Origin of the sequence: Neobacillus niacini (assembly GCF_031456445.1) — a bacterium.
Classification (GTDB): domain Bacteria; phylum Bacillota; class Bacilli; order Bacillales; family Cytobacillaceae; genus Neobacillus; species Neobacillus niacini_I.
Genome location: NZ_JAVDUQ010000001.1, coordinates 229,380 through 344,722, shown reverse-complemented (window position 1 = coordinate 344,722; position 115,343 = coordinate 229,380). Strand labels below are relative to the sequence as shown.

General features: G+C 39.1%; 104 protein-coding genes and 2 pseudogenes (2 of these 106 cut by a window edge). 102 read left to right on the top strand and 4 right to left on the bottom strand.

Annotated elements, in window-relative coordinates; translation table 11 throughout:
* The 39 genes from rpsP to J2Y67_RS01535 form a co-directional block, all read left to right on the top strand.
* Nucleotides 1-57: the end of a 30S ribosomal protein S16 gene (gene rpsP / locus J2Y67_RS01725; RefSeq protein ID WP_071356109.1), read on the top strand. 216 nt of this gene lie to the left of the window's left edge; only the last 57 of its 273 coding nucleotides appear in the window; the start codon falls outside the window, past its left edge; the stop codon is at nucleotides 55-57.
* A 10-nt stretch (nucleotides 58-67) separates the two neighbouring features.
* Entirely contained in the window at nucleotides 68-298 is a 231-nt protein-coding gene (locus tag J2Y67_RS01720) for a KH domain-containing protein (RefSeq protein ID WP_310169862.1), read from the top strand.
* A 93-nt stretch (nucleotides 299-391) separates the two neighbouring features.
* Nucleotides 392-778 carry a YlqD family protein gene (locus J2Y67_RS01715; protein ID WP_310169860.1) on the top strand — a complete coding sequence of 129 codons (387 nt, stop codon included), beginning with the start codon at nucleotides 392-394 and terminating at the stop codon, nucleotides 776-778.
* Between the two features lie 14 nt (nucleotides 779-792).
* Nucleotides 793-1,311 carry a ribosome maturation factor RimM gene (rimM, locus tag J2Y67_RS01710; protein ID WP_310169858.1) on the top strand — a complete coding sequence of 173 codons (519 nt, stop codon included), beginning with the start codon at nucleotides 793-795 and terminating at the stop codon, nucleotides 1,309-1,311.
* The gene (trmD, locus tag J2Y67_RS01705; RefSeq protein WP_310169856.1) at nucleotides 1,308-2,051 is read left to right on the top strand and encodes a tRNA (guanosine(37)-N1)-methyltransferase TrmD; all 744 of its coding nucleotides are present in this window, start codon (nucleotides 1,308-1,310) and stop codon (nucleotides 2,049-2,051) included. Before rimM ends, trmD begins: the two co-directional genes overlap by 4 nt.
* A 143-nt stretch (nucleotides 2,052-2,194) precedes the next feature.
* The gene (gene rplS, locus J2Y67_RS01700) at nucleotides 2,195-2,539 is read left to right on the top strand and encodes a 50S ribosomal protein L19 (protein WP_026574863.1); all 345 of its coding nucleotides are present in this window, start codon (nucleotides 2,195-2,197) and stop codon (nucleotides 2,537-2,539) included.
* A gap of 166 nt (nucleotides 2,540-2,705) precedes the next feature.
* Nucleotides 2,706-3,266, top strand: coding sequence for a signal peptidase I (gene lepB / locus J2Y67_RS01695; protein ID WP_310169853.1), 561 nt, complete (start codon nucleotides 2,706-2,708; stop codon nucleotides 3,264-3,266).
* A gap of 23 nt (nucleotides 3,267-3,289) precedes the next feature.
* Nucleotides 3,290-4,162: a ribosome biogenesis GTPase YlqF gene (gene ylqF / locus J2Y67_RS01690; RefSeq protein WP_310169851.1), complete on the top strand. Its 873-nt coding sequence runs from the start codon at nucleotides 3,290-3,292 to the stop codon at nucleotides 4,160-4,162.
* A 54-nt stretch (nucleotides 4,163-4,216) separates the two neighbouring features.
* Nucleotides 4,217-4,993, top strand: coding sequence for a ribonuclease HII (locus tag J2Y67_RS01685; protein ID WP_310169849.1), 777 nt, complete (start codon nucleotides 4,217-4,219; stop codon nucleotides 4,991-4,993).
* Nucleotides 4,994-5,246: 253 nt separating this feature from the next.
* Complete coding sequence (sucC, locus tag J2Y67_RS01680) at nucleotides 5,247-6,407, top strand: ADP-forming succinate--CoA ligase subunit beta (RefSeq protein WP_310169848.1); 1,161 nt, start codon at nucleotides 5,247-5,249, stop codon at nucleotides 6,405-6,407.
* 23 nt (nucleotides 6,408-6,430) lie between these two features.
* Nucleotides 6,431-7,333 carry a succinate--CoA ligase subunit alpha gene (gene sucD / locus J2Y67_RS01675; RefSeq protein WP_310169847.1) on the top strand — a complete coding sequence of 301 codons (903 nt, stop codon included), beginning with the start codon at nucleotides 6,431-6,433 and terminating at the stop codon, nucleotides 7,331-7,333.
* 84 nt (nucleotides 7,334-7,417) lie between these two features.
* Nucleotides 7,418-8,308 (top strand): DNA-processing protein DprA, encoded by an 891-nt coding sequence (gene dprA, locus J2Y67_RS01670; RefSeq protein ID WP_310169845.1) that lies wholly within the window; start codon nucleotides 7,418-7,420, stop codon nucleotides 8,306-8,308.
* A gap of 462 nt (nucleotides 8,309-8,770) precedes the next feature.
* Nucleotides 8,771-10,849 (top strand): type I DNA topoisomerase, encoded by a 2,079-nt coding sequence (gene topA, locus J2Y67_RS01665; protein ID WP_310169843.1) that lies wholly within the window; start codon nucleotides 8,771-8,773, stop codon nucleotides 10,847-10,849.
* Nucleotides 10,850-11,023: 174 nt separating this feature from the next.
* Nucleotides 11,024-12,331 (top strand): FADH(2)-oxidizing methylenetetrahydrofolate--tRNA-(uracil(54)-C(5))-methyltransferase TrmFO, encoded by a 1,308-nt coding sequence (trmFO, locus tag J2Y67_RS01660; RefSeq protein ID WP_310169840.1) that lies wholly within the window; start codon nucleotides 11,024-11,026, stop codon nucleotides 12,329-12,331.
* Between the two features lie 258 nt (nucleotides 12,332-12,589).
* Complete coding sequence (gene hslV, locus J2Y67_RS01655) at nucleotides 12,590-13,132, top strand: ATP-dependent protease subunit HslV (RefSeq protein ID WP_310169839.1); 543 nt, start codon at nucleotides 12,590-12,592, stop codon at nucleotides 13,130-13,132.
* A gap of 20 nt (nucleotides 13,133-13,152) precedes the next feature.
* Nucleotides 13,153-14,559, top strand: a complete 1,407-nt coding sequence (gene hslU, locus J2Y67_RS01650; protein WP_310169837.1) for an HslU--HslV peptidase ATPase subunit — start codon at nucleotides 13,153-13,155, stop codon at nucleotides 14,557-14,559.
* Between the two features lie 120 nt (nucleotides 14,560-14,679).
* Nucleotides 14,680-15,459 carry a GTP-sensing pleiotropic transcriptional regulator CodY gene (gene codY / locus J2Y67_RS01645; RefSeq protein ID WP_310169835.1) on the top strand — a complete coding sequence of 260 codons (780 nt, stop codon included), beginning with the start codon at nucleotides 14,680-14,682 and terminating at the stop codon, nucleotides 15,457-15,459.
* 219 nt (nucleotides 15,460-15,678) lie between these two features.
* Nucleotides 15,679-16,383, top strand: a complete 705-nt coding sequence (gene rpsB / locus J2Y67_RS01640; protein WP_310169833.1) for a 30S ribosomal protein S2 — start codon at nucleotides 15,679-15,681, stop codon at nucleotides 16,381-16,383.
* Between the two features lie 184 nt (nucleotides 16,384-16,567).
* A complete protein-coding gene (gene tsf / locus J2Y67_RS01635) occupies nucleotides 16,568-17,452 on the top strand; it encodes a translation elongation factor Ts (protein WP_310169832.1) in 885 nt (294 codons plus the stop codon).
* An 86-nt stretch (nucleotides 17,453-17,538) separates the two neighbouring features.
* Nucleotides 17,539-18,264: a UMP kinase gene (gene pyrH / locus J2Y67_RS01630; RefSeq protein ID WP_310169830.1), complete on the top strand. Its 726-nt coding sequence runs from the start codon at nucleotides 17,539-17,541 to the stop codon at nucleotides 18,262-18,264.
* Entirely contained in the window at nucleotides 18,264-18,821 is a 558-nt protein-coding gene (frr, locus tag J2Y67_RS01625) for a ribosome recycling factor (protein WP_310169829.1), read from the top strand. The genes pyrH and frr overlap by 1 nt, the downstream gene beginning before the upstream one ends.
* A gap of 278 nt (nucleotides 18,822-19,099) precedes the next feature.
* The gene (locus tag J2Y67_RS01620) at nucleotides 19,100-19,876 is read left to right on the top strand and encodes an isoprenyl transferase (protein WP_310169827.1); all 777 of its coding nucleotides are present in this window, start codon (nucleotides 19,100-19,102) and stop codon (nucleotides 19,874-19,876) included.
* A 24-nt stretch (nucleotides 19,877-19,900) separates the two neighbouring features.
* Nucleotides 19,901-20,689 (top strand): phosphatidate cytidylyltransferase, encoded by a 789-nt coding sequence (locus J2Y67_RS01615; protein ID WP_310169826.1) that lies wholly within the window; start codon nucleotides 19,901-19,903, stop codon nucleotides 20,687-20,689.
* 65 nt (nucleotides 20,690-20,754) lie between these two features.
* Nucleotides 20,755-21,897, top strand: a complete 1,143-nt coding sequence (dxr, locus tag J2Y67_RS01610; protein ID WP_310169824.1) for a 1-deoxy-D-xylulose-5-phosphate reductoisomerase — start codon at nucleotides 20,755-20,757, stop codon at nucleotides 21,895-21,897.
* Between the two features lie 85 nt (nucleotides 21,898-21,982).
* Nucleotides 21,983-23,242: an RIP metalloprotease RseP gene (rseP, locus tag J2Y67_RS01605; RefSeq protein ID WP_310169823.1), complete on the top strand. Its 1,260-nt coding sequence runs from the start codon at nucleotides 21,983-21,985 to the stop codon at nucleotides 23,240-23,242.
* Between the two features lie 156 nt (nucleotides 23,243-23,398).
* Entirely contained in the window at nucleotides 23,399-27,724 is a 4,326-nt protein-coding gene (locus tag J2Y67_RS01600; protein WP_310169822.1) for a PolC-type DNA polymerase III, read from the top strand.
* Between the two features lie 207 nt (nucleotides 27,725-27,931).
* The gene (gene rimP / locus J2Y67_RS01595; RefSeq protein WP_310169821.1) at nucleotides 27,932-28,402 is read left to right on the top strand and encodes a ribosome maturation factor RimP; all 471 of its coding nucleotides are present in this window, start codon (nucleotides 27,932-27,934) and stop codon (nucleotides 28,400-28,402) included.
* A gap of 38 nt (nucleotides 28,403-28,440) precedes the next feature.
* Nucleotides 28,441-29,565 (top strand): transcription termination factor NusA, encoded by a 1,125-nt coding sequence (gene nusA, locus J2Y67_RS01590; RefSeq protein ID WP_310169820.1) that lies wholly within the window; start codon nucleotides 28,441-28,443, stop codon nucleotides 29,563-29,565.
* Nucleotides 29,566-29,584: 19 nt separating this feature from the next.
* The gene (gene rnpM, locus J2Y67_RS01585; RefSeq protein WP_310169818.1) at nucleotides 29,585-29,869 is read left to right on the top strand and encodes an RNase P modulator RnpM; all 285 of its coding nucleotides are present in this window, start codon (nucleotides 29,585-29,587) and stop codon (nucleotides 29,867-29,869) included.
* Nucleotides 29,866-30,168: a YlxQ family RNA-binding protein gene (locus J2Y67_RS01580; protein WP_310169817.1), complete on the top strand. Its 303-nt coding sequence runs from the start codon at nucleotides 29,866-29,868 to the stop codon at nucleotides 30,166-30,168. The genes rnpM and J2Y67_RS01580 overlap by 4 nt, the downstream gene beginning before the upstream one ends.
* 19 nt (nucleotides 30,169-30,187) lie before the next feature.
* Nucleotides 30,188-32,455 (top strand): translation initiation factor IF-2, encoded by a 2,268-nt coding sequence (gene infB, locus J2Y67_RS01575; protein ID WP_310169816.1) that lies wholly within the window; start codon nucleotides 30,188-30,190, stop codon nucleotides 32,453-32,455.
* Nucleotides 32,452-32,733, top strand: coding sequence for a DUF503 domain-containing protein (locus tag J2Y67_RS01570; protein WP_310169815.1), 282 nt, complete (start codon nucleotides 32,452-32,454; stop codon nucleotides 32,731-32,733). The genes infB and J2Y67_RS01570 overlap by 4 nt, the downstream gene beginning before the upstream one ends.
* Before the next feature lie 17 nt (nucleotides 32,734-32,750).
* Entirely contained in the window at nucleotides 32,751-33,122 is a 372-nt protein-coding gene (gene rbfA, locus J2Y67_RS01565) for a 30S ribosome-binding factor RbfA (protein WP_310169814.1), read from the top strand.
* 212 nt (nucleotides 33,123-33,334) lie between these two features.
* Entirely contained in the window at nucleotides 33,335-34,258 is a 924-nt protein-coding gene (gene truB, locus J2Y67_RS01560; RefSeq protein WP_310169813.1) for a tRNA pseudouridine(55) synthase TruB, read from the top strand.
* Between the two features lie 29 nt (nucleotides 34,259-34,287).
* Nucleotides 34,288-35,274, top strand: coding sequence for a bifunctional riboflavin kinase/FAD synthetase (gene ribF, locus J2Y67_RS01555; RefSeq protein ID WP_310169811.1), 987 nt, complete (start codon nucleotides 34,288-34,290; stop codon nucleotides 35,272-35,274).
* Between the two features lie 134 nt (nucleotides 35,275-35,408).
* The gene (rpsO, locus tag J2Y67_RS01550) at nucleotides 35,409-35,678 is read left to right on the top strand and encodes a 30S ribosomal protein S15 (protein ID WP_026574892.1); all 270 of its coding nucleotides are present in this window, start codon (nucleotides 35,409-35,411) and stop codon (nucleotides 35,676-35,678) included.
* Nucleotides 35,679-35,908: 230 nt separating this feature from the next.
* Nucleotides 35,909-38,026: a polyribonucleotide nucleotidyltransferase gene (pnp, locus tag J2Y67_RS01545; RefSeq protein ID WP_310169810.1), complete on the top strand. Its 2,118-nt coding sequence runs from the start codon at nucleotides 35,909-35,911 to the stop codon at nucleotides 38,024-38,026.
* Nucleotides 38,027-38,183: 157 nt separating this feature from the next.
* Nucleotides 38,184-39,134, top strand: a complete 951-nt coding sequence (locus J2Y67_RS01540; RefSeq protein ID WP_310169809.1) for a polysaccharide deacetylase family protein — start codon at nucleotides 38,184-38,186, stop codon at nucleotides 39,132-39,134.
* A gap of 66 nt (nucleotides 39,135-39,200) precedes the next feature.
* On the top strand, nucleotides 39,201-40,439 hold the full coding sequence (locus J2Y67_RS01535; RefSeq protein ID WP_310169808.1) for a M16 family metallopeptidase: 1,239 nt from the start codon (nucleotides 39,201-39,203) through the stop codon (nucleotides 40,437-40,439).
* Nucleotides 40,440-40,947: 508 nt separating this feature from the next.
* Here J2Y67_RS01535 and J2Y67_RS27875 read toward each other — a convergent pair.
* Nucleotides 40,948-41,495, bottom strand: a pseudogene (locus J2Y67_RS27875) (transposase); the annotation flags it as partial.
* A 377-nt stretch (nucleotides 41,496-41,872) separates the two neighbouring features.
* Here J2Y67_RS27875 and J2Y67_RS01520 point away from each other — a divergent pair.
* From J2Y67_RS01520 to J2Y67_RS01360, 33 genes are all read left to right on the top strand, one after another.
* On the top strand, nucleotides 41,873-42,121 hold the full coding sequence (locus J2Y67_RS01520; RefSeq protein WP_310169806.1) for a YlmC/YmxH family sporulation protein: 249 nt from the start codon (nucleotides 41,873-41,875) through the stop codon (nucleotides 42,119-42,121).
* Nucleotides 42,122-42,292: 171 nt separating this feature from the next.
* Nucleotides 42,293-43,195 (top strand): dipicolinic acid synthetase subunit A, encoded by a 903-nt coding sequence (dpaA, locus tag J2Y67_RS01515; RefSeq protein WP_310169805.1) that lies wholly within the window; start codon nucleotides 42,293-42,295, stop codon nucleotides 43,193-43,195.
* Nucleotides 43,192-43,791 carry a dipicolinate synthase subunit B gene (gene dpaB, locus J2Y67_RS01510; protein WP_310169804.1) on the top strand — a complete coding sequence of 200 codons (600 nt, stop codon included), beginning with the start codon at nucleotides 43,192-43,194 and terminating at the stop codon, nucleotides 43,789-43,791. The genes dpaA and dpaB overlap by 4 nt, the downstream gene beginning before the upstream one ends.
* Before the next feature lie 169 nt (nucleotides 43,792-43,960).
* Nucleotides 43,961-45,016, top strand: a complete 1,056-nt coding sequence (gene asd, locus J2Y67_RS01505) for an aspartate-semialdehyde dehydrogenase (RefSeq protein WP_310169803.1) — start codon at nucleotides 43,961-43,963, stop codon at nucleotides 45,014-45,016.
* Between the two features lie 34 nt (nucleotides 45,017-45,050).
* The gene (dapG, locus tag J2Y67_RS01500) at nucleotides 45,051-46,295 is read left to right on the top strand and encodes an aspartate kinase (RefSeq protein WP_310169799.1); all 1,245 of its coding nucleotides are present in this window, start codon (nucleotides 45,051-45,053) and stop codon (nucleotides 46,293-46,295) included.
* 74 nt (nucleotides 46,296-46,369) lie between these two features.
* Nucleotides 46,370-47,242, top strand: a complete 873-nt coding sequence (gene dapA, locus J2Y67_RS01495; protein ID WP_310169797.1) for a 4-hydroxy-tetrahydrodipicolinate synthase — start codon at nucleotides 46,370-46,372, stop codon at nucleotides 47,240-47,242.
* 165 nt (nucleotides 47,243-47,407) lie between these two features.
* Nucleotides 47,408-49,075 (top strand): ribonuclease J, encoded by a 1,668-nt coding sequence (locus J2Y67_RS01490; RefSeq protein WP_310170245.1) that lies wholly within the window; start codon nucleotides 47,408-47,410, stop codon nucleotides 49,073-49,075.
* A gap of 113 nt (nucleotides 49,076-49,188) precedes the next feature.
* A complete protein-coding gene (locus tag J2Y67_RS01485; protein WP_310169795.1) occupies nucleotides 49,189-49,950 on the top strand; it encodes a ClpP family protease in 762 nt (253 codons plus the stop codon).
* The gene (locus J2Y67_RS01480; protein ID WP_310169794.1) at nucleotides 49,947-50,183 is read left to right on the top strand and encodes a YlzJ-like family protein; all 237 of its coding nucleotides are present in this window, start codon (nucleotides 49,947-49,949) and stop codon (nucleotides 50,181-50,183) included. Before J2Y67_RS01485 ends, J2Y67_RS01480 begins: the two co-directional genes overlap by 4 nt.
* A gap of 126 nt (nucleotides 50,184-50,309) precedes the next feature.
* Complete coding sequence (locus J2Y67_RS01475) at nucleotides 50,310-52,661, top strand: FtsK/SpoIIIE family DNA translocase (protein ID WP_310169792.1); 2,352 nt, start codon at nucleotides 50,310-50,312, stop codon at nucleotides 52,659-52,661.
* A 305-nt stretch (nucleotides 52,662-52,966) separates the two neighbouring features.
* Entirely contained in the window at nucleotides 52,967-53,692 is a 726-nt protein-coding gene (locus J2Y67_RS01470; RefSeq protein WP_310169789.1) for a GntR family transcriptional regulator, read from the top strand.
* An 89-nt stretch (nucleotides 53,693-53,781) separates the two neighbouring features.
* Nucleotides 53,782-54,855: a BMP family lipoprotein gene (locus J2Y67_RS01465; protein ID WP_310169787.1), complete on the top strand. Its 1,074-nt coding sequence runs from the start codon at nucleotides 53,782-53,784 to the stop codon at nucleotides 54,853-54,855.
* Between the two features lie 203 nt (nucleotides 54,856-55,058).
* Nucleotides 55,059-56,594, top strand: a complete 1,536-nt coding sequence (locus J2Y67_RS01460) for an ABC transporter ATP-binding protein (protein ID WP_310170243.1) — start codon at nucleotides 55,059-55,061, stop codon at nucleotides 56,592-56,594.
* On the top strand, nucleotides 56,587-57,633 hold the full coding sequence (locus J2Y67_RS01455) for an ABC transporter permease (protein WP_310169785.1): 1,047 nt from the start codon (nucleotides 56,587-56,589) through the stop codon (nucleotides 57,631-57,633). The genes J2Y67_RS01460 and J2Y67_RS01455 overlap by 8 nt, the downstream gene beginning before the upstream one ends.
* A 9-nt stretch (nucleotides 57,634-57,642) precedes the next feature.
* The gene (locus tag J2Y67_RS01450; RefSeq protein ID WP_396954028.1) at nucleotides 57,643-58,593 is read left to right on the top strand and encodes an ABC transporter permease; all 951 of its coding nucleotides are present in this window, start codon (nucleotides 57,643-57,645) and stop codon (nucleotides 58,591-58,593) included.
* A 177-nt stretch (nucleotides 58,594-58,770) separates the two neighbouring features.
* Nucleotides 58,771-60,051: an EF-P 5-aminopentanol modification-associated protein YfmF gene (gene yfmF, locus J2Y67_RS01445; RefSeq protein WP_310169781.1), complete on the top strand. Its 1,281-nt coding sequence runs from the start codon at nucleotides 58,771-58,773 to the stop codon at nucleotides 60,049-60,051.
* Nucleotides 60,051-61,343: an EF-P 5-aminopentanol modification-associated protein YfmH gene (gene yfmH, locus J2Y67_RS01440; protein WP_310169779.1), complete on the top strand. Its 1,293-nt coding sequence runs from the start codon at nucleotides 60,051-60,053 to the stop codon at nucleotides 61,341-61,343. The genes yfmF and yfmH overlap by 1 nt, the downstream gene beginning before the upstream one ends.
* A 119-nt stretch (nucleotides 61,344-61,462) precedes the next feature.
* Entirely contained in the window at nucleotides 61,463-62,185 is a 723-nt protein-coding gene (ymfI, locus tag J2Y67_RS01435) for an elongation factor P 5-aminopentanone reductase (RefSeq protein ID WP_310169777.1), read from the top strand.
* Nucleotides 62,186-62,263: 78 nt separating this feature from the next.
* Nucleotides 62,264-62,521: a DUF3243 domain-containing protein gene (locus tag J2Y67_RS01430; RefSeq protein ID WP_310169775.1), complete on the top strand. Its 258-nt coding sequence runs from the start codon at nucleotides 62,264-62,266 to the stop codon at nucleotides 62,519-62,521.
* A 169-nt stretch (nucleotides 62,522-62,690) separates the two neighbouring features.
* Nucleotides 62,691-63,482, top strand: a complete 792-nt coding sequence (locus tag J2Y67_RS01425; protein ID WP_310169773.1) for a DUF3388 domain-containing protein — start codon at nucleotides 62,691-62,693, stop codon at nucleotides 63,480-63,482.
* 20 nt (nucleotides 63,483-63,502) lie between these two features.
* A complete protein-coding gene (locus tag J2Y67_RS01420) occupies nucleotides 63,503-64,408 on the top strand; it encodes a helix-turn-helix domain-containing protein (protein ID WP_310169771.1) in 906 nt (301 codons plus the stop codon).
* A gap of 108 nt (nucleotides 64,409-64,516) precedes the next feature.
* Nucleotides 64,517-65,095 (top strand): CDP-diacylglycerol--glycerol-3-phosphate 3-phosphatidyltransferase, encoded by a 579-nt coding sequence (gene pgsA / locus J2Y67_RS01415; RefSeq protein WP_310169770.1) that lies wholly within the window; start codon nucleotides 64,517-64,519, stop codon nucleotides 65,093-65,095.
* 16 nt (nucleotides 65,096-65,111) lie between these two features.
* Complete coding sequence (locus J2Y67_RS01410; RefSeq protein ID WP_310169768.1) at nucleotides 65,112-66,362, top strand: competence/damage-inducible protein A; 1,251 nt, start codon at nucleotides 65,112-65,114, stop codon at nucleotides 66,360-66,362.
* Between the two features lie 495 nt (nucleotides 66,363-66,857).
* Nucleotides 66,858-67,898: a recombinase RecA gene (gene recA, locus J2Y67_RS01405; RefSeq protein ID WP_310169766.1), complete on the top strand. Its 1,041-nt coding sequence runs from the start codon at nucleotides 66,858-66,860 to the stop codon at nucleotides 67,896-67,898.
* Nucleotides 67,899-68,215: 317 nt separating this feature from the next.
* Nucleotides 68,216-69,775, top strand: a complete 1,560-nt coding sequence (gene rny / locus J2Y67_RS01400) for a ribonuclease Y (RefSeq protein WP_026574920.1) — start codon at nucleotides 68,216-68,218, stop codon at nucleotides 69,773-69,775.
* Nucleotides 69,776-69,879: 104 nt separating this feature from the next.
* Nucleotides 69,880-70,677 carry a TIGR00282 family metallophosphoesterase gene (locus J2Y67_RS01395; protein WP_310169763.1) on the top strand — a complete coding sequence of 266 codons (798 nt, stop codon included), beginning with the start codon at nucleotides 69,880-69,882 and terminating at the stop codon, nucleotides 70,675-70,677.
* 165 nt (nucleotides 70,678-70,842) lie between these two features.
* Nucleotides 70,843-71,103, top strand: coding sequence for a stage V sporulation protein SpoVS (gene spoVS / locus J2Y67_RS01390; RefSeq protein WP_003211281.1), 261 nt, complete (start codon nucleotides 70,843-70,845; stop codon nucleotides 71,101-71,103).
* Nucleotides 71,104-71,555: 452 nt separating this feature from the next.
* Nucleotides 71,556-73,292, top strand: coding sequence for a 2-oxoacid:acceptor oxidoreductase subunit alpha (locus J2Y67_RS01385; RefSeq protein WP_310169762.1), 1,737 nt, complete (start codon nucleotides 71,556-71,558; stop codon nucleotides 73,290-73,292).
* On the top strand, nucleotides 73,293-74,159 hold the full coding sequence (locus tag J2Y67_RS01380; RefSeq protein ID WP_310169761.1) for a 2-oxoacid:ferredoxin oxidoreductase subunit beta: 867 nt from the start codon (nucleotides 73,293-73,295) through the stop codon (nucleotides 74,157-74,159). It abuts the gene before it with no gap.
* Nucleotides 74,160-74,555: 396 nt separating this feature from the next.
* The gene (gene miaB / locus J2Y67_RS01375; protein WP_310169760.1) at nucleotides 74,556-76,100 is read left to right on the top strand and encodes a tRNA (N6-isopentenyl adenosine(37)-C2)-methylthiotransferase MiaB; all 1,545 of its coding nucleotides are present in this window, start codon (nucleotides 74,556-74,558) and stop codon (nucleotides 76,098-76,100) included.
* A 1-nt stretch (nucleotide 76,101) separates the two neighbouring features.
* Entirely contained in the window at nucleotides 76,102-76,557 is a 456-nt protein-coding gene (locus J2Y67_RS01370; RefSeq protein ID WP_310169758.1) for a YlbF/YmcA family competence regulator, read from the top strand.
* A 244-nt stretch (nucleotides 76,558-76,801) separates the two neighbouring features.
* Nucleotides 76,802-77,347, top strand: coding sequence for an outer spore coat protein CotE (locus J2Y67_RS01365; RefSeq protein ID WP_310169756.1), 546 nt, complete (start codon nucleotides 76,802-76,804; stop codon nucleotides 77,345-77,347).
* A gap of 183 nt (nucleotides 77,348-77,530) precedes the next feature.
* Nucleotides 77,531-77,674 (top strand): hypothetical protein, encoded by a 144-nt coding sequence (locus J2Y67_RS01360; RefSeq protein ID WP_396954020.1) that lies wholly within the window; start codon nucleotides 77,531-77,533, stop codon nucleotides 77,672-77,674.
* A gap of 59 nt (nucleotides 77,675-77,733) precedes the next feature.
* Here the strand turns inward: J2Y67_RS01360 and J2Y67_RS01355 are convergent, their stop codons facing one another.
* On the bottom strand, nucleotides 77,734-78,297 hold the full coding sequence (locus J2Y67_RS01355) for a GNAT family N-acetyltransferase (protein WP_310169754.1): 564 nt from the start codon (nucleotides 78,295-78,297) through the stop codon (nucleotides 77,734-77,736).
* Between the two features lie 116 nt (nucleotides 78,298-78,413).
* On the opposite strand from J2Y67_RS01355, the gene J2Y67_RS01350 reads away from it, so the two are divergent.
* The 6 genes from J2Y67_RS01350 to J2Y67_RS01325 all read left to right on the top strand — a co-directional run bounded on the left by J2Y67_RS01350 (nucleotide 78,414) and on the right by J2Y67_RS01325 (nucleotide 83,844).
* Nucleotides 78,414-79,064: a protein kinase family protein gene (locus J2Y67_RS01350; protein ID WP_310169752.1), complete on the top strand. Its 651-nt coding sequence runs from the start codon at nucleotides 78,414-78,416 to the stop codon at nucleotides 79,062-79,064.
* Between the two features lie 109 nt (nucleotides 79,065-79,173).
* Complete coding sequence (locus tag J2Y67_RS01345; RefSeq protein WP_310169751.1) at nucleotides 79,174-79,917, top strand: prolipoprotein diacylglyceryl transferase; 744 nt, start codon at nucleotides 79,174-79,176, stop codon at nucleotides 79,915-79,917.
* Nucleotides 79,910-81,325 (top strand): radical SAM protein, encoded by a 1,416-nt coding sequence (locus J2Y67_RS01340; RefSeq protein ID WP_310169750.1) that lies wholly within the window; start codon nucleotides 79,910-79,912, stop codon nucleotides 81,323-81,325. The genes J2Y67_RS01345 and J2Y67_RS01340 overlap by 8 nt, the downstream gene beginning before the upstream one ends.
* A gap of 21 nt (nucleotides 81,326-81,346) precedes the next feature.
* Nucleotides 81,347-81,637 carry a hypothetical protein gene (locus tag J2Y67_RS01335; protein ID WP_310169748.1) on the top strand — a complete coding sequence of 97 codons (291 nt, stop codon included), beginning with the start codon at nucleotides 81,347-81,349 and terminating at the stop codon, nucleotides 81,635-81,637.
* 73 nt (nucleotides 81,638-81,710) lie between these two features.
* Nucleotides 81,711-82,295, top strand: coding sequence for a HutD/Ves family protein (locus tag J2Y67_RS01330; protein ID WP_310169745.1), 585 nt, complete (start codon nucleotides 81,711-81,713; stop codon nucleotides 82,293-82,295).
* 229 nt (nucleotides 82,296-82,524) lie between these two features.
* A complete protein-coding gene (locus tag J2Y67_RS01325; protein WP_310169743.1) occupies nucleotides 82,525-83,844 on the top strand; it encodes a GntT/GntP/DsdX family permease in 1,320 nt (439 codons plus the stop codon).
* 54 nt (nucleotides 83,845-83,898) lie between these two features.
* On the opposite strand, the gene J2Y67_RS01320 is transcribed toward J2Y67_RS01325, so the two are convergent.
* Nucleotides 83,899-84,705 carry a MurR/RpiR family transcriptional regulator gene (locus J2Y67_RS01320; protein WP_310169741.1) on the bottom strand — a complete coding sequence of 269 codons (807 nt, stop codon included), beginning with the start codon at nucleotides 84,703-84,705 and terminating at the stop codon, nucleotides 83,899-83,901.
* A 213-nt stretch (nucleotides 84,706-84,918) separates the two neighbouring features.
* Between J2Y67_RS01320 and gntK the strand changes: the two genes are divergently transcribed.
* From gntK to J2Y67_RS01275, 9 genes and pseudogenes are all read left to right on the top strand, one after another.
* A complete protein-coding gene (gene gntK / locus J2Y67_RS01315; RefSeq protein WP_310169739.1) occupies nucleotides 84,919-86,457 on the top strand; it encodes a gluconokinase in 1,539 nt (512 codons plus the stop codon).
* Between the two features lie 549 nt (nucleotides 86,458-87,006).
* Nucleotides 87,007-87,575 (top strand): annotated as a pseudogene (locus J2Y67_RS01310) (FadR/GntR family transcriptional regulator); the annotation flags it as partial.
* Between the two features lie 140 nt (nucleotides 87,576-87,715).
* The gene (locus tag J2Y67_RS01305; RefSeq protein ID WP_310169737.1) at nucleotides 87,716-88,432 is read left to right on the top strand and encodes a (Fe-S)-binding protein; all 717 of its coding nucleotides are present in this window, start codon (nucleotides 87,716-87,718) and stop codon (nucleotides 88,430-88,432) included.
* Nucleotides 88,433-88,451: 19 nt separating this feature from the next.
* Nucleotides 88,452-89,879 (top strand): LutB/LldF family L-lactate oxidation iron-sulfur protein, encoded by a 1,428-nt coding sequence (locus J2Y67_RS01300; RefSeq protein ID WP_310169735.1) that lies wholly within the window; start codon nucleotides 88,452-88,454, stop codon nucleotides 89,877-89,879.
* On the top strand, nucleotides 89,879-90,598 hold the full coding sequence (locus tag J2Y67_RS01295) for a LutC/YkgG family protein (RefSeq protein ID WP_310169732.1): 720 nt from the start codon (nucleotides 89,879-89,881) through the stop codon (nucleotides 90,596-90,598). Before J2Y67_RS01300 ends, J2Y67_RS01295 begins: the two co-directional genes overlap by 1 nt.
* A 347-nt stretch (nucleotides 90,599-90,945) precedes the next feature.
* Nucleotides 90,946-92,616, top strand: a complete 1,671-nt coding sequence (locus J2Y67_RS01290; RefSeq protein ID WP_310169731.1) for a formate--tetrahydrofolate ligase — start codon at nucleotides 90,946-90,948, stop codon at nucleotides 92,614-92,616.
* A gap of 14 nt (nucleotides 92,617-92,630) precedes the next feature.
* Entirely contained in the window at nucleotides 92,631-93,506 is an 876-nt protein-coding gene (locus J2Y67_RS01285; protein WP_310169730.1) for a bifunctional 5,10-methylenetetrahydrofolate dehydrogenase/5,10-methenyltetrahydrofolate cyclohydrolase, read from the top strand.
* Between the two features lie 67 nt (nucleotides 93,507-93,573).
* On the top strand, nucleotides 93,574-94,197 hold the full coding sequence (locus tag J2Y67_RS01280) for a cyclodeaminase/cyclohydrolase family protein (protein WP_310169728.1): 624 nt from the start codon (nucleotides 93,574-93,576) through the stop codon (nucleotides 94,195-94,197).
* A 307-nt stretch (nucleotides 94,198-94,504) separates the two neighbouring features.
* Nucleotides 94,505-95,389, top strand: coding sequence for a FixH family protein (locus J2Y67_RS01275; protein WP_310169726.1), 885 nt, complete (start codon nucleotides 94,505-94,507; stop codon nucleotides 95,387-95,389).
* 74 nt (nucleotides 95,390-95,463) lie between these two features.
* Here the strand turns inward: J2Y67_RS01275 and J2Y67_RS01270 are convergent, their stop codons facing one another.
* Nucleotides 95,464-97,179 carry a sigma-54 interaction domain-containing protein gene (locus J2Y67_RS01270; protein ID WP_310169724.1) on the bottom strand — a complete coding sequence of 572 codons (1,716 nt, stop codon included), beginning with the start codon at nucleotides 97,177-97,179 and terminating at the stop codon, nucleotides 95,464-95,466.
* 351 nt (nucleotides 97,180-97,530) lie between these two features.
* On the opposite strand from J2Y67_RS01270, the gene J2Y67_RS01265 reads away from it, so the two are divergent.
* The 15 genes from J2Y67_RS01265 to J2Y67_RS01195 form a co-directional block, all read left to right on the top strand.
* A complete protein-coding gene (locus J2Y67_RS01265; RefSeq protein WP_310169722.1) occupies nucleotides 97,531-98,682 on the top strand; it encodes an ABC transporter substrate-binding protein in 1,152 nt (383 codons plus the stop codon).
* Between the two features lie 700 nt (nucleotides 98,683-99,382).
* Nucleotides 99,383-100,264, top strand: a complete 882-nt coding sequence (locus tag J2Y67_RS01260) for a branched-chain amino acid ABC transporter permease (protein ID WP_310169720.1) — start codon at nucleotides 99,383-99,385, stop codon at nucleotides 100,262-100,264.
* 9 nt (nucleotides 100,265-100,273) lie between these two features.
* Complete coding sequence (locus J2Y67_RS01255) at nucleotides 100,274-101,221, top strand: branched-chain amino acid ABC transporter permease (RefSeq protein WP_310169718.1); 948 nt, start codon at nucleotides 100,274-100,276, stop codon at nucleotides 101,219-101,221.
* Nucleotides 101,211-101,999, top strand: coding sequence for an ABC transporter ATP-binding protein (locus J2Y67_RS01250; RefSeq protein ID WP_310169716.1), 789 nt, complete (start codon nucleotides 101,211-101,213; stop codon nucleotides 101,997-101,999). The genes J2Y67_RS01255 and J2Y67_RS01250 overlap by 11 nt, the downstream gene beginning before the upstream one ends.
* Nucleotides 101,986-102,687, top strand: coding sequence for an ABC transporter ATP-binding protein (locus J2Y67_RS01245; protein ID WP_310169714.1), 702 nt, complete (start codon nucleotides 101,986-101,988; stop codon nucleotides 102,685-102,687). The genes J2Y67_RS01250 and J2Y67_RS01245 overlap by 14 nt, the downstream gene beginning before the upstream one ends.
* A gap of 351 nt (nucleotides 102,688-103,038) precedes the next feature.
* The gene (gene hutU, locus J2Y67_RS01240; protein WP_310169712.1) at nucleotides 103,039-104,760 is read left to right on the top strand and encodes a urocanate hydratase; all 1,722 of its coding nucleotides are present in this window, start codon (nucleotides 103,039-103,041) and stop codon (nucleotides 104,758-104,760) included.
* 129 nt (nucleotides 104,761-104,889) lie between these two features.
* The gene (gene hutI / locus J2Y67_RS01235) at nucleotides 104,890-106,140 is read left to right on the top strand and encodes an imidazolonepropionase (protein WP_310169710.1); all 1,251 of its coding nucleotides are present in this window, start codon (nucleotides 104,890-104,892) and stop codon (nucleotides 106,138-106,140) included.
* Nucleotides 106,141-106,152: 12 nt separating this feature from the next.
* Nucleotides 106,153-107,322: a M20/M25/M40 family metallo-hydrolase gene (locus J2Y67_RS01230; RefSeq protein WP_310169709.1), complete on the top strand. Its 1,170-nt coding sequence runs from the start codon at nucleotides 106,153-106,155 to the stop codon at nucleotides 107,320-107,322.
* A 103-nt stretch (nucleotides 107,323-107,425) separates the two neighbouring features.
* Nucleotides 107,426-108,973 carry a histidine ammonia-lyase gene (hutH, locus tag J2Y67_RS01225; protein ID WP_310169708.1) on the top strand — a complete coding sequence of 516 codons (1,548 nt, stop codon included), beginning with the start codon at nucleotides 107,426-107,428 and terminating at the stop codon, nucleotides 108,971-108,973.
* 234 nt (nucleotides 108,974-109,207) lie between these two features.
* Nucleotides 109,208-110,464 carry a PucR family transcriptional regulator gene (locus J2Y67_RS01220; RefSeq protein WP_310169706.1) on the top strand — a complete coding sequence of 419 codons (1,257 nt, stop codon included), beginning with the start codon at nucleotides 109,208-109,210 and terminating at the stop codon, nucleotides 110,462-110,464.
* A 110-nt stretch (nucleotides 110,465-110,574) separates the two neighbouring features.
* On the top strand, nucleotides 110,575-111,642 hold the full coding sequence (locus J2Y67_RS01215; RefSeq protein ID WP_310169705.1) for an ABC transporter ATP-binding protein: 1,068 nt from the start codon (nucleotides 110,575-110,577) through the stop codon (nucleotides 111,640-111,642).
* A gap of 37 nt (nucleotides 111,643-111,679) precedes the next feature.
* Entirely contained in the window at nucleotides 111,680-112,723 is a 1,044-nt protein-coding gene (locus tag J2Y67_RS01210) for an ABC transporter substrate-binding protein (RefSeq protein ID WP_310169704.1), read from the top strand.
* A gap of 56 nt (nucleotides 112,724-112,779) precedes the next feature.
* Nucleotides 112,780-113,667, top strand: coding sequence for an ABC transporter permease (locus J2Y67_RS01205; protein ID WP_310169703.1), 888 nt, complete (start codon nucleotides 112,780-112,782; stop codon nucleotides 113,665-113,667).
* A 12-nt stretch (nucleotides 113,668-113,679) separates the two neighbouring features.
* Nucleotides 113,680-114,471 (top strand): ABC transporter permease, encoded by a 792-nt coding sequence (locus tag J2Y67_RS01200; RefSeq protein WP_310169700.1) that lies wholly within the window; start codon nucleotides 113,680-113,682, stop codon nucleotides 114,469-114,471.
* Nucleotides 114,472-114,487: 16 nt separating this feature from the next.
* Nucleotides 114,488-115,343, top strand: the 5' portion of a protein-coding gene (locus J2Y67_RS01195) for a proline racemase family protein (RefSeq protein ID WP_310169698.1). Its footprint extends 146 nt past the window's final position; the window shows 856 of its 1,002 coding nt (coding positions 1-856); the start codon lies at nucleotides 114,488-114,490; its stop codon lies beyond the right edge, outside the window.

Sequence of the window (115,343 nt, the reverse complement as noted above, 5' to 3'; positions counted from 1 at the left end):
CTTTTCTCTAACCAAGGCATCATGGAAAAATTCCATAATGCAAAATTAAGCAAGTAAGGATTCGCAAATGAAACAATTGATTGAAACAATTGTTAAGCCTTTGGTTGATTTTCCGGAAGACGTTCATGTCGATGTAAAGGAAGAGGATCAGCGAATCACTTACCTTCTTTCCGTCAACAAAACGGATATTGGGAAAGTGATTGGAAAACAAGGGCGCGTTGCAAAGGCCATTAGAACTGTTGTCTATGCAGCAGGATCATCACAACAGAAGAAAATATTTCTAGAAATTGGTGAATAGCTTTTTGCATCTAGATTAAAGGGAGGGATAAAAAACCCTCCCTTTTTGCTAACTTTTTTTAAGCTTAAATAAGCTGAGTATAGGAGGCACATCATGCAAATTATTCAATCTGTTGTGGTTAAACAAGTTTTAACGGAAAAGAGCAAGGAAAAACTGTTTGAGAAATTTCAAGCACAAAAATTGCAGCTTCAAAAGGAACGGGACCAGCTGCTCTTTGAATTAAAACGTTTAGAGAAATCAAAGAATTTTTCACCGAGTGCATTAAAAAAACACTTTGAAAAAGAAATCCAGATGCGTCAGGAAAAAGAGAAGCTTCTTGATTTTCAAATAGAACAATTACATATTCTGCCTATAGGCAGTGAACTTAAGGAAAAAGAAGTACAAGCCCTTCTCGAGATAAAGGTAGGGGACATATGGGATGACAAAAACGGACAACCTACGATTATTATCCGAGATGGGATTATTGATGAAATACGATAGAGGTGAAAAGCGACATGGAAAAATGGTTTAATGTCGGGAAGATTGTCAATACACATGGCATCAGAGGGGAAGTAAGGGTCATATCGAAAACCGATTTCCCTGAAGAACGATACAAAATTGGAAATGTCCTTTACTTATTTTTACCGAAAGCAAAGGACCCAATAGAATTAACGGTTAAAAGCCACCGCAGCCACAAAAATTTTAATTTACTGACGTTTGAAGGCTTGGAAAATATTAATGATGTTGAAAAGTTTCGGGATGGAATTCTCAAAGTTCCCGAATCCCAGTTAGGGGAATTGGAGGAAGATGAATTTTATTATCATGAAATTATCGGCTGTTTGGTTGCAACCACGAAAGGCGTAGAAATTGGCAAAGTGACAGAAATTCTTTCCCCTGGTGCGAACGATGTTTGGGTCATAAAGGGGAAAGGGGGTAAGGAGATCTTAATCCCTTATATCCATGATGTTGTTAAAAAGGTAGACACGAAGGAAAAAGTTATTTTGATTGACCCGATGGAAGGGTTACTTTCATGATGAAAATCGACGTCCTCACGCTTTTTCCGGAAATGTTTGCAGGAGTATTGGGGCAATCCATTTTAAACAAGGCAGCTGAAAAATCTGCGGTTGAGTATAATGTTGTGAACTTTCGAGACTATGCCGATAACAAACATAACACAGTTGATGACTATCCATATGGAGGCGGTGCAGGGATGGTGCTCAAGCCTCAGCCGATCTTTGACGCTGTGGCAGACCTAAAAGAGAAGGCTGCTAGTCCAAATACTCGTGTCATTTTACTCTGCCCACAGGGGTCACGGTATGATCAAAGAAAAGCGGAAGAATTGGCTCACGCGGAACATTTAATTTTTATTTGCGGTCATTATGAGGGCTACGATGAAAGAATACGTGAACATATTGTTACAGATGAAATTTCAGTCGGTGACTATGTCTTGACTGGGGGAGAGCTAGGAGCAATGGTTGTGATTGATAGTGTTGTCCGGCTTTTACCGGAAGTGCTCGGAAACGAAGAATCCCATATGAAAGATTCTTTTAGCACCGGTCTGCTCGAACACCCGCATTACACACGTCCAGCTGATTTTCGCGGTTTAAAGGTTCCAGAAGTTTTATTGTCCGGAAATCATAAATTAATAGAAGAATGGCGAAATAAAGAAGCTTTAAGACGAACACTATTACGGCGTCCGGATTTATTAGAAAAAATAGATTTAACTAATGAACAGAAAAAATGGCTGCAAGAAGTGAAAAAAGAATCCTTGTAGTTATTGCACAGCCCTGTTGTTTATGTTATGATACTTCTTGTGACTTAAGCTGATGTTTTTCAGATTGGTCTTATAACGATGTTCCGCTGCAGGTAATAGGTAAATAGATATGCAAGAGCGTCTGTTGGAAGGAGTTGAATACGATGCATAAATTAATCGAAGAAATCACAAAAGAACAACTTCGCTCTGATCTTCCTGCGTTCCGTCCTGGGGATACTGTACGTGTACACGTAAAAGTTATCGAGGGAACTCGTGAACGTATTCAGTTATTTGAAGGTGTAGTGATTAAGCGTCGTGGTGGTGGAATTAGCGAAACTTTTACAGTTCGTAAAGTTTCTTACGGAGTAGGCGTTGAGCGTACTTTCCCAGTACACACACCAAAAATTGCGAAGCTAGAAGTAATCCGCCGCGGTAAAGTCCGCCGTGCTAAGCTTTACTACTTGCGTAAACTTCGCGGTAAAAAAGCAAGAATTAAAGAAATTCGTTAATATGAAAAGAAAAGAGCTTGCTCTGCAAGCTCTTTTTTTCTATCAATAAGCGATTTTTTATTAAAGTTTAATTAAAAAACTTTGTCCCATCGTGTTAATTCCGCTGAAGTTATGTAAAATATGCTTTATAAACTTATTTTTTTGCAAAAGATTGGTGGGAAATTGAATGACAAAAAAGAAAAATGAACTATGGGAATGGACAAAAGCACTTCTGATTGCTGTTATCTTAGCAGCAGTTATTCGCTATTTTTTATTTGCTCCGATTGTAGTGGATGGATTGTCAATGATGCCGACGTTAAAAGACCAGGACAGAATGATTGTAAATAAATTCAGCTACAATATAGGGGAGCCGCATCGATTTGATATCATCGTATTCCATGCGCCTGAACACAAAGATTACATAAAACGCGTAATTGGACTTCCGGGAGACAGGATTGAATATAAAAATGATACTCTTTATGTGAATGGGAAAGCTTATAAAGAACCCTATTTAGATAAATATAAAAAACAGGTTACAGATGGTCCATTAACAGAATCATTTAAACTTGAGGAAACGGCTGTGGGTCAAAAGACCGTTCCAAAGGGAGAATTATTTGTTATGGGAGATAATCGGCGTTTCAGTAAGGACAGCCGTCATATTGGTGCAGTCCCTCTGAGCAAGGTAATCGGTAAAACGAGCATTGTTTATTGGCCGTTAAAAGATGCACATATTGTTAAAGTGAAATAGAAATTTGAGAGGTGGTGGCTAATTTGACGATCCAATGGTTTCCTGGCCATATGGCTAAGGCTCGCAGAGAGGTCACGGAGAAATTAAAGCTGGTTGATATCATTTTTGAATTAGTGGATGCAAGAATCCCTTATTCGTCTAGAAATCCTATGATTGACGAAATTATCCAGCATAAACCAAGACTGGTTTTATTGAATAAAGCAGATATGGCCGACAAAGAGGCAACAAAAGAATGGATTGCCTTTTTTGCTGAAAAGGGGATCCATGCACTTGCCATTAACTCGCAAGCAGGAGTCGGAATGAGGGAAATTGCCCAGGCGGCCCAAGAAATCCTAAAAGAGAAATTTGCACGCTTAAAAGCCAAGGGTGTGAAACCAAGGGCGATTCGGGCGATGATTGTCGGGATTCCAAATGCAGGAAAATCCACATTAATTAATAGGCTTGCCAAAAAAAACATAGCAAAAACCGGCAATACACCGGGTGTAACGAAATCCCAGCAATGGATTAAAGTCGGTAAAGAAATGGAATTACTGGATACACCGGGTATATTATGGCCTAAATTTGAAGACCAAGAGGTTGGAAAGAAGCTAGCCATTACGGGTGCAATTAAGGATACGCTCTTAAACTTGCAGGAGCTGACAATCTATACGATTAAGTTTTTAGAAAAAACCTACCCTGACCGCTTAAAAGAGCGATATCAGCTTGATGCGGTTCCTGAAGATGTTGTGGAGTTGTTTGACCATATCGGGAAATTAAGAGGCTGTTTAATGGGCGGAGGCTTGGTTGATTACGATAAAGTGGCGGAGCTTGTGATTCGAGAGGTCCGATCAGAAAAATTCGGTCCACTGACGTTTGAACGACCAAAGGATTTCTTCGATGAGGAAAATACTAACTAAATCAGGCTCTCCCTTGGGGGGAGCTTTATTTTTTTGGAAAATTAGGAGAACGATATGAAAAAACGATCCATTGCAGAAATTGAAAAGCAATTAATGTGCATCGAGAATGATTCTGATCCCTTTTTGTTAGAGATTGAAAGTGATGAACGTAAGGGTGTTCAAATCTCTTTAGCAAGATGGAAAAAAAGACGGGAACAAGAGCAGCAGCTTCAAGCGAAATTTTTTGAAATGAATCACTATGAACGAAGGTACCGTGAAGAAGGTTTTCAACTTATTGCCGGCGTGGATGAAGTGGGAAGGGGACCTCTTGCGGGTCCGGTTACGTGCGCCGCTGTTATTTTACCGAATGACTTTTTTTTGCCGGGCATTGATGATTCCAAGAAACTAACCGAAAAAAAGCGGGAGGAATATGACGCAATTATTCGCAGAGAAGCCATTGCTCTAAGTATCGCAATGATTCATGCTGAAGAAATTGACGAAATAAATATTTATGAGGCAACAAAAAAAGCGATGAAATCTGCAATTGTTTCTTTGGAGCCTAAACCGGATTTTTTGTTAATTGATGCCATGAAACTCGACACCCCTTTTCCTTCCGAGTCCATTATTAAAGGGGATGCCAATAGTGTTACCATTGCCGCTGCATCGATCATTGCAAAGGTTGCGAGGGACAGGCTGATGAAGGAATTATCCAAAGAATATCCTCAATACGGTTTTCAGCATAATATGGGTTACGGAACGAAAGAGCATATTTTAGCTATAGAGAATAATGGCATAACCCCTTACCATCGAAAAAGTTTTGCGCCAATTAAAGATTCTATTGCAAAATATTGATGGCGGCACATAAAAAAGTATAAAGGGTACATGATAGTAAACAGGCTTATGCCTGTTTTTTACTATGTCAGTAAAATATTTATCTGCCATAATTGGAAGGATTTATATGAAAAAATTCATTAAATCAGTACTTGTATTAATTGTATTTATATGATGAATATAATTTTTAAGTATTATGGTGGACAAGGTATGTGACATTATATACAATGTAAACGGAGTCAATTTTTTGAAGAGTTTGATAGGAGGATGGGAAATGAATATCCATGAGTATCAGGGGAAAGAAATCCTCAGAAAATATGGGGTAGCAGTTCCAAATGGTAAAGTGGCATTCACAGTTGAAGAAGCGGTGGAAGCTGCAAAAGAACTAGGCACACAGGTATGTGTGGTAAAAGCGCAAATCCATGCTGGTGGACGGGGTAAAGCCGGCGGTGTTAAAGTGGCAAAAAACCTTGATGAAGTTCGTACATATGCAAACGAAATTCTTGGTAAAACATTAGTAACACACCAAACAGGTCCTGAAGGTAAGGAAGTAAAGCGTTTGCTTATCGAAGAAGGCTGCGACATTAAAAAAGAATACTATGTTGGTCTAGTATTAGACCGTGCCACTTCCCGCGTAGTCTTAATGGCTTCTGAAGAAGGCGGAACAGAAATTGAAGAAGTTGCGGAAAAAACTCCTGAGAAAATTTTTAAAGAGGTTATCGACCCGATTCTTGGGTTAATGCCTTATCAAGCACGCCGTATCGCGTTCAATATCAATATTCCAAAAGAATTAGTCAATCAAGCTGTTAAGTTTATGACAGGCCTTTACAATGCTTTTGTTGAAAAGGATTGCTCGATTGCTGAAATCAATCCGTTAGTTGTAACAGGTGACGGTAAAGTTATGGCGCTAGATGCTAAATTAAACTTCGACTCTAATGCACTATATCGCCAAAAAGATGTTTTGGAATATCGTGACCTTGAAGAGGAAGATCTAAAAGAAATCGAAGCTTCTAAATACGATTTAAGCTATATTGCTCTTGATGGAAACATCGGCTGTATGGTAAACGGTGCCGGTCTTGCAATGGCAACAATGGATATCGTTAAGCATTATGGCGGAGATCCTGCTAACTTCCTTGATGTTGGCGGCGGTGCAACAGCTGAAAAGGTAACAGAAGCATTCAAAATTATCCTTTCTGATCCAAACGTAAAAGGTATTTTTGTTAATATCTTTGGTGGAATCATGAAGTGTGATGTTATTGCCGAGGGTGTTGTCGAGGCAGCTAAACAAGTTGGACTTTCTATTCCGCTAGTTGTTCGTTTAGAAGGAACGAATGTTGATTTAGGAAAGAAAATTCTTGCTGAATCAGGCCTTAACATTACTGCTGCTGAATCCATGGCAGACGGAGCACAAAAAATCGTTTCATTAGTGAAATAGGATCTTAAGAAAGGGGAATTAACGTGAGCGTTTTTATTAATAAAGATACCAAAGTAATTGTTCAAGGGATTACAGGTGGAACTGCTCGTTTCCATACAAAACAAATGCTTGAATATGGTACAAAAATCGTTGGGGGTACCTCTCCTGGTAAAGGTGGACAAGAGGTAGAAGGAGTACCTGTTTTTAATACAGTTAAAGAAGCTGTTGAATCTACTGGTGCTACTGCTTCTGTTATTTATGTTCCAGCACCATTTGCAGCAGATTCCATTATTGAGGCAGTAGATGCTGAATTGGATCTTGCTATTTGTATTACTGAACATATTCCAGTATTGGATATGGTAAAAGTTAAACGTTACATGGAAGGCAAGAAAACTCGTTTGGTTGGTCCTAACTGTCCGGGTGTTATTACAGCTGATGAGTGTAAAATTGGAATTATGCCTGGATACATTCATACAAAAGGCCATGTCGGTGTTGTTTCTCGTTCCGGAACATTAACATACGAAGCGGTTCATCAATTAACACAAGCTGGTATTGGTCAAACAACAGCTGTTGGTATTGGTGGAGACCCTGTAAATGGAACAAACTTTATCGACGTTTTAAAAGCCTTTAATGAAGACCCTGAAACCTATGCCGTGATCATGATTGGTGAAATCGGCGGTACAGCAGAAGAAGAAGCTGCACAATGGGTAAAAGCAAATATGACGAAACCAGTTGTTGGCTTTATCGGCGGCCGCACAGCACCTCCAGGAAAGCGTATGGGCCATGCTGGCGCCATCATTTCAGGCGGTAAAGGTACTGCTGATGAAAAAATCCGTGTCATGAACGAATGCGGTATTAAAGTTGCCGACACTCCATCTGTAATGGGTGAAACTTTAATCGAAGCATTAAAAGAACAAGGCTTATTTGAAAAGTGCAAAACACACTAGAATGCAACCAAGACTAGCAGATAGTCCCTCATACTTTGAGGGGCTATTTCTTCTGGATTAAAATAAAAAAGGGAGGGTCCTATTTTGGACGATTTTAAAGAAAAATTAATTCACTTGCTTCATTACCCCAATATTTCTTGGAATGCCGTATATCAAATGTTAAAAAAAGATCCCACACTTCATTCAGTTTATCACCTGCATCCACAATTACTTCAACAAAACTCTTCATTTCCGCCTTTAAATACCTTTCAACAACCCGGTAAGCCTTCTATTATTACTATCCAATCTGAAATCATTCATGAACAAATTCGCCAATATAAACCAAATGAAATTAATGTTATTTCGATTTTTGACAAGGAATACCCTACTGTATTAAAAGAAATTTATCAGCCGCCTTGGGCATTATTTGCAAAAGGTGATGTATCTTTATTGGAAAAAGAACCTAAGCTGGCGGTAGTTGGCTCGAGGCAGGCAACACTTTATGGGAAAAATGCAATCCGACTAATATTTCCTGAATTAATCGATGAAGGGGTTCTCATTGTCAGTGGTCTTGCAAAAGGAATTGATGCACTGGCACATGACACTGCCATTAAAAATGGCGGAAAAACGATTGGGGTGATTGCTGGGGGTATTTATCATATCTATCCTAAGGAAAATATGAGCCTGGCATTAGAGATGATGAAAAATCATTTGATTATTTCAGAATATCCACCTGACACAAAACCGCTTAAATGGCATTTTCCGGCACGGAACCGAATCATCAGTGGACTTTCCAAAGGCACCTTTATAATAGAAGCTAAACGTAAAAGCGGGTCCCTCATTACGGCAAATTATGCAGTAAATGAAGGGCGGGAGGTGTTTTCGCTTCCGGGAAGCATTTTTAATCCCTTTTCAATTGGGACGAACGATTTAATCCAGCAAGGGGCAAAGCTTGTGTCGAGTGCAGAGGATATTTTAGAAGAACTGAAATCATGAAACATATTTAACAAAAATTAAGCAAATAATGAATAAAAAATTAAATTATAGAAGGTTTTTTCACATTTTTTGGAGAAATAAGCTAAAATAACTTGAAATTATTCCTAATCTGTTATACATTTTCCAACAGATGTTTCTATGGAAAAAAGAGGTCGTTTTAGGTGAAAACGGTTTCTTTAAATGAGTAGTTCATTGACAAGAACAAGTAATATGTTCAATAATAATGGATATTTTGATATTTAATTTTCATTTTAAGCATAATTTGAATATCAAGGAATAATATTGTCGATAAATCGAAAACTTTGGGATAAGTCATTTTTGTAAAGTATTTTTCCAGTCCATATTTTTTAATATTGGAATAAAAGGAAAGCTTCTCAAATTGTAAGCATCTTAGAAACAGGCTAAAGCCCGCTTCAAGGCGCTTCCACAGTTCTTCTATCCCTCTTAAGGAGGATTACCTAAATGTCTGATTATCTTGTAATCGTAGAATCGCCAGCAAAAGCGAAAACGATTGAACGTTATTTAGGAAATAAATATAAAGTAAAAGCATCAATGGGGCATGTCCGCGACCTTCCAAGGAGCCAAATGGGTGTAGATGTTGAAAAAAGTTTTGAACCGAAATATATAACGATTCGGGGAAAAGGTCCTGTTCTCAAGGAATTAAAATCAGCTGCTAAAAAAGCAAAAAAAATCTTTCTAGCAGCTGACCCTGATCGCGAAGGGGAAGCCATTGCTTGGCATCTTGCCCATAGCTTGGATGTTGATATTCATTCTGACTGCCGCGTTGTCTTCAATGAAATTACAAAGGATGCAATAAAGGAATCCTTTAAGCATCCGCGCCCAATCAATATGGACCTTGTCGATGCCCAGCAGGCACGTAGAATTCTTGACCGTTTAGTTGGTTATAATATCAGCCCGCTTCTCTGGAAAAAGGTCAAAAAAGGGTTAAGTGCAGGACGGGTTCAATCGGTAGCTGTTCGGTTGATTATTGACCGTGAAAAAGAAATTCAAGCCTTTGTTCCCGAAGAATATTGGACCATTGAAGGAGAGGTAGTAAAAGGAAAAAATCATTTTCGTGCCGGGTTCCATACGATTTTGGGCGAGGATAAAACCGAATTACGCTCAGATGAAGATGTTCAAAATGTCTTAAAGCAAATGGAAGGCAATCAATTTACGGTAACCGCCGTTACAAAGAAAGAGCGGAAAAGAAATCCTGCACCGCCGTTTATTACTTCATCCTTGCAACAGGAAGCAGCGAGGAAACTTAATTTCCGGGCAAAGAAAACCATGATGCTTGCGCAGCAGTTGTATGAGGGAATTGAGCTTGGGAAAGAAGGAACAGTTGGTCTCATTACCTATATGAGAACAGATTCAACCCGTATTTCAGAAGTTGCCCAGAAAGAAGCTGCGGAGTACATTCAAGGTCAATACGGTGTGGAATATTTAAAAGAGGAACAAAGAAAAGACAAAAAACAAACGGGTGCCCAAGATGCCCACGAAGCAATTCGACCGACTAGTACTTTTCGAGATCCAAGCAGTTTAAAGGAATTTTTATCGAGGGACCAATTACGTTTGTATAAATTAATTTGGGAACGTTTTTTAGCCAGTCAAATGGCACAGGCTGTAATGGACACAATGAGTGTGGATTTGCAGAATGGAAAGGTAATATTCCGTGCAACGGGTTCAAAGGTTAAATTCCCGGGATTTATGAAGGTGTATGTTGAGGGCAGTGATGATCAAGTAGAAGAAAAAGACAATATGCTTCCTGATTTAAAAGAGGGCGATGAGGTGTTCAAAAAGGATATTGAGCCGAAGCAGCACTTTACACAGCCGCCGCCAAGATATACGGAAGCAAGGCTAGTCAAAACACTTGAGGAACTAAGGATTGGTCGTCCATCTACCTACGCGCCAACATTAGATACGATTCAAAAAAGAGGATATGTCGCCCTTGATAATAAACGGTTCATTCCGACTGAGCTGGGGGAAATTATTCATGAATTAATTCTTGAATTCTTTCCTGATATCTTAGATGTTGAATTTACGGTAAAAATGGAGCAGGGATTAGATAATATTGAAGATGGCAAAGTTCGCTGGGTAAATATTATCGATGATTTTTACAGGGACTTTGAGATACATTTAGAGAAAGCTGAAAAGGAAATGCAATCTGTTGAAATAAAAGATGAACCTGCAGGTGAGGATTGTGAAAATTGTGGCAGCCCAATGGTATTTAAGATGGGTCGATACGGAAAATTTATGGCCTGCAGCAATTTTCCGGATTGCCGAAATACAAAACCCATTGTGAAGGAAATCGGGGTTACTTGTCCGAATTGTAAAGAAGGCAATATCATTGAGAGGAAGAGTAAGAAAAAACGCCTTTTCTATGGATGTGACCGCTTCCCTGAATGTGATTTTATTTCATGGGATAAACCACTTCCAAGAAATTGCCCAAAATGCGAATCGTATCTGGTTGAGAAGAAATTAAAAAAAGGTGTTCAAGTACAGTGTCCGAATTGCGATTACAAAGAAGAGCAGCAAAGCTAAGTGTGGGCGGCTTGCCTGCTCTTTTCTTTTTTTAGGCACTTTAAAAATTTTTTAAACCAAAAAACTTTTTTGTTTTCAATTCGTATAGTAAAATGCAAGATGGACTAAATTGAGGGAAAAGTATAGTATAGATGTTTGGTTACATAATTAAGAAAGTGGTCTAGGAGGACATTCATGAAAGAAATGACAGTTAATGTTATTGGAGCAGGACTTGCCGGCAGTGAAGCAGCCTGGCAAATTGCGAAACGTGGAATTAAGGTTCGCCTTTATGAAATGAGACCTGTTAAGCAAACTCCTGCTCATCATACAGATAAATTTGCAGAATTAGTCTGCAGTAATTCCTTAAGAGCAAACACCTTAACGAATGCTGTGGGTGTGTTGAAGGAAGAAATGAGGAAGCTTGATTCGGTGATTATCGCGGCTGCTGATGCCTGTTCAGTGCCTGCAGGGGGGGCTTTGGCGGTTGATCGGCATGAATTCGCGGCAAAAGTAACGGATTTGGTTAAAAATCATGAAAATGTCACGGTCATTAATGAGGAAGTAATTGATATTCCTGAAGGACCGACAGTAATAGCAACAGGCCCACTGACAAGTCCTGAACTTTCAGCTCAACTAAAGAATTTAACCGGTGAAGAATATCTTTATTTTTATGATGCTGCAGCACCCATTATTGAAAAAGAAAGCATTGATATGGATAAGGTATATTTAAAATCCCGTTACGATAAGGGTGAAGCAGCCTATTTAAATTGTCCGATGACAGAGGAAGAATTTAACCGATTCTATGAAGCATTAATTTCTGCTGAAACCGTTCCCTTAAAAGAATTTGAAAAGGAAATTTTCTTTGAAGGCTGTATGCCAATCGAAGTAATGGCTGCCAGAGGAAAGAAAACCATGCTTTTTGGTCCCTTAAAGCCGGTTGGTTTAGAAGATCCGAAAACGGGGAAAAGACCTTTTGCTGTTATTCAGTTAAGGCAGGACGATGCCGCCGGAACATTATTTAATATTGTTGGATTTCAAACGCATTTAAAATGGGGTGCACAAAAAGAGGTCCTCAGCCTTATACCGGGACTTAAGAATGCTGAAATTATCCGTTATGGAGTGATGCACCGTAATACATTTATCAATTCGCCAAAGGTTTTAAAAGCAACTTATCAATTCCGTGAGCGGGATGATTTATTCTTTGCTGGTCAAATGACTGGGGTTGAAGGGTATGTTGAATCAGCTGCAAGCGGATTAATTGCGGGAATCAATGCAGCACGTTTAATTGAAGGGAAGGAAACTTTAGAGTTTCCGGTTGAGACTGCTATTGGCAGCATGGCACATTATATTACCACCACTAATGCGAAAAATTTCCAACCGATGAATGCAAATTTTGGATTATTTCCTGAATTACCTGTCAAAATTAAGGGGAAACAAGAGAGAAATTTACAGCATGCAAACAGAGCGTTAGAAACAATTCAGAACTTTGTGAAAGTTTTGTAAAATTTCTTGCAAGGGCTATGGAAGTATGTTACGATTTAATAGGCCTTGTGTGGTGAAAGCTTGACAAATGTGAATGTTTTATTAACATTCTATCTCGAATATTTACAAATTGAGAAGAATTGATCAAAATATAGAATTGAACATTTCCAACATGATATTAGTAAATTTATTGTTCACGTTTGAACAAGGAATTCACGATGCTTTTTCATTCTTGGGTTAAACGGAAAATAGAAAACTCCAAAGAGGAGGTTTTAATTTATGGAGCAATTTCATGCTACTACGATTTTTGCGATTCACCATAATGGTGAATGTTCGATGTCAGGTGATGGGCAAGTCACGTTTGGAAATGCGGTTGTGATGAAGCACACAGCAAGAAAAGTGAGAAAGATATTTAATGGAAGAGTATTAGCAGGTTTTGCCGGATCTGTTGCGGATGCTTTTACATTGTTTGAGTTATTTGAAGGTAAACTTGAAGAATATAACGGAAACCTTCAAAGAGCCGCAGTTGAGCTCGCTAAGGAATGGCGCAGCGATAAAATGTTACGGAAGCTTGAAGCAATGCTGATTGTTATGAACCAGGAAAGCTTGCTGCTTGTTTCCGGGACAGGTGAAGTCATTGAGCCTGATGATGGTATTCTTGCGATCGGTTCTGGCGGTAATTATGCCTTAGCTGCGGGGCGTTCCCTAAAGAAATATTCAGGGGATCATTTGTCTGCAAAAGAAATTGCTAAAGCTTCTTTAGAAATAGCTGCTGAAATATGTGTGTATACGAATCACAATATTATCGTTGAAGAGCTATAACGGGAAGGGAGTCCTAATCAATGGGAAAAACAACAAATTTAACCCCGCGCCAAATCGTAGAGAGACTTGACCAATTTATTATTGGGCAGAAAGATGCGAAGAAAGCTGTAGCTGTTGCCCTTAGGAATCGATACAGAAGAGGCTTGTTAAGCGAAAAATTACGGGATGAAATTATTCCGAAAAATATTTTAATGATTGGACCGACTGGTGTTGGTAAAACAGAAATAGCCCGCCGAATTGCTAAGCTAGTCGGGGCTCCCTTTGTTAAGGTTGAAGCAACCAAATTTACTGAAGTGGGATATGTTGGCCGGGATGTAGAATCCATGGTCCGTGACTTAGTAGAAACTTCCGTTCGATTGGTGAAAGAAGAAAGAATGCTTAACGTTAAAGAACGGGCAGAGGAAAATGCAAATGGCAGACTTGTAGACCTGCTTGTTCCGTCAGCAAAGAAAACAACCGGTTATAAAAATCCGCTTGAAATGTTATTTGGCGGGGGAAACTCCCAAAATGAACATGAATCACAGCAGACAGATGATTATTCGATTAACGAAAAGCGAAAAATTGTTAAGGAAAAGCTTGCATTAGGACAATTAGAGGATGAAATCGTTACCGTTGAAGTTGAAGAGCAGGCACCATCCATGTTTGATATGCTTCAAGGTTCGGGAATTGAACAAATGGGCATGAATATGCAGGATGCTTTGAGTAGTTTTATGCCGAAGAAACGTAAAAAAAGAAAATTAACAGTCCGGGAAGCAAGAAATGTTCTAACGAATGAAGAAGCACAAAAGTTGATTGATATGGATGAAGTAACCTCGGAAGCCGTTTACAGGGCAGAACAAAATGGCATCATTTTTATTGATGAAATCGATAAAATTGCAAGTAAAAATTCCGGTGGTTCCTCAGCGGATGTTTCCCGTGAAGGGGTTCAAAGAGATATTTTACCTGTTGTAGAAGGGTCAACAGTTGTAACCAAATATGGTTCTGTTAAAACAGATCATGTCTTATTTATTGCAGCAGGGGCATTCCATATGGCGAAGCCTTCCGATTTAATTCCAGAATTACAAGGCCGATTCCCGATTCGGGTTGAATTAACAAAATTAAATGTAGAAGATTTCTTCAGGATTCTAATTGAGCCTGATAATGCACTAATTAAACAATATCAAGCATTATTGGAAACAGAAGGTATACAAATTGAATTTTCTGACGATGCTATTCGTAGAATAGCTGAAATAGCTTTTGAAGTGAATCAAAATACCGATAATATTGGAGCGAGACGACTTCACACCATATTGGAGAAGCTTTTAGAGGATTTATCCTTTGAAGCTCCTGATATTACAATGGAAAAAATTACAATTACACCGCAATATGTCGACGACAAACTCGGAGCAATCTCAAGAAATAAGGACTTAAGTCAATTTATTCTTTAAAATGAGGGTGTTTCAGGCCTTTCTTATGGGGAAATATTAGAAAAACACCTAATATGTCAAAAGATGATTGTAATATATAAAATTTAATATTGGTTGCAGATCATTAGGAGGAAGAATTACATGGATTTACTTACAAAAACTAGAAAAATTAACGCATTATTACAAAAGGCTGCAGGAAAGCCGGTAAACTTTAAAGAAATGGCTGAAACATTAAGCGAAGTGATTGAGTCAAATACTTATGTTGTGAGCCGCCGTGGTAAATTATTAGGTTTTGCTGTTAATCAGCATTTTGAAAATGAACGCATGTCAAAAATGTTAGAAGAGCGTCAATTCCCTGAGGAGTATACGAAAGGTTTATTTAATATTCAAGAAACATCTCCAAACCTTGACGTGAACAGTGAATATACTGCCTTTCCGGTTGAAAATAAAGAACTTTTCCCAGAAGGCTTAACAACGGTTGTTCCGATTATTGGCGGCGGTGAGCGGTTAGGGACATTAATCTTGGCAAGAGTGCAGGAAAAATTCCTTGACGATGATTTAATTCTTGCTGAATATGGTGCAACTGTAGTAGGTATGGAAATTTTACGTGAAAAAGCAGAGGAAATTGAAGAAGAAGCTAGAAGCAAAGCAGTCGTACAAATGGCGATTAGTTCATTGTCTTATAGTGAACTTGAAGCAATTGAACATATTTTTGAAGAATTAAACGGTCATGAAGGTTTATTAGTTGCATCCAAAATTGCCGACCGTGTAGGGATTACCCGCTCTGTTATTGTTAACGCATTAAGAAAGCTTGAAAGTGCGGGCGTAATTGAGTCTCGTTCCCTTGGTATGAAAGGTACGTATATTAAAGTCTTAAATGATAAGTTCTTAGTAGAGCTTGATAAATTAAGATCTAATTAATAGAAGTGACCTTTAAAGGTTGAGTCCCCTATTTGCATAAATAGGGGATTCTTATTTTTAATAAACTAATTCTTGATTTGTTATCTATACTTATGCTATATTATTTGATGGTGTTAATACACACGCTTGTTGATTTAAACAGACGGTGCTGTTTAAATGAACAGTTTCTGTTTAAAAATGAGACGAGCGGAGGAAAACAAACCATTAGGAGGAAAAAACATGTCAGTCATTTCTATGAAGCAATTGCTTGAAGCTGGTGTACATTTTGGACACCAAACTCGTCGTTGGAACCCTAAAATGAAGAAATATATCTTCACTGAGCGTAACGGCATCTATATCATCGACCTTCAAAAAACAGTTAAGAAGGTTGAAGAAGCTTATAACTGGGTAAAAGAACTTGCTGGTAACGGCGGAACAGTTCTTTTCGTTGGTACAAAAAAACAAGCTCAAGATTCTGTTAAAGAAGAAGCAGCTCGTTCTGGTCAGTACTATGTAAACCAACGCTGGTTAGGTGGTACATTAACAAACTTCGAAACAATCCAAAAGCGTATTGGCCGCTTAAAAAATATTGAAAGAATGTCAGAAGACGGAACTTTCGATGTTTTACCTAAAAAAGAAGTTGTTCAATTAAAGAAAGAACAAGAACGTCTTGAAAAATTCCTAGGCGGAATCAAAGACATGAAACAGCTTCCTGATGCATTATTCATCATTGACCCTCGTAAAGAGCGTATCGCAGTTGCAGAAGCTAAGAAATTAAACATTCCTATCGTAGGAATTGTTGATACAAACTGTGATCCGGATGAAATCGATGTAGTCATTCCTGCTAACGACGATGCAATCCGCGCAGTTAAACTATTAACTGGAAAAATGGCAGATGCAATCCTTGAAGCAAAACAAGGTGAAGAAGTAGCGGTAGAAGCTTAATTCTATAGTGCTAACGAACAAAAAGGTGATAAGAGGGAGACCCTTTATCACCTTTTTTTAAAGAAAGCTTAGCTATAAGTCAAGCTCTAAGAGCGCAGACAAAAGCTTAGTTGCAAGTTAGAAGGTTTATCTTAAGATTGATTGGCTAAGATATGAATACATAGTTTATAAGGAGGAACACATTATGGCAGTAACGGCTCAAATGGTTAAAGAACTTCGTGAAAAAACAGGCGCAGGTATGATGGATTGTAAAAAAGCATTAACTGAAACAAATGGTGACATGGACAAAGCCATTGATTACCTACGCGAAAAAGGAATTGCAAAAGCTGCAAAGAAAGCAGATCGTATTGCTGCTGAAGGAACAACTTACATTTTAACAGAAGGTAATGAAGCAGTTATCCTTGAAGTGAACTCAGAAACAGATTTCGTTGCGAAAAACGAAGGTTTCCAAACACTTGTTAAGGAACTTGCTGCACACCTATTGAAAAATAAACCAGCTACTGTTGAAGAAGCTGCTGAGCAAAAAATGGAAAATGGTACAATTGTTTCTGAACACATCAATGCTGCAATTGCAAAAATTGGTGAAAAGCTTTCCCTTCGCCGCTTTGTAATTGTATCTAAATCTGATAATGACGCATTCGGTGCATACCTTCACATGGGTGGTCGCATCGGTGTTCTAACCGTACTTGAAGGAACAACTGATGCAAGTGCTGCAAAAGATGTTTCCATGCATATCGCAGCGTTAAATCCAAAATATGTTTCTCGTGATCAAGTATCTCAAGAAGAAGTTGAGAGTGAGCGCGAAATCTTAACTCAACAAGCACTTAACGAAGGTAAGCCGGAAAATATCGTTGCAAAAATGGTTGAAGGCCGTCTTGGAAAATACTTTGAGGATGTTTGTGTTCTTGACCAAGCATTTGTTAAAAACCCTGATCAAAAAGTACGCCAATTCGTTGAATCAAAAGGTGCTACCGTTCGCGAATTCATTCGTTTTGAAGTAGGCGAAGGAATTGAAAAACGTGAAGATAACTTCGCAGAAGAAGTTATGAACCAAGTAAATAAAAAATAATTTGAATAGGGAGCACATTGTGTTCCCTATTTTTGAAGCATGAAAGAATTAAATGGTAATACATAAACAAAAATACGGAGGTTTATATGGGTAGTCCTAAGTACAAACGCGTCGTTTTAAAATTAAGCGGGGAAGCACTTGCGGGAGAGTCGAGCTTTGGAATTAAACCATCCGTGATTAAATCCATTGCTATTCAAGTAAAAGAGATTGCGGAACTTGGAGTTGAGGTAGCTGTTGTTGTTGGCGGAGGCAATATCTGGCGCGGGAAAATTGGCAGTGAGATGGGCATGGACCGGGCAACCGCTGATTACATGGGGATGTTGGCGACAGTGATGAATTCCTTAGCACTTCAGGATAGTTTAGAGAATTTAGGAATCGAATCACGTGTGCAAACATCAATTGAAATGCGCCAGGTAGCAGAACCCTATATTCGACGTCGTGCAATGAGACATCTAGAAAAGAAACGCGTCGTAATTTTTGCAGCAGGTACTGGAAATCCCTATTTCTCGACAGATACAACAGCAGCACTGAGAGCAGCAGAAATTGATGCAGAAGTTATTTTAATGGCAAAAAATAATGTGGATGGCGTATATTCTGCAGACCCTCGTATAGATAAAAATGCAACTAAATATGAAGAGCTTTCTTATCTTGATGTAATCAAAGAAGGATTGGCTGTAATGGATTCGACTGCTTCTTCGTTATGTATGGATAATGATATTCCGCTTATTGTTTTTTCAATTATGGAACAAGGAAATATTAAACGCGCCGTAATGGGTGAGAAAATTGGAACCATTGTTAGGGGGAAAAATTAATGCCAAAACAAGTCATATCCACTGCAAAGGATAAAATGTCAAAGGGGATTCAAGCATTTTCACGTGAGCTTGCAAGCATTCGTGCCGGAAGAGCAAGTGCATCCCTATTAGACCGGATTACTGTTGATTATTACGGAGCACCTACTCCAGTGAATCAGGTAGCCGGAATTACAACACCTGAAGCAAGACTTCTTGTCATCCAGCCTTACGATAAATCCATTCTTGGTGATATCGAGAAAGCAATCCTTAAGTCTGATTTAGGCCTAAATCCTTCAAATGATGGTACGATCATCCGGATTGCAATTCCTCAATTAACAGAAGAACGCCGTAAGGAACTTGTTAAATTAGTGAAAAAAGAATCAGAAGAAGCAAAAGTAGCAATTCGAAATGTTCGTCGTGATGCAAATGAAGACTTGAAAAAGTTGGAGAAAAAAGGCGAAATTACCGAAGATGATCTTCGTGGCTATTCTGATGATATTCAAAAATTGACAGATGAAAATATCAATAAAATTGATAAGATTACAAAAGACAAAGAGAAAGAAATTATGGAAGTATAAACAATTTACTTGGCAGGGCGACCCTCTATTTTAGGGGGTTTTTTCACTATTTACGCTAAGAATCTTTTTGAAGATTTATTAAAAGAAGTTTTCTGAATATTATTCTTAATTCCTTTTATTTTACATAAGTTAGTTATTAGAAGATATCTTTACGGTTTTTTGGTATGATAAAAACATGTTAAAATGATTATTCATATGATTTATAACTGTTTCTGGTTCGAATAGAGAAAAATCTATTATCGGAGTATATGATTAACTTAATTTGGAGGAGCATTGTCATGTTTAATAAAATAAGGCTTTGGAAGAATCAAAATAACTCTTCCACACTCCGAGAAAAAATAGAGGAAATTAAAAAATTACCAATTCCTGAGCATGTTGCCATTATAATGGATGGAAATGGGAGATGGGCAAAAAAAAGGGCATTACCGCGTGTAGCGGGTCACCATGAAGGAATGAAGGTTGTCCGAAAAATAACACGGCTTTCAAATAAACTGGGTATTAAAACATTAACCCTATATGCCTTTTCAACTGAGAATTGGAAGCGACCTAAAAACGAAGTCGAATATATTATGAAATTACCTGAGGAATTTTTGGGTACGTTCCTCCCGGAATTAATTGAAGAAAATGTCCAAGTGAAAATGATGGGATACAAAGATAAACTCCCTGTACATACATTACACGCGATTGAAAAAGCTATAGAAGAAACAAAAAATAATAATGGACTAGTCTTAAACTTTGCGCTGAATTACGGAAGCAGGGCTGAAATCATTGATGCAGTCAAACAAGTCGTAAGTGATTGCAGAAGTGGTATAATGAATGAAAATGATTTAAATGAAGAGGTTTTTTCCTCTTATTTAATGACAGCAAACATGATGGACCCTGATCTATTAATTCGAACAAGCGGTGAAATTCGCTTGAGTAATTTTATGCTTTGGCAATTGGCTTATACTGAATTCTGGTTTACTGAGGTTTTATGGCCGGATTTTAGTGAAGAGCACCTGCTTGAGGCGATTAAAACCTTTCAAAATCGTCAGCGCCGGTTTGGAGGAGTCTAGACCATAAAGGTGTGAAACTAATAGATGAAGCAAAGAATCATAACAGCAGTCGTGGCAGCTGTACTTTTTGTTCCGATTGTGTTTTATGGAGGACTCCCATTTGTCCTATTAACGTATTTTTTAGCAACGATTGGCTTGTATGAGCTTTTAAAAATGAGAAATCTCTCTTTTTTTACAGTCCATGGCTTTTTGGCAACATTGTTTCTTTGGGTGATTTTATTCCCGAAGCAATATGACCACGTCATCAATACTTTTTATTATTCAAAAACAGAATTGGCCATTATTTTTGTATTGTTACTGTTGGCCTATACGGTGATTACAAAAAACCGATTTACCTTTGAAGATGCTTCTTTTTCCCTTCTATCTGCCGTTTATGTTGGAATGGGTTTTTATTTCTTCATGGAAGCACGTGATGCCGGTCTTGTTTATATTTTCTATTCTTTATTTATCATGTGGGCAACTGATTCTGGTGCTTATTTTATCGGGAAAGCTACCGGCAAGAAAAAATTATGGCCAGAAATAAGCCCAAATAAGACGGTCGAAGGTTTTATTGGCGGAGTTGTTTGTGCTCTTATTGTGGCAGTATTGTTTGCTTTATTTTCTGATATTAATGCAACTTTGATTGAATTGTTAGGAATTACGGTAGTATTATCCGTTTTTGGACAAATTGGTGATTTAGTCGAATCGGCATTTAAACGTCACTTTAATGTAAAGGATTCAGGAAAAATTCTACCTGGGCATGGTGGAATACTTGATCGATTTGACAGCTTATTGTTTGTCTGGCCGTTATTACATTTTTTTCATCTTTGGTAACAACAAGTACTATGAGATAGTCTTGGTATAACAACAAGACCTGCTTTTTTTGGGAGTTGAATTTTTTGAAAACAATTAGTTTATTAGGTGCTACAGGATCCATCGGTACCCAAACACTGGATATAATTCGTGAGCACCCGGCAGAATTTCAGTTGGCTGCCATGTCTGTTGGGAAAAATATTAACCTGGCAAGAAAATTCATCCAAGAGTTCAAGCCGCAGCTTGTTTCGGTACAGGATTATCAAGACTGTGCAACACTAAATTCAGAGTTTCCAAATACAATATTCACATTTGGACACGAAGGGTTAATTGAGGTTGCCATATATGAAAAAGCAGATATCCTGGTTAATGCGGTTCTTGGGAGTGTAGGGCTGAACCCGACATTACAGGCAATTGAAAGCGGGAAAGTGATCGCAATTGCCAATAAGGAAACGTTGGTTACTGCAGGCCATCTTGTCATGGATGCTGTAAAGAGGAATAATGTTATCTTGCTGCCGGTCGATAGTGAGCACTCTGCAATTTTTCAGGCCTTACAAGGAGAAAAGCATAAAAATATAGAAAGATTAATCTTAACAGCATCAGGTGGAAGCTTCCGGGACCGCTCACGTATGGAATTGGAAGATGTTACGGTTGAAGATGCATTAAACCATCCAAACTGGTCAATGGGTGCAAAAATTACTGTCGACTCTGCTACGATGATGAACAAAGGCTTAGAAGTAATTGAGGCTCACTGGCTGTTTGATATGCCTTATGAAAAAATTGATGTCCTGCTCCACAAGGAAAGTATTATTCATTCCATGGTTGAATTTCATGATAGTAGTATAATCGCCCAGCTGGGAACACCGGATATGAGGGTGCCAATCCAATTAGCCCTTACCTACCCGGATCGAGCCCCGCTTCCGTCAGCAAACCGGCTAAATTTAGCGCAAATTGGTAAATTGCATTTTCAGGAAATGGATCTAGAACGCTTCCGCTGTCTAAGATTCGCCTACCATGCCGGAAAAGAGGGCGGAACAATGCCAACTGCCTTGAATGCCGCAAATGAAGTGGCAGTTGCGGCATTTTTGGAAGGGAAAATTCGATTCTTGCAAATTGAAGATTTGATTGAAAAAGCAATACACGCTCATCAAACGATTGAACACCCAAGCTTAGCTGCAATTCAAGAGGTCGACAAAGAAACGAGACAATTTGTACGTTCACTTCTATAAGAAGCTCCAAACGCCTAGGCGCTGAGCTAGACAGTTATCGAAGTTAAAAGTCACTTCCTTATCCTGATAAAAGGTGGTTTTACTATTGACAACAGTTATAGCCTTTATTGTAATCTTTGGCGCACTTGTCTTTTTTCATGAATTGGGTCACTTAATTTTTGCAAAAAGGGCAGGAATCTTGTGTCGTGAATTTGCAATCGGCTTCGGTCCAAAGGTTTTTTCACATAAAAAAGGAGAAACAACCTATACCATTCGCTTACTGCCTATTGGAGGATTTGTCCGTATGGCGGGTGAGGATCCTGAAATGGTTGAAATTAAGCCTGGATATCGTATTGGCTTATTGTTTGATAAAGATGAAAAAGTAAGTAAGATTATTCTTAATAATAAAGAAAAGTATCCAGATTGCCGGATAGTAGAGGTTGAATATGCTGATATCGAGAAAGATTTAATCATCAAAGGATATCCGGATGATGAGGATGATCAACTCAGGACCTTTGCAATTCAACCGAATGCAATGGTTGTTGAAAATGGAATTGAGTCCCAAATTGCTCCACTAGACCGCCAATTTGGATCTAAAACATTATGGCAAAGAACGATGGCTATTTTTGCAGGACCGATGATGAATTTTGTTCTTGCTTTTATTATTTTTATTGTAATTGCCCTTTTGCAAGGGGTACCTACAAATGATCCTAAATTAGGGGAAATTACGGCTGATGGTGCTGCAAATGCTGCAGGACTTCACAAAGGAGATGTAGTCCAAAGTATTAATGGTGCTGAGGTTAGCAGTTGGTCTGATGTGGTAGAAATTATCCGAAATAGTCCAAATAAAAAATTAGATTTTACGATTACGCGTAACGGAAAAGATATGGATGTCCAAGTGACGCCGATTGAAAAAACCATTGATGGGAAGAAAATGGGGTTAATCGGTGTTTATAGCCCGGTCGAGAAATCCCCAATTCAAGCTATTTCTTCTGGGTTTAAAGATACGTATTCTTGGACGATGCAAATCATCATCATGCTTGGGAAATTAGTTACTGGTCAATTTTCAATCAATATGCTTTCCGGTCCAGTCGGCATTTATCAAGCTACCGATACTGTAGCGAAATCAGGTATCTATTATTTAATGAAATGGGCTGGAATCTTAAGTATAAATTTGGGCATCATGAATTTACTGCCTATACCGGCACTTGATGGTGGAAGGTTAATGTTTTTTGCGGTTGAGGCACTTAGAGGGAAACCAATCGACCGTCAAAAAGAAGGGATGGTCCACTTTATCGGATTCGCCCTGTTGATGCTGTTAATGCTCGTTGTAACTTGGAATGATATCCAAAGATTTTTCTTATAAAATTTTCTAGGTACCTTATATGGGGTGCCTTTCTTTTTTGACTGAAATTAGATGAAGTTTCCTGTCGAATAAACACGAATCATCTTGGTTGATATGTTATAATTATTATTTGAACAATAGAGACTAGAAGATTAAAGATAGATGGGAGAGAGAATGATGAGCGAAAATGCCTTAGGCAATAAAGAGCGATTCTTACTCTTGCTCCAGCAGCTGCAAATGCAAGAAGATGCTGTGGTAGCACATTTTCCAAATGCACAAATTGAAAAACTAATCGTTGAAAAGAAAGCACGCAAGTGGCATTTCCAATTTTTATTAGAAAAAATCCTTCCCTTCAGTGTATATATTCGCTTTACTACCCAATTGGAAAGAACATTTTCAAATATTGCCCGTATTTCGTATGAAATAAATGTTGACGGGCAAGCCTTCACACCGGATTTATTATTAGAGTATTGGAACCATTGTATCCAGCAGATTGATGGTATAGCACCGCCTTTATTAAAGCTATTAAATGAACAAATTCCTACCGTTAACGGGAATAAAGTATCGGTTTCTGTACGAAATGAAACCGAGGGTCTTGCACTGTCACGAAAATATGGAGGAGTGATTAGTAAGATCTATCAATCCTTTGGCTTTCCAGTTCTTACAATTGAAACGACAATCCAAAGTGTAGAAAAGAACAATGAATATGAACAGTTTTTACTGGCAAAACAAAAGGAAGACCAGGAACGCGGGCTTCAAGCACTTGTAGAGTTACAGAAGAAAGAAGCAGAAAAAGAGCAATCCAGCGGTGATATTCCGCAAGGACCGCTTACAATTGGTCTTACGATTAAGGATGATAATGATTACCGAACAATGATTGATATCGTGGACGAAGAGAGAAGAGTAACAGTCCAAGGGTATATTTTTAATGCTGAAACGAGAGAACTTAGAAGCGGCCGTACCTTGCTAACCTTTAAAATTACCGACTATACAAGTTCCATTATGGTCAAAATGTTCTCAAGAGATAAAGAGGATGCTAACCTTTTTCAGCATGTTAAAAAAGGAATGTGGGTAAAGGTTAGAGGAAGTATCCAGAATGACACGTTCGTTCGGGATCTTGTGATGATTGGGAATGATATAAATGAAATAAAACCAGCAGGCCGTAATGATACTACTCCGGAAGATGAGAAGCGAGTTGAACTCCATCTTCATACTCCGATGAGCCAGATGGATGCGGTTACCCCTGTGAGCACCCTTATTGCTCAGGCAAAAAAATGGGGTCACAAAGCAATTGCGGTTACCGACCATGCGGTTGCTCAATCTTTTCCCGAGGCATTTGGTGCCGGTAAAAAGAATGATATTAAAATTCTATATGGAATTGAAGCTAATCTAATTGATGACGGCGTACCGATTGCATATAATGATGCCCATCGGTTACTGGCTGAGGACATCTTTGTTGTTTTTGACGTAGAGACAACGGGGCTTTCTGCTGTCTATGATACGATCATAGAACTTGCCGCAGTAAAAATTCGAGACGGAGAAATTATTGACCGCTTTGAGTCATTTGCAAACCCTCATCATCGATTATCGGCAACAACGATTAATTTGACGGGTATTACCGACGATATGGTCGAAAATGCACCAGAGGTTGCGGAAGTAATCCAAAAATTCCACGACTGGGTTGATGATGCCGTTCTAGTCGCCCATAATGCTTCCTTTGATATGGGATTCCTTAATGTTGGATACAAAAATATCGGCTTAGAAAAAGCGAAAAACCCGGTAATTGATACGCTAGAACTTGGGCGTTTTCTTTATCCTGAACTAAAAAACCACCGGTTAAATACGCTGACTAAAAAGTTTGATATCGAATTAACCCAGCACCACCGGGCGATTTTTGACGCCGAAGCAACAGGATATTTACTTTTAAAAATGCTTAAGGATGCGCTTGATAAAGGCATTGAATACCATGATCAATTCAATGACAACATGGGGAAAGGGAATGCGTATCAAAGGGCAAGACCCTATCACTGTACCTTAATGGCACAAAACGAAATTGGATTAAAGAATTTATTTAAATTGGTTTCTATTTCGCACCTTGAGTATTATTACAGGGTTCCGCGATTACCTCGGTCCGTACTTCAAAAATATCGTGAAGGCATTTTAGTTGGTTCCGCATGCGATAAAGGAGAGGTTTTTGAGGGAATGATGCAAAAATCCCCTGAAGAAGTAGAAGCCTTTGCTCAGTTTTATGACTATCTCGAGGTTATGCCAAAACCCGTGTATGCTCCGATGTTAGAAATGGAATTAATCAAAAATGAAAAAGCCTTGGAAGAAATTATCGGAAACATTGTGAAGCTTGGAGATAAACTGGGAATTCCAGTTGTTGCAACCGGAAATGTACATTATTTAAACGAAAACGATAAAATCTACCGGAAAATATTGATTAACTCTCAAGGCGGCGCGAATCCACTTAACCGCCATCAGCTTCCTGATGTTCACTTCCGGACAACGAATGATATGCTCGAGGAGTTTTCGTTTTTAGGTGCGGAAAAGGCGAAGGAAATTGTCGTAACGAATACAAATAAAATTGCCGATATGATTGAAGTCATTAAACCAATTAAAGACGATCTTTATACACCAAGAATCGAAGGCGCCGATGAGGAAATGAGAGAAATGAGTTATGCCATGGCCCGAAAAATTTATGGTGAACCGCTTCCTGAAATTGTGGAAGCCCGTCTGGAAAAAGAGTTGAAAAGCATCATCGGCCACGGCTTTGCCGTAATTTATTTAATTTCTCATAAGCTTGTAAAAAAATCGCTGGACGATGGGTACCTTGTTGGTTCACGTGGATCAGTCGGTTCGTCATTTGTTGCAACCATGACAGAGATTACCGAAGTAAATCCTTTGCCGCCGCATTATATTTGTCCAACTTGTAAACGTTCTGAATTTTTTAATGACGGTTCAGTTGGTTCTGGATTTGATTTGCCTGATAAAGATTGTCCGCAATGTGGGGGGAAATATCGGAAGGATGGTCATGATATTCCGTTCGAAACCTTCCTTGGCTTTAAAGGAGATAAGGTTCCTGATATTGACTTGAACTTCTCCGGGGAATATCAGCCGCGTGCCCATAACTACACAAAGGTACTTTTCGGAGAAGAGTATGTATATCGTGCCGGAACAATCGGAACCGTTGCCGATAAAACGGCATTTGGCTATGTTAAGGCCTATCAACAGGATAATAATCTCCAAATCCGGGGAGCAGAAGTGGAAAGACTGGCATCCGGATGTACCGGGGTTAAACGAACCACCGGTCAGCACCCGGGAGGGATTATTGTTATCCCCGATTACATGGATGTTTATGATTTTACACCGATTCAGTTTCCGGCAGATGATAAAACATCAGAATGGAAGACCACTCATTTTGACTTTCATTCGATTCATGATAATGTGTTAAAGCTTGATATACTAGGACACGATGATCCGACTGTAATCAGAATGCTGCAGGACTTAAGTGGAATTGACCCAAAAACAATTCCTACCGATGATCCGGAAGTTATGAAGATTTTTAGTGGAACCGAATCGTTAGGAGTAACAGCGCAGCAGATCATGTGTAAAACCGGAACATTGGGTATCCCTGAATTTGGAACGAGATTCGTTCGGCAAATGCTTGAAGATACCAAACCGACTACCTTTTCTGAACTTGTTCAAATTTCCGGTCTTTCCCATGGAACGGATGTATGGCTCGGGAATGCCCAAGAGCTAATCCATAATCAAACGTGTACGCTTAGTGAAGTAATTGGCTGCCGGGATGATATCATGGTCTATTTAATTTACCAAGGACTTGAGCCATCTTTTGCTTTTAAAATTATGGAATCCGTTCGTAAGGGGAAGGGCTTAAGTGAAGAAATGGAAGCAGAAATGCGCAAAAATGAAGTACCGGAATGGTATATTGATTCCTGTAAAAAAATAAAATATATGTTCCCGAAGGCCCATGCTGCGGCATATGTGTTAATGGCTGTAAGGATTGCTTATTTTAAAGTCCATTTGCCACTTCTTTATTACGCTGCCTACTTCACTGTCCGTGCTGAGGATTTCGATGTAGAAGCAATGGCGCGCGGCTCGGAAGCAATTCGGGCAAGAATTGAGGAAATCAATGCCAAAGGGCTTGAGGCATCGAATAAAGAGAAAAACCTTTTGACTGTTCTTGAATTAGCATTGGAAATGACAGAAAGAGGCTATTCTTTTAAGAAAATTGATTTATACAAATCTTCCGCATCTGAGTTTATTATTGAAGGTGACTCATTGATCCCGCCGTTTAATTCCATCCCCGGGCTTGGAACAAACGTTGCTTTAAGTATTGTAAAAGCAAGGAAAGAAGGCGAATTTTTATCAAAAGAGGACCTGCAACAGCGCGGGAAGGTTTCAAAGACTATTCTTGAATATTTAGACTTAATGGGCTGTCTGGAATCTCTGCCGGAACAAAACCAGTTGTCACTTTTCTAGTAAAGGCTTGAAACAAGGCTTTTGCTTTTCTAGTTTGCATAAAGAAGTTGACTATGGTATAGTTTTATTGGAAATACTAAGAAATACTCTCGTATTCAAGGAGTGGGGCAACCCACTCTTTCTTGTTTGTAAATAGGGTAAATTGATAAAACTTTCCGTGAACTACATATAATATGGGTGAAAAAAATCGGAAAAAGGAGGTTAAGCATGAGCAAAGTAACTGAAATAGTAGAAAAGCTGGCAGAACCAATCCTTGAAGAACTTGGTTTGGAGTTAGTCGAAATTGAGTATGTAAAAGAAGGAAAAAGCTGGTTTCTCCGCATTTATATCGATAAAGAACTCGGTGTTGACATTGAAGACTGCGGAGTAGTGAGTGAACGTCTTAGTGAAAAACTCGATGAATTGGATCCGATTCCCCATAATTATTTCCTTGAAGTATCTTCACCTGGTGCTGAACGTCCTTTGAAAAAAAATAAGGATTTTGAAAAAGCAATTGGAAAAAATGTATTCATTAAAACATATGAACCTATTGATGGTGAAAAAAGCTTTGAGGGTCTATTGCAAGGGTTTGATGGGCAGACCGTCACACTAGAGGTTAAAATAAAAACCCGCATAAAAAACATTGAAATTCCTTATGAAAAAATTGCAAATGCACGGCTGGCTGTTTCTTTTTCATAATGAAGAAATTTAAATAAGAGTTAGGGGGATACAAGCAAATGAGCAGCGAATTATTAGATGCTCTTACCATACTGGAGAGAGAAAAAGGAATTTCCAGAGATGTTTTAATCGAAGCGATTGAAGCGGCACTTATCTCCGCTTACCGCCGTAATTTTAATCAGGCACAAAACGTTAGAATAGATTTGAATTTACAAACAGGATCGATGAGGGTTTTTGCTAGAAAAGAGGTAGTGGATCAAGTATTTGACCCGCGGCTTGAAATTTCCGTTGAAGATGCACGAAGAATTAATCCAAACTACCAAGTTGAAGATATAGTCGAGATGGAAGTAACTCCTAAAGATTTTGGGAGAATTGCTGCTCAAACAGCGAAGCAAGTGGTGACACAGCGCGTTAGAGAAGCAGAGAGAGGAATTATTTATTCTGAATTTATCGACCGTGAAGAAGATATCATGACAGGTATCGTTCAAAGACTGGATTCTAAATTTATCTATGTAAGTCTTGGGAAAATTGAAGCATTGCTTCCGGTTAACGAACAAATGCCAAATGAACGCTATAAACCACATGATCGAATCAAGGTATTTATAACAAAGGTTGAAAAAACAACCAAAGGGCCGCAAATCTTTGTATCTCGTACACATCCTGGATTGCTCAAGCGCTTATTTGAAATCGAAGTACCTGAAATCTACGATGGAACGGTTGAAATTAAATCCGTTGCCCGCGAGGCAGGCGATCGTTCCAAAATTTCCGTTCATTCGGATAATTCTGAGGTCGATCCGGTGGGTTCTTGTGTGGGACCTAAAGGAACACGTGTTCAGGCGGTTGTGAATGAGTTAAAAGGTGAAAAAATCGATATTGTAAAATGGTCAGATGATCCTGTCGTATTTGTTGCGAATTCCTTAAGTCCTTCTAAAGTTTTGGATGTAATGGTAAATGAAGCGGATAAAGCAACAACAGTGGTTGTACCAGATTATCAACTTTCTCTGGCTATCGGAAAACGCGGTCAAAATGCTAGACTTGCCGCTAAGTTAACAGGGTGGAAAATTGATATAAAATCTGAAACGGAAGCACGTGAATTAGGTATTTATCCACGTGAAGAAACAATCAGACTTTTTGATGATCAAGTCGAAGACGATCATTTCGAATTCGAAGATGAATTAGATTAAGTGGTGGAGGTGGATGATCGTGAACACTCGTAAAAAAGTTCCAATGCGTAAATGCGTGGCAACAGGTGAAATGAAGCCAAAAAAAGAACTCGTTCGCATCGTTCGCTCAAAGGAAGGAGATGTCTCCATCGACCTGACTGGGAAAAAATCAGGCAGGGGTGCATACCTTTCAAAGGACAAGGAAGCTGTCCTTCAAGCCAAGAAGAAGAATATCTTATCTAACCACCTACAGGTTTCTATAGATGAATCATTGTATGAAGAACTACTTGAGTTGATAGAGAAGGAGAACAGACTATCCAAATGAACCATCAAAAATGGATGTCATTGCTTGGCTTAGCCAATCGAGCACGTAAAATCACGTCGGGTGAGGAGCTGACCGTCAAACAGATTCAGAGCGGAGGCGCAAAGCTCATTTTATTATCAGCAGATGCATCCGGAAATACAACCAAAAAAATTTCAGACAAGTGTAAATCGTATGAAGTTCCATTAAAAATAGTGGAAAATCGCCATCTTCTTGGCCATGCAATTGGCAAGGAAGCCCGCGTAGTTGTAGCTGTATTGGATGATGGATTTGCTAAAAAACTGGTAACGTTGCTCGATTAATTTTAGCGGGGGTGAAAAAATGAGTAAAATACGTGTTTATGAATATGCAAAGAAACATAATGTTTCAAGTAAAGATGTAATTACAAAATTAAAAGAAATGAATATAGAGGTTTCTAACCATATGGCAACAATTGAAGATGCAGATATAGTAAAACTAGACGCTACTTTTAATAAAAACACTAGCAATACACAACAGAATCAAACAAAAACGCAGCAACAAAATCGTTCAAATCAAAGACCACAGCAGGGAGCAAAGCCACAGGTGCAGAGTAAAACAAGTCCAAAGGCTTTTGAGGATGATGACTCAAAAAACGCTGCTCCAAGTAAGGTGAAAGTTGTCTCTCCTCCAAAAACGGCTGAAGGCAAAAAGCAAAACCAGCAATTCCAATCAAAGGAAAATAAAGTGTTCAATTCTGGAAAAGGTAATAAAAAACCTTTTAATAATAATCAAAATCGTAATAATAATAACAATCGTAAAAAGAACCACACACCAGTTCAACAAGTACAGCCACAAAAGAAGAAAGAGAAAGAGCTTCCGGCTAAAATTACGTTTAGTGAATCTTTGACTGTTGGAGAACTAGCTAAAAAAATATACCGTGAGCCTTCTGAAATTATCAAGAAACTCTTTTTATTAGGAGTAATGGCTACGATCAACCAAGTATTAGATAAAGATGCGATTGAATTGATTGCCGGTGAATATGGGGTTGAGGTTGAAGAAGAAATCAAAATCGATACAACTGATTTAGAGGTTTATTTTACAGAGGATTCAACAGAAGAGCTTGTAGAAAGACCAGCAGTTGTTACGATCATGGGACACGTTGACCATGGGAAAACAACCTTACTTGACTCTATACGGAATACGAAAGTAACCGAAGGAGAAGCCGGTGGAATCACTCAGCATATCGGTGCCTATCAGGTAGTTGAAAACGGCAAGAAAATTACCTTCTTGGATACCCCGGGACATGCTGCCTTCACGACGATGCGTGCACGTGGAGCAAAAATTACCGATATTACCATCCTTGTTGTTGCCGCAGATGATGGTGTGATGCCGCAAACAGTTGAGGCGATCAACCATGCAAAGGCTGCTGAGGTTCCAATTATTGTTGCTGTTAATAAAATGGATAAGGAAGCAGCAAATGCTGACCGTGTTATGCAGGAATTAACAGAGCATGGATTGGTTTCAGAAGCATGGGGTGGGGATACTATCTTTGTACCACTTTCTGCAAAAACAGGGGATGGGATCGATAACCTATTAGAAATGATTCTTCTTGTAAGTGAAGTTGAAGAATACAAAGCAATTCCAAATCGGAAGGCTTTAGGTACCGTTATTGAAGCACAATTGGATAAAGGACGCGGCTCGGTTGCAACTTTATTGGTTCAAAACGGAACATTAAAAATCGGTGATCCGATCGTTGTTGGAAACACTTTTGGCCGTGTTCGTGCAATGGTGAACGATAAAGGACGACGTGTAAAAGAGGCAGGTCCATCGACACCTGTTGAGATTACTGGGTTAAACGAGGTACCGCAAGCCGGAGATCGTTTTGTTGTTTTTGATGATGAAAAAACAGCTCGTCAAGTTGGGGAAGCACGTGCACAGCAGGCACTTGCTGCACAACGTGGTGAAAAGTCCCGTGTCAGCTTAGAAAACTTATTTGAGCAATTAAAACAAGGCGAAATGAAAGACTTGAATGTCATTATTAAAGCGGACGTTCAAGGGTCAGCGGAAGCTGTTGCCGCCTCATTGATGAAGATTGATGTAGAAGGCGTTAATATTAAAATTATTCACAGCGGAGCCGGTGCGATAAATGAGTCAGATATTACACTTGCTGCTGCTTCAAATGCGATTGTGATTGGTTTTAATGTGCGTCCAGATGCAAATGCTAAGCGTGCAGCTGAAGCAGAGGATGTTGATGTACGCCTTCACCGTATTATTTATAAAGTAATTGAAGAAATTGAAGCGGCCATGAAGGGAATGCTTGATCCTGAATTCGAAGAAAAGATTATTGGTCAAGCTGAGATCCGCCAAACATTCAAGGTTTCCAAAGTGGGAACGATTGCTGGTTCATATGTAACGGATGGTAAAATCACCCGAGACAGCGGCATTCGCTTAATTCGTAACGGGGTTGTCATTTTTGAAGGAACAATTGATGCCTTAAAACGTTTTAAAGATGATGCAAAAGAAGTTGCACAAGGGTATGAATGCGGGATTACCATTAAAAACTTTAATGATGTTAAAGAGGGAGATATCATTGAAGCCTATGTAATGGAAGAAGTAGAACGGAAATGATCATCGGCTCGGCCGTATGTGAATGCATCATCTATGATGCCCATTCATTAAAGGATAAGCGTTCCGTTTTGCAGCGAATTCTAACTCGGTTAAGGCAAAAATTTAATGTTTCTGTGTCAGAGGTTGATTATCAGGATGTATGGCAAAGGACCAAAATTGCCATTGTTGTGGTAACTCAGGCAAAAGTTTCGACCGAACAGGAACTGCAAAATGCCTTACGATTGATAGATTCGTTCCCAGAGATAGAGAGAACGATTACCGAGATTGAATGGCTTTAGATTAAGAGGTGAATGTTATGAGCCACAGAGCAAATCGTGTGGGAGAACAAATGAAAAAAGAGCTGAGTGACATCATTGGTCGTAAAATTAAAGATCCTCGGATTGGTTTTGTGACGGTTACGGATGTCCAGGTTACAGGAGATCTCCAACAAGCTAAAGTATATATATCTGTACTAGGTGATGATGAACAAAAGGAGAATACATTAAAAGGTCTTGCAAAAGCCAAAGGCTTTATTCGCACAGAAATCGGCCATCGTATTCGACTTCGGAAAACACCTGAAATCATCTTTGAATTCGATGAATCCATTGATTACGGAAATCGAATTGAAAACCTTCTTCATCAATTACACCATGAAGAAAAACCACTTCAAAAAAATGATGAAGAGTAAATATCGATGGATAGACTTTTGTCTATCCATTTTTTGTAGGATAATAAGTATAAAATTTTTGACTTTGAGATTAGTCTAGCTCCAGCGCCTAGCCCCTCGAGGTTGCTTCGGTCCTGCCGATGAAGTCAAAGAACGACTTCACCGTCAGGACCTCCAGCACTTGTCGGGGCTAACCAAGGCGCTTGCGCTTTTCATATTAAGGAGTGAACTAGTTGGAAGGGATTTTACCTTTATTTAAACCAGCCGGATTGACATCACATGATTGTGTTTTTAAATTACGGAAAATATTAAAAACAAAAAAGGTTGGACACACAGGTACACTTGACCCCGATGTAACCGGAGTTCTTCCAATTTGCATTGGAAAGGCAACAAAGGTGGCAGAATACATAACAGATGCTGGCAAAGCCTACGAGGGGGAAGTGACAATTGGGTATTCAACGACAACGGAGGATGCATCTGGTGAAGTAGTGGAAGAGAAAAAAGTTGACCGCACCATTTCAAGAGAAGAAGTTCTTCAAGTCCTACATTCTTTGACAGGTGAAATTGAGCAGACACCGCCAATGTTCTCAGCGGTAAAGGTTGATGGGGTCCGCCTTTATGAATATGCAAGAAAAGGGATTGAAGTAGAACGGCCAACCCGAAAGGTTTTCATCAAATCCATCGAACTGCTCGATGATAGGGAAAAATTTTCAGGTGAGACGATATCCTTTAGATTTCGTGTCAGTTGCAGCAAAGGAACCTATATTAGGACATTAGCCGTAATGATTGGCGAGAAATTAGGTTTTCCGGCACATATGTCAAAACTTATTCGAATACAATCTGCTTCATTTAAACTTGAGAATTGCCTCACATTTGAAGAAATAGAAAATTTAATGCAGTCGGGTAAAATTATTAGTGAATTAAGACCATTAGAATCAGCACTATCCCATTTGCCGAAATACGTAATTAATGATACAGTAGCAGAGAAAGTAAAGAATGGTGCAATTTTACCGATTCCAGAACATCTAAAAAATAGTAACGGACCTATAGTCACTGAAACGAAGGAAGGACAGGCAATGGCTATCTATGCAAAGCATCCCAGCAAGCCTGATTTGTTAAAACCAGTTAAGGTGCTAAGAAACAATCAAGATCAATAAGGGTACGGTATAGAAAGAGTGAGTTTCAATTGGAAGTAAAGAAGCTTAATTTTCCTAATCATATAGAGAAAAGTGAATTCCCTCCAATATCTATGGCACTCGGATATTTTGACGGGGTTCATCTTGGTCATCAACAAGTTATTTTAGAAGCAAAGAGACAGGCGAAGAAACATGGTTTGAAGAGTGCCGTCATGACTTTTGATCCACACCCATCCGTGGTTTTGGGGAAATCTGAGCGGCATGTCCGCTATATTACACCAATATCAGAAAAAATTCACATCCTCGAAAAAATGGGGATTGATTATGTATTTATTGTTCATTTTACAGTAGAATTCGCAAACCTTCTTCCGCAAGAATTTATTGATCAATATGTAATAAACTTAAATGTTAAGCATGTTGTGGCGGGTTTTGATTTCACATATGGAAGAATGGGAAAAGGGACAATGGAAACAATACCGTTCCATTCAAGAGGACAATTCACTTTTTCAGTCATTCCTAAACTGACAAAAAAAGAAGAAAAGGTGAGCTCGACCCGGATAAGAAATTTATTAAAAGAAGGCAAGACTGCAGAGCTTCCTGATTTATTAGGGAGATACTATACAACAGCTGGAACCGTTATTCATGGGGATAAACGTGGAAGGACAATAGGGTTTCCAACTGCGAATGTAGATGTTGAGGATGAATATCTTTTACCACCGCTTGGTGTTTACTCTGTAAGGATGGAGGTAGATGGAAAGTGGTATAATGGGGTTTGTAATCTCGGATATAAACCTACCTTTAATAATGAAGCAATAAAACCCTCAGTTGAAGTCCATATATTTGAGTTTAATCAAATGATTTATGGTAAAGAGGTTAAAATTGAATGGCATCAATATTTACGGAAAGAACATAAGTTTTCGGGTATTGACGAATTAGTTTCTCAAATTGAAAAGGATAAACTAAATGCAGTAAATTACTTTAAAAAATTCGACAAAGTCCCCGAAAATTTTAGTGAATCAACCTCTTTCCTACATTAAAATCAAGGTTTCACTTGCATTTTAGACTGAAACATTGTATTCTTAATAACGTATTAAAAAACCTTTGCTTGGCAAGTCGAGTCACCGACGCTTGCTCAGTAACAGGGGATTCATATTTTAGGAGGTGAATTAGGATGGCAATCACTCAAGAGCGTAAAAATGAAATTATCGCTGAGTATAAAACTCATGAAAACGATACTGGATCTGCAGAGGTTCAAATCGCTGTCCTTACTGAATCAATCAACAATTTGAATGAGCACTTACGTACTCACAAAAAAGATCACCACTCACGTCGTGGTTTGTTGAAAATGGTTGGTAAGCGTCGTAATCTTTTATCATACCTACGTAACAAAGATGTTCAACGTTACCGTGTGCTAATCAATAAGCTAGGTCTTCGTCGATAATCAACAGAAGCGGGATTTTTCCCGCTTTTTTGTTAGCTTTTTAACGAAGTTTTCTATTAAAGAATCCTCTATACATATTTAAAATCACGAAATTATGTGCATACTATTCTTATATTTGAAATTTCTAACTAAGCTTTTTACGGCTTTTTATATATGGAAAAAGATGATTATTGCGAAAATTTTTTTCGAATCATCCTCTGAAATGATTTTGACCTGAGAGGGGTAACAATATGGAACAAACGAAACATGAGTATTCCATGGAGTGGGCAGGCCGCAAGCTGACTGTCGAAATTGGACAATTAGCCAAACAAGCAAATGGTGCCGTCCTCGTCCGTTATGGTGATACAGCAGTTTTAAGTACAGCAACTGCTTCAAAAGAACCAAAAAACCTTGACTTTTTCCCGTTAACTGTAAACTACGAAGAACGTTTATATGCAGTCGGGAAGATTCCTGGAGGCTTTATTAAACGGGAAGGCCGTCCAAGTGAGAAAGCCATTTTGGCCAGCCGTTTGATTGACCGTCCAATCCGTCCATTATTTGCAGACGGATTCCGTAATGATGTACAAGTTATCAGTATCGTTATGAGTGTGGACCAAGACTGTTCTACTGAAATGGCAGCAATGTTTGGTTCTTCTCTAGCATTAAGCACATCTGATATACCGTTTGAAGGTCCGATTGCTGGAGTAGTAGTAGGTCGGGTAAATGGAGAATTTGTGATTAATCCTACAGTGGAGCAATCTGAACTGAGCGACATCCACTTAACTGTCGCCGGTACAAAAGATGCCATTAACATGGTTGAAGCAGGTGCAAATGAAGTACCTGAGGAAACTATGCTGGAAGCCATTATGTTTGGACACGAAGAAATCAAACGCTTAATTGAATTCCAGGAGAAAATTGCTGCTGAAATTGGCAAAGAAAAATTGCAGATTACGCTTTACGAAATTGATCAAGAACTTGAAGCAGAAGTAAGAGCAATCTGTGAAGCAGATATGATTAACGCTATTCAAGTTCAAGAGAAACATGCCCGTGAAGCTGCTATTACAGAAGTGAAAAAACAAGTTTTGGCTAAATATGAAGAACAGGAAGCTACCGATCAGGATTTAAAACAGGTTAAGCAAATCCTTGACAAGATTGTTAAAGGTGAGGTTCGCCGCTTAATTACTGTGGAAAAGATCCGTCCTGATGGTCGTAAAATTGATGAAATTCGTCCATTATCTTCTCAGGTGGGACTACTTGCACGTACACATGGATCCGGCTTATTTACACGCGGTCAGACTCAGGCGTTAAGTATTTGTACACTTGGCGCAATGGGAGATGTTCAAATACTCGATGGTTTAGGCATTGAGGAAGAAAAACGCTTTATGCATCATTATAATTTCCCTTCCTTTAGTGTTGGGGAAACCGGTCCGATTCGCGGTCCGGGTCGTCGAGAAATCGGTCATGGTGCATTGGGAGAACGGGCACTTGAACCAATTGTTCCGTCTGAAAAAGATTTCCCATATACGATTCGACTTGTTTCAGAGGTTTTGGAATCCAACGGTTCCACCTCACAGGCAAGTATCTGTGCAAGTACTCTTGCTATGATGGACGCAGGTGTACCGATTAAAGCACCTGTCGCCGGAATTGCAATGGGTCTGGTGAAATCTGGTGAACATTACACTGTTTTAACCGATATTCAAGGAATGGAAGACCATCTTGGCGACATGGACTTTAAAGTAGCTGGAACTTCCAAAGGGGTAACAGCACTTCAAATGGACATCAAGATTGAAGGTCTATCCCGTGAAATCTTAGAAGAGGCACTTCAGCAAGCGAAAAAAGGAAGAATGCAAATCTTAGATTCCATGCTTGCAACAATAAATGAACCAAGAGTAGAGCTATCAAAATTTGCGCCTAAAATTTTAACGATGACTATTAACCCGGATAAAATCCGCGATGTTATTGGACCTAGTGGAAAACAAATTAATAAAATTATTGAAGAAACTGGCGTTAAAATTGATATCGAGCAGGATGGAACGATTTTTATCGCATCTACAGACCAAGAAATGAATCAAAAGGCTAAAAAGATTATAGAAGACATTGTCCGTGAAGTAGAAGTTGGACAAATGTACCTAGGTAAAGTAAAACGGATTGAAAAATTTGGTGCGTTTGTTGAAATTTTTGCTGGAAAAGACGGATTAGTCCATATCTCCGAACTTGCGGAAGAGCGGGTTGGAAAAGTAGAAGATGTTGTGAAAATTGGTGATGAAATCCTTGTCAAGGTCACCGAAGTTGATAAACAAGGCCGCGTAAACCTTTCTCGGAAAGCTGTTTTAAAAGAACAGAAAGAAAAGGCTGAAGAGCAGCAATAATGGTATGCCCCGGTCTCGTCAAAGCGTCCGGGGATTAGAAAGTCAGGGTTCACCCTGACTTTTTCTATGTAATATTTGACGAATCAAGGTGCTTGCGCTTTTGAAGTTCTACCTTGTCCTCTTCTTTCATAATGTTTATGGAAGGGGGAAAGGGAAGATGAAAAAGGCTGTTATGTTTATGCTTATTTGTTTGGCTGGCTGGATCGCAGTAAATAATCCAATTGTAAATCCGTATGTAGATACCTTGAAGGAATCCACAATAACTGTTTTAAAGCAACATTCCGATCCTCTTTATGAAAGCATTGTTAAAAATGCTGTGAAATATGAGATTCCACCAGCTGATGCCAGAATAGACCCGGTCTGGAAGGCAATTCCAGGATATAATGGATTAAAGGTTGATATTTCAGCTACCTATAAAAAGATGAAAAGTAAGAAACAATTTGATAAAAAGAAATTGGTTTTTACACAAACTTCACCGAAAGTGCATTTAAAGGATTTACCGCCTTCACCTATTTATAAAGGCCACCCTGATAAGCCAATGGTTTCCTTTATTATTAATGTAGCATGGGGAAATGAATATTTATCAGATATGCTAGCAACCTTAAAAAAGCATCATGTTACCACAAGTTTTTTTCTAGAGGGCAATTGGGTGAAGAAGAATCCGGATCTTGCCAAAATGATTGTTGACGCCGGTCACGAAGTGGGGAATCACTCCTATTCACACCCGGATATGAAAAGACTTACTGCTTCCCAAACAAGAGCGGAAATGATAAAAACGAATGAAGTCATTGAAGCGGCAACTGGGGAAGTATGCAAATGGTTTGCTCCGCCTAGCGGAAGCTACCGGAATGAGACTGTGACGGTGGCAAATCAGTTGAAAATGAAAACGGTTATGTGGACCGTCGACACTGTCGACTGGCAAAAGCCAACTCCAGATGCCCTCATTAACCGTGTTATGAGTAAAGTAGATAACGGTTCGATGATTTTGATGCATCCTACTGAATCAACTGCTAAATCTCTTGATCGTCTCATTACTTTAATCGAGAAAAAAAATCTTACAATCGGTACTGTCTCAGAGTTAATGAGCGAGGAAAGAATAATGAAATAACATAAGAAGAATAGCATAAAATATAAGTATTGAGGTTTTGGAGCTGTTATAATCAGGAGGAATTCGATGATAAATAAATTCACATGTCAAAATGGAGTAAGAATTGTATTAGAACAAATTCCTACCGTGAGGTCTGTAGCCATTGGCGTATGGATTGGTACTGGTTCTAGGAATGAGAACCCCGAAAACAATGGGATTTCCCACTTTTTAGAGCATATGTTTTTTAAAGGTACAACGACACGGTCTGCAAAAGATATTGCTGAATCATTCGATAGCATAGGCGGTCAAGTGAATGCTTTTACCTCAAAAGAATATACTTGTTATTACGCTAAAGTTCTCGATACCCACTCGAAATTTGCTCTAGATGTTTTAGCGGATATGTTTTTCAATTCAACCTTCGTTGCAGAAGAATTAAATAAGGAAAGAAATGTTGTACTAGAAGAAATAAAAATGTATGAAGATACTCCTGATGATATCGTTCATGACTTATTAAGCCGTGCCGTATATGAGAATCACCCCTTAGGTTACCCAATCCTTGGAACGGAAGAAACACTTAATACGTTTACTGGTGATAAGCTAAATGAATATATCCATGACCGCTATACACCAGAAAATGTTGTCATTTCGATTGCCGGAAATGTTTCGGATGCATTTATTGATGAAGTGGAAAAATACTTTGGTTCCTACTCTGGTGGTAATCACGAGTCACGTGAAAATACTCCTGTTTTTCATTCCAATCAGATTTCAAGGAAGAAGGAGACAGAGCAGGCCCATTTATGTTTAGGCTTTGAAGGATTGAAGATAGGTCACGAGGATATTTATAGTTTAATTATAGTAAATAACGTCCTAGGCGGCAGTATGAGCAGTAGATTGTTTCAGGAAGTCCGGGAGCAGCGGGGTTTAGCCTATTCTGTCTTCTCTTATCATTCTGCTTATCAAGATAGTGGAATTGTCACAGTATATGGGGGAACAGGGGCGAAACAGCTCGATTTATTATTTGAAACCATTCAGGAAACATTGGATAAGTTAAAACAGGATGGAATTACCGAAAAAGAGATTACTAATACAAAAGAACAATTAAAAGGAAGCTTAATGCTTAGTTTAGAGAGCACCAACAGCAGAATGAGCCGTAATGGGAAAAACGAATTATTGTTAAAACGTCATCGTTCATTGGATGAAATTATTGAACAAATTGATCAAGTAACAAAGCAAAGTGCCGATGAAATGGCAAGGTCAATTTTCTCTAATCAATATTCAGTATCCTTAATCAGTCCTGATGGAGAACTACCAAAGGGCTTAAAGTAAAAAAACAGTTCCAGAACTCGAACTGTCAGATTGTAGAGAAAGGTTATTTTTCTCGGCAATTTTTCATTTTGTTAATTCTAAAATACCAATTTTTATTAAAAGATTGTCTATGCTAATGGGCCTGTTGATTTCCACTCCAGGTGCGTGCGGTTCGCGGGCGTGCCGGGGAGCCTCCTCGGCGCTTTGGCGCCTTCGGGGTCTCCCCTGCCCCGTACTCCCGCAGGAGTCTTCGCACCTTCCGCTCCAATCAACAGGGAGCAAATCAACCAAAGGAATTGCCACACACCTTTTCCAATCTGTCTAAGTGTGTTGCAATTTTTTATATTTTGGCAGGCAGCATTAATGAGAGCCTGTTCACTTTCATTCTTCAATCCCTGAAACCGGCAGTAGAGAAGCCCGTGCAGCTCTTTCGAGTCTGCGAAGCATCGCTAAATTTTTTCCTTTCTAAATTTATTAGCATTTTTCCTGATTCAGAAAAGCGATTTAACCTTACATTTTCAATGTAGGGCTTTTTTCCAGATTGCATTCTATCCTCTTTGATAACATTATTTAATTCCTCAAAATATTCGCGAGCTAATTTCCACCTCTTCTTTTGTAAACTTATACTTATTGGCATTTGCCTTTAAATGAGTTGAATCCGTAAATAAAACACGCCCCCCAACCATTTTGTAATTCATTGCTTGTAGAACAATGTCATCGAAAATATCTTGAAATATATCAGTATCTATAAAACGATGTTGACGATTTTAACTAATCGTAGAATAAGGTGGAACCGAATCATGGAATATTAAGACTAAAAACCAACGGAAGGCAATGTTCATTTTAATTTCTCTTACTAGTTTTCTTACAGAACGAATACTAAAACGATACCATATAAAAATCATTTTAAATTAGAATAAGAAGATCAGATGGGCGACCATTATCCTCTCTATAAAAGGGACGAACTTTTTCTAGGAGAAAGGATTCAATCAGGCGATGAAGGAGGTCTTCCAGAACTAATTCATCAATAGAAACAAATTCATATTTATTTTGGCTAGACTCTTTTGGCTTAAACATTTTTATTATTTATTGGTTGAGTTGTAGGTCTTTATTGAATACACCTGTTGATTGGAGTGGAAGGCACGTAGACTCCTGCGGGAGTACGGGCCAGGGGAGACCCCGGAAGCGCCAAAGCGCTGAGGAGGCTCCCCGGCACGCCCGCGGAAAGCGAAGTGCCTGGAGCGTAAATCAACAGACCTGTTGAACAGCCAATACATTAACCTTATCGTATTAAATTAATGCGGTGAATGATTAAAGAAGTTGAATGAAATAAAAGGCTATCGAAAGTTTTTCGACAGCCTGATAGTTCGAGAACTCGAACTGTTTTTTTTGTAGTCTATTATTGGACTTCCTTTTATACACTAGTAGAAAGAAAGTGAAGGGAGTCTGTATCGATGAGACTGAGTGAGTTAAGCGGAAAGGAAATTGTTGACGTGAAAAAGGCAGAACGTCTTGGAGTTCTTGGTCAAACGGATCTTGAAATCAATGAGGGAACGGGCCAAATCCAAGCTCTTCTCATCCCATCCCTAAAATGGTTTGGTTTTCGGAAACAAGGAGAAGAAATTAGAGTCCCTTGGAACCATATTAAAAAGATTGGAACGGACATGATCATCATCGATATTCCTGAAGATGAAGTTGAATAAAATTTATAATCAGGCTCGGGAGCCCAAGCAAATGACCATTTGCTTGGGCTTTTTTTATGAACTAATCATGAATAACTCACCGATTGATGTTCACCGACATAAGATGTTGAAGTGAATAGAAGAAAACTGATTTCCGATTAGGATTTTTTTAAAAAGAAGGTGAATGTTTTCATGCTGACAGGGATGCAGATAGCCGTGATCGGTGGTGATGCAAGACAGCTGGAAATTATCCGGAAGTTAACCGAGTTAGATGCCAGATTATCGCTCATTGGCTTCGAACAGCTTGACCATGCCTTTACTGGTGCTGTTAAGGAAAAATTAGATGAGGTAGATTTTTCAACTGTAGATGCCCTCATCTTACCTGTTCCCGGTACAAATTTAGAAGGACAGGTTGAAACGATCTTTTCAAATGAAAAGGTTGTTTTAACAGAGGATATGTTTTTAAAGACACCTGAACACTGTGTTATTTATTCAGGGATAAGTAATGCATATTTAAATGAAATCACAACAAAATCGAAGAGAAAACTGGTCCAACTGTTTTCAAGAGATGATGTTGCCATTTATAATTCGATTCCTACTGTTGAAGGAACGATTATGATGGCCATCCAGCATACAGATTATACCATTCATGGTTCAAATATTACCGTTTTGGGCCTTGGAAGATGTGGAATGAGTACAGCCCGGGCTTTCCATGCACTTGGAGCAAAAGTAAAGGTCGGTGCCCGAAAAAGTGAACATCTTGCAAGAATTACGGAAATGGGGGTAACTCCTTTTCATTTAAGTAATCTTGTAAAAGAAGTGCTGGATACAGATATTTTAATTAACACCATTCCGCACCCGGTGGTAAGTGCAGCGGTAATCTCAAAACTGCCTGCTCATACACTTATCATTGATATTGCCTCTAAACCTGGAGGCACTGATTTTAGGTATGCGGAAAAACGGGGAATAAAAGCATTGCTCGCACCAAGTTTACCGGGAATTGTCGCTCCGAAAACTGCCGGATTAATTCTCGCAGATGTCCTGACACAATTACTCCAAGATGACCTATTAAACAGAAAGGGGAAAGAAAAATGAGTTTAAAAGGAAAAAGAATTGGTTTTGGATTAACGGGGTCACATTGTACGTATGATGCCGTATTCCCCGAAATTGAGAAACTTGTGCAAGCAGGTGCTGAAGTTGTTCCGGTAGTTTCTTATACTGTAAAAAATACTGACACCCGTTTTGGAAACGGAGAAGATTGGGTTAAAAGAATTGAAGACCTTACCGGTAATAAGGCCATCGACTCTATCGTTAAAGCAGAGCCCCTGGGACCCAAAATCCCTCTTGACTGCATGGTCATTGCACCGTTAACAGGGGTTTCCATGAGTAAATTCGCGAACGCTATGAATGATAGTCCTGTTTTAATGGCAGCTAAAGCTACACTAAGGAACCTTAAGCCGATTGTACTCGGAATTTCCACCAATGATGCATTAGGGCTAAACGGGGTAAATTTAATGAGACTTATGGCGACCAAAAACATTTATTTTATTCCATACGGTCAGGATGATCCGGTTAAAAAACCTAATTCAATGGTTGCCAGAATGGCGATGTTAATGGAAACCGTTGAAGCGGCAATTGAAGGAATACAGATTCAACCCGTACTAGTTGAAAGGTTTCGAGATGATGCTTAAATATTCCCTCTTTCGTATAAAATGGTTATTTCTTTTAACGGGATATGTTAGAATATATAAATAACTCAAGTGTAAGAGATTTTTATCTCTTCAAGTGAATTGTTTATACTAAATATGATTATTTCCGAAAGAAATAGCCGGATAAGAGATTGAAAGGGGTCTTAAAGTAATGAGTCAGCAAAGCGGATATAACGTCGCAGTAGTCGGAGCAACAGGAGCAGTAGGTCAGCAAATGATCCAAACCTTGGTAAAGGAAAATTTCCCATACAAGAACCTACTATTATTATCTTCAAGCCGTTCAGCAGGCCAAAAATTAGTGGTGAACGGAGAAGAATATACAGTTCAGGAAGCGAAGCCTGAAAGCTTTGAAGGTATTGACATTGCTTTATTCTCAGCAGGCGGCAGTGTTTCAAAAGAACTTGCACCAGAAGCTGTAAAACGCGGTGCAATTGTCGTTGACAATACAAGTGCATTTAGAATGGATGAGGATAAACCATTGGTGGTGCCGGAAGTAAATGAGTCAGATTTACATCAGAATACCGGGATTATTGCGAATCCAAATTGTTCAACCATCCAAATGGTTGTTGCCTTGGAGCCAATTAGACAAAAGTTAGGTTTAAAGAAAATTATTGTTTCCACTTATCAAGCTGTTTCTGGTGCAGGTGCAAAAGCAGTTCAAGAATTAATGGATCAAACGAAGTCTATTTTGGCAAATGAACCAGTTGAACCAAAAATTTTACCAGTAAGTAGCGATAACAACCATTATCAAATCGCCTTTAATGCGATTCCGCAAATCGATAAATTCCAAGAAAATGGTTTTACTTTTGAAGAAATGAAAATGATCAATGAAACGAAGAAAATCATGCATTTACCGGAGTTAGCTGTATCAGCTACATGTGTCCGCCTTCCAGTTGCCGTAGGTCACTCTGAGTCTGTTTATTTTGAAATTGACCAAGAGGGTGTAAGTGCTGAAGAAATTAAAGCATTATTGAAAGATGCACCAGGCGTTGTTCTACAGGATGATCCGGAGAACCAAGTTTACCCAATGCCGGCAAATTGTGTTGGAAGTAATGATGTATTTGTTGGAAGAATCAGAAAGGACCTTGATGAAGACCAAGGTTTCCATATGTGGGTCGTCTCTGATAACTTACTAAAAGGCGCTGCCTGGAACTCTGTACAAATTGCACAAAGTTTGGTGAAACTTGGTTTAGTAAAAGAAAAATAAAGTTTTCATAAAAAGGCAGGTTTTGAATGTCAACATGAAAATTATTGTGCAAAAATTTGGAGGTACATCTGTCAGGGATGAAAAAGGCAGGAAACATGCCTGTATTCATATTGAAAAGGCGTTAAAAGATGGTTATAAGGTAGTCGTAGTGGTTTCAGCAATGGGAAGAAAAGGGGATCCATATGCAACGGATACCCTTCTTTCCTTAATTGGCGGAAATAACAGTAAAATCAGCAAACGGGAACAAGATTTGCTCATGTCCTGTGGCGAGGTGATCTCCAGTGTTATTTTTACAAACATGCTGCTGGAGTCTGGAATTAAAGCCGTTGGATTAACTGGTGCCCAGGCAGGTTTCCGGACAAATAGTGACCATACCAATGCTAAAATCGTAGAAATGAAATGTGACCGCCTTTTAAGAGAATTAGAACATTCAGATGTAGTGGTCGTGGCTGGGTTTCAGGGTGCAGCCAAAAATGGGGATATCACAACCATTGGCCGCGGCGGAAGTGATACCACTGCAGCTGCATTAGGTGCTGCCCTGAATGCGGAATGGATTGATATTTTTACCGATGTAGAAGGAGTTATGACCGCGGATCCCCGGATAGCTGAAAATGCAAGGCCGCTTTCGGTTGTTACTTATACCGAAGTATGTAATATGGCCTATCAGGGGGCAAAAGTGATTCATCCAAGAGCGGTAGAAATTGCAATGCAATCGAAAATTCCCATTCGAATCCGCTCAAATTATTCTGAAAATCTTGGAACACTCGTGACTACCTTAAATAAAGAAAATCGCGGCAGTGATATAAAGGAACGGATTGTGACCGGAATCGCTCATGTTTCTAATGTGACGCAAATAAAAGTCTTTGCCAAAAAAGATCAATACTACTTACAAGCCGAAGTTTTTAAGGCAATGGCAAATGAAAATATTAGTGTTGATTTTATCAACATCTCTCCGAACGGTGTGGTTTATACGGTTACCGATGAGATGACGGATAGGGCAATTAAAATTTTACAAGATTTAGGTCATGAACCGGTTGTTGAACGTCACTGTGCAAAAGTTTCCGTTGTGGGTGCAGGAATTGCCGGTGTCCCTGGGGTGACTTCCAAAATCGTAACGTCGTTATCGGACTATGGAATTCGAATTTTGCAGTCTGCTGATAGCCATACTACCATTTGGGTTCTCGTTAAACAAGAAGACTTAGTCAAATCAGTCAATGCGCTGCATGATGCATTTCAATTAGAAGAGGAAGCAATTGAAGTATATCGCAATGAAATTTAAGTGTTAACTGTATTAGGCAGGGAGTCTTACCCGAGTCATTCTAGCCGGGCATTCAAATGGAAGGAGCTTAGAAAATGGTTCTTTTTGGTCGAGTATCGACGGCGATGGTAACTCCTTTTGATAAAAAGGGGCATGTTGATTTTTCAAAGACCACTCAATTAGTCAATCATTTAATTGATAATGGTTCAGATTCACTTGTGGTGGCAGGCACTACAGGTGAATCGCCAACCTTGTCAAAGGAAGAAAAACTTGCTTTATTTGCACATGTTGTTAAAGTTGCTGCCAAGAGAGTCCCGGTTATTGCCGGGACCGGCAGTAATAATACGTACGCATCCATTGAACTAACCAAAAAAGCAGAAGAACTTGGTGTTGACGCAATAATGGTTGTGGCACCATACTATAATAAACCGAATCAAGAGGGATTATATCAGCATTTTCAAGCAGTAGCTGAAGCTACCTCTTTACCGGTTATGGTTTACAATATTCCAGGTAGATCCTCGGTCAATGTACATCCAGATACGATTATTCGCCTTTCACAAATTCCAAATATTGTAGCGGTAAAAGAAGCCAGCGGTGATTTAAATGCAATGACCCATATCATTGCCAATACCGATGAAAACTTTGTTTTATACAGCGGTGATGATGGGTTAACATTGCCAGTTATGGCGATTGGCGGTACCGGTATTGTTTCGGTTGCCTCACATATCATCGGAAATGAAATGCAAGAAATGGTTAAGGCCTATCTTGATGGGAATCACCGCAAAGCAGCGAAGTTTCACCAGCAATTGCTGCCGATTATGCAAGGCTTATTTGCAGCACCAAGCCCAGGTCCGGTTAAAACAGCCTTGCAGATAAATGGGTTAGATGTAGGTTCAGTAAGGCTTCCATTAGTCCCATTAACAGAACAGGAACGGAACAGACTGATGATGATTTTAAATAAACATTAATTTTTTAGTAAAAATCCAATCGGTTTTCGATTGGGTTTTTTTGGCTTTTTCGGATGGGATAGTATCAATTCGCAGAATTTGGTTGTAAAGATTTTCAGATTTCAAGTATAATAATCATAACTGATTTCGGTCGGCACAAATCAACATAGGAGGATTCAAACATTGATCACAAGCAAAAAGAATAATTCCATTAAGATTATTTCTCTTGGTGGTATCGGAGAAATCGGAAAAAATATGTACCTGGTCGAAGTGGACAAGGATATATTTGTCATTGATGCCGGCTTAATGTTCCCCGAGGAAGAAATGCTGGGCATCGATATCGTAATTCCGGATATGACCTACTTGACCGACAATAAAGAAAGAGTAAAAGCCGTGTTCCTTACCCATGGTCATGAAGATCATATCGGTGCCCTTTCTTATTTATTAAGGCAGGTAAATGTACCAGTTTATGGAATGAAATTAACACTTGCTCTTGCAAGCGCAAAACTTAAGGAGCAAGATTTTAAAGGAACACCAACCTTTATTGAAGTGGATTCCGAAACGATCATAAATATGGAATCTATAGAGGTCAGTTTTTTTAAAACGAATCACAGCATTCCGGATTCTGTTGGTGTTTGTATTCATACTTCAGAAGGAATTATCGTTTATACGGGTGATTTTAAATTCGATCAAGCCGCAACAAAGCTTTATAAGCCTGAAATTGGAAAAATGGCTGCGATAGGGGAAAAAGGAGTACTCTGTCTTTTGTCGGATAGTACCGAAGCTGAAAAGCCGGGCTACACCACCTCCGAAGCCATTGTCGCAAGAGAAATGTCGAATGCCTTCTATAATGCTCCGGGAAGGATCATTGCCGCTTGTTTTGCATCAGATATTAACAGAATTCAGCATATATTTGATTCTGCAAAGGAAAATCGCAGAAAAGTCGCAGTTGTTGGAAAAAGTCTTGAGCGAATCTATCATATCGCACTTGATTTAGGGTATTTAGAGGTTGAAGAAGATTTAATCATCCCAATTTATGAATTAAAAGACTATAAAGACAATGAAGTCGTCGTTCTAATGACAGGAAACCAAGGGGAGCCGATTGAAGCCTTGCAAAAAATGGCGAAACAAACGGCAAAATTGGTCAATATACAACCGGGTGATACCGTTTTAATTGCTGCTTCACCTTTAAGGGGCAGCGAAGTCTTTTTAGGAAAAACCGTTGATATGCTTTTTAGAGCGGGAGCAAATGTTATTTCAGGTAAACGGACCATTCACGTATCCAGCCATGGAAGCCAAGAAGAATTGAAATTTATGATGAATTTGATGAAGCCAAAGTATTTTATTCCGGTCCATGGAGAATACCGCTTACTGCAGGCGCATCGAAAATTGGCACTGGAAATTGGTCTCACAAACGAACAGATTTTAATTCCTGAACGGGGAGAAATCGTTGAAATAAAGGATGGCAAAATTGGCTTTAGCGGTAAAGTTCCATCAGGGAATGTTTTGATTGATGGGATTGGTGTTGGTGATGTAGGAAATATTGTTTTACGGGACCGAAAACTTTTATCACAGGATGGCATCCTGATTGTCGTTGTTACCTTAACAAGGCAGGACAAAAAAATTGCTGCTGGTCCTGAAATTATTTCGCGAGGGTTTGTTTATGTCCGGGAATCAGAAAAATTGATGGATGATTCAACCAAATTGGTTCGTGAAATTGTGGAAAGAAACATTGCAAAGGAAACATTCGAGTGGTCAAGCCTTAAGCAGGACATTCGCGACGAATTAAACCGTTATTTATTTGAAAAAACAAGACGAAGACCAATGATTTTACCAATTATTATGGAAATATAAATATGAATGTTAAAGGCACTGGAAATTCCAGTGTCTTTTATTATTTGAAAAATTAGCATGAATTTCAATCATACGTTAATACTAAAATCATCATGTGTGAAGGGAGTCTAGGGATGGATATATTAAAGAATATATTACGGAATGAATCCGAAAATCCAGACGGAGGGGAGCCTCAAAAAGAGGAGAAATCACCTTCCAATTTAATAGAAAAAATTCAGCAGCTTGGTCAGACCAATGTTCCTCAACTTTCATCAGATTCGAGGATCCATTGTTTAACGATTGTTGGGCAAATAGAAGGACATTTAGCATTGCCGCCGCAGAATAAAACAACTAAATATGAACATCTCATACCACAGTTAGTCGCAATTGAGCAGAATCCTAAAATTGAAGGGGTGCTTATTATTTTGAATACGGTTGGTGGGGATGTCGAAGCCGGTCTTGCCATTTCGGAAATGCTCGCAACCATTTCAAAACCGACTGTCTCTGTTGTATTAGGCGGGGGACATTCCATTGGTGTTCCCATTGCCGTTTCCTGTGATTATTCGTTTATTGTGGAAACGGCAACAATGACAATCCATCCAATCCGTTTAACTGGTCTTGTCATTGGCGTTCCGCAAACCTTTGAATATTTAGATAAAATGCAGGAGCGAGTGGTTAACTTTGTTACGAAGCATTCAAAAATTGCAGAGGATACCTTTAAAGACCTAATGTTTGCAAAGGGCAATCTGACCCGGGATATCGGGACAAATGTAATTGGTGCCGATGCGGTAAAATATGGTCTGATTGATGAAGTTGGCGGAATTGGCCCTGCGATGAAAAAGTTAAATGAGTTGATTGATTTACAGAAAGAAGAAAAAGAAGGGCTAATTCAATGATTCTTTATACGATGATGCCGCAGGAACTTATTTTTCCAAGTGAAACAGAAGCCTTTTCGAACCAGCAAATGATAACGTATCAAGGGGTTCCACTTTTAGTGGATGTTTCAGATCAGCAAAATGTTCAGGTAATCCGCTTACTTAGCAGCGATCCACAGCATTTTCTAGACGATCGATTTTGTCCGGGGGCAAAAATTTCTTTTACGAACACCGAAGGTTTGTCCGCATTCTAACAGGCATTATGGTATAATTAGGAGGAGAAGACAAGAGCAGCCATACTGGCTGCTTTCTTCCTTTTTACCCTTTAAATACTATTTCAAAATATTTTAAAGATACTTATAAATGATTTAGGTGATGAGATGGCGAAAAAAAAGAGAAGGCAAACAAAAAAAAGAGATAGTCAGTTAAAAAAGACTGTTCAATATGAATTAACAGCCTTAGCATTATTAGCTTTAGCCATTATTTCAATGGCGAAACTCGGAGCAGTTGGTAAAGCAACAGTCTTATTCTTCCGTTTTTGGATGGGCGAATGGTATATGCTCTGTTTAATTGGCTTGGTTGTGATGAGTGTATATTTGATGTGGAAGAGAACGGTGCCCTTTTTTTTCAATCTTAAATTAGTAGGCTCTTATTTTATTATTTCATCTATTCTCCTACTAAGCCATGTTACATTGTTTCGTTTACTTTCCAACGGTGGAAGATTTAAAAATCCGAGTGTAATAAATAACACTTGGGAATTGTTTATGATGGAAGTAAGGGGAGAAACCAGTACACATGATCTTGGCGGTGGGATGATTGGAGCCGTGTTATTTGCTTTATTCCATTTTCTATTTGCGGAGACAGGGACCCAAATTGTAGCTTTTATTTTTGTCTTGATTGGTTTTATTTTAATTACGGGAAAATCATTTGGAGACTTTATTGGAAAAATTATCATGGCGGTCTTTGCCTTTGCAAAAAGCCAATGGAATGCTTTTAAAGCAGATATGGCTGAGTGGAAACAAAAGCAAGAAGAGCGAAAAGCGGAAAGAAGAACCCAGCAGAGGGAGGCACGGGGAAATCGACGTTCTAGAGTCCAGACGGAAAACGCCATTCAGCCAGAGCAGGAGCAAGAAGAAATCAGAACGCCCGAACCAATCATTTCAAGTTTTGCTGATAGGGCCTATCAAGATGATGCCCAATCAGAAAATGAACAGCATGCGGGAATTCAGGAAAATGCAAATGGACCAACGGTGGAAGAAGATGATCAAAGCCCGCCGATTACGTTTACCGAAGTGGAAAATACAGCTTATGAGCTGCCACCGCTAAGATTGCTCCGGCTGCCGCGGAAAACAGACCAAAGTGGTGAATATGAATTAATCCATGCGAATGCGGCAAAGCTTGAGCGGACGTTTCAAAGTTTTGGGGTCAAAGCTCGTGTCACCCAAGTCCATCTGGGACCGGCGGTAACAAAGTATGAGGTCCACCCTGATGTAGGGGTTAAGGTAAGTAAAATCGTCAGCTTAAGTGATGATTTAGCCTTAGCGCTTGCTGCAAGAGATATCCGGATTGAGGCACCAATCCCCGGAAAATCAGCTATTGGCATTGAAGTCCCTAATTCAGAAGTAGCAATGGTTTCCCTAAGAGAGGTCCTTGAAGCAACGCAAAATGATAAGCCTGATGCTAAGCTATTAATAGGGTTAGGCAGGGATATAACAGGGGAAGCGGTTCTTGCAGAGCTAAACAAAATGCCGCATTTACTTGTTGCCGGTGCAACAGGAAGCGGAAAGAGTGTTTGTATCAATGGGATTATTACAAGTATTTTAATGCGGGCAAAGCCGCATGAAGTGAAATTAATGATGATCGATCCAAAAATGGTTGAATTAAATGTTTATAACGGAATCCCCCATTTATTAGCGCCGGTCGTAACGGATGCGAAAAAAGCGTCTCAGGCATTAAAAAAGGTTGTTAGTGAAATGGAAAGACGCTATGAATTGTTCTCCTATACTGGAACTAGAAATATAGAAGGGTATAACGAGCATGTGAAACGCCATAATCTCGAAACAGGTGAAAAACAGCCATTACTTCCCTATATTGTGGTGATTGTCGATGAGTTAGCGGATTTAATGATGGTCGCTTCATCAGATGTGGAAGACTCCATCACCAGATTAGCACAAATGGCTCGTGCCGCCGGGATTCACTTAATCATTGCGACACAGCGTCCATCTGTTGATGTCATTACAGGGGTTATTAAGGCAAATATTCCATCCAGAATTGCTTTTGCGGTTTCAAGTTCAACAGACTCGAGAACCATCCTTGATATGGGCGGGGCTGAAAAACTGCTGGGCAGAGGGGATATGCTGTTCCTCCCAGTGGGGGAATCGAAACCAATTAGGGTTCAGGGTGCCTTTCTCTCCGACGATGAGGTTGAGGACACAGTAAACTTTGTTATTGGTCAGCAAAAGGCACAATACCAAGAAGAGATGATTCCCGATGATATTCCAGAAGCCACAGGTGCTGTAGACGATGACTTATATGAAGATGCAGTTAATTTAATCATTGAAATGCAAACAGCCTCTGTTTCGATGCTGCAGCGAAGATTTAGAATAGGATATACGAGGGCAGCCCGGCTTATTGATGAAATGGAAGCACGCGGAGTCGTTGGACCATATGAAGGAAGCAAACCTCGTGCGGTTTTAGTGACAAGTAAACCAAATGAGGAGATTAGTTCCTAAATAAATTCAAAAAAGAGCCAATTTCTGGCTCTTTTTTCATATAATTTCATTTAAAAAACATATAATAATGAAGAAATGCCTCGGGTTCAAAAGTCCTATATAATATATTTGGAATAAGGATTATATCACATCTGCAGGGTCAAAACACTTAGATTTTCGACAAATTTCATCCTTTGTGTCTTTTTTCGACAAAATGAATAATTTCTATTTATTTATTACCGAAAAAATGTTATATTATTTTCGATTAGTAGGAATGATTATACATCAGATGTCTGATGTCTTAGGAAAAGGCTGGAGGAACCTGCATGTCTATTAGGTCAGATAATCGGCACTTGTATTTACAAGTTATCGATCGGTTAAAGCAAGATATTGAAGAAGGTATATATAAAGAAAAAGAAAAATTACCCTCGGAATTTGATCTTGCAAAACATCTAGGTGTAAGCAGGGCTACTCTTCGGGAGGCGCTTCGCATTCTCGAGGAGGAAAATGTGATCATAAGGCGCCACGGGGTGGGAACCTTTGTAAACTCGAAGCCGTTGTTTACTTCTGGGATTGAACAACTTAATAGTGTCACTGACATGATTAAGCAAGCGGAGATGATACCGGGCACGATATTCCTAAGTTCATCTACCCAAAGTCCTACCGAGGAAGATATTCGGCGTTTCTCATGTTCTATAAATGAGGAAATGGTTGTCATGGAACGGGTTAGAACTGCAAATGGAGAACCGGTTGTCTATTGTATTGACAAGGTACCAGAAATTATTTTGCCCGAAACTTTTTCTCACGGAAAAGAGTCAATCTTCAAGATATTAGAAGAAGAGGCGAACCGCAAAATTACATATGCAGTTGCTCAAATAGAACCAATTGGTTATCATGAGAAAATTTCCCCAATTCTAGAATGTGACCCTGAAACAGCATTGCTTGTATTAAAGCAGATGCATTTCGATGAAACGGATGAACCAGTACTTTTTTCGGTAAACTATTTTAAAGCAGATAAGTTTAGTTTTCGTGTGCTGCGGAAAAGATTTTAATTTTTTTTAAGCAATAATGAAAACGGAAACATTTCTGTTTTCTTCCATTTCTACTTAATCAAAACAATAATCTTTAGGGGGTCAATATCTTGAAAAAGCGTAAAATTGGAATGGCGCTATCACTAGTAATAGCTGCCGGTACTCTTTTAGGGGCATGCGGTAAAGCCAATGATACAGCGAATGATGGCGGCAAGAAAGAAAAAGCCTTTACTGTAGCAATGGTTACAGATGTCGGCGGTGTTGACGACAAATCATTTAACCAATCTGCTTGGAAAGGTCTTCAAGATTATGGTAAAGAAAATGGTTTGTCAAAGGGTAAAGATGGATTCGATTACCTTCAATCTACTTCTGATGCTGACTATTCAACCAACTTAAATACACTTGCACGTACCGGTTATGATTTAGTATTTGGTATTGGCTTCCTCATGCATAATGCTGTGGATGAAATTGCAAAACAACAACCTAAAAACAATTTTGCTATCATTGATGATGAAGTGAAAGAACCAAATGTTACGAGCGTGCTATTTAAAGAGCAAGAGGCTGCATTCCTTGCTGGTGTTGCAGCTGCTCTTCAGACAAAAACTAATAAAATCGGTTTTATCGGTGGTATGAAAATCCCTGTTATTGAACGTTTTCAGGCTGGATTCTTAGCAGGTGTTCAAGCTGCTAAACCTGAAGCAAAAGTTGATGTACAGTATTCAGGTGCATTTGATAAAGCAGAGCTTGGTCAAGCCATTGCTTCTAAAATGTATTCTTCTGGTGATGACGTAGTATTCCACGCTGCCGGTGCAACTGGTAACGGACTATTCAAGGAAGCTTCTGACCTTAAGAAGAAAGATCCTAACAAGGAAATCTGGGCCATTGGTGTAGACCAAGACCAAAGCTTTATGGGTCCTAATGTTGTGTTAACTTCTGCAATGAAACGCGTTGACCTTGCAGTGAAAGATATTGCTACAAAAGCGAAAGAAGGCAACTTCCCTGGTGGCCAAACAACTGTATACGGCTTACATGAGGATGGAGTTGGCCTAGCTCCGATTAACAGCAAAGCATCAAACAAAGCTGCAATTGAAAAAGCAGTAAAAGATTGGACAGATAAGATTAAATCTGGTGCTGTAAAGGTTCCTGGAACCCTTAAAGAATTAAAAACATTTAAAGCGAAATAATTTGCCACATAAAACAAAGCGGGTTTCATTTACCGGCCCGCTTATTTTTTTGAACCTTAAATGAAGCGTAGAATTCCTTATTCTACTTTTCAGTTAGGGTTTGACTTAGGGAAGAATTCCCTATTTTTTTATTAAAATAAAGGTCTGACCTCTTACTACTAATGTATAAATTTCAAAAACCTTTCAAAAGGAAGTGAGAAATGATGGAATATGTTATTGAAATGTTAAATATCCGCAAGGAATTTGGCAGCTTTGTCGCAAATGATAACATTACCCTTCAATTGAAAAAGGGAGAAATCCATGCTTTGCTGGGGGAAAACGGTGCAGGGAAAACTACATTAATGAACGTCCTTTTTGGTTTATACCAACCAGAGCAAGGTGAGATTCGGGTTCATGGAAAACCTGTAAAAATAGCAAATCCGAACATTGCCAATGACCTTGGAATTGGAATGGTGCATCAGCATTTTATGCTTGTTGATAAATTTACTGTTACAGAAAATATCATACTAGGAAAAGAAATTACAACCGCCGGTAGAATTGATCTGAAAAAAGCGGAAAAAGAAGTCCGTGATATCTCAGAACGATATGGCCTGGCCGTTGATCCACAGGCTAAGATTTCAGATATCAGCGTAGGCATGCAGCAACGTGTAGAAATTTTAAAAACACTCTATCGCGGTGCGGAAATATTAATTTTTGATGAACCTACAGCCGTTTTAACACCTCAGGAAATTCATGAATTGATTCAAATTATGAAAACGTTGATTAAAGAAGGTAAATCCATCATTATCATCACTCATAAATTAAAAGAAATCATGGAGGTTGCTGACCGCTGTACGGTTATTCGGAAAGGAAAAGGGATTGGCACAGTCAATGTCAGCGAGACCAACCCAAACGAACTGGCAAATTTAATGGTTGGCCGTGAAGTTGTGTTTAAAACGGAAAAGAAACCGCCAAATCCAAAACAAGATGTACTTGAGGTCAAGGACTTACTTGTAAAGGATTCACGCGGCGTAACAGTTGTAAATGGATTAGATTTAACGGTTCGTGCAGGTGAAATTGTTGGGATTGCCGGTGTGGATGGGAATGGTCAATCGGAATTTATTGAGGCCATTACCGGTTTAAGGAAGGCTGAAAGCGGCAGTGTGAAAGTAAACGGAAAAGAGCTTATTGGTCTTTCACCAAGAAAAGTAACAGAATCCGGGGTCGGTCATATTCCGCAAGACAGACATAAGCACGGATTAGTTCTGAACTATCCAATTGCAGAAAATATGGTGCTGCAAACTTATTACAAAAAACCATATTCAAAGAATGGAATTTTAAATTTTAAAGAGATCTATAACAAAGCAAGAAAATTAATTACAGAATTTGATGTTCGAACTCCTAGTGAATATGCTTTAGCACGTGCTTTATCCGGTGGTAACCAGCAGAAAGCAATTATCGGTCGTGAAGTTGACCGGAATCCGGATTTGCTAATTGCTGCACAGCCGACACGAGGTTTGGATGTTGGAGCAATCGAGTTTATTCACAAACGTTTGATTGAACAACGTGATAATGGGAAGGCAGTTTTACTTGTATCTTTTGAACTGGATGAAATTATGAATGTCAGTGACCGGATTGCGGTTATATATGAGGGGAAAATTGTTGCAGTGGTAAAGCCTAAAGAAACCACGGAACAAGAACTAGGATTGCTGATGGCCGGTTCGAATCGAAATGAAGCGGGGGAAGGAACACATGTCTAAACGCTTACGCAATATTTTAACACCCGTTATTGCTGTTATTTTAGGGGTTATTGTTGGAACCATCATCATGTTAGCAAGTGGTTATGATCCTGTTGCCGCCTATGCAGCATTGTGGGACGGTGCTTTTGGTGATATTTACTATATTGGAGAGGTAATCAGACAAGTAACTCCATATATTTTAGCGGGTCTGGCTGTTGCCTTTGCCTTTAGAGTCGGGCTATTTAATATCGGTGTTGAAGGTCAATTTATTGTTGGATGGCTTGCCGCTGTATGGGTAGGGGTAACCTTCGATTTACCAAAAATCATTCATTTACCGTTAGCGATCATCGCAGCAATGGTTGCCGGCGGGCTTTGGGCATTTATCCCAGGGCTATTAAAAGCACGTTTCCGTGTGCATGAAGTAATTGTTACCATTATGATGAACTATATTGCTTTGCATACTGTTAACTACATTATAAATAATAAATTAAATCAAGGTTCATCGAAAACTGGAATGATTCATGACTCAGCGTCATTACGTTCTCCATGGCTGGAAGAAATAACGACTCATTCCACCATGCACTGGGGGATTGTTATTGCAATTATCTGTTGTATCATTATGTGGTTCCTATTAGAGAAAACAACCCGTGGTTATGAACTGCGTGCTGTTGGATTCAACCAAGATGCTGCACACTATGCGGGGATGAGTGTAAATAAAAATATTATCCTTTCCATGGTGATTTCCGGATGCTTCGCCGGAATAGCCGGTGCAATGGAAGGTTTGGGTACTTTCGGATATATGGCGGTTCAAGGCGGATTTACCGGTGTTGGCTTTAACGGGATTGCCGTGGCTTTATTAGGCGGCAACACAGCACTTGGAGTATTTTTCTCGGCACTTCTATTCGGTATTTTAAAAATCGGTGCTTTATCTATGCCGCTTGAAGCAGGGGTACCAAAGGAATTAGTGGATATCATTATTGCGTTGATCGTATTCTTTGTTGCTTCAAGTTATATCATAAGAATAGTTCTTGACCGATTCAGTAAGAAGGGGGTGAAGTAAGTGAGCTTAATGGAAATTTTGACAATTGTTATTCCTTCCACATTACTATGGGCGGCTCCACTTGTCTTCACTGCATTAGGCGGTGTATTCTCTGAACGTTCCGGTGTGGTTAATATCGGACTTGAAGGATTAATGGTCATTGGTGCTTTTTCAGCGGTTGTCTTTAACTTAACTTTTGCCGGTACTTTCGGTAATGCAACTCCGTGGATTTCATTATTGGTTGCAATGGCAGCTGGAGCCATTTTCTCTATTCTCCATGCCGTAGCGGCTATCACCTTCCGTGCGGACCATACGGTTTCCGGGGTGGCCATCAACCTGCTGGCAACAGGACTTACATTATTCCTTGTTAAGTTAATTTACAATAAAGGTGAAACGGACATTATTAAAGAAAGCTTTAGTAAAATTGATGTTCCAATTTTAAAGGATATTCCTGTAATTGGTAAAATATTTTTCCAAAATACGTATTGGACATCATTTGTAGCTATAATCGTTGCGATTATCGCATGGTATATTATCTATAAAACACCATTCGGACTGCGTCTTCGTTCAGTGGGTGAACACCCAATGGCTGCCGATACAATGGGAATTAACGTAACAAAAATGCGTTATTTAGGTGTTATTATTTCCGGGGCTCTTGGCGGAATTGGCGGTGGCGTCTATGCGGAATCCATTTCCTCAAACTTCAGCCATTCCACTATTAGCGGCCAAGGTTTTATGGCCCTGGCAGCCATGATTTTTGGTAAATGGCATCCGCTGGGTGCAATGGGAGCGGCATTATTCTTTGGTTTTGCCCAAAGTATCAGTATCATCGGATCAAGTTTACCATTCTTGAAAAATATTCCGGATGTATACTTGTTAATTGCCCCATATGTATTAACAATTTTAGCACTAGCGGGCTTTATCGGCCGTGCCGAAGCACCAAAAGCAGATGGGGTGCATTATATAAAAGGCAGTCGATAAGATTTCTACCCTTGGACCATAAGTCCAAGGGTTTTCTAGGTTTGAAACTTGTGTGAGCCTACGTGGCAAATTATAGTAAAAGTATACGTCTGTTTAACTAAGGAAAAGATAAAATAACTGCATGAATTTTTACATATGGTTAAATAAGGGATTTTTTAATTTGAAGGAGGTATGCAAATGGCTGCTGCTGCGGAAAAAATGACAGAAATGCAAGGATACAAGCTTCATGTCATCGAAACAGATAAATATAAAACAAATACCTTTATATGGAAAATGAAAGCGCCATTATCACAAGAGGACGTAACAAAAAGGGCGTTGCTTCCTCATGTTTTGCAAAGCAGTTCGACAAAATTTTCATCTACTACGGCACTACGTTCTTATTTAGATGAATTATATGGAGCCACCCTGTTTGTGGATTTATCAAAAAAGGGTGAAAATCATGTCGTAAGTTTCACCATAGAAATAGCCAATGAAAAATTTTTAAGTGACCCCAGTCCTTTATTGAAAAAGGGTTTTGAGCTTTTGGCGGAAATTTTAACGAAACCAAATGCATCGGATCATGCGTTTGATTCCGAGACAATGGAAAAAGAAAAGCGAACATTAAAGCAGCGAATTCAATCTGTTTATGATGATAAAATGCGCTACTCCAATGTCCGTTTAATTGAAGAAATGTGCAAAGGGGAACTGTATGCTCTCGATGTAAACGGGAACTTAGAGGATGTTGATAAAATCACACCTGAAACATTATATGAATTTTATCAAAAAGCATTTTCTGAAGATGAAATGGATTTATATGTGATTGGTGATGTAAAAGAGGAAGAAGTAAAAAAAATCGCCGATGAATTGCTCAAATTTGAAACGCGAACACCAAAAAAACTAGAACCAGCAGATCAAAAGAAGATTGAGCAAGTAAATGAAGTGAAAGAAAAGCAGGATGTAAAGCAAGGAAAATTAAATATCGGCTATCGCACCAATATTCGCTATGGAGACCCTGATTATTTTGCACTGCAAGTCTTTAATGGGATTTTCGGTGGTTTTTCCCACTCTAAACTTTTTATTAACGTAAGGGAAAAAGCCAGCCTTGCCTACTATGCCGCAAGTCGTTTGGAAAGCCATAAAGGATTGATGATTGTTGTTTCGGGGATTGATTTAAAAAATTATGATCAAGCAGTGGGAATTATCCATGAACAAATGGAAGCGATGAAAAAGGGCGATTTCTCAGACGAGGAATTAACCCAGACGAAAGCCGTAATTCAAAACCAAATGTTGGAAACGATTGATACTTCAAGGGGCCTAATTGAAGTTTTATATCAAAATGTTGTAGCCGATACCGATATTCTTTTAAATACCTGGCTTGAAGAAATGCAAAAAGTAACAAAGGAAGAAATCGTAGATGTTGCAGAAAAAATTCAACTTGATACGATTTATTTCTTAACTGGAACGGAGGCGGGCCAATAATGGAAAAACTTAAGTTTGACCAGCTCCAAGAAGAACTTTTTCACGAACAAATGGACAATGGGCTTCAAGTCTATATTTTGCCGAAAAAGGGCTTTAATAAAACCTATGCTACCTTTACGACTAAATATGGTTCTGTTGATAATTGCTTTGTTCCGCTTGGGAAAGATGAGTATGTCAAGGTACCTGATGGGATTGCCCACTTTTTAGAGCATAAGTTATTTGAAAAAGAAGATGGTGATGTTTTCCAGCAATTTAGCCGCCAAGGTGCATCTGCCAATGCCTTTACTTCGTTTACTAGAACTGCCTATTTGTTTTCCAGTACATCTGATGTAGAAAAAAATCTGGAAACCTTAATAGATTTTGTACAGGAACCATATTTTTCGGAAAAAACAGTAGAAAAGGAAAAAGGAATCATCGGACAGGAAATTACGATGTACGACGATAACCCTGACTGGCGTCTTTATTTTGGCTTAATCGAAAATTTATATCAAAACCATCCCGTTAAAATTGATATTGCCGGTACGATTGAGTCAATTTCCCATATTACTAAGGATTGGCTTTATGAATGTTACAATACCTTTTACCATCCGAGCAATATGCTTTTGTTTATTGTCGGTCCGGTTGACCCGAAAGCGATTATGGACCAAGTAAGAGCAAACCAGGCGAAAAAACCGTTTAAAGATCAGCCAGAAATTAAACGTAAATTTGACGAAGAGCCATCTCCGGCAGCGGAAAAGAAACAAGTGCTTGAAATGAACGTCCAAACGCCTAAATGCTTAGTCGGCATCAAAGCTCTCCATGTGGATCAAAAAGGTGATGAGCTGTTAAAAAATGAATTAATCACGAATATCCTGCTTGATTTGTTATTCGGCAAGAGCTCAGACAACTTTGATCAGCTCTATAAAGAGGGACTGATTGACGACTCATTTTCTTATGATTATACACAAGAACAAGGATTTGGGTTTGCCATGGTCGGCGGAGATACAAGAGATGCCAATCAGCTTGCAGAAAGACTTGAAAAAATGCTGCTGGATGCTAAAAATGGCAGAATCTTTACGGAAGTGCAACTGGAGCGGACGAAAAAGAAGAAAATCGGTTCGTTTTTACGGGCAGTCAACTCTCCTGAATATATTGCCAATCAATTTACAAGGTATGCGTTTAATGATATGAATTTATTTGATGTTGTTCCTACGCTTGAAAAGATTAGCTTAAACGATGTACAACAATTGGCATCTGAAATCATATCAGAAGAGCGATTTTCTGTATGTCAGGTGATTCCGAAGAAAAATTAGTGAAGGAAAGCGTCGTGATACGGCGCTTTTTAGCTGTGTTAAAGGTCAATGTTGATCGGAGCGGAACTCATCAGGTTAGCTTAGCACAGCCTATTTTATAAATAGAAAGAGTGGGAAAATTGAAAAAATACGCACTCATTACAGGGGCAAGTGGAGGAATCGGACAGGCGATAGCTTTAACTTTAGCAGCCAAAGGCTATCAATTATATTTACATTACAATCGAAACGAACAAGCGATAACCGATTTAATGGAAAAGTTGAAACGATATGGCGGGGAGTATTTACCTATTCATGCTGACCTTTCTGATTCGCATGGATACAAACGGGTTTGTTCGCAAATTTTTTCACTAGATGCCATCATTCATTGCAGCGGGAACAGTCATTATGGTCTGCTGGTAGATTTATCGCAGGAAGATGCGGCAGCGCTGATGAATGTACATGTTCTAAATCCATTAATGATGACAAAAGAATTATTGCCGAAATTATATAGTAAGGGGTCAGGGAGTATCGTGGTCATCACTTCGATTTGGGGACAAACCGGTGCTGCCTGCGAAGTTGCCTATTCTACTGCAAAGGGCGCTCAAATAGCCTTTGTAAAAGCGTTAAGCAAGGAAGTAGCCCTTAATGGCATCCGTGTAAATGCTATTGCTCCAGGAGCAGTTGCAACGTCAATGATGGAAGGTTTTACAAAGGAAGAAATGGAATCCATTCATGAAGAAATCCCAATGGGAAGGCTTGGAATACCTGAAGAAATTGCAAAGGGTACGGCTTTTTTAGTATCGGAAGAATCATCGTATATAACCGGACAAGTTCTTGCCATAAACGGCGGATGGTACACTTAAAAATTAATTTCTAAAATGAATAAATCCCTCCGGAAAGTCACAAAATATCTTTGTACTATTCTAAAGGAGGGTTTTAAGATGTCTGTTTTAGATAACTGGAAACAGTGGGAAGATTTTTTAGCTGATCGTCTTCATCATGCACAAAATGAGGGAATGAGTGAGGGTGCTGTCAACAATCTGGCATTTCAAATTGGTGATTATTTAGCAAACCAGGTAGAGCCAAAAAATGAGCAGCAAAGAGTTCTCTCAGATCTTTGGTCCGTTGCGGATAAGCAAGAACAACAGGCAATTGCCAATATGATGATTAAACTAATTTCAAATAATGGTGTTCGTTAAGAGAGAGGCTGGCCCTCTCTTTTTTTTGTCTATATTTTCTCCTAGAATTAAGGTCATTCTCCTTGTTTTTTCTTTCATCTTCAATCAAAATCATTTATTATAAGGTTTAGATATCGGAATGTGAAAAATTGTCGAATGACTCACGTGTATACTGAGGAGGTTTTTTATTGTGGAGAAAAAAGAATGGTATTTAGAATATGAGATTCAAAAAAACCGTCCCGGTTTGTTAGGCGACATTTCATCGCTATTAGGTATGCTTGCTATTAATATTGTAACGATTAATGGTGTAGATGAAGGAAGACGGGGTCTTTTAATTAAAGCAAAAGATGATGATCAAATTAAACGATTAGAGTCAATTCTCAATACAATGGATACAATAAAATTAATCAAGCTTAGGGAACCAAAGCTGCGTGATCGTCTTGCCGTCAGACATGGACGCTATATTCAACGGGACGCGGATGATAAAAAAACATTCCGCTTTGTAAGGGATGAACTTGGATTATTAGTTGATTTTATGGCAGAATTGTTTAAGCAGGAGGGCCATAAGTTAATAGGGATTCGCGGGATGCCTCGTGTTGGTAAAACAGAATCTCTTGTTGCAGCAAGTGTTTGTGCGAATAAAAGATGGCTGTTTGTTTCTTCTACTCTTTTAAAACAAACCATCCGAAATCAGCTGATTCAAGATGAGTACAATGAAAATAATTTATATATTTTGGATGGAATCGTCTCAACAAAACGCGCAAGTGAACGCCATTGGCAGCTTGTCCGTGAGATTATGCGGATGCCTTCCGTAAAAGTGATTGAACATCCTGACGTTTTCGTTCAAAATTCAGAGTACACGCTAGATGATTTTGATTACATTATCGAATTAAGAAATGACGCAGACGAAGAGATTACATACGAGGTAGTTGAACAAAATAGCTTACTCTCCGGCTCTGATTTTGGAGATTTTGATTTTTGAAAATTGGAAGGTGTTAAAAGTTGACTGAATTAGGTAATCGACTAAAAGAAGCCCGATTAGCCAAAAACTTAAGTTTGGACGATGTACAGTCCTTAACTAAAATCCAAAAGCGTTACTTAATAGGTATTGAAGAAGGAAATTACTCTATTATGCCGGGAAATTTTTATGCCCGTGCATTTATCAAGCAGTACGCAGAGGCACTTCAGCTAAATCCCGATGAAATTTTTGAGACATATAAAAGTGATATACCTATTACCCATAATGAAGAAATAACCGATCAATTATCCAGAGTAAAAAGCCGAAAAACGATTTCAGAAGGAAATTCGAAATTTTTTGATGTCCTCCCGAAAATACTAATTGGTGTTTTTGTCATTGGGGTGGCAGGGTTAGTCTATTATTTACTTTTAAGTCATGCAAGCAGTAATTCGAATAATTCCATTAATAAAGTAAATGACCAAGCGAAACTTGAAAAGTCACAAAATCTTGAAGAAGTAAAAGCAACAGAAACTAAAAGTTCAACAACGTCTAAAGTTAAAATCAACACAAATAAAAGTAAGAACAGCGCGGATTCTTCTGGTGAAACCGCTCCGAAGCAGGATTTAAAAGTTGTTCAAAGCAGCGGTCCAAATACCACATTTAAATTAACCAATACCGATAAGTTTAAAGTGAAATTGGTTTCAAAGGGTCAAACATGGGTGAATATTAAGAATGGCAAGGGCTATTCTTTCTTCCAGGGGATGCTAACGACAGATGGAACGGTTAGCAAAACAGTAGATTTATCGAAAGAAAGCCAAGCGGTTCTTGTTGTAGGAAAAACCTTGGATACGGACATCTATGTAAATGGCCAAAAGCTTGAGTATGCAGTAGCACCGAGTAAAATGGTTACTCAAAGAATTACGATACAATATGTTCCTAAGAACAAATAGTCATCGTATTGATGACTATTTTTCGGTTTTTAATTTACAAAATAAATTGAAATAATAATAATCTGTCTTTTTGATTGTGTTCTTGTTTTTAATTAGGAGGAAATTTTAATGAATATACCAAATAGGATAACGGTATCGAGAATCTTATTAATTCCATTATTCTTGGTCATTATGCTTGTCCCTTTTAAATGGGGAAATTTACATTTGCTTGGAGTGGACTTGCCTGTAACCCACTTTGTAGGAGCTCTCATCTTTATTATTGCTTCTACAACTGACTGGGTGGACGGATATTACGCCCGCAAATATAATCTTGTGACAAATATGGGGAAATTTCTTGATCCCCTTGCCGATAAATTGCTCGTTTCTGCAGCCCTAATTGTTTTAGTAGAACTAGGGTATGCTGCGTCATGGATTGTCATTATCATCATTAGCAGGGAGTTTGCGGTTACAGGACTACGCCTTCTGCTTGCCGGTGAAGGTGAGGTTGTTGCCGCTAATATGCTTGGAAAAATTAAAACCTGGACGCAAATTATCGCGATTTCTGCGCTTCTTTTACATAATATCTTTTTTGAAATGTTCTCTTTCCCATTTGCTGATATTGCCTTATGGGTAGCATTGATTTTTACCATCTGGTCCGGCTGGGATTATTTTGCGAAGAACAGCCATGTGTTAAAAAATTCTAAATAATGGGAAGTGATAGATTGTGAATGCAGAAATCATTGCGGTTGGGTCGGAGCTGTTACTTGGACAAATTGTGAATACAAATGCACGGTTTATCTCCCAGCATTTAGCCGGTGCAGGCATTAATGTCTATTATCATACCGTTGTCGGTGATAATCCGGACCGTTTAAAAGCAGCTATCGAGGTTGCCGAAAACCGATCTGATTTGATTATTTTTACAGGCGGTCTTGGACCGACGAAGGATGATTTGACGAAAGAAACGATTGCAAAGCATATCGGGAAGGATTTAATTTTCGACGAAAAGGCTTTAGAGTCGATTGTAGCCTATTTTAAAAAAACAAATCGGCAGATGACGGAAAATAATCGGAAACAAGCACTTGTATTAGAAGGGTCTCACGTTTTGACCAATGATCATGGGATGGCGCCTGGAATGGTGCTTGAGAGTTTGGGGCATGTTTACATGCTTTTGCCGGGACCTCCGAAGGAAATGGAACCGATGTTCATTGAGTATGGTCTTTCAGCGCTGTCATTACAAGTTAAGAGCAATGAAAAGATAGTTTCACGAGTGCTCCGCTTTTTCGGGATTGGAGAAGCGGCATTGGAAACCGAAATTATTGATCTAATTGATGCGCAAAGCAATCCAACGATTGCCCCGTTAGCGGGCGATGGTGAGGTAACCTTAAGGCTGACTGCAAAGCATCAGGACTTTGACACAGCTATTAAAATGCTAGATGAAGTTGAGCAAAAGATTAGTGCTCGTGCCGGACAATTTTTATATGGCTACAACAATACATCGCTTGTCGAAGAATTAAGTAAAGTTTTAAAAGAAAAGAATTTTACGATTGGGGCTGCGGAAAGTCTCACTGGCGGAATGTTTCAGAAGGAGTTAACCTCCATCCCCGGTGCAAGTTCCATTTTAAAAGGCGGCGTTGTTTGCTATACAAATGAAGTAAAACACCAGGTGTTAAAGGTGAAACAGGAAACGATTGACGGCTATGGAGTTGTTAGCGAGCAATGTGCATTGGAATTAGCTGAAAATATTTCAAGTCTTGTGGGAACGGATATTGGCATCAGTTTTACCGGTGTTGCCGGGCCGGATGAACAGGAAGGAAAGCCGGTTGGTACGGTTTATATTGGAATGGCTATTAAAGGACGACCAACTGTTGTGGAAAAAGTCATCCTCGCTGGTTCAAGGGAAGCGAACCGGACCCGCGCGGTGAAATTTGGGTGTTATTATTTACTAAAACATTTGAAAGAGTTACAGAATGCTTAGGCGTGTTCTGTGATTCTTTTTTTGTTTTGATGGTGGTTTAGATTGGGGGATGTGGAGTGGGGAATAAAGAGTTGGAAGTGGAAAATAAAACAGGGAAAGTGGAAAGTATTTTATAAAAATCGGAAAATAAAATACCCCAATTGGAAAATAAAATAGCTCAAGTGGAAAATAAATAGTGACAACTGGAAAGTATAGCACTCTAACTGGAAAATAAAATGAAGTAAGTGGAAAGTACAATCAAACGCCAAAATATTAAAATGTAATTATCAGATAATAAATGAATTCCTTTATTTGCTCTGGACAAATTTATATAAAAGATCCATTTATCCGAAGGATTTACCTGTTTTTACATATTAGATTCCTCACAAATCAGTCGAATGAATGTTCGTTTTTTTACTCGACAAATAGTCTAAAAGAGGTTATATTATTAATAGGTTTTAAATGATAGATTTTGGATATAATCTTATTTTTTTATATATGAGGAGGAACGATTTAGTGAGTGATCGTAAAGCAGCTTTAGAAATGGCTCTAAAGCAAATAGAGAAGCAATTTGGTAAAGGCTCAATCATGAAAATGGGTGAGCAAACAGAAACAAGGATTTCAACAGTGCCAAGTGGATCATTAGCACTTGATACTGCTCTTGGAGTTGGGGGATATCCAAGAGGACGTATTATCGAAATATATGGACCGGAAAGCTCAGGTAAAACCACAGTAGCATTACATGCAATTGCAGAAGTGCAAGCAAAAGGCGGCCAAGCAGCATTTATCGACGCCGAGCACGCGCTTGATCCAACTTATGCCCAAAAGCTTGGTGTAAACATTGATGAGTTATTATTATCGCAGCCAGACACAGGAGAACAAGCACTTGAAATTGCTGAAGCACTTGTTCGAAGCGGTGCAGTCGATATTATCGTAATCGACTCTGTAGCAGCATTAGTTCCAAAAGCTGAGATTGAGGGTGAGATGGGTGATGCTCACGTAGGTTTGCAAGCACGTTTAATGTCTCAAGCCCTTCGTAAGCTATCTGGTGCAATCAATAAATCAAAAACAATTGCCGTCTTTATTAACCAAATTCGTGAAAAAGTTGGGGTCATGTTCGGAAACCCCGAGACGACACCTGGAGGACGCGCGTTGAAGTTCTATTCGACTATCCGCCTTGAAGTCCGTCGTGCAGAAGCCTTAAAGCAAGGCAATGACATTGTCGGAAATAAAACAAAAATTAAAGTGGTCAAAAATAAAGTGGCACCTCCATTCCGTACAGCAGAAGTGGATATTATGTATGGTGAAGGGATTTCTAAAGAGGGTGAGATCATCGATCTTGGCTCAGAGTTAGATATCGTTCAAAAGAGCGGATCTTGGTATTCTTATAACGACGAAAGACTTGGCCAAGGACGTGAAAACGCGAAACTATTCTTAAAAGAAAACCCTGAAATTCGCTTGGAAATCCAACAAAAAATTCGTGACCATTACGGATTAGATGGAGATAAGACGGTCACTGAGACAGACGAATCAGATCAAATTGAACTAATCGACTAATCAAAAAGAGCAAATCCGGACATCGGCTTTGCTCTTTTTTGAAAAAGTGTATTTTTATACATAAACCCGAATGTTTATTCACTTCTAAATTCAAGCGAAGTTTGTAAATCTTTGAACAAATTCAAAATATTTCAAACGGCTGTCACTATCTACCCTTGACAATAAATTTGCGCACATTTACAATTAACATGTATATTTTACATTTTTGGAAATATTACATTGAAAAGCCATGGTGCTTGCTGTATGTTGAGTCTAAACAATGTACATGCCGACACTTAAAAATGTAACAAAAGTTCATAGCAAGAGGAGGTGTAACGATGGAACCAATTACACTCATCTCCATTTTGCTTGGCCTTATCGTCGGTGCCGTTGTTGGCTATTTTATTCGTAAATCCTCTGCCGAAACAAAAATTGCAGGAGCAAAGAGTGCTGCAGAGCAAATCCTTGATGATGCAAAGCGTGATGCTGATGCATTGAAAAAAGAGGCATTGCTCGAGGCGAAGGATGAAATTCACAAGCTTCGTACTGAAGCTGAACGTGAGGTTCGTGAACGAAGAAATGAACTGCAAAAACAAGAAAACCGTTTACTGCAAAGAGAAGAGAATTTAGATCGAAAAGATGAATCGTTAAATAAGCGTGAAACTCTTTTAGAAAAGAAGGATGATTCTCTAAACCAAAGACAACAGCATATTGAAGAGATGGAAAGCAAAGTGGACGAGTTGGTTAGAACACAACAAAGTGAACTCGAACGAATTTCGAGCTTGACGCGCGAAGAAGCAAAAGCGATTATATTAGATCGTGTTGAGCAGGAACTTTCTCATGATACAGCCATTATGATCAAGGAAAGTGAAAATCGAGCGAAAGAAGACGCCGACAAGAAAGCAAAGGAAATTTTATCGCTGGCAATCCAGCGTTGCGCTGCTGACCATGTTGCGGAAACAACTGTCTCTGTCGTCAACCTGCCGAATGATGAAATGAAGGGGCGTATTATCGGCCGTGAGGGACGTAATATCCGTACTCTTGAAACATTGACAGGGATTGATTTAATTATCGATGATACGCCAGAAGCTGTCATTTTATCAGGATTTGACCCAATTCGTCGTGAAACTGCACGACTTGCACTGGAAAAACTAGTCCAAGATGGTCGGATCCATCCTGCACGTATTGAGGAAATGGTAGAAAAATCTCGTCGGGAAGTAGATGAGTATATTCGTGAGGTTGGAGAACAAACGACATTTGAAGTCGGTGTTCACGGACTACATCCGGATCTTATCAAAATCCTTGGCCGTTTGAAATTCCGCACAAGCTACGGGCAAAATGTTCTTAAACACTCGATGGAGGTTGCACAGCTTTCAGGGCTGCTTGCAGCTGAACTTGGAGAAGATGAAACATTGGCACGCCGTGCAGGATTACTTCACGATATCGGAAAAGCGATTGACCATGAAGTGGAAGGAAGCCATGTTGAAATCGGGGTTGAACTTGCTACGAAGTATAAAGAACACCCTGTTGTCATTAACAGTATTGCTTCTCACCATGGGGATACAGAACCAACATCCATTATCGCTGTACTTGTGGCAGCTGCTGATGCATTATCTGCAGCTAGACCTGGCGCACGTAGTGAGACTCTTGAAAACTATATCCGCCGACTAGAAAAGCTCGAAGAAATTTCCGAGTCCTATGAAGGCGTTGAAAAGTCATTTGCTATTCAAGCTGGTCGTGAAGTTCGAATCATTGTTAGACCAGATGCAATCGATGATTTGGCTGCACATCGCTTAGCACGGGATATTCGTAAGCGGATTGAAGAAGAACTTGATTACCCAGGACATATTAAAGTGACAGTTATCCGTGAAACACGGGCTGTAGAATACGCAAAATAAAGCGGTGCATTCGCACCGCTTTATTTTTTGCCCTAGATTAAAGGAACAAATATTGTGATACAATTTAAGCATAGAAGATATTTTTTTAGAGAAAGGGTAAAAAAATGAATATATTATTTATCGGCGATGTTGTTGGGTCGCCAGGCCGTGACATGATCAAAGAATATTTACCTAAATTAAAAGAGAAATTCCGCCCTAATTTTACGATTATCAATGGGGAGAATGCTGCTTCAGGAAAAGGAATCACTGAAAAGATTTACCGTGAATTTTTAAGCTCCGGCGCACAAGCAATCACGCTTGGGAATCATGCTTGGGATAATAAAGAAATCTTTGAATTTATCGATAAAGCCAAAAATATGGTTCGTCCTGCAAATTTTCCGGAAGGGACTCCTGGTCAAGGAATTGCTTTTTTTAAGGTGAATGAGGTTGAAGTTGCGGTAATTAATTTACAAGGGCGTACCTTTATGGCTCCCTTAGACTGCCCTTTTAGAAAAGCAGATGAATTGGTGGAAATCGCCCGTACTCGAACCCCATTCATTTTTGTTGATTTTCATGCGGAAGTAACAAGTGAAAAACAAGCGATGGGATGGTATCTTGACGGCAGAGTCTCAGCTGTTGTTGGGACTCATACACATGTTCAAACAGCTGATAATCGCATTTTGCCGGGGGGGACAGGTTATCTAACAGATGTTGGGATGACTGGTCCTTACGATGGGATTCTCGGTGTAGAAAGAGAGGCAGTTCTTAAGAGGTTTCTAACGAGCCTCCCGGTCCGCTTCGAGGTGCCAAAAACAGGGCGTACACAGCTAAGTGCAGTAATGATAGAATTGGACCGAAAAACTGGTCAATGCAAAAAAATGGAGCGAATTTTAATAAATGATGAACATCCATGGTATTCCTAAACCTTCCTTTTTGGAGGGTTTTTCTCATTTTAAATTGAACTTTTTTTGTCCAAGCCGGAATATGTCTTTTGCCGCCCGAATATAGTAGCAGTGGAGTATTATATATACCTGATTGGTTCATGAACTGCTCATGCGGGATCGGGATTAAACAAGGAGGAGCTAGGAATGGAAATATTAAAAGTTTCAGCAAAGTCTAATCCTAATTCTGTAGCTGGTGCGCTTGCCGGAGTTCTTCGTGAAAGAGGCGCAGCGGAGATACAGGCAATTGGTGCGGGTGCATTAAATCAAGCCGTTAAGGCAGTAGCGATCGCTCGAGGATTTGTAGCACCTAGCGGAGTTGATCTGATTTGCATCCCTGCGTTTACCGATATTTTAATAGACGGGGAAGAACGCACAGCTATAAAGCTCATTGTTGAGCCGAGATAAACAAAGTAAAAAGTTTTAAGCATAGGGAATATGAATATCTATGCTTTTACCTGCCGGTTTTTAAACCGAGCAGGTATTTTTGTGCAAAATTTCCAATGAAAATATTATTCTGGTATATATGAAAGAATCGTAGGGTAAGAATTACGACGATGGAAAAACTGCAGAGCGACAGCATGTTTCAGCGTTTTTTAGTTATCAATTTAATTCAGTAAAACATTACTAAAATTGGCAAGTTTTTAATAATAAAAAAATATTCATATTTTAGTCAATATTTTTATTCAAAGGGTTGCAATTTTTAGTTCATAGGTCTATTATTGTAAGCGTTTAGTACGTATCTAATTAAAATACTTTTTGACTTTAAAGTGTAAAAGTCTAGTGGTTTACTTGGAAAAGTGCTATACTATTAGATGATTAGTTTACTTATTTTTTACATATCCAAAGGGGTGTAAGTCATGATCAATCAACTTTCATGGAAAGTTGGAGGACAACAAGGGGAAGGTATTGAAAGTACTGGAGAAATCTTTGCAATTGCATTGAATCGTCTGGGGTATTACTTGTATGGTTATCGTCACTTTTCTTCACGTATTAAAGGTGGTCATACAAACAACAAGATCAGAGTAAGCACTACAGATGTTCGTTCGATTTCTGATGATCTTGATATTCTTGTCGCATTTGACCAAGAAACTATTGATGTTAACTACAAAGAGCTTACTAGCAGCGGGGTAATTCTTGCAGATGCAAAGTTTAATCCAAAAAAACCGGAAGATACAGAAAGCTCATTGTATGCGGTTCCATTTACGGAAATTGCTACTGAATTAGGTACTTCTTTAATGAAAAACATGGTGGCAATTGGTGCTACATCAGCAGTCTTAGATTTAGACATCCATGTTTTTGAAGAAGTAGTTCGTGAAATTTTTGGTAAAAAAGGCGAGCAAGTAGTTGCGAAGAACATGGATGCAATCAAAGCCGGCTTTGAGTATATGAAGGAAAAAATGGATGCTAGTGTTCCAACTATGGAACTTGAAAAAGCTGATGGCAAAAAACGGATGTACATGATCGGAAACGATGCAATTGCTTTAGGAGCACTTGCCGGTGGATGTCGTTTTATGGCAGCTTATCCAATTACTCCTGCTTCAGATATTATGGAATATTTAATTAAAAAATTACCTGCTCTTGGCGGATCAGTTATTCAAACTGAAGATGAAATTGCTGCATGTACAATGACAATTGGTGCTAACTACGGCGGCGTTCGTGCCCTTACTGCATCTTCTGGTCCTGGGTTATCATTGAAGATGGAAGCAATTGGGCTTGCAGGTATTACTGAAACTCCAATAGTTATTGTTGATACACAGCGTGGGGGTCCTTCAACAGGATTACCAACTAAGCAAGAACAATCAGATTTAATGGCGATGATTTACGGTACACATGGGGAAATTCCAAAAATTGTTATAGCTCCAAGTACAGTTGAAGAGGCTTTCTATGATACTGCAGAAGCATTTAACCTTGCTGAAGAGTATCAGTGCCCTGTTATCTTATTATCTGACCTTCAATTATCATTAGGTAAGCAAACAGTAGAACCACTGGATGCTTCTAAAGTTGAAATTAGACGTGGTAAATTGGTAACAGATGAACTTCCTGAAATTGAAAATAAAGGTTATTTCAAGCGTTATGAAGTAACAGAAGATGGTGTATCACCGCGTTCAATTCCAGGAATGAAAAATGGTATTCACCACGTAACAGGTGTTGAACACGCTGAAACTGGCAAACCATCTGAATCAGCAACAAATCGTATTGCACAAATGGATAAACGTTTCCGTAAGGTTGAAAATATTCGTTTTGATACACCAGTTTATAAAAATGCACCACATGAAGAGGCAGATGTTTTAGTTGTTGGTTTTAACTCAACTCGAGGAGCAATTGAAGAAGCAATGGGCCGCTTGGCTATTGACGGCATGAAAGTGAACCATGCACAAGTGCGTTTAATCCATCCGTTCCCATCGGACGAAATTCTTCCGCTTATTCGTTCTGCGAAAAAAGTGTTGGTTGTTGAAAATAACGCAACTGGTCAGCTTGCAAATATTATGAAAATGAATATTGGTCATGCTGAAAAAATTACAAAGTTTGTTAAATATGATGGAAATCCGTTTTTACCACATGAAGTTTATTCAAAATGTAAGGAGTTGTTCTAAGTGGCCACTTTTAAAGACTTTAGAAATGATGTAAAACCGAACTGGTGCCCTGGCTGTGGCGACTTCTCTGTACAAGCTGCAATGCAACGTGCAGCTGCAAATGTTGGTTTAGAACCTGAAAATCTTGCCGTTATTTCAGGGATTGGCTGTTCAGGTCGTATCTCTGGTTATATTAATGCTTATGGATTCCACGGTATCCATGGACGTTCCCTTCCGATTGCTCAAGGGGTTAAAATGGCAAACCGCGATTTAACTGTAATTGCTTCCGGTGGTGACGGTGATGGATATGCGATCGGTATGGCACATACAATTCATGCTATTCGCCGTAATTTAGACGTTACCTACATCGTTATGGATAACCAAATTTATGGTTTAACAAAAGGTCAAACATCACCACGTTCTGCTGAAGGCTTTAAAACAAAGTCCACTCCAGGCGGATCCATTGAACAAGCAATTTCTCCAATGGAAATGGCTTTAACAGTTGGTGGTACTTTTGTGGCACAAAGCTTCTCAACTGATTTAAAAGACTTAACAGCTTTAATTGAAGCTGGTATTAAACATAAAGGATTCTCTTTAATTAACGTTTTCAGTCCTTGTGTTACTTACAATAAAGTAAACACATATGACTGGTTTAAAGAAAACCTAACTAAGTTAAGTGACATTGAAGGATATGATCCTTCCAACCGCGAAATTGCAATGCAAACATTAATGAAGCATAATGGTCTTGTAACTGGCCTTATTTACCAAAACAATGAGCGTCGTTCATATCAAGAATTACTTAAAGGCTACTCTGAGGAACCTTTAGTAAATGCTGATCTTAACCTTGATCAAGCACACTTTGATAAGCTAGCAGCAGAGTTTATGTAATACTATTTAAAAAAACCCGTGGTTACGATACCATGGGTTTTTTTGCGAGCCTATGAAATTCCAAATAGTTCCTTTCAAGGTTTAATCCAAAGCTGCTTGGTCTACACTTTATGTATAACGTGAGGAATGTCACATATTTTATTGAGAAAATAAGCTACAATTAGCCATTGTGCGGTGAATTCTACATAGGTATATTTGTTATTTCCCGACTATTTTGTCACTGAAGTATTGACAGGGATTTTCTATTGTTTTCATTCTTATAAACCTTTATACTATAATAATGTGCAGATGACATGCACTCTTTCCAAACTACAAAGCAATGGTGAAAATTGGAAAAATTAATTTTCATAGTGCAGTCAGTTTATTGATTAAAATCAAGGAAGGTGATTTTTCCTGATGAATGAACAACAGCGTTTAGACAGTAAACAAGTAGAGTCTGCTAATTCTTCGGACAAAAAATCCGCAAAGGATTACAGCAAGTATTTTGAACAAGTAATAACAGCTCCTTCATTAAAGGAAGCGAAAAAGCGCGGGAAAGAAGAAGTTAAGTATCAAAATGATTTTTCCATTCCGGAAGAATTCCGCGGTATGGGCGAAGGGCGTAAATTCTATATTCGCACCTATGGATGCCAAATGAATGAACATGATACAGAGGTAATGGCCGGAATCTTTTTAGCTTTAGGCTATGAGCCGACAGAAAACACGGAGGATGCGAATGTCATTCTTTTAAATACCTGTGCTGTCCGTGAGAATGCTGAAAACAAAGTATTTGGTGAATTGGGTCACTTAAAATCATTGAAAATGGAAAAGCCTGACCTGCTTTTAGGTGTTTGCGGCTGTATGTCCCAAGAAGAATCTGTTGTCAATAAAATATTAAAAACCTATCATCATGTTGATATGATATTTGGAACTCATAATATTCACCGCCTGCCAAACATTTTGCATGAGGCATATATGTCAAAAGAAATGGTGGTTGAGGTATGGTCTAAGGAAGGCGATGTAATTGAGAACCTTCCAAAGGTACGACGCGGAAAAATTAAAGCCTGGGTTAACATCATGTATGGCTGTGATAAATTTTGTACGTACTGTATTGTTCCATATACTCGCGGTAAAGAGCGCAGCCGCAGACCTGAGGAAATTATTCAGGAGGTACGCCATTTAGCAGCACAAGGATATCAAGAAATCACACTCCTTGGCCAAAACGTCAATGCCTATGGTAAAGACTTAGAAGGATTGAATTATGGTTTGGGTGACTTAATGGATGAATTGCGTAAAATTGATATTCCGCGTATCCGTTTTACCACAAGCCATCCGCGTGATTTTGATGACCATTTGATTGAGGTCCTAGCTAAGGGCGGCAATTTGATGGATCATATCCATTTACCAGTTCAATCCGGTTCAACCGATGTATTAAAAATAATGGCTCGTAAATATACAAGAGAACAATATTTGGAGCTTGTGCGAAAAATTCAAGCTGCTATTCCTAAGGTATCCCTCACAACGGATATTATCGTGGGTTATCCGAACGAAACGGATGAGCAGTTTGAAGAAACATTATCCTTATACCGTGAAGTGGGCTATGAATTAGCTTATACATTTATTTATTCCCCACGTGAAGGTACTCCTGCTGCAAACATGCAGGATAATGTTCCGATGGAAGTAAAGAAAGAGCGTTTGCAACGGTTAAATAATCTTGTGAATGAGCTTTCTGCTGAAGCAATGAAGAAATACGTAGGTCAAATTGTGGAAGTCCTTGTTGAAGGGGAAAGCAAAAACAATCCAGATGTTTTAGCAGGATATACATCTAAAAGCAAGCTTGTTAACTTCATTGCCCCAAAATCAGCAATTGGCAAGATTGTAAAGGTGAAAATTACAGATGCAAAAACATGGTCATTAAACGGAGAAATGGTGGAGAAATTCGAACCAATAGAGGTGAAGTAAAGTGGCGAAATATACAAAAGACGACATCGTCGCTCGTGCAACAGAACTAGCAAGCATGATTGCGGAAACAGAGGAAGTTGATTTTTTCAAGCGGGCGGAAGCACAAATTCATGAAAACCCTAAAGTTAAAGTATTAATTTCCGATATTAAAGGATTACAAAAGCAAGCGGTGAACCTGCAGCATTATGGAAAACCGGAAGCATTGAAGAAAGTGGAAGATAAAATTACATCCATTGAACAAGAATTGGATGAAATTCCTGTTGTTCAGGATTTTAAACAATCACAGCTCGAAGTGAATGAATTACTTCAATTAATTGCTTCAACGATTTCCAATACGGTTACCGATGAAATCATTACTGCAACTGGTGGAGATGTATTGATGGGTGAAACAGGTGCCAGCATGAAACATGGCGGCGGTGCCTGCGCGGGCCACGATGATTGCGATCATGAACATTAATATGATGCCAGGCTTAGATTTAAGCCTGGTTTTTCTTTTGCCTCCATATCTTCTAAGTCCTCCATGTCCCTCATAAAAATAGGAAGAGACTTCAAAATCTGGATTACTTCGGAACATACCTAAATATCCCGCATAAAATGAATCATGACTAAACTTTTAACCAGTATTCATCAAAATATATCGCACACTAGTCTAATTATTAGCATAGGATGAAATGAAACTGAATGAGGAGGGTTCGCGCGAAATGGGAGAATACAGAGAGATATTTGCGAAAGCCGTAGTCGCTAAAGGACGTAAATTCACCCAGTCCAATCATACGATTAGCCCGGCGCATAATCCAACAAGTATTCTTGGCTGTTGGATCATCAACCATAAATATAACGCGAAAAAAGTCGGCAAGACAGTAGAGATACACGGCTCCTATGATATCAACGTTTGGTACTCATATAATGATAATACCAAAACAGAAGTAGTGACCGAACGTGTACAATATGTTGATGTCATAAAGTTAAAGTATCGTGACCATGACTGCCTTGATGACAATGAAATTGTTGCACGGGTACTGCAACAGCCGAATTGTTGTGAAGCAGTCATTTCCCCTAATGGCAATCGCATCATCGTCCATGTTGAAAGGGAATTCCTTGTCGAGGTAATTGGCGAGACAAAGGTTTGTGTTGTCATTAACCCAGAAGGCTGCCATGATGATGAGGAAGAATGGGGAACGGATGTAGACGACGAAGAATTCGAAGAACTCAATCCTGATTTCTTAGTCGGCTCTGAGGAAGAATAAAGATACTAGGGAGTTTTTACTTCCTAGTTTTTTCTTTTGTTTAAAAAGGACCAAGCCCGTCACATTCTCTGAGGTATAAATGTATTAGAATGTTTTTAAAAAAAAGAAGCAAACTATTTTTAGGAGGTGTTTTGCATCGAGCCGAAAAAGCCTGGAAATAAAAATTTTCCCGATTTTAATCAATTGAATGACCGAATCATTGCCGAAAGTCCGTCGCAGCCGATCTTAGTCATCAAGACCAATCTTGATTCGAAAAATGTAACAGACGAAAACCCTTATTACCAGGGAGAGAATAATAAAAAATTTAAAGAGTTTTTTGATGAGTAGAAAAAGCCAGGTTACATTTACTGGCTTTTTCTATTGTCCCGCTCAATGATTTGTAGGGGCTAACCAATGCGGTTTCGCTTTTCTTTTTCCCATTCAGGTTTTAATAAGGAAAGGACGTAAGTATCATGTGATTGATTATTTTGTTTGATATAGCCGCGAAGCAATCCTTCTTTTATGAATCCGATCTTTTTTAAAAGGGTAACGGATGCAACATTTTCGGGATATACAACCGCACCAATGCGAAATAAATCTAATTTTTCAAAACTAAAATGTAAAACCTCATTAATTGCCTCAGTTGTATATCCGTTTCGCCAATAATGAGGATGTATTTCGTATCCAATTTCGGCCCGTTTATTTTTAAGCTGCAATCCATTCAGCCCAATGGTGCCAATAAATTTTTGATTTTCTTTGAGGACAATCCCCCAGCGAATCCCTCGTTTTTCAATAAAATTCCTTTGAAACATATCTATTAATCTTGAAGCCTCAGCTGGGAAAGTAAAACGGTCGGTTCCATAATATTTCATAACTTCCTCTAATGACAAAATTTCATATAGGCTATTCACGTGTTGGTGGCTGATTTCAATTAACTTTAGTCTTTTTGTTCCTAAAATGGGAAATGTCACGCCTATCCCTCTTTTCCTTTTTCAATTCATATCGGTTTTTGAATCAATTTTACTGTATACTCAGTGTATAACGTTGCATATAAAAAAGGAAGGAAAAAAGGAAGTGAGTGGGGAAAATGAGTAGAGATCATTATATCAAACTAATAGAGAAAGAATTATTGCCTTATATCCAATTAACCTCGTCCAATCCATTTGACCCCATTTTTGTTCGAAATCAGTCAAAATCATGGAAGACAATTGGAAATGGAAATTATGCTGGTGTTTTTTTACATGGCTCTAATCCTGGACGTGTTGTCAAAGTATATGGAAGAAGTCCTGAGGAATTAAAAAAAGAAATTGATGTCTATAAGCGTTTAGGCAATCATGAAACCTTTTCGAATTTAATTGCTCATGGAGAGAATTATTTAGTATTAAAAAAGCTTGAGGGAATCACGTTATTTGATGCAATCATCAAGGGGATTCCGATACCGGAAACTGTAATAAAGGATATTGATCGCGGATTAGACTATGCAAGATCAGTTGGTTTAAACCCCTATGATGTCCACGGGAAAAATGTCGTAATGTATAAGGGGAGAGGCTATATCGTAGATGTATCGGATTTTTATAAAGACGGATATTGTAGTAAATGGGATGATCTGAAAAAAGCTTACTTTAAAATTTATCAACGATTTTTATTAAAACTTCATCCTCCGATTCCTTTTTTTATCGTGGATAGAGTTAGAAAAGGATACCGGGTCTATCGGAAATTAAAAAAGCGAAGAGGATGAAATAGAATCACTCTTTGCTTTTTTTGATTATAGTAAAAAAATAGTAAAAGAGGAAGAATTTATTTCTAACATTCTGATAATATAGAATGAGGAAGAGAGGAGGGATAAAATGCAGTTTCCTTTCTATATATTTGGTATACACCCCCATTTAATATTCGAATCACTTGCGTATTTCATCGGGTTTCGCGTCTATTTATATACGAGAAATAAGGAGAGAATCCCAATTGACAAAGCACTTTGGGTTGTTGTTGGCGCCACATTGGGGGCAGCATTTGGCTCAAAATTGCTTTATTGGTTTGAGGATCCGAAAAAAACGCTGGAACATTGGAATAGTATCCTGTACTTAATGGAAGGAAAAACGATTGTCGGCGGTTTATTGGGTGGATTAATTGGGGTGGAAATCGCGAAAAAATTTATCGGGTGGACACGTTCCACAGGGGATGATTTTGTCCTGCCTCTGGCAATCGGTATGATGATTGGACGGATTGGCTGTTTTTTAACCGGGTTAGATGATCATACATACGGGATTGCAACAACATGGTTTACAGGTGTGGACTTTGGCGATGGCGTAAAACGGCATCCAACACAGCTGTATGAAATTTTCTTTCTGGGAATTCTTGTAGTATGTCTATTTCAAATGAAAAGGAAAAAAATCGGCTGGGAGGGGCTTTTGTTTCAGCTGTTCATGCTTAGTTATTTAATGTTTCGCCTTTTAATAGATTTTATCAAACCAACACCGCATCCTTACTGGATTTTTAATAATATCCAAATTGCTTGTTTGCTAGGGATCACGTATTACATATGGCTAATAAATAGAAAACAAACCGAAAAGAGGAGAGCATTTTATGCCTAACCGTCCGTATTTGTTTTATGAATTAACCAATAGTATATGTTCAACTTGTTTACTAAAAGTCGAAGCAAAGGTCATTATTGAAAATGAAAAGGTTTACCTCGTGAAGAATTGTCTGCATCACGGAAGGGAAAAGGTCTTAATTTCAACAGATGTTGAGTATTACAAATGGTGCCGCGAGTTTATTAAGCCATCGGAAATGCCGTATCGCTGGAATACACCGATTAAATATGGATGCCCCTATGACTGCGGCCTATGTCCCGACCATGAACAGCACAGCTGTTTGACTTTGCTTGAAATTACCGAGCGCTGTAATTTAAAATGTCCTATTTGCTATGCGGAATCCTCTCCGCAAAAAGGGTCTTTTCGCAGCCTGGAAAAAATTGAATTTATGTTAGATCAAATTATTAAAAATGAACGGGAACCGGATATTGTGCAAATAAGCGGTGGAGAACCAACAATTCATCCCCAGTTTTTTGAAATCCTTGATTTAGCAAAATCAAGACCAATCCGGCATATAATGGTGAATACAAACGGCCTGCGCATTGCCAATGATAAAGAATTTGTGAAAAGACTCGCCACCTATTCCCCGGGATTTGAAATATATCTTCAGTTTGATAGTTTTGAAAAAGAAGCCCTTGAAGAATTAAGAGGCGTAGATTTAAGAGATATCAGACAGAAGGCGTTAGAAAATTTAAATGAATACAATATTTCTACAACCTTAGTAGTTACCTTGAAAAAAGGACTAAATGATCATGAAGTCGGCAAAATCATTCAATACGGCTTACAGCAAAAATGTGTTCGAGGGGTAACCTTTCAGCCGATTCAGGCGGCAGGAAGATTAGAGGAATACGACCCGGCGGTAAACCGACTTACATTAAGTGAAGTCCGCCAAATGATTATCGACCAATCGAATGTATTTGGTTCAAAAGATATCATCCCTGTCCCATGTCATCCTGATTGCCTTGCAATGGGGTATGCTCTCAAACTCAATGGGGAGGTTACTCCTTTAACTGGGTTAGTAGACCCGAAAATTTTGTTAGAAGGGGACCGCAATACCATTGTTTTTGAACAAGACGAATCCATAAAAAATATGATTTTTAAGTTATTCTCGTTAAATCATTCACCTGATTCATCAGCCTTATCATTAAAGGATTTATTATGCTGCCTGCCAAAGGTGGCGATGCCGGGTGAAATCGGCTATGATAATGTTTTTCGCGTCATTATCATGCAATTTTTAGATGCCTACAATTTTGATGTGCGTTCTGTTAAAAAGTCATGTGTCCACATTGCCCATCCGGATGGAAGAATAATTCCGTTTGATACGTATAATTTATTTTACCGGGATGATAAAGAACTTGAATTAATGAAAATCAGGGAAGAACTTGAAGGAAAAACAACCGTTAAATAGATTTTAAAGGAGCTGATTTCTTTGGATCAAAATCAGGATGGGAAAGGCAGCAATGGATCTTTAACGGATCTTTGGAAAGGGATTGGGATCTCAGTTGGGATTTATCTGCTGGGTCTCCTAATCATGTTTATCATTCCAATGGTTACTCTCTTTTATATCGTTGCTGCCCCAATTGCCCTTATTGTTTTAACCGTTATCAGCTTTTCGAAAGGAAAAAAGCAATTAGGGCAGGGATTATTGATTGGTATTGGGCTTAATATCTTGTTATTTGCAGCCTGCTTTGGCATCATTATCTCCAATCTAGGTGGATAAAATCTTTAAAATGTGCCAGGTATCTAATCAGGGATATCTGGCATTAATTTGATAAAAAAAGTGGAGTGACGAAATGAGTTCAATAAAAATAGTAAAAAAAAATGAACGGACACCAAGCCTTTGGTCGGGTGGAAAAACAACACAACTTGCTATATTTCCTAAAGATGCAGATTATTCTGTACGTAATTTTAACTGGCGGATTAGTACTGCTATTGTCGAAGTCGAAGACTCTCTATTTACACACCTGCCAGGAATTAATCGAGTAATCATGATCCTGGATGGTGAAATGTACCTTGATCATGAAGGACACCACTCAGTATTTTTGAAGCCTTTTGAGCAAGACCGTTTTGATGGTGGATGGACAACAAGGAGTAAAGGGAAGGTAACAGATTTTAATTTAATGTTGGCAAAGGGGTATGATGGGGAGCTTATTGCCATTCATCTAGAAAAGGATAATCCTGATGTAAGTTTGGCATTAAATGGACAAGCAGAGGTTTTCTATTGTGTCGCCGGATTCGTTCGTGTTGTCACTAGCGATGAAGAAATTTTCATATTAGAAAAAGGTGACACCATGATTTTAAACTCCAAAATAAAGAATATTACTTTACAGAATGATGAGGACATAAATGCCTCCGTTATAAGGGCTAGCATTTATTAAAAGAGAATCTACCTTTTTTCGGTAGGTTTTTTTTATGGAAAAACACAAAAAAATTTTTTTCTTAAAAACTATTGATAAAAGAAAATTTCTTTCATATAATCAAAGTATGAATTGAAAGTGCTTTCATCAATATTGGCCAAATAATGATATAAAGTTTTTCAACAAATAGGGAAAATTTTTTAAGAAAGTTCGAAAGGGCTTACAAAGAAAGGGAAGGTGAAATCATCGTATGGCAAGCTTATTGATTACCTTATTAGCTATTATTATTGTTATTATCGGAGTTTCAGTGTTTAAATGGCATGCATTCATCAGTTTAACAGTAGCAACTCTATTTCTAGCCATTTTTTCAGGTTTATCGATGGATAAAATTGTTAGCGGGATTGAAACAGGAGTTGGCGGGGCACTAGGTCATTTAGTCGGTATTTTAGCACTAGGTACCATCTTAGGGAAAATGATGGCCGAATCAGGTGCAGGTGTTCAGGTAGCGAATTTCTTCGTTAATAAATTTGGCGTGAAAAAACTTCCATGGGCTATGATGTTAGCCGGTTTCATTATTGGAATCCCTGTATTCTTTGAAGTAGGAATCTTAATTGTACTTCCGTTGGTAATCTCTATTCATAAAACATCAAAGCAAAATATTTTATTGATTGCTTTACCTGCAATAGCGGGTTTATCAATTGTGCATGGTTTGGTACCTCCGCATCCAGGGGCAATTGCCGCAATTTCGATTTATAATGCGAACATGGGAAAAGTGCTCTTATATTCCCTGCTTATTGCAATTCCTGCTGTGATCATTGCAGGTCCATTATTTGCTAAATGGGTTCACAAACGGGTCATCCCCGAAGGTGAACCAGAATTAATCAAAATCAATACGGCTACAGAGAAATTACCTAGCACAGGATTATCATTCTTTATTATTTTACTTCCTGTTATCTTAATGATTTTCTCAAGCGTTGCTCCTTATATAGGACTTCCTGGGGGAATTACGAAGTTTTTCATCTTTATCGGAAGTCCGCTCATTGCACTTCTAATCGCTTGTTTTGCTGCCTTTTATTTCCTTGGCATTCGTCAAGGCATTGATAAAAATGGGATTAAGAAATTTACAGAGGAATGCTTCCTTCCAGTTGGTTCCATCATTGCGATTATTGGTGCCGGCGGGGGCTTTAAACAAATCCTTATTGATAGCGGTGTAGGTGCAACAATCGGCGATATGTCTCAAAATGTCCATCTGTCACCACTTGTTTTGGCATTTATGATTGCCGGACTCATTCGTATTGCAACTGGATCAGCTACGGTTGCGTTAACAACGGCAGCAGGAATTGTGGCGCCAATCGTTCAGCATATGTCAGGTGTCAACATGGAGCTTCTTGTAATCGTAACAGGTGCAGGTTCACTTATGTTCTCACATGTAAATGATGCCGGCTTCTGGATGGTAAAAGAATATTTAGGGCTATCAGTTAAGGAAACATTTAAAACTTGGACAGTATTAGAAACTATCCTATCATTTGTAGCTTTTGGTGTAGCTTTAATCGTAAATATGTTCATATAAGAAAAAAACTCCCTCATTCGAATTCGGATGAGGGAGTTTTTGATGAATGAAAATTTATTTCGTTTCTGTTTTTATCTTATTAAGATTTGCGATATTTAAACATATGACATCAATCATACTTATTTGGGCAATTTGTGATTCAAATCCTGCGGAAAGATACTCGATTTCCTCGGTATTGGTATATAGCGCTATGTCTACGTTTAAACTAATTGGGGATTTAGGAAATCCTGTTATGCCAATTGTTTTAGCACCGGTCTCATGAATAATTTTTAAAATATTCATAGTCTCTTTGTTTGACCCGGAATGAGATATGATAATGGCTGTGTCTTCTTCGGTGATATGGGAAGCTGACATCAGTTGATATTGGGTTTCCATATGGGAGGATGCTTTAATTCCTGCCCGATTGAGCTTGGAGAATGCATCCATGGCAATACTTGCTGAACCGCCTGTGCCAAAAACTTCAACCCGTTTAGCTTGGAGGATCAAATCGATTGCCATTTTAATTTTATTATGATCAATGATTTGCAATGTATTTTGTAAAGTTCTTATATTGGATTTAAAAATTTTTTCCGTCAGTGTTTTTTCGTTATCCTTTATTGTCACTTCTTCATGAATGGTTCGAATCGGAGTCATAATTTCTGAGGCAAGAGCAATTTTCATTGCCTGAAAACCTTTGAATCCAATCCGTTTAGAAAATCGAAAAACCGTGGCATCTGCTATATTCAAATCATCTGCCACCTCGTTGATTGTTCGATGAATGATGATTTCCGGATTTTCTAATATATAATCAGCAATTTTTTTTTCTTTTTCGCTAAATTTAGCATAGTTGGAACGGATGGATCCTAAACAATTCAGTGTCATATGAAACTTTCCCTTCAATATGGTCCTAATTTGAGTATAGCATAATTGATAAGTGAAAAAAATTTTTTCATGAAACCGTTTGCTAGGAGAAAAATTTTTCGTATAATTAAATTATATGAAAAAAATTTTCATAAGGTATAAAATAAATATAGAATAAATGAAAATATAAATCCTTTTTTCTATGCAACAGAGATTTTCTAGGAGGAAAATAGAATGAACTCAAAATATGTAATCGGAGTAGATATTGGAACAACAAGTGCAAAATCAGTTCTGTATGCAGTTGATGGAACAGTTATCGCAAATCATGGAATCGAATATCCGTTATTTTCTCCAACACCTGAAACGGCGGTACAGGACCCGGAAGAAATATTTCAGGCCGTAATCAATACCGTCAAAGTGATCATGCAGAAAAGTCATGTTGATCCTGCAAATGTCCTATGTGTTTCATTTAGTTCTGCCATGCACAGTTTGATTGCAGTAGACAAGGAAGGAAAACCTTTAACAGAATGTATAACTTGGGCTGATAATCGAAGCTCTGATTGGGTGGAAAAAATTAAAACAGAGATGAATGGACATGAAATTTATCTTCGAACGGGAACGCCGCTTCATCCAATGACCCCACTGGCGAAGCTGGTTTGGCTACAGAATGACTATACTGAACTTTTTTCAAAAAGTTCAAAGTTTATTTCTATAAAGGAATATATCTTTTATAAACTGTTTGGAAAATATGTCGTTGATTACTCGATTGCATCTGGAACAGGCTTGTTTAATATCTATACCTTAGGATGGGACGCGGAAGCGCTTAAGGTTGCAGGGGTAACAGCGGATAACCTTTCCGAACCTGTCCCTACAACCTATCAATTAAGCGGGATGGACGTGGGATACGCTAAAGAAATGAACCTGAATCCAATAACTCCTTTCGTTGTCGGTGCTGGGGATGGACCGTTGTCGAATCTAGGAGTAAATGCCATAGACCCTGGAGTTGTGGCGGTGACGATTGGGACAAGCGGGGCTATTCGGGCGGTAACGGACCGGCCGATTACAGATCCAAAAGGAAGAATTTTTTGTTATGCTTTAACAGAAAATCATTGGGTAATCGGTGGACCTGTCAATAATGGCGGGATGATTTTCCGCTGGGTCCGTGATCAGTTGGGCGATGCGGAAGTGGCAACAGCAAAACGATTAGGAAAAGATCCATACGAAGTATTGACAGAAATTGCCGACCGGATAACACCGGGTGCGGATGGACTATTATTCCATCCCTATTTAGCAGGAGAAAGAGCACCATTGTGGAATTCCAATGCAAGAGGATCGTTTTTTGGTCTTGGTATGCACCATAAAAAAGAACATTTGATTCGCGCAGTGCTTGAAGGAGTTATTTTTAATCTTTATACAGTTCTTTTGGCGTTGTCAGAATTAATGGGAGAACCGAATAAGATTCAGGCTACGGGCGGTTTCGCCAGATCAGAGCTATGGCGGCAGATGATGGCTGATATCTTTAACCAGGATGTCTCCATTCCGGAGAGCTTTGAAAGCTCGTGTTTAGGGGCTGCAATCTTGGGGCTATACAGCATGGGTGAAATTGATTCACTTAATGCAGTTTCAGATATGGTTGGCGCGACCTACCATCATACGCCCAATAGCGAAAATGTATCGATCTATGAGGATTTAACGCCAATTTATATTCGTCTTTCACGGATTTTGCAGGAAGAGTATGAGAGTATTGCTGCATTCCAGAAGAAGTGGGTTTAGAATAACCTTTGTGTGTGTGAAATGTCCTTCATCAAAGAAATGAAGGACATTTTCCTGGTTGAGTGGAAGAGTTTTGTCCTTCATCAAAGGAATGAAGGACATTTTCATGGTTGATAGGGAGGATTTTGTCCTTCATCAAAGGAATGAAGGACATTTTCATGGTTGATAGGGAGGATTTTGTCCTTCATCAAAGAAATGAAGGACATTTTCATGGTTGATAGGGAGGATTTTATCCTTCATTAAAGAAATGAAGGACATTTTCATGGTTGAGTGGAAGAGTTTTGTCCTTCATCAAAGGAATGAAGGACATTTTCATGGTTGATAGGGGGAATTTGTCCTTCATCAAAGGAATGAAGGACATTTTCATGGTTGATAGGGGGAATTTTGTCCTTCATCGTGCATAGGAAAGACATTTCCCGAATTCCTATAGAATTTTATCCTTCACCAGGTAAATAAAAGAAAACTCCTTGGTGCTTCTTTTAAAATTCCGCTTCATGTATAATAAAAATGCGTCTGACTGACGAAATGTGTTTTAGGGGCTATCATGGAATGAATTACAAAAAAATTAAACCAAAAAAAATCTATGAGGAAGTTGCAGAAGCCATACAGGATATGATTCGAACCGGCAAAATCAAACCCGGAGACAAACTTGATTCTGTTCAGCAATTAGCGGAAAATTTCCAGGTGGGACGATCTGCAATTCGTGAAGCACTTACATCACTAAGAGCTATGGGTCTTGTAGAAATGAAGCAGGGAGAAGGTACCTATGTCAGATTATTTGAAAATGACTAAATTACCTTTCCATTATCATCCGCAATCCTGATGAATAAGGAAGATATCAGCCACTGTTAGAAGTACGAAAAATTATTGAAATTGGTACAGTTTCTGCAGCTGCAAAAAGATGAACCATTCAACAGCTAGAAGCGATGAAAGCTGCCTTAGAAGAAATGAAAGGTGCCAATGGGAACGAAGAACTTGGTGAAAAAGCTGATTTACAATTTCACCTGACCAATACAGAAGCAGGAGGGAACCCGCTTTTAATGAGCCTAATGAATCATGTTTCGGGATTAATGGGGGAAAGCATGAGGGAAACGAGAAAGGTGTGGCTATTTTCAAAATGCAAATTAATCATATTTGCAAATTCTTACTTTCTAAACAACACAAATTGGTGTAAAATCAAACTATTCATTTATTTTTTTAATCAAGTCATCTGATGACCTGTCAATCTGATGTTATGATAATAAAGGGGAGAAAAAACATGAAAGTATCACTATTTGCTACATGTTTAGTTGATATGTTCCAAAGCAATGTAGGGAAAGCAACAGTCGAGATACTTGAGCGGCTAGGATGTGAAATCGAATTTCCGGAGTCACAAGTATGTTGCGGACAGCCTGCTTATAACAGCGGTTATGTTAAAGAATCAAAAGAAGCAATGAAACGAATGATCGAAACCTTTGAGGATGCTGAATATGTTGTATCTCCATCCGGTTCTTGTGCCTTTATGTTTCATGAATATCAACATGTTTTTAAAGGGGACCCTGTTTGGGAACCGCGTGCTAAAAAGCTGGCAGAAAAAACTTATGAGTTAACTCAATTTATCGTCGATGTTTTAAAAGTAGAAGATGTCGGGGCAAGGTTTGATGGAAAGGTTACCTACCACACATCCTGCCATATGACGAGGTTATTAGGTGTTAAAGAAGCGCCAATGAAACTGTTGAAAAATGTAAAAGGTCTTGAGTTTACAGAGCTGCCAGGAAAAGAACAATGCTGTGGTTTCGGCGGGACCTTTTCGGTAAAAATGGCACAAATCTCTGAACAAATGGTCGATGAAAAAGTTAGCCATGTCGAAGAAACAGGTGCAGAATATCTAATTGGGGCCGATGCGGGCTGTTTAATGAATATCGGCGGACGTATTGAGAGAAAAGGTAAGCCAATTAAGGTTCTTCATATTGCTGAGGTATTAAATAGTAGGTAAAAGAAAGGGGGATACAAAAATGGCAATGAAAATTGGATCAGAGCAATTCAAGGAACGGGTTGATAAAGGCATTCATGATTCCTTTATGCGTGGAGCTGTGGCAGGAGCTCAGGACGGCATGGGAACGAAAAGACGGAATGCAGCTGATGAGCTAGGAAATTGGGAAGAATGGCGTTCACATGGGGAAGAAATCCGCCAGCATGTTCTTGAAAACCTTGATTATTATTTAGAACAATTAAGTGAGAATGTCGCAAAACGCGGCGGGCATGTATTTTTTGCCCAGACAAAAGAAGAAGCAAACGAATATATTCGTGGTATTGTCCAAAAGAAGCAAGCAAAGAAAATTGTTAAATCAAAATCAATGGTAACGGAAGAAATCAGCTTAAATGCTGCTCTGGAAGAGGAAGGCTGCGAAGTGATCGAAACAGACCTTGGAGAATACATCCTGCAAATGGATGATCATGATCCTCCTTCCCATATTGTTGTTCCTGCCTTACATAAAAACAAGGAACAAATTCGTGATGTTTTTGCAAAAAAACATGGTTATGAAAAAACCTCTAAACCGGAAGAATTGGCTTTGCATGCGCGGGAAAAGCTTCGGAATGAATATTTGACCGCGGATATTGGGATTACAGGCTGCAATTTTGCTGTTGCCGAAACCGGATCTTTTAGTTTGGTAACGAACGAAGGGAATGCCGATTTAGTGACAGCCCTGCCAAAAACGCAAATTACTGTCATGGGAATGGAACGGCTTGTACCGACATTTGAAGAAATGGAAGTACTCGTCAGCCTATTAACTCGCAGTGCTGTTGGTCAAAAATTAACCAGCTATATTACAGTACTTACGGGACCAAAGGAAGAAAAGGATGTTGATGGTCCGGAAGAATTTCACCTGGTCATCGTAGATAATGGCAGATCTAACATTCTTGGTGGTGATTTTCAGTCCGTTCTCCAATGTATCCGATGTGCAGCTTGTATCAATGTATGTCCGGTTTATCGACATGTCGGTGGTCATTCGTATGGTTCGATTTATTCAGGACCGATTGGTGCTGTGCTTTCACCACTTCTTGGCGGATATGACGAATATAAAGAACTCCCATATGCCTCCACACTTTGCGGTGCTTGTACAGAGGTTTGTCCGGTAAAAATTCCGCTTCATAATCTTCTTCATAAACATAGGGAAGTGATTGTGGAGAAGGAAGGGAAAGCACCGATTTCAGAAAAATTGGCGATGAAGGCATTTGGTTTAGGTGCTGCATCACCAACGTTATATAAAATTGGTTCAAAAATTGCCCCAACAGCAATGAATCCGTTCACGGTTGGAGACAAAATCTCAAAAGGACCAGGTCCTTTAAAAGCTTGGACAGAAATTCGTGAATTTCCAGCACCAAATAAGGAAAGATTCAGAGACTGGTTTAAAAATCGTGAAAAAGGAGGCAAACAATGATGCAAGGAACGATACAAAACCGTGATAAGTTTTTAAATCAAATCGCGAGCCGCCTTGGACGGGAGCGAGTTTCTGCACCGATTGATCGACCAAAGTGGAAATTCCAGCCCCAGCACGAGGTATTGAAAGAGGCTACAAAAGAAGAATTGCTCGATATATTAACAGAACAATGCAAAAAAATCCATACTACCATTTATACAACTGACAAAAAGAATTTAGCTGATACATTAGACAAAGTGGTTGCCGATTATGGCGGCGGTCCAATTGTAACCTGGAAGGATGAACGCTTTTCTCAATGGGGTCTTGATTCATTATTTAAAAAGGATTGGTTGGATCAAAATATTGATGTGTTTGAATGGGATTACACTAGGCAAGAAGATAATATTGCAAAAGCGGAAAAAGCAAATGTCGGGATTACGATTAGCGAAATCACTCTTGCGGAATCCGGCACAGTTGTTTTATTCAGCGATGAGAATAAAGGAAGAACGGTCAGCTTTTTACCGGCAACCTATATTGCTCTTGTGCCGCTAAGCTCACTTGTTCCAAGAATGACGCAGGCAGCTCAGAAAATGCGGGAAATCCATCAACAAACAGGTCATGTTGCTTCCTGCATTAATTTTATTACTGGCCCAAGTAATTCAGCCGATATAGAGTTAAATCTGGTTGTTGGTGTTCATGGGCCGATTAAGGCATCTTATATTGTAATCAATGATTTATAAAAACAAGGTCTGTTCTGTTTTAGGAGCAGACCTTGTTTATTATACCTGGGATAGGAAAAAAGAGTAAGATAAAAAAAGTGTATAAAAAAAGATGTTTTTAATAAAATGGAATCGACAAAATTCTTGCAAAGACACTCGGATTTTATTTTCTTGGATGGATAAATAAAATAGAAAAATTTTGCTAATACCTTTTCCTAATATAGGAAAAGGTATTTTTGTATAAATTCAAAAAGTATTCATTTTTTGTGGGTTAATTTACAATGTATTAAGGATCCACCAGTGTTAAAATTTGAATGTAAACGGTTTCAAGTTGATTATTGTTACTAACAGCTAAGGGAGAGATTGTTTTGAAGACAGATGTTCAGATTGCACAGGAAGCACAAATGAAGAATATTCATGAGATTGCAGACTACCTTGGAATTCATGAGCACGAGTTAGAACCGTACGGAAGATACAAAGCGAAGGTTTCATTAGATGTCCTAAAAAGATTAGAAGATAAACCAAATGGTAAACTTATCCTTGTTACCGCCGTTAACCCGACTCCAGCTGGGGAAGGAAAGACAACGATTAATGTTGGGCTTTCCATGGCGTTAAATAAAATCGGAATGAAAACCATCACCGCATTAAGGGAACCATCCCTTGGACCCTGTTTCGGCATAAAAGGTGGTGCAGCTGGAGGCGGCTATGCTCAAGTCGTGCCAATGGATGATATCAATCTACACTTTACTGGAGATTTCCATGCAATTACCTCCGCACATAATTTACTGGCAGCACTGCTAGATAACCATATCCATCAAGGAAATGCCTTAAACATCGATCCTAAAAGAATTGTTTGGAAAAGGGTTCTCGACATGAATGACCGGGCTTTAAGAAATATTATTATAGGACTTGGCGGCAAAGGGGACGGATTTGTCAGACAAAGCGGCTTCGATATAACGGTAGCTTCTGAAATAATGGCCATACTATGTTTATCAACCAGTTTAGTTGACCTGAAAGAAAGACTATCAAGAATGGTTGTAGCCTATGCTAGAGATGGAAAGGCAGTAACCGCGGGAGATTTACAAGCAACTGGAGCCATGGCGTTATTATTGAAAGATGCCATCATGCCAAACCTGGTGCAAACCCTTGAAAATACTCCTACTTTCATTCATGGCGGCCCATTTGCAAACATAGCCCATGGCTGTAACTCGGTAATGGCGACAACCGTTGCTTTAAAACTAGCGGATTACGTCGTAACCGAGGCGGGTTTTGGTGCGGACCTAGGTGCAGAGAAATTCTTCGATATTAAGTGTCGCTTTGCCGGACTCAAACCGGATGCAACCGTAATTGTTGCAACAATAAGGGCATTAAAAATGAATGGCGGCGTTCCGAAGACTGAACTTGGTTATGAAAATCTTCCAGGTCTTGAAGGAGGCATTGCCAACCTTGAAAGACATCTTGAAAATGTCGGTAAATTTGGTGTGCCAGCAGTTGTTGCGATTAATAAATTCCCTACGGACACGGATGCAGAGATTGAGTTATTACGCGAAAAATGTGCTGCAAAAGGTGTAGAAGTCGTTCTTGCTGAAGTCTTTACAAAAGGCGGCGAAGGTGGAATCGATTTAGCTCATAAGGTGGTGGAAATATGTGAAACAAAGGAATCAGATTATAGACCGCTTTATGATGTTGATGGAACCATTGAGGAAAAAATCACGACAATTGCAACGGAAATTTACCGTGCCGAGCGAGTGGAGTTTACCGCTGCTGCTAAAAAACAGATTGTTGAAATCGCAGCACTTGGCCTCGATAAGATGCCAATTTGTATAGCGAAAACCCAGTATTCATTCTCTGACAACCCGGCGTTACTAGGGGCACCAACTGGATTTACTTTAACCGTAAGAGAAGTAAAGGTTTCTGCTGGCGCCGGATTTATTGTGGCACTTACAGGCGATATTATGACAATGCCGGGGCTTCCAAGGGTTCCAGCAGCGAATGGAATGGATATCACAGAAGAGGGAGAGATTATGGGTCTTTCCTAAATTGGAGGTTCGAAATGGGTACAAGGCTTGAAGGAAAACCGGTCGTTCAGTTTTTACGGGAAAATATTAAGTCCCGGGTTAGAGTACTAGAGGAAAACGGCGTTTTTCCAACTCTTTTATTGATTCGCGTTGGGGAACGGGAGGATGATATTTTCTATGAAAAGAGTATTTTAAAGAATTGCGATCTTCTTCGAATTAAGGGAATGGTAAAACAACTGCCTTCATCTGTTTCAATGGACGAACTGACGAAGGTTTTCAAGGACGTCAATCATGATTCAGCAATTCATGGAATCATGATTTTCAGGCCGCTCCCTGACCATCTTGATTTGGATATAATTCGAAATTTGATAGACCCGGTTAAAGATATTGATTGTATGTCACCTGTAAACCTTGAAAAGGTTTTTGAGGGAAATAGCACTGGGTTTGCTCCATGTACTGCAAAAGCCGTGATTGAAATCTTAAAGTACTATGATATTCCATTAAAAGGGGCAAATGTTGTCGTAGCAGGCAGAAGTCTTGTTGTCGGCAAGCCGCTTGCGATGCTTCTTTTAGATGAAAATGCAACGGTGTCGATTTGTCATTCTAGGACAAAAGAGATGCCAGCTGTTACAGCAAATGCCGATATTGTCGTAGCAGCAATCGGGAAAGCCAAGTTCATGACGGAAGAATATTTTAAAGAAAATTCAATTGTTGTTGATGTGGGCATCAATGATGATGACACTGGAAAAATTTGCGGGGACGTCGATTTTGATGCTGTTCTTGATAAAGTAAAAGCGATTACACCGGCAACAGGTGGAGTCGGAATCATTACGACGACAATTTTGTTGGATCATGTGGTGCAAGCATGTGAAAAATTAACCGGAGTCAGCAAAAATTTTTGTTTAAAATAAATAAGCGTAGAAGGCAGAACTCCATTTCTGCCTTTTTTTAAGATTTTAAATAGGAGGAGGAAATCCTTTGTTAGACAAAAGCTGTAATGTTTTTATTGAGGAGCTTTCATCGAAATCACCTGTGCCTGGCGGGGGTGGTGCGTCCGCATATGTGGGAGCACTTGGAATGGCATTGGGCAGTATGGTCGGAAACCTCACTGTTGGGAAAAAGAAGTATAAAGATGTCGAAGCGGATATCATCGAGCTTTTGAATAGATCAGAGGTAATTATGAATCGACTGAAAGCATTAGTGAAAAAAGATGCCGAAGTGTTTTACCCGTTGTCACAGGCTTATGGTCTGCCATCATCGACAGAAGAGGAAAAAAAGCATAAAGAGACTGTTCTTCAGGAAGCACTCATTGAAGCATCGATGGTGCCTTTGGAAATTGCGAAAAACTGTTTGGAAGCCATTCACTTACATGAAGAATATGCAAAAAAGGGAACGAGAATCGCGATTAGTGATGTCGGCGTCGGGGTTGCGTTTTGCAAAGCTGCGCTCCAAGGTGCAAAGCTCAATGTGTTGATTAATACGAAAATCATGAAAGATCTGGAATTGAAAAAGAGGATAGAAACTGAACTACAAGAAATAGAAAGAGTGGGGCTTGAAAAAACGGATCAAATCTATAACGATGTTGAAAAGATGCTGAGGTAAAACAAAGACTGGAATTTTCCAGTCTTCTTTTTATTTTTGAAGTAAAATTGAGGTTTAGTTTCACTTTTTATGAATTTACTTTCCGGTTTGGTCGAAATATTTTCCACTTTTGTTCATTTATTTTCCGGTTTAATTAAATTACTTTCCACTTTAGTCTATTTATTTTCCACTTTAACAAAATTACTTTCCACTTGCTCAGCCCACAAACAATGTCCGAGTTCGTAATTTTGTCATGATTAATACCTTCTAGGGGTTAAAAATCAATGTAGAATAAAAAGAGTAAATAGTTCTTGAAAGGTCTGGTCATATGAAAAAATTAGCATTCTTTATGATAAGTCTGATGGTATTCATCATTGCAGGGTGTGGGGGAACGAAAGAATTTCAAGTTAAGCTTTCAACACCGAAAACATTTACGGAGGGGAAAGCCTATCCGATGCAAATTAAAATTACAGATCAAAAGGGGAATCCGGTAAAAGGAGCTCATGTTAATGCGGAAATAAATATGAAAAATATGGACCATGGAACCGTCCCAGTAACTGTTGAAGAAACAGAGGATGGAAAGTATATTGGATTGGCGAAATTAGCCATGAATGGGGACTGGATTGCCTCCATTAAAGTAGAGAAAAACGGAAAATCAGTTGAGGAAGAAAAAGAGTTTTCAGTCGAGGCCGCTACAATGGAAAATGCCCATAAAGTAACAAAGCAGGTCTCCCTTCCAGATTTTCATCTTTTTGACCAAAATGGGAAGCAAGTCATGAAACAGGACCTTTTAGGTAAAACCGTCGTATTGACCTTTACCTATGTAAATTGTGCTGATCCGAATGCCTGCCCGGTTTTGTTGGCAAATTTCCGTAATTTACAAGAGGATCTTAAAGCGGGAGGGATAGATACAGATGAAATTTTGCTCGCATCTGTCTCAGTTGACCCGGAAAATGACACACCAAAAGTAATGAAAGAACATGCGAAGGAAATGAATTTTGACATGACCTACCTTAAGATGCTGACAGGAAAAATGAGTGAAATCAAAGAAGTAGCTAATACTCTCGGTGAGCATTTTGAAAAACAGGGTAACGAAGTCATGCATGATAATAAAACGTTTATTTTTAATCCAAATGGGGAATTAACGCACGAATTTACAGGAAGCTTGATTGACAGGGAAGAATTATTTCAAGTGGTAGCTGGAAATAAATAAATACCTAAAAGGCAGCTTTTAAAAAGTGCCAGGCACCATGCAAAATTTTCACATATGCCTGGCACTTATTTTTGTTAGCTGCCGCTTGGCTTAACGAGCCTATGTTTTTTGATATGATACTGCAGGCTTTGCCGAGTGATTCCAAGTGTTCTGGCAGCTTTGGAAATGTTCCAATCCACTTCGTCCAGTGTCTTTTGGATGTAGTGCTCCTGGGAGTTTGAGAAGATCGATTTAAATGGATTCTTCTTTAACTCTTTTTGATTTTCCACTTTAATTGATGGTGCTGTTAATATTTTTTTCTTCATATAGGCAGGAAGGTGGTCAATTCCGATTTCCTTATCATATTCAATGGCGCGTATGATTAAATTCTCAACTAAATGCTCTAATTCCCTCGTGTTTCCAGGCCAATGATATTGAAGCAGCATCGAAATCAATGCATTGGACAGATTAGGCACCTCTTTGTTGAATTTCCTTTTATATTTTTCAATGAAAAACTGAATGAAAAAGTGGATATCTTCTGTTCGTTCCCGTAAAGGAGTAATATAGAGACTTGTGTGTGCAAGCCTGTAAAATAAATCAATACGCATTTTGCCATCGTCGATTAATTTTTCAGGATCTTCGTTTGAAGCACTAATCACGGTACACTCTACAGGAGTCACTTCATTTGAACCCACCCTGCGGACTAATCGCTCTTGAAGAACACGAATTAATTTGGATTGTAAAGCGATAGGCATCGAGTTAATTTCATCAAGAAAAAGCGTACCATTTTTGGCATATTCAAAAAGCCCGATTTGGTTTGTAGCCCCCGTAAAGGCTCCTTTAACAGTCCCAAATAATGTACTTTCTAATAGGGTTTCAGGGATAGCAGCACAGTTTATCGCAACAAAAGGGCTTTCCGCTCTTGGACTGTGGTTATGCATACTTTGGGCAAATAGTTCTTTTCCTGTTCCCGTTTCCCCGACAATTAACACATCGGTATTATGGATGGCAATATTTTCGGCCTCCTGGATGAGGTTTTTTAGTGCCATGCTCTTGCCTTTAATATCATCAAAGGAAAAAGTCGTTCCGTTTTTATAGGGTCGATCATGGGCATCGGATTGGATAATTTGCCTTCTCATTTCTATCGTTTGATGGAGCTGATTTTTAAGATGGGATTCATTCGTACTGATTGAAAAAACAGCAATGGTTTCCCCGTCCTTTTGGATTGGAAACGTACTATAATTTACATATTTAGGTACACCATTTACCGTGGAGTGTGCCCGATACCTGGAGAATATTGGTTTACCAGTTTTAAAGGTATGTTTATGCTCCGAATACTGCGGGTTATAATTATAGGCCTCCCAAAGATGTTTCCCAAGAATTTCTCTGCTGTCCAATCCTTCTAATTTTTCCTGTGCACTATTATACAGGACAATCTTTCCATCATAATCACTCATCATCACACCTTCATTCAGGGATTCAATCACTTTTTCAAGGCAATATATACGTGCTTCCTGATTGGTTGATAGATTTGTCATATCTTTCATACAGAGAATCCAATAATCATGATCTGCCGAGAATTTTTTTACCTCTATTGCTAACTTCATTTCATTCATAGTAATTTGGAAGGTTTCATCCTCTATTAAAGTTTCTTGGTTATAGGGCAGAAAATTGAAGATCTTTTTGCTAACTGCTAGATTCAATTGAAGGTCGTCGTCCACATCATAAAATAAAATATCATGGTGATCGTCTAAAACAATAACTCCATCTACAAAACTTCTAATCAGTGAAGCGATTGATGCTGGATTCATTCTAAAGCCCCTCCTTTAAACGTCTACTTATTTCAGAATATATCATTTAGTATGAAAAATTGAAATAATCTGCATGCAAAAAACATCTGCCTAATTGAAAGGTTGTTTTTACAATGGCGGAAACCTAATTCCTTTAGTGCTTTATTAGGGAAACGCAAAAAATATCTGCGGTTTTTTAAAACTATTTATTCTAAATTGAGTTCCATGCTAAAATTTTCAATTCTTATAATTTCACACTTTTCCGAAAATATAAAGCGGATTCCAGCTCGATGGCATATTTCTTGCAATAGATAGATTGAGGAAATTTTACTAGATTTTATTTTTCAAGAAGAAGAAAGCGAGTGATGTGCAGTGAAAAAACGCAGTTTAATTCTTTCAGGTTTGTTAGGAATCTCATTGTTTGTAACAGGCTGTGCAAGCAATCAATCCTCTGGTTCCACATCAAGTAAGGATGCTATTAAAATCGGCTGGGTCGGTCCATTAACAGGTCCAACTTCAACAGATGGCACGCTTAGCCGTAATGCTGCACAGCTTGCCATTGAACAATTTAACAGAGATGGCGGGGTAAATGGGAAAAAAGTAGAGCTAGTTGCAGAAGATGATCAAGGGAAACCGGAAGAAGCGTTAAAAGCCGTACAAAAGCTAATTAATAGTGATAAGGTATCTGGAATTGTCGGCGGTGGCTACAGCGGTCCAATGAAAACCGTTACGCCAAAGGTTCAAGCGGCTAAAGTTCCAATGGTTGTAGCTTATGCCGTTCATCCGGACATTACAAAAGGCGGAGACTATGTAAATCGAGTCATTTACACGGCTGATGTTCAAGGAAAAGCAATGGCTGATTATGCTGTCAATGATCTGAAAAAGAAAAACATTGCCGTCATGTATGTAGATATTGATTATGGAATTTCTATCTACCATGCATTTAAAGATGAAGCCAAAAAGCTTGGTGCCAATATCGTTATAGAGAAACCTTTTAAAATGGGTGATAAAGATTTCAGCTCTGTCTTGACTGCCGTTAAAGAGGAGAAACCGGATGCATTGTATGTTGTCGGTTACTACAATGAGGCAGCCGGAATTGTTACACAGTCGAAGGAATTGGGTATTGATTCACAGTTTTTAGGAGTAGATGGTTTTGATTCACCTAAATTCCTAGAATTGGGTAAGGAAAATACACAAGGTGCAACCTTCACGACTTCATTCTTTGCTACAGACACCAGGGAAGCAGTGCAAAACTTTGTTAAGGCGTGGCATGAAAAATATAAGGATAGTGATCCGGATATGCTTTCATCCCAAAGCTTTGATGCGACAGAAGTTATTTTGGAAGCCATGAAAAAGGCAGGAGCGAACCGCGAAAAGTTAGCCAAGGCAATTAATGAAACAAAAGATTTTGAAGGAACTTCCGGGAAAATTTCCTTTAATACCCAACATGAAGTGGTAAAACCAGTCATCTTTATGACTGTAAAAGATGGGAAATTCCAATACGTTAAATCTTTGAATTACTAAGGTTCATTTGGACTTGAGAGGGAGGAGGGGGCTTTAAGGTCTCCTCTTTGCTTTTTTTCATTTATTTCATTAACACAGATTGGTGACAAAACTTGGCGGGAACCGAACCAAAGTGTGGCCAATAGCTTCGATAGGCGACAAAAAAGAGCGGAAACCGAATCAAAGTGTCGCCAATAGCTTCGATAGGCGACAAAAAAGAGCGGGACCCGAGCAAAAGTGTCGCCAATAGCTTCGATAGGCGACAAAAAAGAGCGGGACTCGAGTCAAAATGTCGCCAATAGCTTCGATAGGCGACAAAAAAGAGCGGTACTTGAGCAAAAGTGTCGCCAATAGCTTTGATAGGCGACAAAAAAGAGCGGGACCAGAGTCAAAATGTCGCCAATAGCTTCGATAGGCGACAAAAAAGAGTGAGAACCGAACCAAAGTGTCGCCAATAGCTTTGATAGGCGACAAAAAAGAGTGGGAGCCATGCCAAAGTGTCGCTAATAAGCCGTATAGGCGAAAAAAGGAGCGGGACCAGAGTCAAAATGTCGCCAATAGCTTCGATAGGCGACAAAAAAGAGCGGGACCCGAGTCAAAGTGTCACCAATAAGCAGGATACGCGACAAAATCGGGTGGAACAGTGCAAAATGTTGCCTAAATCCCAATCACCTGAATCACAAACCAAATAATAATCACAAATAGAAAGGAATGATGGAAAATGTTAGCACAGCAGCTTGTAAACGGGTTTGCAATCGGTTTTGTTTATATCCTTGTCTCTGTTGGCTTAACCATGGTGTATGGAGTCCTGAAATTATTACATTTCGCCCATGGAGTTATTTATATGGTTGGCGCCTTTGCGGCAATGATTGGAGTCATGTATCTTCATTTGCCGTTTCTTATTGCTTTACTATTTGCAATGATTGTTTCTGCTATCCTTGGGATGGCGATTGAACGCTTTGCCTATCGTCCGCTACGTGGTGGACACCCAATCACGACGTTAATCAGCGGTGTAGGTGTAGCGATCTTTCTGGAGAACTTATTCCAGGTTGTTTTTTCATCGGACACACAGCCGTTTCCGGAAACAGGAACGACCAATACCATCTATCATCTTAGTCAATCAGTATCGCTTACGAATTATAAATTTTATATTGTTCTAGCGGGAGTTATTGGACTTGGACTGCTATTTGCCTTCCTAAAATTTACGAAAATGGGCTTAGCAATTCAGGCGGTAGCGCAAGATATGCGAGCAGCTTCCTTGATGGGGGTAAATTCGAATCGGGTTGTTTCCGTGACGTTTATGCTCGGTTCTGCTCTCGCAGCTGTCGCCGGTGTATTGGTCGCATTAAATTACAATTCTTTATTTCCAAGCATGGGTTCTATTCCGGGTCTAAAAGCATTTTGTGTCGTGGTGCTTGGGGGACTAGGTTCCATCGGCGGCACGATTATCGGCGGATTAATTCTTGGGCTGGTGGAAACGATGAGCGATGGCTATCTCTCAGGAATGGTCATTGATAAAGATGCGATTGCCTTTGTCATTCTCATTGTCATCCTATTAATTAAACCGTCCGGATTGTTTGGGAAAAAAGTCGAGAAAGTGTAGGTGATGGTCATGGATGCATTATTCAATCCTTATTACGTTGACATTATTGTTTTTTTACTTATCTATATTGTTCTTGGCTTAGGACTAAATTTGATTACCGGTTACGCCGGTCAAGTATCCCTTGGACATGCGGCGTTTTTTGGGATTGGTGCCTATTCTTCAGCGATTCTATCTACGAAAGCTGATTTAAATCCATGGCTTGCGATTCTTTTGGCTATTGTCATCACCTTTATCATTAGCGCCATTTTAGGATTACCAAGCCTTAGGGTCCGGGAAGATTTTTTAGCCATCACCACATTGGGGATGGGTCTTATCATCCAGTCCTTTTTTAAAAATGCCAGCATTACCGGCGGAGCTTACGGAATTGACATGATCCCTACCCCTTCCTTGTTTGGAATGAAGCTTGAGAATGTAAGTTATTTGGTGTTCCTGCTGATTGTCTTCTTAATTGGAATCTATGCAGTCAGAAAAATGACGCAGTCTCGAATTGGTCGTGCCTGGATGGTTATCCGCGAGGATGATATTGTTGCACAATCAATGGGAATTAACACCACCTATTACAAAGTTTTGGTGTTTGCAATTGGTGGTGCATATGCCGGTGCTGCTGGTGCCTTGTTTGCGCATAAAGTGACCTACATTAGCTCGGACTCGTTCGGTTTTTCGATTTCTGCCACAATCTTAAGCATGGTGGTAATCGGTGGGCTTGGAAGTATCCGCGGCACGCTTTTTGGAGTAAGTGTGCTCTATTTACTGCCAGAGTTTTTCCGCTTATTCCAATTTACCTTTATCGATATGAAGTATCTCGATATGTATAAGATGATGCTTTACGGATTGCTGATGGTATTGATGATGAGGTACCGGCCCAATGGGATTTTTGGTAAAAAGGGTGCGAAGAAGGTAATGACTAAATCATTTCGGAAAAAGAAGACGGTAAAGGACGGTGAACATGTTGCTTAAAATAGAAGGAATCATCAAACGATTCGGTGGATTAGTCGCGGTAAGCGAGGTAAGTCTTCAAGTAAATCAAGGCGAGATTTTTGGACTAATCGGGCCGAATGGTGCGGGGAAAACGACATTTTTTAACATGTTAACAGGAATCTATAAACCGAATGAAGGGGAAATTCTTTTTGAGAATCAGCCCGTTCAAGGATTAAAGCCATTTCGAATTGCGCAATTAGGAATATCCCGTACCTTTCAGAATATCCGGCTGTTAAAGGACGAAACCGTTCTTGAAAATGTAATGGTCGGGATGTTTGGCAAGACACATACGGGTCTCTGGTCTGCCATTTTAGGTTTACGTTCTTCCAAAAAAGAAGAAGAAATGGTCAGGGAAGAAAGCCTGAAAATTTTAGGGATTGTCGGGTTAAAAGGATATGAGGATGAACTGGCAGGCAGTCTTTCCTATGGAAATCAGCGCCGAGTGGAAATCGCCCGGGCGTTGGTTTCAAGGCCAAAACTTCTTCTACTCGATGAGCCGACGGCGGGAATGAACGATGAGGAAACTGCAGAAATTGGCGAACTTATTTTAAAAATAAGAGAGAATGGAACAACCGTTATCTTGATTGAGCATAATGTAGGCTGGGTAATGGGGCTTTGCGATCGAATTGCCGTATTTGATCATGGCGAAAAAATTGCCGATGACAATCCAGAAGCGATTATATCGAATCCTGCGGTCATTGAGGCCTATATCGGTAAAGAGGATGTGGAAGGGGAGATAGGATATGCTGCAAATTAATAATCTTCATGTTTCATACGGAAGCATTCATGCCGTAAGAAATCTCTCCCTTGAAGTACAAAACGGAGAGGCAGTGGCCCTAATCGGGGCAAACGGAGCTGGGAAAACGACAACGGTAAATGCGATTTCCGGTGTCATTCCCTCAAAGGGATCCATTCAATATGATGGAAAAGAAATCAATGGGATGGCTGCCCATAAGGTTGTAAAAGAAGGAATTATTATGGTGCCGGAAGGGCGGCGGATTTTTCCGAAATTATCGGTGGCAAATAACCTCATAATGGGTGCCTATGCCAGAAAGGTATCGAAAAAGGAATTGCACCAGGAGATAGATAAGATTTATGAATTATTTCCCCGTTTAGCAGAGCGACGCCAACAAATGGCCGGTACATTGAGTGGCGGTGAACAGCAAATGCTTGCAATCGGCCGTGCACTTATGGCAAAGCCAAAGTTGCTCATATTAGATGAACCCTCAATGGGCTTAGCCCCAATTGTGGTAAAAAGTATTTTTTCAACGATTAATAAAATTAAGCAAGAAGGATTAACCATTCTCTTAATTGAACAGAATGCAACAATGGCTCTATCGGTAGTAGATCGTGGATATATTCTAGAGAATGGAGAAATTCATTTTCAAGATACGGCAAAAAATCTGCGGGAAAAAGATGTGGTTAAAAAAGCTTATCTAGGGTAATCAAACAGCCAAGGTTTTTCATAAAAACCTTGGCTGTTTTTTGTAATTGTAGTGAGTAGTTGAAAAAAAATCTGCATGCAAATTTTATCTGCTGGGTTAAAAATGGAATCGTTTACAAGGACTAAACATATTTAAAATGATCCTCTAGTAAAATATGCAAAAAACATCTGCGGTTTATTATATCAAATTCATATATATAACGAATATCCTGGAAAACGCTAGCTAGATTTTTAGGTTAATAGCGCGCTTATATAATTAAATTCACAAAAAACTCCTCCGATTCCACTGACTTGGCACGGTATTTGCAATATATAAAAACGAGAACAACATTTAATCTAGGAGGAATTATGAATGTCAAAACCAGAAATCTTATATTCCGTTAAAGCGCAAAGAGGACCTGTACTCCGTTGTAAGGGCTGGAGACAGGAATCAATCCTAAGGATGCTTGAAAACAACATGGAAAATGCGGAGAAGCCGGAAGAACTAATCATTTACGGAGGGATTGGCAAAGCTGCCCGGAACTGGGAATCCTACCATGCAATTGTAAAATCGTTAAAAGAGCTTGAAGATGATGAAACATTGGTGGTTCAATCCGGTATGCCGGTTGCCATCTTCAAAACACATAAATATGCTCCAACCGTTGTGATGGCAACAACCAATATTATGAAGGCAGATTGGCCAACATTCTATGATCTTCAAGATAAAAACTTAACGATGTATGCAAACTATACGGCTGCACCATGGGAATATATCGGAACACAAGGCGTGATCCAAGGAACATTTGAAACATTATCCGCAATCGCTCGCCTTCATTACGATGACTCACTCGTTGGGAAAATCTTACTAACTGCCGGTGCAGGCGGTATGGGCGGTAACCAAACAAGAGCGATGACAATGCATGGGGGTGTAGCCATTCTTTGTGATTCCAACGTAGAAATCATTAAGCGCCGGATTGAAAAGAAATTCATTGATGTATTAGTAGATTCATTGGATGAAGCAATCGTTTTGGCAAAAGAATACGCTGCTGCGAAAAAGCCATTAGGGATTGCTGTTGTTGGGAATGCGGCTGATATTTTTGAAGAGGTTATTCAAAAAGGCTTCTTACCGGATATCGCAACTTCCATGACTCCAGCACACGACCCAATTTCTTACCTGCCAGCTGGTTTATCAGTTGTAGAAGCAGAAGAACTTCGTGATCGTAATCGTGAACTTTATTTAGAAAAAGCCCGCGCGACAATGGTACGCGAACTAAAAGCACTCATTAAATTCCTAGACCTCGGTGTTAAGTCTTTCGAATACGGTACAAGTATCCGTAAAGAATGCATTGATGCCGGTATGGATGAAAAAGAAGCAAAACGTCTTCCAGGCTTCGTTGCAGAATATATCCGTCCGCTCTTCTGTGAAGGCCGTGGACCATTCCGCTGGGTATGTCTATCTGGAGAAGCGGAGGATTTACGGAAAATTGATGATATGATTTTAGAAGAATTTAGTAATGACCTTCTAGTAACACGTTGGATTAAACTTGCAAAAGAACATATTCCAATCGAAGCATTACCAGCTCGTATTTGTTATATGGGCTTTGGTCAGCGTAAGAAATTCGCGTTAAAAGTAAATGATATGATTCGAAATGGGGAACTTGCCGGACCAGTTGCCTTCTCCCGTGACAATTTAGACTCCGGTTCCATTGTGAACCCAACATTCGAATCTGAAAACATGAAAGACGGCGGCGATTTAATTTCCGACTGGCCGATATTGAACGGGCTATTAAACGCAGTGGGTATGTGTGATTTGATTGCGCTACAAGCGAATTACTCCATGGGGGAAGCCGTTCATACCGGTGTAACGATGATCGCTGACGGAACGGCAGAATCCGATATGAGGCTGGAAGTAGCCATGACGGTTGACTCAGGAATCGGGGTCATCCGCCATGCTCAAGCAGGCTATGAAACTGCACGCGATGTGGCTAACGGAAAAGGCAAGCTAACAGATGAAAGCATCAAAGTACCATTATGGTGGTCACCAAAAGCAACTTTCGGACCAAAAGATTTAGAAAAAGAAGATGTAAAAGCTTAATAGGAAAAAATAAAACTAGATAGTAGAGATCGACTTGCCTGCAGGTCTCTACTATTCTTTTGTTATTTTCAGGGATTACATAACAAATGCAGCCATTGGCATGACAGAAAAAGTTTGGAGGTTTTAAAAGTGTCAGAGACAAAAGTAAAAACAAAAGTAGATTTATTGATTATGAATGCGGCAGAAGTTATTACATGTGCTGGGGAGGGCATGAGTGAAATCGGTGTCATCGAAAATGCCTGGATTGCCATCAAGGATGGAAAAATTGCAGGTGTCGGGACGGAAGCAGATATTAAACAAAGCTTTGAATTAGAAGATTCGGATGTTATTGATGCAAAAGGGAAGGTCGTTGCTCCCGGATTTATCGATTCCCATACCCATTTAGTTTTTTATGGCACAAGGGTTGAGGAATATGCAGCTAAGGTAGCTGGTTATAGCCCGGAAAAATTAAAAAGCCTTGGAATCTCAATGGGACCCAATCGTACAGTTGAATTAACAAGGAACAGACCTTCAGAAGAATTATTTGAACAGTCGAAAAAACGGCTGATGACCATGCTGGAATATGGAATTACAACTGTCGAAAGCAAGAGCGGCTACGGATTAACCACAGATAGTGAAATCAAAATTTTAGAGGTTAGTAGAAGATTAAATGAAGAAACACCGCTCGATGTACTAAATACCTTTTTAGGTGCTCATGGAGTCCCGGAAAACTTAACAAAAGAAGAATACTTAGATGTCATTATCGAGGAGATGATTCCACAAGTAGGGGAGCGGAAACTGGCAGAATTCTGTGATGTATGGTGCGATGATGGTTATTTTACGGCAGAGGAATCGGAATTAATCCTAAAAGCAGGTTTGAAATATGGTATGAAACCAAAAATGCATGCGGATGCTTACTCCTATATTGGTGGAACGGACCTTGCAGCCGAAATGAAAATGGTGTCAGTTGACCATCTGAATTATACACCTGTTGAAGTGATGGAAAAGCTTGCGGAAGCAAACGTTACAGGCGTCTTAATGCCTTCTCTTGATTTTGCGGTAAGTCATAAACGCCCGTTTGATGCACGGAAAATGCTTGATTTAGGCATGAAGGTGGCGCTGGCAACCGATCTTTGTCCGGCAAGTTACACCCAATCCATGCAATTTGTCATTAACCTTGCCTGCAGACTCTATCAATTCTCCGTGGAGGAAGCAATTAAAGCAGCGACTTATGGCGGGGCACAGGCGCTTGTTCTTGATGACAGGGGTACGATTCAAGAAGGAAAATTAGCTGATTTACAGATTTGGGATGTCCCAACCTATAAACATATTGCTTATGAGCTTGGAACAAATATTGTGGAAACCGTAATCAAAAACGGCAAGGTTGTCGTAAGCCGTTAGGAGGGATTTTTGATGAAAATAAATCAAGTATCAAAAGCTAGTGAACATGTAAACGCAGAACGCTTGCAAGATTTATTTTTAGAACTTGCCAAAATCAATGGACCAAGCGGGAAAGAAAGTCTTGTAGCAGAATATTTGAAAAAAGCACTGCCAGAGCTCGGTTTTACCCTGGAATTTGATGAGGCACATAAAAACTTTAATGGTGAAGTAGGGAATCTGATTGCTTGGTGTGAAGGTACGGATTCATCGATTCCGCCGTTATTTTTCTCGACCCATATGGATACGGTTTTACCAACAGAAGGATTAAAGCCTGTCATTAAGGATGGTGTAATCTATTCCGATGGTACGACGATTTTGGGTGCAGATGACAGAGCTGCATTAGCTGCTTATTTAGAAGCAATTCGTGCCATCATGGATAGCGGTGTACCGCATGGACCAATCGAATTCATTCTAACTGTGAATGAACAACCTGGTCTTGTCGGGGCAACCTACATGGACTATAGCAAGGCAAAAAGTAAAACAGGCTATATTTTTGACAGCAGCGGCGATGTTGGCCAAACAATTTTAAAAGGACCATATAGCAGCCGGATTTGGATGGAGGTTCATGGAAATGCCGCACATATTGCCTTGAATGCGGAGGATGGAAATAGCGCATTCCTGCTTGCGGCAGAAGGTTTAACGAACATGAAGCTCGGCGCAATTGATGAAGAAACACTTGCAAATATTGGCATTATAAAAGGTGGGGAACTAACTTCGATTATTCCCGGAAGTGTAACCGTTGCGGGGGAGGTTCGCAGTTTTTCTAAAGAAAAATTAGATGCGCAGTTAAAACATATGGAAGAAGTCATGAAGCAGGCTGCAGAGAAAAAGGGTGGAAAAGTGGAAGTTACCATCGAGAAAAAATATCTTGGTTTTGATATTCCAGAAGACCATATTTTAGTGAAAAATACATTAGAAGCTGCCCAAAATATTAACGTGAAGCCGTACTTAACAGAAACATTGGGCGGGGCCGATACAAATGTGTTAAATGAAAACGGGCTTACCACCATCACCCTTGGACTAGGTTTTCAAAATATCCACTCATTCAGGGAATGTATCAGCATCGAAAACCTTATTAATACGGGTAGATTAACAGCAGCATTGATTGAACAGTGGTATGTAAATCATAAAAATGAAGGTTAATATTTATGAGATTGTCATTTTAGTAGGGATATGGTCGATAGATTAATTTATAATATTGGATAAAGTCGAAAAATTTTAGCAAATCATATAGGAGATGGAATCGATGAGCAGCAAAGAATTAGTAGAATTAAAAACAGTAGACATAGATGGTTTTACACTCGATCGCTATAAAGTCCAAATGGTTGCTGATGGCAATGCGAAAGTGGAAATTCCGGAAGCAAACTGGCAGCGAGTGAGGGAAAGTCGTAAACGAGTGGAAAAAGCAATAAATGACGGAAAAGTCGTTTACGGTGTCAATACTGGTTTCGGAAAACTAAGTGATATCGAAATTAATCCTGAAGACAATGCCAAGTTACAGTTAAATTTATTGCGAGCCGATGCTGTTGGAGTTGGTGAGCCACTGCCAATTCCAGTGGTAAGAGCGATGATGACGTTAAGAGCGAACTCTCTATCAAAAGGCTTCTCCGGTATAAGAGAAGAAACACTTCAGCTGCTTCTTGATATGATAAACAACGATGTACATCCTGTTGTTCCATGCAAGGGATCCGTTGGGGCAAGCGGTGACCTCGCACCCCTATCCCATATTGCTATTTGTTTAGTGGGGGAAGGGAAAGCGGAATACAAGGGAGAAATCCTGCCAGGCGGAGAGGCGTTAAAATGTGCTGGACTTAAACCTGTTTCCTTAGAAGCAAAGGAAGGATTAGCACTAATCAATGGAACACAAGCCATGTCAGCGGTTGGAACAATTGCGTTAAACGAAGCAGAACGTGTTGGCCTGGCTGCAGATATGGCAGCATGCCTAACAATAGAAGCATTAAATGGAATTATTTCTGCCTTTGACAGTGAACTTTTAGCGGTGAGACCGCATCCGGAGCTTGAATTTGTTGCATCTCGAATGAGGAAATGGCTTGAAGGCAGTAAACGGGTAACACGTCAGGGAGAAATCCGCATCCAGGATTCCTATTCGATTCGCTGTATTCCACAGGTTCATGGTGCATCCTGGCAGGCATTTAATTATGTCAATGAACGCCTAAGCGTTGAAATGAACGCTACAACCGATAATCCCATCGTACTAGAAAGCGGTGAAATTCTTTCCGGAGGTCATTTCCACGGGCAGCCAATCGCCTTATCAATGGACTTTTTGAAAGTGGCTGCAGCAGAATGGGCAAATATTTCTGAGCGTAGAACCGAACGTCTTGTTAACCCGCAATTAAGCGGCTTGTCCCCGTTCTTAGCAACGGATCCAGGATTAGAATGTGGCTTGATGGTTGCGCAATATGCAGCAGCATCCCTTGTTTCTGAAAATAAAGTCCTTGCCCATCCGGCAAGTGTTGACTCGATTCCAACATCGGCCAATCAAGAGGACCACGTTAGTATGGGAACCATCGCTTCACGTCAAGCAAGAGAAATCATTCATAATTCAGCAAGAGTCATTGCGATTGAAATGATTTGTGCGTCTCAGGCGATTTACTTAGAAAATGCAGAAAAAGAATTGGCTCCGGCAACAAGAGCTTACTTAGAAAAAATTCGAGAAATCTGCCCGCCACTTGAGGGCGACCGTGCTATTTCCGATCAAATGGAAGAACTCGCACAATTTATCTTAAAAGATAATTCATTAATTAAATATTTTAAAAAATTCCATAAAAAGTAAAATAGAGAGGGTATCTCAAATTGATTTTGGGTTATCCTCAATTTTTTTTATAGTTTTTTATTGCCTGTATATCTTGTAAATCATCAAGATATGCAGGCTTTCTTTCATTCTAGGAATATGAAGTATAATAAGTAAATAATACAGTTACTATAGGGATATTGTTAGTGGGCTAATTTTCCATTACAATAGTTTTGTATTTATTCACAAAACAGTATAAATATAAAGGGTGGGTTTATGACACAGATAGGTAGGAATGAGCAATATTTAGTACATCACAATCAATTAAAACATATTCGTACTCTTCATGAATTGGTTGAGCTTGTTTCCGGGTTGGTGGAAAATCCGGTAACGATTGAAGCACCTAATTTTGATTTAATGGCCTATAGCGGAAATTATCAAATCCTTGATCCTGCCAGAAGAAATACGATTTTAGGTAAAAAAGTTCCAAATGAAATCGTTGATTACCTAAAGGAATCAGGTATCGTCCATTCGATTGAAAAAACAAATGCCCCCGTCAGAGTCCCTACAGATGAAAACATTGGTCTTACCAACCGTGTCGCTATGTGTATTAAGGATAAAGACAAAATCCTCGGTTATATTTGGGTACAGGAAACAGATCGAAAGCTAACGAAAAAAGAATTATTGTTTCTTAAAGATATCGCCAAAAAAGCAGCAGACATCATTTTGGAGAATAATCAAACAAGAAACATAGAATTGGATTCGCGAAAACAATTTTTTTCTAAATTACTTCAAAGCCACTACACGAATGAGCGAGTTGCCAAATTGGAGGCAGAATTAGCAGGGATAATGTTACCAACCATCTATTCCACGTTAGTCCTCTATCTCGAGGAAGGGCAAATAAATGATCATGTTCGCAGCTTGATTCGAACTCTCTGCCTTTATACAAGTAAAACGACCTATTGGATTGAGAATGAAAATCATATCGTGATCATTATTGGAAGTCCTTCCGTAATCGATGGATCTTCAACAAAATTAGCAAAAGAATTTGTGGACAATTTTAACAAGAGGATGGAAGATGTTCAAACTGTAAAACTAAATATTGGGATTGGAAAGGAATACAATCAATTATTGACCATGCACAAAAGTTATCTCGAAGCAATGGAAGTAATTAATATTAGAAAACAATTTAAAAATTGTGCCCCAATCTTTTATCAAGATTTAGGAATTTACCGCATCCTCTCCACTATTCATGACAAATACATGCAAGAAAATTACATCAATGAAAACATTAAGAAGTTAGAAAAATATGATCAAGAAAATCAAACAGAATTACTGTTAACATTAGAAAAATATTTAAAATGCAATTCAAAGGTAAAAGAAACGGCAGAAACACTGTTTATCCATCCTAATACCTTAAATTACAGGTTAAAAAGGATTTTTGATTTATGCCAGCTTAAAATGGATGATATGAACGAACGTACCTCTCTTTATATCGATCTGCTTCTCTTACAATATAAAAAACAAAAGTAGTATTGTGGCAAGACCACAAATAAACGATAAAAAGATTGGAGTTGGTAAACGAAGATAATTCTGAAAATTTTAAATATAATGAAGATAACATTACAAATGGAGGTGGAGAAATGTCATTAAGTGTCGAGGTTCGAAACTTAAAAAAAAAATATGGAGAGTACATCGCATTAAAACCAACTTCCTTGGAAATTAAGAATGGTGAATTTTTTACGATTTTGGGACCAAGTGGTTCTGGAAAAACAACTTTACTCAAACTCATATCCGGGTTTGAAAAACCAACAAATGGAAGTGTGTTTATCGGGGAAAATGAGGTAACGCACGCACCGCCGCACAAACGTGGAATTGGCATGTTATTTCAATCCTATGCCCTTTTTCCGCACTTAACAGTCTTTGAAAATATTATTTTTCCATTAAAAATGAGGAAAATGCCAAAAGATGCGGCAACAAAAAAGGTGGATAAGGTATTAGAACTCGTTCAACTTTCTTCCTTTAAAAATCGCTATCCCCATCAGCTAAGCGGTGGACAAAGGCAGCGTGTGGCATTAGCTCGTGCAGTTGTGTTTGACCCACCTGTTCTCCTGCTTGATGAACCATTAGGTGCATTAGACAAGCAGTTGAGGTTACAAATGCAATTCGAAATTAAAAAACTACAGGATAATCTTAAAATCACAACGATTTCTGTTACTCACGACCAAGAGGAAGCGCTTACAATGTCTTCGCGAATTTGCATTATCAATGACGGTGAGATTGAACAAACCGGAACCCCAAGGGAAATTTATGAAAAACCGCAAAATCGATTTGTCGCCGATTTTATTGGGGAAACAAATCTATTAACTGGGGAAATTATTGGTTGGGATGAAGAGATTGCCATTATTAAAACAAAGCATGGGGAAATCATTCGTTCATTGACTTTTAATAAAGAATTGAAGGAAATCACATTTGCCATCCGCCCTGAGTTAATTTCAATCGTTTCGGCTGTAAATCAACCTGAGAATATCTTAAAAGGTACGGTAAGAGATATTGTTTACATGGGAGAATCTAGTAAGTGCAAAATCGTAACAGAAAATGGGGAAACAATGACAATTAAGCTCACTCCGAAAGAAATTCCCTTTGTTAATGAAGGACAAGTATTGCAAATTGGCTGGGAAGTAAATGAAGGAACCCTATTGAATAAATAGTCGTTCAAATTGGAAAGGGGTTTAGGAGATGAACCGTATGGTAAAAACTTGGTGCGCAATTATGATGAGTGTATGTGTTTTATTATTAAGCGCCTGTGGGGGAAACACGGCTTCTAGTTCAGAAAAGCAAAAATTAGTGGTGGTGAGTTGGGGAGGGGACTATCAAGCTGCCCAGAAAAAAGCAATGTTCCAGCCATTTGTAAAAGAAACGGGTACACAATTGGTTGAAGACGGTCCAGTAAATATTGGGAAGATTAAATCAATGGTTCAAAGCGGAAATGTACAATGGGATGTTGTCGATGTTTTAGGGATGGACATTCCAAAATTGGTTTCAGCAGGCTTGGTTGAACCAATCGATTATAACGTTGTAAAAAAAGATAATTTGATTGATTCTGCTGTAAAAAAATACGCAGTCGATATCGATTATTATTCAACTGTACTTTCCTATAACGAAAAGAATTTACCGAATAATGCGATTCCAACATCTTGGGCAGATTTTTTTGATACAAAAAAGTTTCCCGGCAGTAGGGCCCTGTATAAATCACCTATCACAACATTGGAAATTGCTTTGTTGGCTGATGGTGTAAAACCAGATCAATTATATCCATTAGATGTTGACCGGGCCTTTAAGAAATTGGATCAAATTAAATCCAATATTGTTTGGTGGGAGCAAGGAGCACAACCGACACAGCTATTATCTGATAAAGAAGTAGTTTTGGCTGCAGCATGGAATGGGAGAATTGCCGGGGCAAAAGAGAACGGTCAGCCACTTGGATTTACATATGAACAAGGAATTCTCGATTCGGAATCTTGGGTGGTTGTAAAAGGTTCAAAAAATAAAAAGGCAGCGATGAATTTTATTCAATTTGCTTCACAAGGTGAGCCTCAAGCCAATTTATTGAAGGTGATCCCATACGGACCTACCAATAGAACCGCCTTTGAATCGATGGATAAAGAGTATGCCAAAACACTTCCAACGTATAAAGAGAATTTATCGAAACAAGTGTATGTGGATCCGGAATGGTGGAATAAGCATTTTGATGAAATCAATGATCGTTTTCAAGCTTGGCTAATCAAATAAGCGAAGGGATGTAGCCTGCATCCCCTTTTTTAAAAATAAGGAATGGAGGGAGAAACATGCAAACGGAAGCCAATTTAAAAAGAATTGAACATTCCACTAATAAAAAATTGAGAAAGATAGGAATAAATGGAAAAACTCTTTTATTAGTGCCCGCACTGTTGTTTTTATTGGTTTTTCTGATTATTCCTTTGATCAAAGTTTTATTGAATAGTGTTTTTGACACTGGGTTTACAACTCAATATTATAGCCGTTTTTTTAAAGAATCTGCATATTTTCTCGTCTTATGGAACACGATTAAGGTCAGCTTTTTGATTACGGGGATTACCCTGATATTGGGTTATCCAGTTAGCTACATGCTTTCATCTGTTTCGGAACAGTGGAGGAATATTCTCTTGATTTTTGTTCTCTTGCCATTTTGGACAAGTTTTCTCGTTCGAACCTACGCCTGGATGGTCATTTTACAGAAGGAAGGAATCGTTAATAAAATCTTGCTCGCGCTTGGAATTATTAGTGAGCCGTTAACACTGGTTCATAACTCTGTAGGGGTGATCATAGGGTTAACTCATGTATTGTTACCATTTATGATTCTACCTTTATATAGTGTCATGCGAGGCATTGATATGGATTTAGTAAAAGCGGCTCAAAGTTTGGGGGCAAGCCCATTTAAAACATTCTTAAAGGTATTTTTGCCGCTATCCATTCCCGGTATTGCTGCCGGATCGATTTTAGTTTTTATCATCTCAATCGGATACTATGTTACCCCCGCCTTACTTGGAGGCTCGAAGGATACGATGATTTCACAATTGATTGCGCAACAGATTGGCGAACAGTTAAATTGGGGATTTGGTTCGGCCATTGCTGTAATCCTATTAGCTGTGGTCTTCCTATTGCTATACCTTTTCAATAAATTTGTTGGAATGGATAAAATATCATTTGGTCCATAAGGAGGGGAAGCAATGAGTTTCAATAAAATTTTCATCTATTCTTTTGCAAGTCTGGTGCTTTTGTTCCTAATTGCTCCAACATTTATCGTGATACCACTTTCATTTAGTTCTTCAAGATATATGGAATTTCCGCCCCCAGGCTTTTCTTTGCAATGGTATGACTCATTTTTCTCGGATCCGGAGTGGATGGGTTCATTGTTTTTAAGTTTAAAAGTGGGAATTGCATCAATGATACTGGCAACGATTTTAGGAACCCTAGCCTCAGTGAATTTGGCAAGAAGTCATTCAAAGTGGACAGAACCAATTTATTATATTCTGATTACACCAATGGTGGTCCCTTTAATTATAATTGCCGTGGTTATTTATGGTTTCTTTGTTCGGCTAAATCTACAAGGCTCATTTTTGGGATTGGTCATTGCCCATACAATCGTGGCAATTCCGTTTGTTATCACCACCGTTTTAGGCTCACTTCGAAGTTTCGATATTCGGATTGAACAGGCAGCAATCAGTCTCGGTGCGCATCCAATTATTGCATTTTGTAAAATAACAATACCAACGATCATGCCTGCATTAATATCCGGTGCTCTTTTTGCATTCATTTCATCCTTCGATGAACTGATTATCTCGATTTTTGTATCAGATTCATTTTCAAAAACCTTACCGGTTAAAATGTGGGAAGGGATAAGGTTAGAAGTGGATCCAACACTTGCGGCCATTGCATCTGTGTTAATCTCCTTTTCGATTGCCGTATTTATTGCATTAGAAATTCTGAAAAAGTTTAGCAAAAAAAGAGGATTAGCATAAAAGAAAGGAGATTAAGATGATCAACTTTTCGCAGTATATCCAAACGATTGATTCACATACAATGGGCGAACCAACAAGAATTATTACTGGGGGAGCCCCGAGAATTTTAGGTTCAACGATGATGGAAAAGAAGCAGTATTTAGAAAGTAAGTTAGATTGGTTAAGAAAATTGTTAATGTCCGAACCGCGTGGTCATAAAGATATGTTTGGGGCAATCATTACTGATCCATGCTCTAGTGAATGTGATATTGGTGTTATATTTATGGATTCCAATGGCTATTTAAACATGTGCGGTCATGGAACGATCGGTACGATAACAACCGCATTAAACATTGGCATGATTGAGCCAAAGAATATGATTAAAGTGGATACGCCTGCAGGAATCGTCGAATGTGAGGTTGAATTTATCAATAAAAAAGTAAGTAAGGTAACGTTTACAAATGTACCGGCATTTGTTTTTGCGGAAAATGTGAATGTCTATGTTGAAGGTGTTGGCAATGTCAAAATAGATGTTTCGTTTGGGGGCAGTATTTTCGCAATAGTGAATGCAGAGCAATTTGGGCTAAAGCTTGTGAGTGAAGAACAGCAGGAATTAGTTTCCCTAGGAACGAAAATAAAAAAAGCGGCTAATGAACAGTTAAAATTTCAACACCCGCTTATGCAAGGAATCAACTCGATTGATTTGGTTGAATTCAGTTTGAAGTCACAGAAAGAAAATATCTGCTACCGAAATACTGTCGTTTTTGGCGATGGTCAAATTGACCGCTCCCCATGTGGAACGGGTACATGTGCAAAAATGGCATTACTTTTTAACCAAGGTAAATTAGATATTGGTGAAAAATTTGTACATGAAAGTATTATTGATTCTAAGT

What these genes read in the sequence shown, in the direction of transcription:
- J2Y67_RS01200 (WP_310169700.1), top strand. Translation starts at nt 113,680, where the DNA reads ATGAGTTTCAATAAAATTTTCATCTATTCTTTTGCAAGTCTGGTGCTT.
- J2Y67_RS01470 (WP_310169789.1), top strand. Translation starts at nt 52,967, where the DNA reads ATGTCTATTAGGTCAGATAATCGGCACTTGTATTTACAAGTTATCGAT.
- J2Y67_RS01600 (WP_310169822.1), top strand. Translation starts at nt 23,399, where the DNA reads ATGAGCGAAAATGCCTTAGGCAATAAAGAGCGATTCTTACTCTTGCTC.
- J2Y67_RS01485 (WP_310169795.1), top strand. Translation starts at nt 49,189, where the DNA reads ATGGATATATTAAAGAATATATTACGGAATGAATCCGAAAATCCAGAC.
- J2Y67_RS01480 (WP_310169794.1), top strand. Translation starts at nt 49,947, where the DNA reads ATGATTCTTTATACGATGATGCCGCAGGAACTTATTTTTCCAAGTGAA.
- trmFO (WP_310169840.1), top strand. Translation starts at nt 11,024, where the DNA reads ATGAAAGAAATGACAGTTAATGTTATTGGAGCAGGACTTGCCGGCAGT.
- J2Y67_RS01205 (WP_310169703.1), top strand. Translation starts at nt 112,780, where the DNA reads ATGCAAACGGAAGCCAATTTAAAAAGAATTGAACATTCCACTAATAAA.
- J2Y67_RS01540 (WP_310169809.1), top strand. Translation starts at nt 38,184, where the DNA reads ATGAAAAAGGCTGTTATGTTTATGCTTATTTGTTTGGCTGGCTGGATC.
- J2Y67_RS01345 (WP_310169751.1), top strand. Translation starts at nt 79,174, where the DNA reads ATGCAGTTTCCTTTCTATATATTTGGTATACACCCCCATTTAATATTC.
- rpsO (WP_026574892.1), top strand. Translation starts at nt 35,409, where the DNA reads ATGGCAATCACTCAAGAGCGTAAAAATGAAATTATCGCTGAGTATAAA.
- J2Y67_RS01715 (WP_310169860.1), top strand. Translation starts at nt 392, where the DNA reads ATGCAAATTATTCAATCTGTTGTGGTTAAACAAGTTTTAACGGAAAAG.
- sucC (WP_310169848.1), top strand. Translation starts at nt 5,247, where the DNA reads ATGAATATCCATGAGTATCAGGGGAAAGAAATCCTCAGAAAATATGGG.
- J2Y67_RS01580 (WP_310169817.1), top strand. Translation starts at nt 29,866, where the DNA reads ATGAACCATCAAAAATGGATGTCATTGCTTGGCTTAGCCAATCGAGCA.
- topA (WP_310169843.1), top strand. Translation starts at nt 8,771, where the DNA reads ATGTCTGATTATCTTGTAATCGTAGAATCGCCAGCAAAAGCGAAAACG.
- dpaB (WP_310169804.1), top strand. Translation starts at nt 43,192, where the DNA reads ATGAGTTTAAAAGGAAAAAGAATTGGTTTTGGATTAACGGGGTCACAT.
- J2Y67_RS01255 (WP_310169718.1), top strand. Translation starts at nt 100,274, where the DNA reads ATGGATGCATTATTCAATCCTTATTACGTTGACATTATTGTTTTTTTA.
- J2Y67_RS01720 (WP_310169862.1), top strand. Translation starts at nt 68, where the DNA reads ATGAAACAATTGATTGAAACAATTGTTAAGCCTTTGGTTGATTTTCCG.
- J2Y67_RS01250 (WP_310169716.1), top strand. Translation starts at nt 101,211, where the DNA reads ATGTTGCTTAAAATAGAAGGAATCATCAAACGATTCGGTGGATTAGTC.
- J2Y67_RS01230 (WP_310169709.1), top strand. Translation starts at nt 106,153, where the DNA reads ATGAAAATAAATCAAGTATCAAAAGCTAGTGAACATGTAAACGCAGAA.
- yfmF (WP_310169781.1), top strand. Translation starts at nt 58,771, where the DNA reads ATGGCTGCTGCTGCGGAAAAAATGACAGAAATGCAAGGATACAAGCTT.
- codY (WP_310169835.1), top strand. Translation starts at nt 14,680, where the DNA reads ATGGATTTACTTACAAAAACTAGAAAAATTAACGCATTATTACAAAAG.
- infB (WP_310169816.1), top strand. Translation starts at nt 30,188, where the DNA reads ATGAGTAAAATACGTGTTTATGAATATGCAAAGAAACATAATGTTTCA.
- dapA (WP_310169797.1), top strand. Translation starts at nt 46,370, where the DNA reads ATGGTTCTTTTTGGTCGAGTATCGACGGCGATGGTAACTCCTTTTGAT.
- hslV (WP_310169839.1), top strand. Translation starts at nt 12,590, where the DNA reads ATGGAGCAATTTCATGCTACTACGATTTTTGCGATTCACCATAATGGT.
- trmD (WP_310169856.1), top strand. Translation starts at nt 1,308, where the DNA reads ATGATGAAAATCGACGTCCTCACGCTTTTTCCGGAAATGTTTGCAGGA.
- J2Y67_RS01275 (WP_310169726.1), top strand. Translation starts at nt 94,505, where the DNA reads ATGAAAAAATTAGCATTCTTTATGATAAGTCTGATGGTATTCATCATT.
- J2Y67_RS01220 (WP_310169706.1), top strand. Translation starts at nt 109,208, where the DNA reads ATGACACAGATAGGTAGGAATGAGCAATATTTAGTACATCACAATCAA.
- J2Y67_RS01520 (WP_310169806.1), top strand. Translation starts at nt 41,873, where the DNA reads ATGAGACTGAGTGAGTTAAGCGGAAAGGAAATTGTTGACGTGAAAAAG.
- J2Y67_RS01340 (WP_310169750.1), top strand. Translation starts at nt 79,910, where the DNA reads ATGCCTAACCGTCCGTATTTGTTTTATGAATTAACCAATAGTATATGT.
- J2Y67_RS01300 (WP_310169735.1), top strand. Translation starts at nt 88,452, where the DNA reads ATGGCAATGAAAATTGGATCAGAGCAATTCAAGGAACGGGTTGATAAA.
- hutU (WP_310169712.1), top strand. Translation starts at nt 103,039, where the DNA reads ATGTCAAAACCAGAAATCTTATATTCCGTTAAAGCGCAAAGAGGACCT.
- spoVS (WP_003211281.1), top strand. Translation starts at nt 70,843, where the DNA reads ATGGAAATATTAAAAGTTTCAGCAAAGTCTAATCCTAATTCTGTAGCT.
- J2Y67_RS01395 (WP_310169763.1), top strand. Translation starts at nt 69,880, where the DNA reads ATGAATATATTATTTATCGGCGATGTTGTTGGGTCGCCAGGCCGTGAC.
- J2Y67_RS01295 (WP_310169732.1), top strand. Translation starts at nt 89,879, where the DNA reads ATGCAAGGAACGATACAAAACCGTGATAAGTTTTTAAATCAAATCGCG.
- rbfA (WP_310169814.1), top strand. Translation starts at nt 32,751, where the DNA reads ATGAGCCACAGAGCAAATCGTGTGGGAGAACAAATGAAAAAAGAGCTG.
- J2Y67_RS01620 (WP_310169827.1), top strand. Translation starts at nt 19,100, where the DNA reads ATGTTTAATAAAATAAGGCTTTGGAAGAATCAAAATAACTCTTCCACA.
- pnp (WP_310169810.1), top strand. Translation starts at nt 35,909, where the DNA reads ATGGAACAAACGAAACATGAGTATTCCATGGAGTGGGCAGGCCGCAAG.
- J2Y67_RS01475 (WP_310169792.1), top strand. Translation starts at nt 50,310, where the DNA reads ATGGCGAAAAAAAAGAGAAGGCAAACAAAAAAAAGAGATAGTCAGTTA.
- J2Y67_RS01325 (WP_310169743.1), top strand. Translation starts at nt 82,525, where the DNA reads ATGGCAAGCTTATTGATTACCTTATTAGCTATTATTATTGTTATTATC.
- frr (WP_310169829.1), top strand. Translation starts at nt 18,264, where the DNA reads ATGCCAAAACAAGTCATATCCACTGCAAAGGATAAAATGTCAAAGGGG.
- J2Y67_RS01350 (WP_310169752.1), top strand. Translation starts at nt 78,414, where the DNA reads ATGAGTAGAGATCATTATATCAAACTAATAGAGAAAGAATTATTGCCT.
- J2Y67_RS01430 (WP_310169775.1), top strand. Translation starts at nt 62,264, where the DNA reads ATGTCTGTTTTAGATAACTGGAAACAGTGGGAAGATTTTTTAGCTGAT.
- tsf (WP_310169832.1), top strand. Translation starts at nt 16,568, where the DNA reads ATGGCAGTAACGGCTCAAATGGTTAAAGAACTTCGTGAAAAAACAGGC.
- J2Y67_RS01215 (WP_310169705.1), top strand. Translation starts at nt 110,575, where the DNA reads ATGTCATTAAGTGTCGAGGTTCGAAACTTAAAAAAAAAATATGGAGAG.
- J2Y67_RS01285 (WP_310169730.1), top strand. Translation starts at nt 92,631, where the DNA reads ATGGGTACAAGGCTTGAAGGAAAACCGGTCGTTCAGTTTTTACGGGAA.
- J2Y67_RS01245 (WP_310169714.1), top strand. Translation starts at nt 101,986, where the DNA reads ATGCTGCAAATTAATAATCTTCATGTTTCATACGGAAGCATTCATGCC.
- J2Y67_RS01330 (WP_310169745.1), top strand. Translation starts at nt 81,711, where the DNA reads ATGAGTTCAATAAAAATAGTAAAAAAAAATGAACGGACACCAAGCCTT.
- hutH (WP_310169708.1), top strand. Translation starts at nt 107,426, where the DNA reads ATGAGCAGCAAAGAATTAGTAGAATTAAAAACAGTAGACATAGATGGT.
- lepB (WP_310169853.1), top strand. Translation starts at nt 2,706, where the DNA reads ATGACAAAAAAGAAAAATGAACTATGGGAATGGACAAAAGCACTTCTG.
- hslU (WP_310169837.1), top strand. Translation starts at nt 13,153, where the DNA reads ATGGGAAAAACAACAAATTTAACCCCGCGCCAAATCGTAGAGAGACTT.
- gntK (WP_310169739.1), top strand. Translation starts at nt 84,919, where the DNA reads ATGAACTCAAAATATGTAATCGGAGTAGATATTGGAACAACAAGTGCA.
- J2Y67_RS01535 (WP_310169808.1), top strand. Translation starts at nt 39,201, where the DNA reads ATGATAAATAAATTCACATGTCAAAATGGAGTAAGAATTGTATTAGAA.
- J2Y67_RS01455 (WP_310169785.1), top strand. Translation starts at nt 56,587, where the DNA reads ATGTCTAAACGCTTACGCAATATTTTAACACCCGTTATTGCTGTTATT.
- J2Y67_RS01210 (WP_310169704.1), top strand. Translation starts at nt 111,680, where the DNA reads ATGGTAAAAACTTGGTGCGCAATTATGATGAGTGTATGTGTTTTATTA.
- miaB (WP_310169760.1), top strand. Translation starts at nt 74,556, where the DNA reads ATGAATGAACAACAGCGTTTAGACAGTAAACAAGTAGAGTCTGCTAAT.
- dapG (WP_310169799.1), top strand. Translation starts at nt 45,051, where the DNA reads ATGAAAATTATTGTGCAAAAATTTGGAGGTACATCTGTCAGGGATGAA.
- J2Y67_RS01365 (WP_310169756.1), top strand. Translation starts at nt 76,802, where the DNA reads ATGGGAGAATACAGAGAGATATTTGCGAAAGCCGTAGTCGCTAAAGGA.
- J2Y67_RS01685 (WP_310169849.1), top strand. Translation starts at nt 4,217, where the DNA reads ATGAAAAAACGATCCATTGCAGAAATTGAAAAGCAATTAATGTGCATC.
- J2Y67_RS01385 (WP_310169762.1), top strand. Translation starts at nt 71,556, where the DNA reads ATGATCAATCAACTTTCATGGAAAGTTGGAGGACAACAAGGGGAAGGT.
- J2Y67_RS01260 (WP_310169720.1), top strand. Translation starts at nt 99,383, where the DNA reads ATGTTAGCACAGCAGCTTGTAAACGGGTTTGCAATCGGTTTTGTTTAT.
- J2Y67_RS01570 (WP_310169815.1), top strand. Translation starts at nt 32,452, where the DNA reads ATGATCATCGGCTCGGCCGTATGTGAATGCATCATCTATGATGCCCAT.
- nusA (WP_310169820.1), top strand. Translation starts at nt 28,441, where the DNA reads ATGAGCAGCGAATTATTAGATGCTCTTACCATACTGGAGAGAGAAAAA.
- yfmH (WP_310169779.1), top strand. Translation starts at nt 60,051, where the DNA reads ATGGAAAAACTTAAGTTTGACCAGCTCCAAGAAGAACTTTTTCACGAA.
- rimM (WP_310169858.1), top strand. Translation starts at nt 793, where the DNA reads ATGGAAAAATGGTTTAATGTCGGGAAGATTGTCAATACACATGGCATC.
- dpaA (WP_310169805.1), top strand. Translation starts at nt 42,293, where the DNA reads ATGCTGACAGGGATGCAGATAGCCGTGATCGGTGGTGATGCAAGACAG.
- pyrH (WP_310169830.1), top strand. Translation starts at nt 17,539, where the DNA reads ATGGGTAGTCCTAAGTACAAACGCGTCGTTTTAAAATTAAGCGGGGAA.
- pgsA (WP_310169770.1), top strand. Translation starts at nt 64,517, where the DNA reads ATGAATATACCAAATAGGATAACGGTATCGAGAATCTTATTAATTCCA.
- rimP (WP_310169821.1), top strand. Translation starts at nt 27,932, where the DNA reads ATGAGCAAAGTAACTGAAATAGTAGAAAAGCTGGCAGAACCAATCCTT.
- J2Y67_RS01460 (WP_310170243.1), top strand. Translation starts at nt 55,059, where the DNA reads ATGGAATATGTTATTGAAATGTTAAATATCCGCAAGGAATTTGGCAGC.
- asd (WP_310169803.1), top strand. Translation starts at nt 43,961, where the DNA reads ATGAGTCAGCAAAGCGGATATAACGTCGCAGTAGTCGGAGCAACAGGA.
- J2Y67_RS01615 (WP_310169826.1), top strand. Translation starts at nt 19,901, where the DNA reads ATGAAGCAAAGAATCATAACAGCAGTCGTGGCAGCTGTACTTTTTGTT.
- rplS (WP_026574863.1), top strand. Translation starts at nt 2,195, where the DNA reads ATGCATAAATTAATCGAAGAAATCACAAAAGAACAACTTCGCTCTGAT.
- rny (WP_026574920.1), top strand. Translation starts at nt 68,216, where the DNA reads ATGGAACCAATTACACTCATCTCCATTTTGCTTGGCCTTATCGTCGGT.
- rpsB (WP_310169833.1), top strand. Translation starts at nt 15,679, where the DNA reads ATGTCAGTCATTTCTATGAAGCAATTGCTTGAAGCTGGTGTACATTTT.
- J2Y67_RS01320 (WP_310169741.1), bottom strand. Translation starts at nt 84,705, where the DNA reads ATGACACTGAATTGTTTAGGATCCATCCGTTCCAACTATGCTAAATTT.
- J2Y67_RS01305 (WP_310169737.1), top strand. Translation starts at nt 87,716, where the DNA reads ATGAAAGTATCACTATTTGCTACATGTTTAGTTGATATGTTCCAAAGC.
- J2Y67_RS01450 (WP_396954028.1), top strand. Translation starts at nt 57,643, where the DNA reads ATGGAAATTTTGACAATTGTTATTCCTTCCACATTACTATGGGCGGCT.
- J2Y67_RS01270 (WP_310169724.1), bottom strand. Translation starts at nt 97,179, where the DNA reads ATGAATCCAGCATCAATCGCTTCACTGATTAGAAGTTTTGTAGATGGA.